The organism is Variovorax brevis (genome assembly GCF_030317105.1).
GTDB lineage: Bacteria > Pseudomonadota > Gammaproteobacteria > Burkholderiales > Burkholderiaceae_C > Variovorax > Variovorax brevis.
The window spans coordinates 112,519-225,987 of the sequence record NZ_JASZYG010000009.1; the positions used below are offsets into that span (position 1 = coordinate 112,519).

Genomic DNA, 113,469 nt, shown 5'->3' on the forward strand with positions numbered 1-113,469 from the left:
GCCGCCGAGGCCCTGGGCGACGGCGACCCCAACACGCCGCCCACCGTCGAGGAGCAGGCCGCCCTCGATGCCGCCGCTGCCGCGGCCGACGCGCACACCGCCGCACTCGCAACGCTGGACGCCGCCCGCGCCGTGCGCGACGCCGCCGTGGAGCCCTTCGGCATCGTGATGGAAGGCGACAACGTCAGCCTGCCCAACATCTCGCCGGACGTTGGCCTGTCGGCCTCCTTCAACTCCTGGTTCACCCTCTTCGGCCAGTTCTTCGACCACGGCCTGGACCTGGTCAACAAGGGCGGCAGCGGCACGGTGTTCGTTCCCCTGCAACCGGACGATCCGCTCTACGTGGAAGGCAGCCACACCAACTTCATGGTGCTGACGCGCGCGACCGTGTCCGCAGGGCCTGATGGCGTGATGAACACGGCTGACGACGTGCGGCCGGTGAACACCACCACCGCTTTCGTCGACCAGAACCAGACCTACACCTCGCATTCCTCGCACCAGGTGTTCCTGCGCCAGTACGTTCTGAACTCTGACGGCCAGCCCGTGGCGACCGGCAAGCTCATCGAAGGCGGCAACGGCGGCATGGCGACATGGGGCGAGGTCAAGGCGCAAGCCAAGGCCATGCTCGGCGTCGAGCTGACCGACTTCGACGTGGGCAGCGTGCCGTTGCTCCGCACCGACCAGTACGGCAACTTCATTCCCGACCCGACGACAGGCTTTGCGCAAGTCATCACCGGCATCGGCCTCGATGGCATTCCGAACACCGCCGACGACGTCACCGTCTCCGGGACGCCGGACGCGCCCGTCAACCCGACGACCGCGCTCGCGCTGCGCACCGGCCACGCCTTCCTGGCCGACATCGCGCACGAAGCCGTGCCCATCGGCAAGATCGCCGACGGCGACATCACCATCGGCCTGGGCAACCCCGGCAATGGTGACACCGAGTACGACAACGAACTGCTCGACGCCCACTTCATTGCGGGCGACGGACGCGTGAACGAAAACATCGGCCTCACGGCGGTGCACCACGTCTTCCATGCCGAGCACAACCGCATGGTCGACCTCAACAAGGAAGTGATCCTGTCGACCGCAGCGGGTGGCGACCTCGACTTCCTCAACGAATGGCTGGTAGAAGACGTGGACGCAGTGCCGGCGGACCTCAGCACGCTGGTGTGGGACGGCGAGCGCCTGTTCCAGTCCGCCAAGTTCACCACCGAGATGCAGTACCAGCATCTGGTGTTCGAGGAGTTTGCGCGCAAGGTGCAGCCGCAGATCAACCCCTTCGTGGTGCCTGACGGCTTCGACGTCACCATCGATCCGTCGATCGTGGCCGAGTTCGCGCACGTGGTGTACCGCTTCGGCCACTCGATGCTCACCGAGTCCATCGACCGCTTCGACCCCAACTTCAACCCGAACGACATCGGCCTGATCCAGGGCTTCCTGAATCCTGTCGCGTTCGACAACCAGCATGCGATCACCGACGACGTGGCCGCCGGCGCGATCATCCGCGGCATGACGCGGCAGGTCGGCAACGAGATCGACGAGTTCGTGACCAGCGCGCTGCGCAACAACCTGCTGGGCCTGCCGCTCGACCTGGCGACCATCAACCTGGCGCGTGGCCGTGACACGGGCGTGCCTTCGCTCAACGCGGCGCGCCGCCAGTTCTATGACGCGACCAACAACGCGGCCGAACTGCGTCCGTACGACAGCTGGGTCGACTTTGCGGGCAACCTCAAGCACGAAGCGTCGATCATCAACTTCATCGCGGCCTACGGCAATCACGACCTGATCAAGGGCCAGGCGACCATCCAGGGCAAGCGCGATGCCGCACTGACGATCATCACCGGCGCATCGGTCGGCGGCCTCGAAGTTCCGGCAGACGCGGAAGACTTCCTCAACGGCATCGGCGCCTACGGCGCGGGCAATGCCCTGGGCGGCCTGGACAACGTCGACCTGTGGATCGGCGGCCTCGCGGAGAAGATCCTGCCCTTCGGCGGCATGCTGGGCTCGACCTTCAACTTCGTGTTCGAGCAGCAGATGGAAAGCCTGCAGAACGGCGACCGCTTCTACTACCTGCAGCGCCTGGACGGCCTGCATCTCTTTGGCGAAATGGAGAACAACTCCTTTGCCGAGATGATCATGACCAACACGAACGCGACGCACCTGCCGTCGGACGTGTTCTCGACGCCGGGCCTCGCGCTCGAAGTGGATCCGACAAGGCAATACAACGACCTGGACGGCGATGGCGACCTGGAGCAGAACGATCCGTCCGGCGGCGGCATCCTCACACCGCTGGTGGTGCGCAACAACCCCGCCACGGCCGGCCCGGACACCAACTACCTGAAGTACACCGGCGACCAGCACGTGGTGCTTGGCGGCACAGAGGGCAATGACATCATCATCGCCAGCGAAGGCGACGACACCATCCACGGCGACGGCGGCAACGACAACCTCGAAGGCGGCGCCGGCAACGACATCATCAACGCCGGCGACGGCGACGACATCGTTCGCGACCTGGGCGGCGACGACAACATCAAGGCGGGTTCCGGCAACGACGTGGTGCACGGCGGCCCGGGCCTGGACCTGATCATGGGCGGCGACGGCCAGGACTTCATCGTGCTGGGCACCGACGCGGGCTCGGAAGTGTTCGCCGGTCAGGGCAACGACTTCATCCTCGGCAGCAAGAACGCCGAGCGCATCCTGGGCAATGAAGGCGACGACTGGATCGAGACCGGCACCTTCGACGGTGCGCCCGGCGACAGCTTCGACGAAATCTTCGCGGCCGACAGCATCGTGGGCCACGATGTGTTCCTGGGCGATGGCGGCTTCGACGAGTTCATCGCAGAAGGCGGCGACGACATCATGGTCGGCAGCCCCGGCCGCGGCAAGCTGGCCGGCATGTCGGGCTGGGACTGGGTGACCTACAAGGACAACACCTTCGGCGTGGATGCCGACCTGACCCGCGCCATCGTGTTCGACGAGAACCCGAACCCGCCGCAAAACGGCACGCTCGACGGCTATGAATCGGTCGAAGGCCTTTCGGGCACGCGCTTCAACGACGTGCTGACCGGCGCCGACACCATCGCGGAAGAGCGCCTGCCCTTCGCCCAGGGCGGCACCGAAGGCTTCGCCGGCAACGTGCTCGATGCAGCCGCCGTGGCCCGCATCAACGGCTTGCAGGCCGTGATGGGCTCGCTCGTGAGCGCCACCGCCAGCTACTCCGCGGGCGACATCATCCTTGGCGGCGACGGCAGCGACCTGATGATGGGCCGCGGCGGCGACGACGTCATCGACGGCGACAAATGGCTGGACGTGCAGATTGGCGTCTTCGCGGCCAACGACCCGAACCACACCGGCACGCCGCTCGCGCTGCACAACAGCATGAAGACGCTGGTCAACGCCATGTTCGCGGGGCAGATCAACCCCGGCCAACTGGCGATCGTGCGCACCATCCGCACGGACACGACGGCGGGTGACATCGACACGGTCGCTTACCTCGGCCCGCTGGCCAACTACTCCTTCGGCACGGATGCGGACGGCAGGCTCACGGTGACCGACGTGTCGGCCGACCCGATCGAAGGCACCGACACGCTGAGCAACGTCGAGCGCCTGCAGTTCACGGACGCCGTGCTCGGCATCGTGACCGGCACCAACGGCCCCGACACGCTCACCGGCACCGCCGGCGACGATCTCCTGCTGGGCCTGGGCGGCAACGACACCCTGAACGGCCTGGCCGGCAACGACGTGCTGGTCGGCGGTGCGGGCAACGACACGCTCAACGGCGGCCTGGGCAACGACACCTACGTCTTCGGCCTCGCGGACGGCAGCGACACCATCAACGAGCCGGTCAACGCGACGAGCGGCGGCGACGCCGACCGCATCGTGATCCAGGCGGCCGGCACGGCGCTCACCACGCTCAACGCGCAGGACAACAACACCGGGACGAACAACGGCAGCCTGGTGCTCACCGCCAACGCAACGACGGTCACCGTGGCCGGCCACTTCACCGGCACGAACGCGCAGACCGGCGTGGAGCGCATCAACTTCAACGACGGCACCTACGCGGGCTACTTGCTGGGCGTGGACGACTACATCATCAGCCGGCAGGACCCGACGGGCGGCTCGCGCACGCTGGACTTCTCCGCCTCGACGGTGAACAACTTCATCGTCGGCGAGCAGGGCACCAGCGACGTCATCACCGGCGGCAGCGGCAATGACCTGATCTTCGGCGGCACCGGCGACAACCAGCTCAACGGCGGCATCGGCGACGACCTGCTGGTGGGCGGCTCGGGCGCCGGCGACAACGACGTGCTCGACGGTGGCCTCGATGCCGACACGATGGTGGGCCTGAACGGCAACGACACCTACATCGTGGACGACGTGCTCGACGTGGTGGTGGAAGCCGCGGCGCAGGGCACGGACGAGGTCCAGACCGAGCTGGCCGCGTACTCGCTCGAACTCATCGCCAACGTGGAGAACCTGACGTACACGGGCATCGATGCCGACCAGTTCATCGGCACCGGCAACACGCTCAACAACGTCATCAGCGGCGGCGACCTGGCCGACACGTTGAGCGGCCTCGCGGGCAACGACACGCTCAATGGCGGCATCGGTGCCGACACGCTGCTCGGCGGCGAGGGCAACGACACGTTGAACGGTGGCGATGACGACGACATCCTGACCGGCGAGAACGGCAACGACATCCTGGATGGCGGTGCCGGCAACGACACGCTGACCGCAGGCGCCGGCAACGACAACCTGTTCGGCGACGACGGCGACGACCTGCTGGACGGCGGCCTCGGCAACGACGCAATGAACGGCGGCGCCGGCAACGACACCTTCCTCGTGGACAGCACCACCGACACCGTGACGGAAGGCGCAGGCGGCGGCACGGACACCGTGCAATCGACCGTCACCTACACCATCACCGACGCGGACGTCGAGAACCTGACGCTGCTGGGCACCGGCAACATCAACGCCACGGGCAATGCGTCGGCCAACGTGCTCACCGGCAACTCCGGCAACAACGTGCTCACGGGGGGTGCAGGCATCGACACGGCGAGCTACGCCACGGCAGCAGCGGCCGTGACGGTTTCGCTGTCCATTGCCGGCGCGCAGGCCACCGGTGCGGCGGGCAGCGACACGCTGGCCAGCATCGAGAACCTGTTGGGCGGCGCGTTCAACGACACGCTGACGGGCAACGGCGTTGCCAACGTGCTGACCGGCGGCGGCGGCAACGACACGCTGGTGGCAACGGTCGACAACGTGCGCGACACGCTCGACGGCGGCGCCGGCTCCGACACGGCCAACTACACGGCCTACGCGGCCGCACTCACGGTGAACCTGGGCGGCGCGGCGCCGATCGTCGTCACCGGCTCGGGCAACAACGCGGCCAACTCCGACGTGCTGGTGGGCATCGAGAACTTCACCGGCGGCACGGGCAACGACACCATCACCGGCAGCACGGCCAACAACGTGCTGATCGGCGGCGGCGGAAACGACACCATCAACTACGCGATCGGCGGCGGCGCGGACACCATCGACGGCGGCGCCGGAACGGACACGCTGAACATCACCGGCGTGGCCAACAACGACGTGCTGGATGTGGTGCTCACCGGCACGACCATCACCTCCATGGAAGGGGGCACGGTCACCGGCATCGAGTCCGTCACTGCCAACCTTGGCGGCGCGGCCGACACGCTGTCCTACGGCGCGACCACGACGGCGGTCACCGTCAACCTCTCGGGTGCGGTGGATACGGCAACGGGCTTCACGTCCATTGCCAGCATCCTGAACATCACGGGCGGTGCCGGCAACGACAACCTGACCGGTGATGCCGGCGCCAACACGCTCAACGGCGGTGCGGGCAACGACACCATCAACGGCGGGGCTGGCGGCGACATCCTGATCGGCGGCATCGGCGCGGACACCATCAACTCGGGCGCGGCCAACGACAACGTGCAGGACATCTTCCGCTTCAGCGCAGCCAACGAGTTCGGCGACACCGTCACCAACTTCGACGCCGACGGCGCCGCGGGTGTGGACGACCGCATCGAGTTCACTGGCGCGCTCAACACGGCTTGGGACGACGGCAACAACAACGACGCCTTCCTGTTCGGCACGGGCAACGGGGCGGCAGGAACGGTCAACGTGACGGTCGGCCAGGGCAACGGCGACGTGGAAGCGCTGCTGTTGACCGGTGCCAACGGCGAAGGCGTGACGACCGCGAACCTGGGCAACGCGGCGCTGGTGGCCACGGCCTTCAACAACGAGTTTGCCATCACGGCTGCCAACGGCGAGGACGCATTGCTGGTCGTCAACGACACCAACGGCAACAGCTTCAGCCTCTGGCAGTGGGTGCAGGCCGGTGGCGGCGAGCTGGCGGCGGGTGAACTGACGCTTATTGGCACCTTCACGGCCAATGCCACCGTCACGGCGGACAACTTCGACTTTGTTTGAGGGGTGGAAGTGGCCTGCGACGGCCAATTCGCGAGTGCCTGCCACGCCAACGACACACATGGCGGCGTTGCAAATGCTCGCAATAGCGGTGGCTATTGCTGTGCTTTGCGCCTTGCCCTGTGTGCCGTTGACGCGGCCTTCCCTCGCGAATCGACCATCACAGGCCACCCGGGGTGAGAGGGGGCGGGGCAAGGCGCGCGAGCGACCTTGCCCCGCATAACAAGGACCGGAGGAGATTGCCGAATGAAGTCGTTGTGGACCGAGCTGAAGCCCTTGTTGCTGAACATGGCGCTGTTCTCGTTTGTGATCAACCTGCTGTACCTGGTGCCCGCGCTGTTCATGCTGCAGGTGTTCGACCGGGTGATTCCGACCAACAGCCGCGAAACGCTGTGGGTCTTGCTGGGCGGCGTGGGGGCGGCGCTGGCCATCCTCTTCGTGCTCGACTATGTGCGGCTGCGCTTGCAACACCTCACCGGCAACATCGTCGATGAGCGTCTGTCGCCGCCGGTGGTGCACGCGGTCGTGACTGCCACCGCGCGCGCGCCGCAGCATGCGCGGGCCGATGCGATGCGCGACGTGGCCACGCTGCGTGGCCTGTTCTCCGCCAACGGATTGACGGCGCTCATGGATGCGCCGTGGATCATCGTCTACGTGGGCGTCATCGCGGTGTTTCACCCGGCGCTGGGCTGGGGCGCGGCCGGCGCCGCCATGGTGATGATCGCCCTGGCATGGCTCAACGACCGCGTGAACCGCAAGGCGCTCGACGCGGTGCAGAAGGAAACGCGGCAGGCCTCGCGCTACGTGGAAGGATCGCTTCGCAACGCCGAAGTGCTGCAGGCCATGGGCATGACCGAACGCCTGCTGGGCCGTTGGCGCAAGCAGCAGGACGAGGCCCTGGCGCTGCAGGGCAGCACCAGCCACGCGAGCGTGAGCTTCAGCGCGGCGTCGCGCTTCCTGCGGCAGGGCGTGCAGGTCATGATGATGTCGATCGGCGCCTACCTCGTGCTCACGCAGGCGGCATCGGCCGGCGTGATGATCGCTACCACCGTGCTGCTCGGCCGTGCCCTGCAGCCGGTGGAGCAGATCGTCGGCAGCTGGCGCGTGCTGAACGAAGCGCGCTCGGCCTACCGCCGCTTGCGCGATCTCACCGACCGCTTCGGCAAGGAAGAGCCGCGCATGTCGCTGCCGCGGCCGGTCGGCCACGTGCGCGTGGAAGGCATCTCGTTTCGCGCGCCGGGCTCGGAGAAGCTGGCGCTGTCGGGCGTGTCGCTGTCGCTGGCCGCTGGCGAGGCGTTGGCCATCATCGGTCCGAGTGCCGCGGGCAAGTCCACCCTGGCGCGCCTGCTGACGGGCATCTGGCAGCCGACCATCGGAACCATCCGGCTCGACGGCACCGACCTGTCGACGTGGCCGCGGCGCGAACTCGGCCCCTGGATCGGCTACGTGCCGCAGGACGTGGAACTGTTCGACGGCACGGTGGCCGACAACATCGGCCGCCTTGGCGAGCCGGATGCCGATGCCGTCATTGCCGCCGCCAAGCGCGCCAACGCGCACGAGATGATCACGCAACTGCCGCTGGGCTACGACACCCCCATCGGCGACGGCGGCGCGCGACTGTCGCCCGGCCAGCGCCAGCGCATCGCACTGGCCCGCGCCATGTACGGCGACGTGCGCCTGCTGATCCTGGACGAGCCTAACGCGAGCTTGGACTCCGAGGGCGAGATCGCGCTGGCGCGTGCGCTCAGCGGGCTGCGCTCCGAAGGCGTGACCTCCATCGTGGTGACCCACCGCCCTTCGCTGGTCGCGCACGTCGACAAGATCCTCATCCTCGAAGCCGGCCACGTGAAGCAGTTCGGCACGGCCGCCGATGTGATGAAGTCCATGCAGAAGCAGGCCCAGGCCGCACTCGCCGAGCGTGCGGCGTGACGGCAGGTAGCAAGCGACAAGGAATCAAGACCGTATGACACACGCACAAGCAATCTCCCCCGGCGGCATTCCGAGGCCACGAAAGAGCAGCGAAGCGCAGATCAAGCGCATCACGCGCCTGGGCCTGTGGACGGTGATGGGCATTGTCATTCCACTGGGCGCATGGATCGGGCTCGCGCCGCTGGCGATGGCCGTGGTGGCCCCGGCGCATGTGAAGGTCGATCTGAACCGGCGGCCCGTGCAACACCTGGAAGGCGGCATCGTGCGCCAGGTGCTCGTGCGCGACGGCCAACTGGTGAAGGAAGGCGATCCGCTCATCGCCTTCGGCGACGTGGGCGTCGACGCCGACCGCAACCGGCTCAGCTATCGACTGGCGGTGGAGCGCACGACGATGGAGCGGCTCGACGCCGAGCAGCGTCGCCTGCCCTGGCTGGAGTTTTCGGAGGCGCTGCAGAACGAAGCCAAGCGAGATCCGCGCGTTCGCGATGCCATGTCCAAGGAAGCTTCGCTGTTCTCCGCGCGGCTGCATTCGCTCAACAGCGAACTGGCGTTGATGAAACAGTTGCGAAGCCGCGTGCAGCAGGAAATCGGCGCGCTGGAAGCGCAGGGATCCAAGGCGCAGGAATCGCTGGGCCTGCAGCGGCGCGAACTGGAAACCAACCGCGACCTGGTGCAGGAGGGCTTCGTCTCCACCGCGCGCATCAACCAGATCGAAGCCTCCGTGGCCGACTACACCGCGCGGCTGGAAGAGCGCCGCTCCGAGCTGGCACGCGGCCACGGACGGCTGATCGATGCGGACATCAAGACCAACGCGATCGTCAATGAATACGTTCGCACCGCCAGCGACCAGCTCAAGGCGACGGTCGCGCGGGTGAACGAGATCGAGCAGGAACTGCGCAAGTCCGACGACTCCGCCACGAGGCAGGTGGTGCTGGCGCCGGCGAGCGGCGAGGTCATCGACCTGAAGTTCACCTCGGCCGGCGCGGTCGTGCGGCCCGGCGAGACCATCGCGGAGATCGTGCCGAGCAACACCGCGCTGATGATCGAAGCGCAGATCCGCCCCGAGGAAGTCAACAACGTGCTGGTGGGGCAGGGCGCCCGCATCAAGTTCACGGCCTGGAAGTACCGCAACGCCACCATGGTGACGGGCAAGGTGACCTATGTATCGGGCGACCGCTTCACCGACAAGCAGACGCAGATGCCTTACTACAGCGTCTCCATCCTGGCCGACCCCGCCTCGGTGAGTGCGGTGGGCGACCTGAAGATGCAAGCGGGCATGCCGGCCGAGGTCTACATCGATGGCGGATTCCAGACCGCGCTTCAGTACCTGCTGGACCCGGTCACTTCGACATTGCGCAGGGCAGCGCGCCAGATGTGATCCGGCCCGCCGCCTGCGGGCCTGCCCGCGGAAAGCGTACTTCGGCGCGCAGGCCGCCCAGGGGTGATTCGAGCAAGTGCACCACCGCGTGATGGGCCTGCGCCACCGCCTGCACGATCGCGAGCCCGAGCCCGACGCCATGGCCATCGACACGGCCCAGGCGATTGAAGCGCTGGAAAGCCTCGGCATGCCGGCTCGCAGGAATGCCGGGACCGGAGTCGTCAACGGTGAGCACGACGGTGGGGCCATTCAGTGCACTGCCAACCTCGATACGGCCCCCGGCCGGCGTGTAGCGGATCGCGTTGACCAGCAGGTTGTGCATCAGCATGTGCAAGCCGAGTTCGCCGGCCATCATCTCGTCCACCTCGAATCGTGCCTTGAGCGAGAGTTCGCGTTCGGAGGCAGCGGCGCCGAGTTCGGACATCACGCTGTGGAAGACCTTCTCCAGGCTCACGGCAGCCAGCATATGGCCCCCCGCCGCGGCAAGGCTGTCGATGCGGGCGAGATCGAGCAGGCGGTCCAGAAGATGGCTGGCATGGTCGATGCCCGACATCAGGCCGCGCAGGGAAGCCTGCAACTCGTGGGGCGATCCGGTCATGCCGGCGGCCAGTTGCGCCTGGGCGCGCAGGCCGGCCAGCGGGGTACGCATCTCGTGCGCGGCAATCGCCGTGAAACTGCGCTCCACGGACAGCGCCTGCCTGAAGCGGCCGAACATCGTGTTGATCGACTCGACCATGGGCTTGAGCTCGGCCGGCGGGTTGGTGGCGTTCAGCTCCGTGAGGTCGAGCGCATGGCGTTCCCGAAGCTGTGCGGCGTAGCCGTCGACCGAACGAAGGGCGCGGTTGAGAAACCACCAGGTGCTCACGAAGATCAGCAGCAGCGGAATCGCCAGGAAGGCAAGGAAGTAGCCGGTGGTGATGCCGACCGCGGCCTCGCGGTCCACCATGCGCTCCGCGATCTGGATGATGATGCCGTTGGCATTGGAGGCTTCGACATAGGTTCGAACGAGTTCGCCATTCACCATCGCCTCGCCGAAGCCACGCTCGGACAGCGGGCGCAGCGGTGCATCCGTGGGCGCCTGGTGCGTTTGATCCAGCAGCCGTCCGTCGAGCGACCACAGCTGATAGTGATAGCGCGTGCCGAGCGCGCCCTCGGTCTCGTGCACCGCGTCGTCCAGGCCCTTGGCGAAGCCTTCTTCCTCGATCTCGTGCTCTGCGAAGGCGAGCACCGTGTGCGCCAGCGTGACGAGGCGGGCGTCCAGCACGTTCTTGTCGGCAATGCGGTCCGCCCGGTACATGGCGACGCCGCCCGCCAGAAGGGTCGCCGTGCAGACGAAGAGCGCGATGGCCACCACGCGGTGGCGCAGGGACCAGGAGGCGATGAGCCGCTTCATTCCCGGTTCTCGGGGCCGAGCTGGTAGCCGACACCGCGCACCGTCTGGATCAGGTCCGGCGAGAACTTGCGCCGCAAATAGTGAATGTGGACTTCCACCGCATTGCTCTCGACTTCGACGTCGAAGTTGTAGAGCGCCTCTTCCAGTTGCGAGCGCGACAGCACCTGGTTCTTGCGGCGCACCAGGATTTCCAGCAGCCAGAACTCCTTGTTGGTGAGCGGCACCACGTCGCCATGCCAGGTCGCGGTGCGGTGGGAGGGATAGAGCTTCAACGGGCCATGCTCGGGTTCGCCGGAACCGGGCGCCTTGCCCGCGACCCGGCGCAGCACGGCACGCACGCGAGAGGCGACTTCGTCCAGGTCCAGCGGCTTGACCATGTAGTCGTCGGCGCCCATGTCGAGCAGGCGCACCCGGTCCGCGATGCTGCCGCGCGCGGTGATCACGATCACGGAGACGGGGATGTTGCGTGTGCGGATGCTCTTGAGCAGCGATTCCCCGGTGACGTCGGGCAGTCCCAGGTCCAGGAGCACGCAGTCATAGTTGCACGACGCAAGCGAAGCGAGCACGTCCTTGCCCGATCGGCTCCAGTCCACGGCATAGCCAGCCCTCACCAGGCCCTTGTGAATGGCGGTTCCCAGCAGGTCGTTGTCTTCGACCAAGAGCAAGCGCATGTGGCACGCAGGTGAATCAATCGTTACTAATTGTGGTCATACGAATTAGTTACATGCAATAGGAAAAACCAGGTTTCATAAGGCATAGCCACCACTTGGAGGGAGCTTGTGTGGCGCTTGCCCGGTAGCAAATGGATGCGCTTGAGTGCTCACTTCGCTTTCCCTTGTGCTTGCGCTGACGCTGGTAAGCGTGCTCCCACAGTCGTTCGCGGTGCTCGCCGCGCGACGAAGCTTTCCGTGCAGTCCAGACTGGCTCGACCACTGAACGGAGAAGAACATGTCTTTCGCGCTCTACATGATCGGTTTCATCCTCTTCCTGGCCGGCTTGGCTTGGGGGGCTTCCGTCGCCGGCGTGCCTTCGCTTTACATCGGCATCGGCGCGCTCATCGTGCTGGGCATCGGGATCTTCAGTGCGGTGAGCCGCACGCGGAGCAAGGATCCGTCTTAGTCGGTTTCTTTTTTCAGGCGCAGTGCGGCTTCGTAGAGCGCATTACGCGGCGCGCCGGTGATGTCGGCGGCAAGGCGCACGGCGGTCTTCACGGGTAGTTCGGCCAGCAACAGGCGCAGCACGCGCTCGCCATCATCAGCAGAAGACGCATCGCTCCCGGCGGGATGCAGCACCAGCGCGAACTCGCCGCGCGTGCGTTGCGAATTGGCCGCGAGCCAACCCGCGAGTTCATCCGCTTGCACCGTGTCGATCTCCTCGAACTGCTTCGTCAGCTCGCGGCCGATCGTGATGCGCCGCGTGCCCAGCACGGCAACGGCGCGGGCCAGTGCTTCGATGCGGTGCGGCGCTTCCAGCAGCACGACGGCGCGTGATTCGGCCGCGAGGCGTTGAACGGCCGCGTCACGCTCCGCAGCCTTGGTCGGCAGGAAGCCGGCGAACACGAAGCGGCCGGCGCCCTCATCTCCGCCAATCAGACCCGCCGCGCTCATGAGCGTGGTGACGCTGCTGGCGCCAGGCAACGGCAGCACGCGATGCCCCGCCGCGCGAACGGCAGCCGCTAGGCGCGCGCCCGGGTCGCTCACGCCCGGCGTTCCGGCGTCGCTCACGTAGGCAATGCGCTGCCCTTGGGCAAGCCGCGCGGCGACCGTTTGCGCTGCTTCCGCTTCGTTGTGCTGGTGCACGGCCAGCAACTGCGCGCCCGGCCGTTCGATGCCGTACATGCGCAACATGCCTTGCGTGTGGCGCGTGTCTTCGCAGGCCACGCAATCGACGATTTCCAGCACGTGCAGCGCGCGCAGCGTGATGTCGGCCAGGTTGCCGATGGGGGTTGCCACGATGTAAAGCGCGCCCTGCGGATAATGCTGCGAGCCAGCGGCATCGCGTGCGGCCTGCAGCGCGGTGCGAAAAGAAGCGGAGGCTGGCGAATTCAATGAGCAATCTCCAGAACAAGAGAACATCAGGGAGCGGGCAGGCGCGACCGACTTCGGCCACGCTCACCACCAAGCAACGCGGCGATGCCGGGGAAGAGGCTGCGCTTGAACGCCTTCAGGCGAACGGCCTGGCGCTGGTTGCCCGCAATTATCGAACCCCGGGGCGCGGCGGCGGCGAAATCGACCTGATCATGCGCGAGCGCGACGGCACACTCGTTTTTGTGGAAGTGCGGCAGCGTGCCAGCGGGTCGCACGGCGGGCCGGGTGGCAGCATCACCGGCCTCAAGCAGCATCGCGTCATATTTGCGGCACGCCACTATTTGAGCCGCCTGCGTACCTGGCCGCCGTGCCGCTTCGATGTGGTGCTGGTGGAAGACGGCGCCATCGAGTGGCTGAAGGCCGCGTTCGACGCCGGCTGACAACCTGTCCAGTCTTTGATCGCTATCATCCCGCCCCATGCTCGAGCAACGCATACAGCAGCACTTCATCGACAGTGCGGACCTCAAATACCAGACCGGCCCGCTGCTCAGCAAGCCGGTGTCGCAAGCCGTTCAGGCGCTCCTGGCCTGCGTGACGAGCGGCGGCAAGATCCTCGCATGTGGCGCGGGTGTCTCTGGCCTGGTGGCTGCGCAGTTCGCGGCGCACTTCATCGGCCGCTTCGAGCGCGACCGGCCTGAGCTGGCCGCCATCGCCCTTGAGCCTGATGCCGCCGACCCCCTGGCCGACACGCCCGATGCCGCCGACCCCGACCGTTTCGCGCGGCAGGTGCGCGCCCTGGGCCAGGCAGGCGACGTGCTGCTGGCCGTCAGCGCCACGGGGCAGTCGGCCAGCGTGCTCGCCGCCACCGAAGCGGCGCACGCACGCGAGATGACCGTCGTGGCCCTGCTGGGCGGCAACGGCGGCGCCGTGGGCCGCGCCCTTCGCGAGACCGATGTGCAGGTCTGCGTGCCGCACGAGCGCGCCGCGCGTGTGCATGAAGTGCACCTGCTCACGCTGCACTGCCTGTGCGACGGCGTGGACGCGCAACTGCTCGGCGAGCAGGAAGGCTAGAGGCGGCTTTGTCTGACGCGTGCAGGGCCTTCACGTAAATCATTCGGACCACCGCTTCGCATCAAGCACGGGCGAACAATTCCAGGAACACCGCGGAACCGGCTTTGCCGGGCCGCTGGTGTTGCCCCCGGCAGGGGGTTGGAGGAGCGACACGAAGTGCGCGGAGCCTGGGGGCGAGCCAAATTCCGCTCAGCTAAACTTCTTGCGCCTCACCCTATCGAACGTATCCCTCAAGGAAGGACTTTCATGAAGACCACTCCCGCCATCCCTCGTTTCGCGATCATGCTCACGGCCGGCGCCGCGCTCGTGATGAGCCTCGGTGGATGCGTGCCGTTGGTGGTCGGTGGCGCGGCGGCGGGTGCGGGCATGGTGGCCACGGACAGGCGCACCTCCGGCGCACAGCTGGACGACCAGACCATCGAGCTGCGTGCGGCCGCGCGCATTCGCGACATCGCGAATGACAACATGAACATCACCGCCATCAGCTTCAACCGTCAGGTGCTGCTGGTGGGCACCGTGGGCACGGAAGCCGATCGCCTGCGCGCGGAAGAAGTGGTTCGCCGCGTGGAGAACGTGCGCAACGTGTTCAACGAGGTGACCGTCGGCCCCGGCAGCACCATTGCCGACCGCTCCAACGACACCTACATCACCACCAAGGTCAAGGCCTCGCTGGTCGATCAGAACGACCTCTTCGGCAACCTGTTCAAGGTGGTGACCGAGCGCAGCGTGGTGTACCTCATGGGCCTGGCCACGCGCGCCGAAACCGATCGCGCCACGGACATCGTGCGCGGCGTGTCGGGCGTGCAAAAGGTGGTGCGGCTCGTCGAGATCATTTCGGACGCGGAGGCGAACGCCGTTCGCACCGGGGGCGCCGGCAGCCCGGCCCCGTCGTCGTCTGGCTCCAGCGTTCCGCTGCCGCCGATGGCGCCGCTGCCACCAGCTGGAACAACGGCCGTGCCGGCCACGCCGCCTGCGAGCGGCGGCGCGGTCACTACGCCTGTTCGCTGAAAATAGCTGATCAGTTCTTCAGGCGGGTGATGAGGCTGGACGTGTCCCAGCGATTGCCGCCCGCCTGCTGCACGTCGGCGTAGAACTGGTCCACCAGCGCAGTCACCGGCAGCCGCGCGCCGTTGCGGCGGGCTTCGTCCAGCACCAGGCCCAGGTCCTTGCGCATCCAGTCCACGGCAAAGCCGTAGTCGAACTTGCCTTCGATCATGGTCTTGCCGCGGTTGTCCATCTGCCAGCTCTGCGCGGCGCCCTTGCCGATGACGCCGAGGACGGTGTTCATGTCCAGGCCCGCACGCTGGCCAAAGGCAATCGCTTCGGACAAGCCCTGGATCAGGCCCGCGATGGCGATCTGGTTGACCATCTTCGCGAGCTGGCCGGCGCCGCTCGGCCCGAGCAGCGTGACGGCGCGGGCGAAGACATCGACGACCGGCTTCACCGCATCGAAGGCTTGCGCGTCGCCGCCGCACATTACCGTGAGCGCGCCGTTCTGTGCGCCGGCCTGGCCGCCAGAGACGGGGCCGTCGATGAACTGCAGTCCACGTTCCGACGCGGCCCTGGAAAGCTCGCGCGCCACGTCGGCCGACGCGGTCGTGTGATCGACGAACACAGCGCCGGCCGACATGCCGGCAAAGGCGCCGTCGTCGCCCAGGGTGACGGAGCGCAGGTCGTCGTCATTGCCGACGCAGCAAAAGACGATGTCAGCGCCCGCTGCGGCTTCGCGTGGCGTGGTGGCATGCCGGAGCGTGCCGGGTGCCTTGCCAGAGGTGAGCTGGGACACCCATTCCAGCGCCTTGGCGGTCGTGCGGTTGTAGACCGTGACGTGGTGGCCAGCGAGCGCCAGATGCCCGGCCATCGGATAGCCCATCACGCCGAGCCCGAGAAAGGCAAGCTTGCGTGAGGGCGTGGCGTCGTAGGTCTTGGGGGAGATGAGAGAGGTCATCTCCCGAGCTTATCAACGCAAGCACTTCGAAACGCTGACAGGCGCGCAGCCTGCCGCCCGAACGCCTGGCTAGACGATCGCGAAGTGCTCCGTGCCTGCGGACAGGTCGGAAGTGCGCGCACGCTGGCTGTTCAGCTTGATCTGCAGCCGCAGGTCGTTGGTCGAATCCGCATTGCGCAGTGCGTCTTCGAAGGAAATCGCGTAGTTCTCGAACAAGTCGTAGAGCGCCTGGTCGAAGGTCTGCATGCCCAGGTTGCGGCTCTTCTTCATGATCTCCTTGATCTCGCCGACTTCGCCCTTGAAGATCATGTCGGAGATCAGCGGCGTGTTCAGCAGGATCTCGACCGCCGCGATGCGGCCTCGGCCGTCTTCGGTCGGAATGAGCCGTTGCGACACCAGCGAGCGCAGGTTGAGCGACAGGTCCATCAACAGTTGCGCGCGGCGCTCTTCGGGGAAGAAGTTGATGATCCGGTCCAGCGCCTGGTTGGCACTGTTGGCGTGCAGCGTGGCCATGCACAGGTGGCCTGTTTCGGCAAAGGCGACGGCGTGCTCCATGGTCTCGCGGTCGCGGATTTCGCCCATCAGGATCACGTCCGGCGCCTGCCGCAGGGTGTTCTTCAACGCGGCTTCCCAGCTGTCGGTGTCAATGCCCACTTCGCGCTGCGTGATCACGCAGTTCTTGTGCGGGTGCACGAACTCGACCGGGTCTTCCACCGTCACGATGTGGCCGTAGGAATTCTCGTTGCGCCAGTCGATCATCGCGGCGAGCGTGGTCGACTTGCCCGAACCCGTGGCGCCCACAAGGATGACCAGGCCGCGCTTGGTCATCGACACGTCCTTGAGCACTTGCGGCATGCCCAGCCCGTCGATGCTCGGCAGCTTGGCCGGAATCGTGCGCAGCACCATGCCGACCTTGCCCTGCTGCACGAACGCGTTCACCCGGAAGCGCCCGATGCCCGTGGGAGAGATGGCGAAGTTGCATTCCTTGGTGCGCTCGAATTCCGCGGTCTGCCGGTCGTTCATGACCGAGCGCGTGAGGGCGAGCGTGTGCTGCGAGCCCAGCGGCTGCTGCGACACCTTGGTGATCTTGCCGTCGACCTTGATGGCCGGCGGAAAGTCAGCCGTGATGAAAAGGTCGCTGCCGTTGCGGCTGACCATCAACTTGAGCAGATCGTTGATGAACTGACTGGCCTGATCGCGTTCCATGAATGCGTCCTTATCCTGGGAAATTCTCGGGGATCTTGGCTTTGGAGCGGGCTTCGGCAGCAGAAATGACACTGCGTCGAACAAGGTCCGTCAGGTTCTGGTCCAGCGTCTGCATGCCCTGGCCGCTGCCCGTCTGGATCGACGAATACATCTGCGCCACCTTGGCCTCGCGGATCAGGTTGCGGATGGCGGGTGTGCCCAGCATGATCTCGTGCGCCGCCACGCGGCCCTGACCGTCCTTGGTCTTGCACAGCGTCTGCGAAATCACCGCCTGCAACGACTCCGACAGCATCGCGCGGATCATTTCTTTTTCTTCGCCGGGGAAGACGTCGATGATCCGGTCGATGGTCTTGGCCGCGCTCGAGGTGTGCAGCGTGCCGAACACCAAGTGGCCCGTTTCAGCAGCCGTCATCGCCAGGCGGATGGTTTCCAGGTCGCGCATTTCGCCGACGAGGATCGCGTCCGGGTCTTCACGCAGGGCGGAGCGCAGCGCGTTGGCAAAGCTCAGCGTCATCGGGCCGACTTCGCGCTGGTTGATCAGGCACTTCTTGGATTCGTGCACGAACTCGATCGGGTCTTCCACCGTGAGGATGTGGCCGTACTCGGTTTCGTTCAGGTAGTTGATCATCGCGGCGAGCGTGGTCGACTTGCCTGAACCAGTCGGGCCGGTCACCAGCACGAGGCCACGAGGCTTCAACGCCAGTTCGCCGAAAATCTTCGGCGCGTTCAGCGCTTCGAGCGACAGGATCTTGGAGGGAATCGTCCGGAACACCGCAGCCGCGCCGCGCGACTGGTTGAAGGCGTTCACCCGGAAGCGCGCCAGGCCGTCGATCTCGAAAGAGAAGTCGACTTCCAGGAACTCTTCGTAGTGCTTGCGGTGCGTGTCGCTCATGATGTCGTACACCATGGCATGCACCGCCTTGTGGTCCAGCGCGTCGACGTTGATGCGCCGCACGTCGCCGTGCACACGGATCATCGGCGGCAAGCCGGCCGACAAGTGCAAGTCAGACGCCTTGTTCTTGACGCTGAATGCGAGCAGTTGGGTAATGTCCACGAGGCTCCTCGACCGGTAACGGTTGCCGTCACCGCGCGTGCCGGTGACGTTTTGATACGATTTTTGAAGATTATGACGACGATCGCCGACAACCTCCAGCAAGTTCGCGCCCGTATCGTGAAGGCATGCACAGCTTGCGGGCGCGATCCTGCAAGTGTGCGCCTGCTGGCGGTAAGCAAAACGTTTGCCGCGCAAGCGTTGCGCGAAGCCCACGACGCCGGCCAGGACGCCTTTGGCGAGAACTACGTGCAGGAAGGCGTCAGCAAGATTGAAGCGCTGACTGACTTGCGTGGCAAGCTGGAATGGCACTGCATCGGGCCGCTTCAGAGCAACAAGACACGGGTGGTGGCGGAGAACTTCGATTGGGTGCACAGCGTTGACCGGTTCAAGATCGCCGAGCGGCTGAGCGCGCAGCGGCCGCAGGGGCTGAAGCCTTTGCAGTTGTGCCTGCAGGTCAACGTGGATGGCGGGGCGAACAAGTCGGGCGTGACGCCGCAAGAGGCGCTGGCGCTGGCGCGGGAAGTGTCTTCTTTGCCCAACGTGCAACTGCGCGGGCTGATGGCGATTCCGGAGCCGGCGGAGGGTTTCGATGCGCAGCGCGAACTGTTCCTGCGGGGGGCTGCGGTGTTCGGGGAGATTCGTGCGGCCGGCATCGTGCTTGACGTGCTTTCGCTGGGGATGAGTGCGGACCTTGAGGCGGCCATTGCGGCGGGCAGCACGATGGTGCGCGTGGGCACGGCGATCTTTGGCGCACGTTGAAAGGGCAAGCGCTCACTCGATCTTCACGATCTCGGTTTGTGGCTGCTCCTGCGGCGAGGTGCTCACGGCCCGCACCAGTTTCTCGCCATCGCGGACGATGTACCAGCAACCATCGTCGGGCTTTCGTGCATTGGCGGCAATGATGAGCGAGGGATTGATCTTCGTGCAGAGCCGCCCGTCGTCCATCAGGTTCCACCGGCCCGCGCCATTGATGCCTTGGGCGCTTGGACGATGGCTGCTGTAGTAGAGCAGTCCGCTGCTGCGCAGGTCCAGGCGGATGACGTCCGTCGCGTCCTTGTCCTTGAGTGTGTGCACCTTGCCTATCAGGAGCTTTTGCACTTCGTCGTGGTCGAGCAACCTGCGCGATGGTGGCTGCTGCGGCGACGCGAGGTTCGGGGAGGGCGTTTGCAGGGCCAGCTGCGTTGCGGGTGCTGGTGCGGATGGCGACGGTGGCGGTGACGCGACGGTCGGGGGCGGTGCGGGAGCCGGTGTCGTAGCGGCAGGCACGGCGGGTGGCGTCGGCGCCGGCGCCGCCACAGGAGCGCTCTGTTCCCGACGTGCGAGGGCCAACGCCGTTTCGATGTCCTTCGGCTCCTTCGCGCGGCTGGTTGCCCCGCCTGCGTTGGGAGCTGGCAAAGGCGCTGCAGACGGCGCGGCCGTTGGCTTTGTCGATGTCAGAGGCTCTGGCTCCGATCGCGGCGGCGCGGGCCCCGCCGGAGGTCGCGCACCCTGTTCCGGCCGCCCCGCAGCCAGTTGCGTCGAGGGCCGCGCGCCGGAGGGATTGAAGCTGAAGTCCGACGTCAGCGAGGTGTTCACCCACGGCAACTGCCGTCCCGCCGTGTCGCGCAGCACCTTCACTCGCACGTTCTTGAACATCTGCTCGACCTCGATGCCGGGCGTCATCATCTCCTCGGCCAGGCTCTTGGTGTAGATGCTGTTGCCGCCATCCGGCCCGTCTTCCGCCGCCGCGCCCGGCGCCGAGGCAAACGCGATCAGCGTCCCGCGCGCGCCCATCTCCGCCAGTCCGCCGGCCGAGCGGATGTTGCGTGTCTTGCTCGCAAACGGGTTGTTGCGGCAGGCGTCCAGGATCACGATGCGGGGATAGGAGCCGACCTTGTCGATGCGGCTCAGGAAGAGCTCGTCGATGTCCACCGACTCGTCCTTGACCTCTTCCTGATCGCGCAGGTTGATGTCGACCGGCAGCAAATAGTTGCGCCCGTCGATCTGCAAGCCGTGGCCCGCGTAGTACAGCACCGCGATCGCATCGTCCTGCTGCACCCGCCTGGCGAATTCGCGCAGCGCACGGCGGAACTGGAGCACCGGCATGTTCAGTTGCTCGTTGACCTCGAAGCCCAGCCTGCGCAGGTTGGCGGCGATCACCCGCGCATCGTTCTCCGGGTTGCTGAGTGGCGCCTTCGGGTATTGGGAGTTGCCGATGACGAGGGCGATGCGCTTTTCGGCCGGACGGGCTTGAGCATTTGCAATGTCGGCGGGCATGAAGGGCGCAAGCAGGAGCAGCCACAGTGCCAATCCCCACGACAAGCATCGGCCGACAGCTCCGCTGTCAACCCAATCGCAACGAGCGTGTGACGCAAACATGCGGACCAATATCCCCCAGTGCCGCTTCGATTGCAAATCTCAATTTGCAAGCGCGCACGCCCGCCCAGTGCTACAGCCCCAACGGTAACCTCGCGCTGCTCTTCACCTCCTCCATCACCGCATAAGTCCGCGTCTCGCGCACGCCCGGCAATTGCCACAGCACGGTCCCCGCGAACTCCCGGTAGGCCGCCATGTCGGCCATCCGCGTCTTGAGCAGGTAGTCGAAGCCGCCGGCGACCATGTGGCATTCCATGATCTCGTCGCGCACCTGCACCGCGGCCTTGAACTGGTCGAACACGTTGGGCGTCGTTCGGTCGAGCAGCACTTCCACAAAAACGGTGAATCCGCGCCCCAGCTTGTGCGGATCGAGGCGCGCCTCGTAGCCCTGGATGAAGCCGTCGCGAGTCAGGCGTTGCACTCGCGCCAGCACGGCTGTGGGCGAGAGCGCGACGGTCTCGGCGAGCTTGAGATTTGACATGCGGCCATCTTCCTGAAGAATCTTCAGGATTCGCAGATCTATTCGGTCAAGTTGAGGGATGTTCGATTCCATCGCCGATCAATTATCTATTCGCAGCCGAATTTTTGGTGATTAATTCAGGCACGAACGGCGGACGATCGATGGCATTCCGATCCATCCCATTCCCACACTGCCATGCGCCTGCCCACTCCCTATCGCGACGAAACCGGGGTCGTCTCCCAAAGGCTTGAATTCCTCTCGGACGCACTGGATTGGCGGGCGGCAACCTATCAGGCGGCGCCGTGGGTGGAGAACGTGCGCCGCCATCCGCCGCCTTTCTGGGCCATGGAAAGCCTGCTGCGCGAGTACCCGATTTCGAGCGCCGAAGGCCTGGCCTTGATGCGCCTGGCTGAAGCGCTGCTGCGCGTGCCCGACGCGCCCACTGCCATCGCGCTCACCGCCGATCAACTCGGCCGCGCCGACTTCAGCGCCGCGCACGACTCCGCGCTCTCGCGCCTGTCGTCCTCGGCCATCTCGCTGTCGAAAAAATTCCTGCCCGACGCGGATCATCCGCCGGGCCTCATGGCGCGGCTCGGCGCCAAGAGCGTGGTCGCGGCCACCTTGCGCGCGGTGCAACTGTTGGGCCGCCAGTTCGTGCTCGGCCAGACCATCGGCGAGGCCATGGGCGAGGCGCGCTCTGCACGCAGCAAGCATCCGCAACTGCACTTCAGCTACGACATGCTGGGCGAGGGCGCGCGCACCGATGCGGATGCGCGGCATTACCTCGAGAGCTACATCCACGCCATCCAGTCGATCGCCAAGGAGTCGCGTGGCGGCGCGGGCACGCCCGAGCAGATCGATGGCATCTCGATCAAGCTGAGCGCATTGCATCCCCGCTACGAAGCCGCACAGAAAGAGCGCGTGATGCGTGAACTGGTGCCGCGCGTGTGGCAGCTGTGCACGCTGGCGGCGCCGGCGCACCTCAACCTCACCATCGACGCCGAAGAAGTCGACCGCCTTGAACTCTCGCTCGACGTGTTCGAGGAACTGGCCTCGCGCGTCGCCGCCGAGTACCCGCAATGGCAGGGCTTCGGTCTCGCGTTGCAGGCCTACCAGACGCGGGCGCTGGAACTCATCGACCACGTGGCCGCCATTGCGCGCAAGTACCGCCTGCGGCTCATGTGCCGGCTGGTGAAGGGCGCGTACTGGGACGCGGAGATCAAGCGCGCGCAGGAGCTGGGCCTGCCCCACTACCCCGTGTTCACGCACAAGCACCACAGCGACGTGAGTTACCTGGCCTGCGCACGCGCTTTGCTCGCGGCGCCGGATGCGATCTATCCGCAGTTCGCCACGCACAACGCCGGCACCATCGCGGCCATCCTGCAGATGGCTTCGCGCACGGCAGTGTCGTCGTCGAAACCTACTTTTGAATTGCAGCGTTTGCACGGCATGGGCGAGGGCGTGTTCCGTGAAGTGATGAAGTCCGCGCCGCAGGTGCCGGTGCGCGTGTATGCGCCCGTCGGCCAGCACAAGGACCTGCTGGCGTACCTGGTGCGAAGGCTGCTGGAGAACGGCGCCAACTCCTCTTTCGTGAATCAGCTGGGCGACGACCATGTACCGCTCGACGAGTTGCTCGCGTCGCCGCTGCACCTGACACGCACTTCGGAGATTGCGCTGCCGGCCCGGCTGTACGGACCGCTGCCCGCGCGTGCGAACAGTGCAGGCCTCGACCTCGCTGTCGACGCCATGACCGCGCCGCTGTTCGCCGCACTGGAACGCACCACCGTACCGACCGTCGACGAAGCCAGCGAACAGGCGGTGCAGCGTGCACTCCTCCTGTCGCGCGTCAGCTTCAGGGACTGGCGCCGCACGCCCGTCAAGGCCCGCGCCACCATGCTGCGCGAAGCGGCCGACGCGCTGCAATCCGAACTGCCGCGCTTTTGCGCACTGCTCGTCAAGGAGGCCTTCAAAACCTGGGGCGACGCGGTGTCGGAAGTGCGCGAGGCCATCGACTTCCTGCGCTACTACGCCGACGAAGCCGAACGCATCATGCAGCCCATGCCGATGCCCGGCCCCACCGGCGAAAGCAACACGCTGTGCCTGGTGCCGCGCGGGCCGTGGGTGTGCATCAGCCCGTGGAACTTCCCATTGGCGATCTTCGCAGGCCAGGTCGCCGCGGCGCTGGCCACGGGCAACTCGGTGCTGGCCAAGCCCGCCGAGCAAACGCCGGGCGTGGCGCTGGAGATGGTCAAGCTGCTGCATCGCGCCGGCGTGCCGGCCGATGTCTTGCAACTATTGCATGGTGCGGGCGAAACGGTCGGCGCCGCGCTGGTGGCGGGCACGGGCGTCGAAGGCGTGGTCTTCACCGGCTCCACGCAGGTCGCCAGGATCATCCACCGCGCGCTTGCGGCCAAGGATGGCCCCATCGTTCCGCTGATCGCCGAGACGGGTGGCATCAATGCGATGGTGGTGGACTCCAGTGCGCTGCCGGAGCAGGTGGTCGATGCGGTGGTGCAAAGTGCCTTCCGCTCCGCCGGCCAGCGTTGCTCGGCCCTGCGTCTTCTTTGCGTGCACGAAGGCATCGCCGACGACGTGATCGAGATGATCCGCGGTGCCGCCGCCGAACTCAGCGGCGGCGATACCGCCAGGCTGGCGACCGACGTGGGCCCGCTCATCGACCGCGAAGCCTTCGACAACGTGGCGCGTGCCGCCGAAGGCCTGGATGCGACGCAAAAGGTCTTGCTGAATGCGCAGGAGCCGGCAGATGCCACGCGCAACTTCATGCCGCCGCGGGCCTACGAGGTCGACAGCATCGACAGCGTGCGCAACGAGATCTTCGGCCCGGTGCTGCAGATCGTGCGCTGGTCCGGTGAAGCGGGCGATGTCATCGAACGCATCAACGCGCTGGGCTACGGCCTGACGCTCGGCATCCAGACGCGCATCGATTCGCGTGCTGCGGCGCTGGCGGTGCAGGCGCATGTGGGCAATGTCTACGTCAACCGCAACATCATCGGTGCGGTGGTCGGCGTGCAGCCTTTTGGCGGAGAGGGACTCAGCGGCACCGGGCCCAAGGCGGGCGGGCCGCACTACCTCTATCGCTTCTGCGCGGAGCAGACGGTCACCATCAATACCACGGCAGCCGGTGGAAATGCCGCGTTGTTGGGAGGCGTTGCCGCAACGGCATAAGGCGCTTCACTTCATGCATAAGGCATGGCGCGCGATGGCCGCGAGGACTATCGTCGCGCCCATCCCTTCAACAGAACCAAAGAGATTTCTCGTCATGAGCGAACCACTCTCCTTCGTCAATCCCTCACCCAACAGCCCGTGGGGCACTTACCTTCAACAAGTCGACCGCGTGATTCCCTATCTGGGTGAACTGGCGCGCTGGTCCGAGACGCTCAAGCGCCCCAAGCGCGCACTCGTTGTCGATGTGCCCATCGAGATGGACGATGGCAGTGTCGCGCACTTCGAGGGCTACCGCGTGCAGCACAACATGAGCCGCGGCCCGGGCAAGGGCGGCGTGCGATTCCACCCCGACGTCACGCTGGAAGAAGTGATGGCGCTGTCGGCCTGGATGACGGTCAAGACCGCAGCAGTGAACCTGCCCTATGGCGGCGCCAAGGGCGGCATTCGCGTCGACCCGAAGAAGCTGTCGCTGAAGGAACTTGAGAAGGTCACTCGCCGCTACACCAGCGAGATCGGCATCATCATCGGGCCGCACACCGACATTCCTGCGCCGGACGTCAACACGAATGGCCAGATCATGGCGTGGATGATGGACACGTATTCGATGAACGTCGGCGGTACGGCGACGGGTGTCGTCACCGGCAAGCCTCTGCACTTGGGCGGCTCGCTCGGCCGCGTCAAGGCAACGGGCCGTGGTGTGTTCGTCACCGGCCGCGAAGCGGCGCGCCGGCTGGGCCTCGACCTGCGCGGTGCGCGCATTGCGGTGCAGGGCTTCGGCAACGTGGGCTCGGTTGCGGCAGAGCTTTTCGCCGAAGCCGGCGCGAAGATCGTCGCAGTGCAGGACCACACCGGCACCGTCGTGAACGAGGACGGCCTGGACCTGAGCAAGCTCATTCCCATTTCGCGCACCGTGGCCGGCTGCGTGAACTTCAAGGGCGGCGAAGTGGTGCCCAACGAGCAGTTCTGGAGCGTGCCCTGCGACATCCTGATTCCCGCCGCGCTCGAAGGCCAGATCACCGCTGAACGCGCGAAGAAGACCACCGCCAAGCTGGTGCTCGAAGGCGCCAACGGCCCCACGGTGCCCGAAGCCGACGACATCCTTGCCGAGCGCGGCGTGCTGGTCGTGCCCGACGTGATCTGCAACGCCGGCGGCGTGACGGTGAGCTACTTCGAGTGGGTGCAGGACTTCTCGTCCTTCTTCTGGGACGAAGACGAGATCAACGAGCGCCTGGACCGCATCATGATGAATGCGCTCAACCACATCTGGGACACGGCCGACAAGCACAAGATCAGCCTGCGTACGGCGACCTATGCGGTGGCGTGCGAGCGCATTCTGATGGCGCGCCAGGAACGCGGGTTGTATCCCTGAGGCGAGCAATTGCCTGTCAGTATCAGCAATGCCAATTCCTGACGGGCGGGTCTTGAGAATGCGAGCTCCTGCCCATATACTTGCTGTACGCCGTGACTGCGTCGATACCAGCAGGTTTGAGGGGTAACCCTTAACACGGCGCCTTCTTTGAATAGTGCTCCTTCGCGGAGCACTATTTTTTTGCCCCTACCAACCGTCTCGCGGCAGTTTCACGACCCCATACCCCAAGACGCTTCCCGTTGGGGAGGTGCGAAGCGATCCGGCAACCTGCCGGTAAAAGCGGTCGTCACCCGCCTTGAATTTCCTGAAGATTGCCCCCGCGACAATGTCGGCAAACTGGATTCCCACGCTGAGGTGTGAGGGTGCAATGAATAGCCCTTCGATCACGTTGTGATATTCGGAGATGTTGGCGGTAGGTGACGACATCAGCGTCGCATGCAAATTGCGAAGGCTGTCGTCATCCTTGGGGCCACGGTGGTCGCAGACAACAATCCCGTGCACCGACTGGTCGCTGCGGCGAGAAAGATCCTGAAGGAAATACTGGAAGCGCTCGGTCAGTTGCTTGTACGCGAATTGATAGATGTCCTCAGGCCGATTGATGTGGTCCTTCTGGTAGCAAGTGGGCGCGTGCGCGACGACGCTGATGATCGTGATCGTCTTGTACGCTGTTAATGCTTTGTAGAGCGCGCAGCGAAGCGCCTCCTTCTCATCGGCGCTCAGATGTGCGAGCGGGTTCGCCTTGCCTCCCTTGGCTGGCGCGAAGTATCTCCATTTGATTTCGCCATGCACCTGATAAGCCGCCTTGATGCGATTCAAATCTGCTGCGAGCTTTACCCAAACCTCCTCCGGAACAACGACACCTCCGAGGACAAAGTAGCCGAGTTGATCGGCGTCTTTTGGTTGTGGTGGCGTGCCCGACTCATCGATAAACAGAAGCTGCATGCTTCCATTGTGCAAAACCAAAAATTGCTTTATCAGAGCCTTGAGCAATTCGCGCGAGGGAGTTTTCATATGACTGTCGACATCGGCCTGTGCCCACGGAACGCGGAGCGGATTTGCCCCTCCAATGGGGTGCCGGCACGTCGCCGGGTAGCATTTCCGGAAATGATGTCGCACCCCTTCCCCCGTTTTTCACGTTTTGCACCTTCGCGGCCGGCTGCCGCGCTGCTGGCTTTCGCGGCCATCCTGGCGCTGGCCGGCTGTGGCACGAACAAGCCCGTCGCCTACAACCCCGAGACCTTCGCCTCCACCGACACGCACGCGCGCACCTTCGAGGCGAGCGAGGCGCAAACCTGCGAGGCGGCGCGGCGCGCGCTGTTGAGCCAGGGCTATCTGGTCACGGCGGCCAATTCCGAGCTGGTGACCGGCAAGAAGGCCTTTCAGCCTGCATATGAAGTGCACGTGGAAGTCGAATTCCGCGTGGTGTGCGCCAAGGACGTGGGCGGCAAGCGCAAGGGCCCGAAGAGCACCATCGCCTTTGTGAGCGCAGTGCAGGACCGCTACAGCCTCAAGAAGGTCAATAACTCCGCGAGCGTGGGCGTGGGCATGATCGGCTCGGTGTCGCTGCCGTATTCGTCGAGCGATGACGCCATGGTCAAGGTCGGCAGCCAGACGGTGACGGACGAGCGCTTCTACGAGCGCTTCTATGCGCTGATCGAGCGCTATGTGGTGGCCGACGGGCCGGAGGAGCCGGTGCCGGTGGCGGCCACGCCGCCCGCAGCCTCGCCTGCTGCCCCGGCTGCGGGTGCCGCGCCGACTGCAAAGCCACCGGCGGCAACGGCAGCAAGCGCGACGACCACGGCAGCGGCACCGGCCGCGCCGAAGGCGGAAACGACGCCGGCTTCCACGGCGCCATCGAGCCCTGCACCCGCGGCCCCTGACGCAGCCGCCAAGCCCGCAGAGTCTTCAGCGGCCAGCAAGCCGGTGGAGCCACTGGGCGAACCCGCCAGCATGCCCAAGGCATCGGATCCGCCGCCGGCCGGCGAATCAGCCACCAAGTAGCCGCGAACGCAGGCCCTGCGCTGTCCTGCGCACCAATCAGGCCAAAGCCACGATCAGCGGCCCGAGCAGGGTCAGCAACACGTTCGCCAACGCATAGGTGATGGCAAAGGGCACGGTGGGAATCGAGTTCTCCGCCTTGTCCAGCACCTCGCCGAAAGCCGGATTGGCACTGCGCGAACCCGACAGCGCACCCGCAAAGATGGCTGTGTTGTCATAGCGCAGCACATAGCGGCCAATCAGCATAGTGAGGATCATCGGCACGATGGTCACCACCACGCCCACCAGGAAGATCGTGAGCCCATGCTCCTTGACGGTCGTGACCGCCTGCAGCCCCGACTGCAAGCCCACGACCGCCACGAAGCCGGCCAGGCCCAGGTCCTTGAGGATCTGCACGGCGCCAATCGGAAACTCTCCGAAGGTCTGCTTCTTCGCGCGGTACCAGCCGAACAGCAGCCCCGCCAGCAGCGCACCGCCGCCGCTGCCCAGCGTGAGCGGAATGCCGCCCAGCTTGATGCTCAGCAGGCCCACCAGCAAGCCCACCACGAGGCCACCGCCGAGGTAGACGAAGTCGGTCTTCGCGCTCGGCACGATCACTTCGCCGACCGCGCTGGCCACGCGTCGCACGTCGTGCTCGGCGCCATACAGCGTCACGGTGTCGCCGGCCTGCACGACCAGGCCCGGCCCCATGGGCTGCACCTGACCCATGCGGCTGATCTGCACCACATACACGCCATGGCGCACGCTGGCGGAGGTGGCCCGGCGGATGTCGCCGATCGTCTTGCCGTGCAGGTCCTTGTTGGTGATGACCACGTCGCGCCGCTGCATGGTGAGTTCCATGCCGTCGATGCCGTAGACCTCCTTGCCCAGCAGTCCGGCGCTGCCCACGACCGCGTTGCGGCGGCCCACGACGAGCACGATGTCATCGGCCAGCAACTGCAGCTGCGGCTCGACCTCGACAAAGTGCGCGCCCCGCTTCACGCGCTCGATGGTGATGCCTGCCTCCGGGTCCGCCGCCTCGACCTGCGCGACCGTGTGCTGCTTGCCCGCCGTGATCTTGTACAGGCGTCCCACGAGGTTCGGCGCCGCCTGGTGCTGGTCGGTGCCGAGCACCTGCACGCCGGCCTGCAGTTGCGCTTCGGCCTTGATGGCGTCGTCGCGGATGGTGGTGCCCATGAACTTGGGCAGGATGTTGACGCACACGATGATCGCGCCGAACGAGCCGAACACGTAGGTCACCGCATAGCCGACGGCCACGTTGCCCTGCAGTCGCTTCACCTCCTCGGCGGCCAGGCCCAGCTTGGCGATGGCGTCGCCCGCGGTGCCGATGATGGCCGACTGCGTGAGCCCGCCCGCCGCCACGCCGGCCGCCAGCCCCTTGTCCAGCCCGCACAGCTTGGCCATGACCACCACGGTGACCAGCCCGGTTGCGGCCATGACGACCGCCATCAATATTTCCTTGACCGACTGCTTGCCCAGCGAACTGAAGAACTGCGGCCCGCTCTCGAAGCCCACCGCGTAGATGAAGAGGGCAAACAGCACCGACTTGACGCCCGAGTCGATGGTCACGCCCACTTGGCTGACCACCACCGCGACCAGCAGCGAACCGGCCACGCCCCCCAACTGGAACTTGCCGAACTTGATCTTGCCGATCAGGTAGCCCAGGCACAGCGACAGAAAGAGCGCAATCTCCGGCGAACGCTTGAAGATGTCATGCAGCCATTCCATGGCGTGGTTCTCCTTGCTTTGCTTCTGCGCGATGGCGCAGCTACGCTTGCACAATGCCCGCCAGGGCAACGATGAGCGGGCCCATCAAGGGCAACACAACGTTGGAGATGGCGTAGGTGATGGTGTAGCCCAGCAGCGGGGTGGTGTTGCCTGCGGCGTTCTGGATGGCGCTCAGTGCCGGCGTGCTGCACTGCTGACCCGCAATGGCCCCCAGCAGCACAGGCGCCTCGAACTTCAGGAAATAGTTGCCCACCAGCAGCGAGACGGTCGCCGGGATCACCGCGATGGCGACGCCCATGAGCGGCAGCGACACGCCGTACTTGTGGATGAGGTCCATCGCCTGCGGCCCCGAAGACAGGCCCACGCACGCGATGAAGGTGGCCAGGCCGATGTCCTTGAGCAGCGAGAGCGCATCGTCCGGCAGGCTGAGCCGGCTGGGATGCTTGGCCTGGTACCAGCCGAACACCAGCCCGCTGAGCAGGGCGCCGCCACCGGTCCCCAAAGAAAAGGGAATGCCGCCCAGCTTGACGCTGTAGAGCCCGATCCACACGCCCAGCACGATGCCCGCGGAGGCGAGGGCGATGTTGCTCTTGGATGACTTCAGCATCCGCTCGCCCAGACGCGGCACGGCCACCGCGAGGTCTTCGGCGCGGCCAAAGAGCTTGAGATGATCGCCGCGCTGCAAGTGCAGGTCCGGCAGCAAGGGCATCTGCTGGCCGCCGCGCACCACGCTGGCCACCAGCACGCTGGCGGGCACGAGGGCTGCGCCGCCGGATGGCGTCGGCATCGAGAGCTCGCGCAGCGTGAGGCCTTGCGCCGCTTCCTCGCGAAGCACGATGTCGGTGCTCTCCAGCACGAGCCCGAAAACGCTGGCGTCGGCGGATTCGCGGGCAAGGCCCGAGGTGGCCTCCTGCATCTCGACGACCGCGCGGCGATGGCCGATGACCAGCACCTGGTCGCCCACCTCGAAATGCATGCCGGGCGTGATGTCGACCTTCTTGCCGCCGCGGATGAGGCCCTGCACGCTGCCGCTGCTGCGAAGCAAGGCGCTGAGATTGGCGACTGGCCGGCCCACGCCGAGGGTGACTTCATACACCCGCCCCACCAGCTCGGGGACTGCGAGCGTGGCGCTTTCGTCTTCCTGCTGGCCGCCCATCGATTTCCAGAGCTTGTCGGCCTCTTCGCGCAGGTTCACGCGCAGGATGATGGGGAAGATCTGGCTGGTGACCACGACGATGGTGATGAGGCCGAAGATGTAGGTGATCGAATACGCCGTGACGACGTTGGCCTGCAATTGCTTGATCTGGTCGGGCGGCAGCGCGAGCTTGGAGATGGCGTCGGTGGCGGTGCCGACCACGGCGGACTCGGTGGCAGCGCCCGCCATGAGGCCGGCCGCCGTGCCTTGGTCCAGATGCATGAAGCGCGTGGCCATGAGCACCAGCGCGAGCACGACGACCACCTCGATGACGCACAGCAGGCCGATGCGCAGGCCCTTGGCGTTGAGGTTGGCAAAGAACTGCGGGCCGCCCGCGTAACCGAGTGCAAAGATGAAGAGCATGAAGAACACGTTCTTCACGCTGGGTTCGAGCGTGACGCCCAACTGGCCGATGAGGAGCGCGGCGATCAGCGTGCCGCAGATGCCGCCGAGCTGGATGGGACCGAACTTGATCTGGCCTACGGCGTAGCCGATGCAAAGCGCCAGAAACAAGGCGATCTCTGGATGCGCGCGAAGAATATCCCCGACCCAGTTCAGCATCGTCATGTTCTTGTGGCATCGCGAGGCGCGATACCTTTAAGTGACAAAGGCGATGGAGTGTAGCCACAAACAGCGAGGAAACCGAGACAATCGCGCGGCCCCTTTTCCAGTGCGCCGATGGTGCGTCCGTGGCGCGCCGGCGGTGCGTCAACGCACGAGCGTGGACTTGCCGAACAGGCTTTCGATGAGTTCCACGGCGACGCCTGCGGTGGCGTTGCGCACGTCCAGTGCGGGGTTGAGTTCGACCACGTCGAGCGAGCCCAGGCGGCCGGTGTCGGCGATCATTTCCATGCACAGCTGCATCTCGCGGTAGGTGGGCCCGCCGCGCACGCCGGTGCCCACGCCGGGCGCATCGGCGGGGTCGAGGCAGTCGAGGTCGAAGCTCACGTGCAGGTGCGTGTCTTCGTCGATGTCCTGGAGCACTTCGGTCATGGTGGTGCGCATGCCGTGCTCGTCGATGTGGCGCATGTCGAAGACCTGCAGGCCGAGCGTGGCAATCGATTGCTTTTCTTCCGCGTCGACGCTGCGGATGCCGATGAAGCGCAGCGCGTCGGCGCCGAGGGCCGCGGGCTCGCCGCTCCAGCCGGTCAATGCGGAAGGGCCGTTGCCGAGCAGGCAGGACACCGGCATGCCATGCAGGTTGCCGCTGGGGCTTGTCGCCTCGGTATTGACGTCGGAATGCGCATCGAGCCAGATCACGCGCAGCTTGCGACCGCGTGCCCGTGCGTGACGCGCGACGGCGCTGATGGAGCCGATGGCCAGGCAATGGTCGCCGCCCATCAGCAGCGGCACATGCTGGGCCGTGAGGGCCGCGTCGACGGCGTCGTAGACCGCGCGGTTCCAGGCGATGACTTCATCGAGATGGCGAAGACCGTTGGCGGGCGGCGTCCATGGCGTGGCGGGACCGGAGAGGTTGCCGCTATCCACCACGTTGAAGCCGTGGCGCGCGAGCGTGGCCGGCAGGTCCGCAACGCGCAAGGCATCCGGGCCCATGCCGGCGCCGCGAACGCTGGCGCCGACGTCGGTGGGAGCGCCAATCAGATGGATCGTTGGGGCCACGGTGCGACAACACTTTCTTGAAAATGAGGAGCAAGACGTGGGCGCGCACGAAGGCGGGCCGGGACGTGGTCATTGTCACCGTAGCGCGATGGATTGCAATTGCTGCTGAGGGGCGCTCTGGATTTCAAGATGCGTCTGGCTGTTCGGATGGCGTTACAGGCTTGCCGGGGTTTCCAGGCTGGGGTTTTCCTCGGAGAATTTGTCGCTGTCGATAGCCGGCCCTGCATCAGCAAGGGTTGGCGTACAAGCGGCGTTCAAACTGCTCGATGAGTCGCATGGCGGCTCAGGAAAGGTCCCGATCATGAAGACGGCAACCCCAGAAGTGACCACGGATTTCCTGCAGGCATTTGCCGATGCCTGGAACCGTCACGATGTCGACTCGCTCATGTCGTTCATGACAGAGGATTGCGTCTTCGAATCCTCGGCCGGCGACGATGTCTGCGGCAATCGATATGTTGGCAGCGAGGCCGTGCGTGCTGCATTCGCGGATGTCTGGGCTGTGTTTCCGGATGCCCACTGGGGGAACGCGCGCCATTTTGTCCACGGAGACCGGGGCGTGTCGGAGTGGACGTTCACAGGAACACGGGCGGACGGGACGCGCGTTGAAGTTCACGGGTGCGACCTGTTTACGCTTCGGGATGGACGAATCCTGTTGAAGAACTCGTATCGCAAGAACCGCCCGCCGCTTGCGAAGTTGACGTCTTGAGGCCGTCTTGGCCCGCAGCATCATCGGAAGTTGGCGAGAAAGCTGCTGGCGCGCCCAGTCGCATGTGTGAGAGTCAGCAAATTGCGTGCCCTTGATGCGGCAACGTAAAAGAGATTTCTTTCGTCTGCGCTATGGCCATCAAAACTTCCTGCGTTCGCGCCCGGAACAATGACGTGATCGAATTCAAGCCCTTTGGAAGCCTCGATGGTGGAAAGAACGATCCGCTTCTCCTGCTGGCTTCTTGCCTTCGCAGCGTGGTCATACTGAAGCAAGGCATTCAGCAGCGAATCAATGGATGCATACCTCTTCGCCACGTTGCGAAGGCCTGCAATGGAGGATTCGACCTCTTCCACGTCTGAACGCCGGACGAAAACCTTCTTGGCCAGTTCATTGATTCGAAGGGCAGCAATGGCCTTTGATAGATCGCCAATGGCGTTGGTCCCAGCCAACGCGATTGCTTCATGAATTGGTTGCGCGACCGCAGGCACTGTTTCGCGAAGCAGGTGGGTCAGTACGAACGATCGAAAGTTCTCCTCACTGGCGTTGTCGACGACTCGTTCGGTCGCATCTGCGCTCCCCGCGCCCTGGAGCGTGATGCCCCCGACGAACTGCCACGTCGCTCGCTTCGCAGCCTTGAGTGTGTTGGTGTCGAATTTGGCTTGCAGGTCGACCGCGACAGCCAGCAGCATCCGGACGAACAGGATTTCCGGACGTTCAAGGAAACTCTTGAAGCCCACCGTTTCGTAGGGCAAGTTCCTGACAATCAAAAGGTGCTCCAGTTCAACAGCATCCCCCGGGTGTCGGAGCAAGACTGCAAGATCCTGGAGGCCAGAGTCCTCATCGAGCCCTCGCCTGCTTCTGGCGGCGTCTTCGACAGTGTGAAGGACCTCTTCCGCCGTGTTGGCGACCCTGACCTCCACTCCCGATTTCCGATCCTTGCTCGCGGCATATGCCTTGCCTGCGAATCTTCCAAGCGGCTGCGCCAACGAATCACCAAAGCGGTGAGTCATCGTGAGCGGCAAGCGCGTGGGCTCGCCGAGCTCGATATCAAATCCGTCTTTCATGAAGTACGAGTCGGCGCCGTCCTTTGCATGGATGACCTGATCACGGTCACCGACGCCCAGGAAGGTGCAACCATCGTTGACTTCCAGCAGCTTCTTGAGCACCGTGAAGATGGCCCAGTTGCAGTCGTGCATTTCGTCAAGGATGACGGCCTCCGCGCCAAGCCACAGTGGATGGTCTTCCCAAGAAAATGATGGGTCGTCTGCGATGAGCAACCGGGCCAGGTCGTACGTGGCATCGCCCATGTAGCGGAACCTTGCCTGCTCGCCTTGGCCATCCAGTACAGCTGTTCGCGCGCGTTCGTACTCCCTGAAGACGGCAAGGGTGGTGAAACTGAAACCCAGATCGAGCGCACTCTGTGGCGTCAAGGAAAAGTATTCGCCAGCGCGCTGAATGGCCATCGATCCCTTGATCTGACCGAACTCCTCGAGAAGCCCTTCCACCGCCAGCGCCCCCGTACCGTGCAAAGAGAACTCTCCCGGGAATCGCTCGTCGACCCGAACTCGGGCACTCGCGATGGCGTCAATGACTGCGCTTCGAACGTCTTCGGGTTGCTTGTCACGTCGGACCCTGATTCCTTCGAATCGCTCCAGCCTTGCAGCACAGAAATCTTCAACTGTGCTTACGCGTAGTTGCCGAACGACGTCTCTGGACAGGTCAGCCCGGGCAAATGCCGCTCCAAACGCTTTCACGCCTGGCTCTGTGTAGCTCAAGGCAAGAATCGTCTTGGGATGGGCGCCGCGCTCAATGCGCCCGGCAATTGCAAACGCCGCAGTGGTTGTCTTCGCCGCGCCTGCATTGGCCTCAACGATGATCCGGCTGCTTTCACAAGCGCGGATGGCTTTCTGCTCGTCGGTCCATTTCAGGCGCACACGGTTTGAAGTCATGAATCCACTACGCTTTCTTGTCTGGATAAATCGACGAGCGCCGGGTAACTTCGAAAGCCCGGTGCGTTTTCTGGCGGTAGTAGACAGCCACCGAGGCCGGCACAGTCCCGCCTCAAATGGTCAACGCGTATCTACCCACCTATTGCACTTGCGGCCTCACCATCTTGCATTCCGTCCCTTGCGCCAACTCATTCCCGCTGTACACCGCATCGGTGCGGAACCCATAGTTGGTTCCTTCCCATCCCGTTTTCACCACCTTGCCGTCCACCGGCACGATGGTGTTGACCACTTGCGGCAGCAAGAGCTGATGGTCCTCGGCGCGCATGCGCACCGGGCCGACGACTGAGTCGTAGCTGAGGTCTTCCAGCGCAAGGGCGACCTTGACGGTGTCCGTGCTCCTGGCCTTGCCGATGGCGGCGGCCAGCAGGTGCGGTGTCATCTCGATGCGCGGCACGAAGAAGTCGCTGCCCGTCCTGGCCTTGTAGGCCTTGGCCAGCGCCTCTGCCTTGGGCACGTCGGCCTCGCCCGGATGCCACTCGGCCACCCACGTGAGTTGGCCGACCTTCGATTGCGACACGGCGAGCACGGTGCCCGGCACCGCACCCGCGCTGTGGTTGAAGTAGCGCAGGTTGTAGCCCGCATCGCCCGCCGATTTCAGCAGCAGCGTCATGTCCTGGCCCCAGTTGCCGGTGATGACAGAGTCGGCGCCCGACTGCTTGATGTTCGCGACGTACGGTGCGAAGTCCTTCACGCGGCCGATGGGGTGGAGGGTCTCGCCGACGAACTGGATGTCGGGGCGCGCAAGCCCCACCATCTGCTTGCCGTATGAAGCCCACTGCTTGCCGTGCGCGTAGTCCTGGTTGAGCAGGTAGACCTTCTGCACCTGCGGCGTCTTCTTGATGTAGTTGGCAATCGCCTTCATCTTCATGGCCGTGTTCGCCTCGGTCTGAAAATGCCAGAAGCTGCAGCCCTTGCCGGTCATGTCCGGGTCGATCGACGAATGATTGAGCACCAGCAGTTCCTTGCCCGGATTGCGCTGGTTCCAGCGCGACACCGACTGCACCAGCGCCGTGACCACCGACGAGCCCGAGCCGCCGGTGACGATGGCGCGCGCGCCCTGGTCGATGGCCGCCTGCAGCGCGCTCTGGCTTTCCTGTGCGGAGAGCTTGCTGTCGAACTGCAGCAGCTGCATCTTCACGCCGCCGGGCAACCCGCCCTTGGCATTGATGTCGTCCACCGCGTACTTCGTGTTCAACAGCATGATCTCGCCCACGTTGGCAAACGGGCCCGATAGCGGGTCGATGTATGCGATCTTGTAGGTCTCCTGTGCGTTCGCCGCGCCGATGCACAACAAGGCTGAAGCAGTGATGGCGCGCAGCGGCAGTCGATGGACTTTCTTCATGTGTCGATGTCTCCGGGAAGGGGTGTGGGTGACAGCAAGCGGCATGCAGCCGCTCGATCGGGAAAGCGGTGAGATCAGCTGCCGGCGTCGCGCAGGCCCAATACGCGCCATGCAAGCTCGCACAGCTGCGCCACGAGTTCGTCTTGCGACAGCCGGCCATCGGGCCGGTACCAGGTGTAGAGAAAACCAGGCAGGCTGCAGGCGGCGAGCGCGGCGATCTTCGCGTCCTTGAAGTCGAAGTCGCCGTTCGCGCGTGCCTCTTCGAGCAAGGGGCACAGCGTGTCGTAGAAGTGGTGGGCCAGCTTGCGCTGCGCCGCAAGAAACTCCGGCCGGTACACCTGCGGCTCGCGGTACGCGAAGAAGGCGCAGGGCTGGTTGGCAATGGTCGCGCGAATCAGGCGCTCGATGCCGACCAACACCTTCTCGCGCGCACTGCGTGTGTCGTCTGGCGCAAAGTCCATCGACGTCAGGCATTCGACCGCGGGCCGCCATGAAAGCGTTTCGAAGATCTCCTGCTTGTCGCGGAAGTAGTAGTAGACGAAGGGCTTGGTCACGCCGAGCTTGCGCACGATCTGCGCCATGGTCGTGTTGGCATAGCCTTGCGCTGCAAACAAGTCGGCCGCGACCTGCAGGATGCGCTCGCGCTGCACGTCGGTGCCCTGCGTGGCGGTGCGCTGGCGTCCCGTGCCTTCGGGCAGGTCGATGCGCCTGGCGCGCTCCTCGCGCTCCTTGCTCCTGGCCTTGGTGCCGCCAGAGGGTTTGTGCCGTGTCGCCGAAGTTATACCCATGGGTAGGATTGTTGGTGCAACATGCAGCCAATGGCAAGCGCACGGCGCCTGCGATCCGCTATCGATAACCCTGAGAGAGTGACGCCATGGAGACAAAGCCCCCCGTCCGCCCGCAGCAGCCGCTGCACGAGTTCCTGCGCCAGCATGCGCGTGAACGTGGCGATCATGCGGTGTGCATCTGGTACGGCCACCGCATGAGCTTTGCCGAACTCGATCGCGCCAGCGATGCCTTCGCCGCGCGGCTGCAGGCCATCGGCGTGAAGAAGGGCGAGCCGGTGGTGCTCTTCCTCAACAACTGCCCGCAGTACCTCGTTGCGCATTACGGCATCCAGAAGATCGGTGCCATCGTGTGCCCGAGCGGGCCGCTCAACAAGGAACATGAATTGGCCTACCAGGTCGGCGACCTCAAGGCGCGCGTGATCGTCGCCGCGTCCTCGTTGCTGCCGGTGGTCGACAAGGTGCGCACGCAAGGCACGCTCGAGCATGTGTTCGTCGTGCACTACGCGGACTTGCTGCCGCCCGCCGATGAACCCGGCATCGACGTGCCGGCGGAGCTGCAAGCCGCGCAGCAGCAAGAGCGCATCGTGCCCGCGGGCTGCGAAGACTTCCTCGCCGTCATCAACGAAAAGGCCAGGCCCGAGCACGTTGCCATCGACATGGACGACGTGGCGCTCATGACCTACACGTCCGGCACCACCGGCTTGCCCAAGGGCGCGATGCTCAGCTTCCGCAACGCGCTCTTCAAGACCAGCGCTGCAGCCGATTGCAACGGCGTGAACGCCGACGACGTGTCGCTCTCCATCGCGCCGCTGTATCACATCGCCGGCATGCTGATGGGCGTGAACGTGCCGGTGCTCGCCGGCATTACCTCGGTGCTTCTGCATCGCTTCGATCCGCGCGCCGTGCTGCAGGCCGTAGACCGTTACCGCGTCACCTGGTGGTACAGCATCGCGCCGATGAACGTCGCGGTCATGCAGCTCTCCGACATCAAGCGCTTCAACCTGTCGAGCCTGCGCCGCAACCCGGTCACGAGTTTCGGCATCACCTTTACCGAACCGCTGGCCCGGCAGTGGCAGGGCTTCGCAAAGAACTGCCTTTCCTTTGAGGCCGCGTATGGCTTGTCCGAAACGCACACCTGCGACACCTACACGCCGCACGATGCGCCGCGCTGGGGCACGCAGGGCATCGCGGCGCCGGGCGTGACCATCCGCATCATCGACCCCGACACGCAAGCCCCGATGCCCACGGGCGAGATCGGCGAGATCATCCTCACGAGCCCGGGCACCTTCAAGGGCTACTGGAACAAGCCCGAGGCCACGGCCGCCACCTTGCGCAACGGCTGGGTGCACACCGGCGACATGGGCAAGATCGATGCGGATGGCTATCTCACCTTCATCGGCCGCTTCAAGGAAATGATCAAGGTCTCGGGCTACAGCGTGTTCCCCGAAGAGGTCGAGACCATTCTCATCAAGCATCCGGCCGTCGCTCAAGCGGCGGTCATCGCGCAATCGGACCCGGACAAGGGCGAGGTGGTGAAGGCCTTCATCGTGAAAAAAGCGGGCGCACAGGTCGACGCGCAGGCGATCATGGATTGGTCGCGCGACAACATGGCGAGCTACAAGGCGCCGCGCCAACTGAGCTTCATCGATGCGCTGCCCACCACGGGCGCGGGCAAGGTGCTGCGACGCCTGCTCAAAGACTTGCCCTGAAAGGCTGAAGTGTCATTCAAAAGAGTATTGATTGCGAACCGCGGAGAGATCGCCGTTCGACTCGTGAGGGCGCTGCGCGACTTGGGCATCGGCAGTGTTGCGGTACACGCGCGTGACGACGAAGCGGCCCTGCATGTGCAGCTGGCCGACGTGGCGGTGGCGCTCGGTGCGACAGGGCCGTCTGCGTATCTCGACATCGCGAGCTTGATCGACATCGCGCGTGCCGGGCAGTGCGATGCGGTGCATCCGGGCTATGGATTCCTGAGCGAGCGCGCGGACTTTGCGCAAGCGTGTGCGGACGCGGGCCTGACCTTCATCGGCCCGGCTGCCGAACAACTCGCGCTCTTCGGCGACAAGGCCCGTGCGCGCGCCCTGGCGCAGCAGTGCGATGCGCCCGTCATGCCGGGCAGCGCCGGCGCCGTTTCCTTGCAGGAGGCGCAGGCCTTCTTCGCGGCGCAGACAGCGGCCGGCGAACATGCGGGGGTCATGGTCAAGGCCATCGGCGGCGGTGGTGGACGCGGCATGCGCGCGGTGCTCAAGCCGGAGGACTTGCCCGAGGCGCACGCGCGTTGCACCTCGGAAGCCAGGGCGGCATTCGGCGTCGATGGCGTGTACGTCGAGCGCCTGATGCTCAACGCGCGCCACATCGAGATCCAGGTCATCGGCGACGGGAGCGCGGTGGCCAGCCTGGGCGAGCGCGAATGCACCTTGCAGCGTCGCTTCCAGAAGCTCGTGGAAATCGCACCCAGCCCCGCGTTGAGCAACACGCTGCGTGAGCGCATCACGCAGGCCGCGCTGCGCATGGCGCAGGCCGTGGGCTATCGCGGCCTCGGCACCTTCGAGTTCCTTGTCGACGAGCAGTCGCGCGCCTTGCCATTCGTCTTCATCGAAGCCAATCCGCGCCTGCAGGTCGAGCACACGGTGACGGAAGCGGTCACGGGGCTGGACCTCGTCCAACTGCAGATCGGCGTGGCTGCGGGCCAATCGCTGGCGCAACTGGGCATCGAGGTTGGACGCACGGCCACGCAGCGCGGCTTTGCGATCCAGTGGCGCATCAATGCCGAGACGCTGGACGCGCAGGGCAACGCACGGCCGTCCGGCGGTGCGATGGCACGCTTCGACATGCCCGCAGGCCCGGGCGTGCGCGTGGACACGCACGGCTATGCCGGCCTTGCGCCTTCACCGCACTACGACACGCTGCTCGCCAAGCTGGTCGTGCATGCAGCGTCGTCGCAGTTCGCCGACGTGCTGCGCCGTTCGCAACGCGCGCTGGAGGAGTGCCGCATCGAAGGCATCGCGACCAACCTGCCGCTGTTGCGCGCGATCGCCGCGCGGCCCGAGTTCGAACGACAGGCCGTGCACACGCGCTTTGTCGAGGCCCACCTGGCCGATCTGCTGGCGGCGTCGGCGCAGTTCGAGCGCGCGCCGAGTGCGGTTGCCGCGCACGCCGCACCGCGCCCCGTCGTCGAGGACGATGACGGCGACGATCTCATCGTCAAGGCGCCGATGCCCGCCAGGCTGGTGCAGTTCGAAGTCGATGTGGGCGACGTGCTGCCCGCCGGCGCGCAACTGGGCGTGCTCGAAGCGATGAAGATGGAGCATCTGTTGCACGCGCCGGTCGCCGGCTGCGTCGTGGCCCTGCTGGCGGCGCCGGGCGACTATCTGGTCGAAGGCCAGTCGCTGGTGAAGCTGGAAGCGGTCGATGCCGAAGCGGTGCATGCCGAAGCAGTGCAGGCCCACGACCCCGACGCCATTCGCGCAGACCTGCAGAAGGTGATCGATCGCCATGCGCCCACGCTCGACGCCAACCGGCCCGCCGCCGTTGCAAAGCGCCATGCACAAGGCGGTCGAACCGCACGCGCCAACATTGCCGACCTGTGCGACCTCGCCGACGACCCGGGCAACTTCAGCGAATACGGCGCCCTGGCCATCGCCGCGCAAACGCGCCGCCGCACACTCGACGACCTCATCGCCAACACGCCCGCTGACGGCATGATCACCGGTGTCGGCAGCGTCAACGCGAAGCAGTTCGGCGCAGAGAAATCGCGTTGCGTGGTCATGTCCTACGACTACACGGTGCTGGCGGGAACGCAGGGCATGCGCAACCACCAGAAAACCGACCGCATGCTGCGCGTGGCGCATCAACTTGGCTTGCCCGTGGTGCTCTTTGCCGAGGGCGGCGGCGGGCGGCCGGGCGACACTGACATGCCCATCGTCGCGGGTCTGAACAACCACACCTTCAGCCAGTTCGCTGCGCTATCGGGCAAGGTGCCGGTGGTGGGCATCGTGCATGGGCGCTGCTTTGCGGGCAACGCGGCCTTGCTGGGCTGTGCCGACGTGATCATCGCCACCGAGGCCAGCAACATCGGCATGAGCGGTCCTGCGATGATCGAAGGCGGGGGGCTTGGCACCTTCTTGCCCGAGCAGATCGGGCCGAGCAGCGTGCAGTCGAAGAACGGTGTCATCGACGTGCTCGTCAAGGACGAGGCGCATGCCGTGGCGGCAGCGAAGCAATACCTCTCCTACTTCCAGGGCGCGACCACCGATTGGCAATGCGCCGACCAGCGCCTGCTGCGCCACGCGGTGCCCGAGAACCGCCTTCGCGTGTACGACGTGCGCGCCGCCATGCACGGCGTGGCGGACACCGGCTCGGTGCTGGAATTACGCGCGGGCTTTGGCGCGGGCATCGTCACTGCGCTCGCGCGCATCGAAGGCAAGCCGGTCGGCCTGATGGCCAACAACCCGCACCACCTCGGCGGTGCCATCGATGTCGATGCCGCAGACAAGGCCGCGCGCTTCATGCAGTTGTGCAACGCGCATGGCCTGCCCATCGTCGCGCTGTGCGATACGCCGGGCTTCATGGTCGGCCCCGAGGTCGAGGCGCAGGCGCAGGTTCGCCATGTGTGCCGCATGTTCATGGTGGCCTCGCACTTGCGCGTGCCGTACTTCGCCGTGGTGCTGCGCAAGGGCTACGGATTGGGCGCGCAAGCCATGACGGCGGGCGGCTTCGATGCGCCGGTGTTCACCGTCGCATGGCCGACCGGCGAGTTTGGTGCGATGGGCCTCGAAGGCGCCGTGCGGCTGGGTTTTCGCAAGGAACTCGAAGCCACGGCCGAAGGCGCGGAGCGTGATGCGCTGTTCAAGAAACTGGTGGCGCAACAGTACGCGAACGGCGAAGCGATCCACATGGCGCAGACGCTGGAGATCGATGCGGTGATCGATCCCGCCGAGACTCGTGCGTGGCTGGTGCGCGGCCTGGCGTCGTCGGCCGACATGCATGCCGCCGCCGCGCCCTTCGTCGACACCTGGTGATGGAGACAGGTGCTGCGAATGGGTTGCGCCTGTAACAGTTGATTTGCCACTGCCTGCAGCGCCAGCCACGCGCTGAAACGAATAGACGGAACTTCGCGCTGCCTGATACGCCTGAAGGCGCGAGCGCCGTGCACCATAGCGGACATGTGGGCGGCAGCGCCGCAGCCGACGGGTTCAAGTCGGTGCGCGTGGTGTCCATTCCTCAAGTCATCAAGGGGCGGCGTGCCCTGAAGGCTTGCATTGGTTGTCTCCTCCACCCACCTCTGGTGGATTTATCCCCGGGGCCTGCGCCCCGGGGATTTTCTTTTTTGCGCGTGACTGGCCCGTTCGAAAGCCCTGAACGGCCGCGTGTAAACCAGCGCACCGAGCGAAGGCGCGGCCCTTACACTTTGAAGCCATGTCACTGCCGGGTGCGTACTTCTCCGCTCGCAGCGTTGCCGCACTCGCCTTGGGCATGGCGCTGGCCGTCGCCGGCGCGGCGCGGGCGCAGACCCAATGGATCGGCACATGGGCCGCTGCGCCGCAGGACGTGACCAGCGTTGCTGCGCCGCTCGGCCAAGGCAACTTCTTTCCCTCGTTCAATGGTCAGACGCTGCGCGAAGACATTCAGGCGAGCGTGGGCGGTGCGCAAGTACGCGTTCGCTTTTCCAATCTTTTTGGCAGTGCGCCCCTGCACCTCGCAGCGGCCAGCATAGGGCGGCGCACCGGGCCCGATGCGATGTCGCCCGCCACGCTGAAGTCGCTGCGCTTTGGCGGCAAGCGCGACGTCACCATCCCGCCCGGCGCCCAGGCGTGGAGCGATCCGGCGCCGCTCGCCGTGCAGGCCGGTGATGCGCTGGCCGTGAGCCTTTACCTCGACCGCGAGACGCTGGTGGGCACCGCGCACCACCAACCGCCCAATGGAACGCGCGTCGCCGACGGCAACCAGGTCATGGCGCCGACCTGGAATGGTGCGGCGCGTTCAATGTGGAATCCCTTCGTCACAGGGCTGGACGTGGCCAGCCGCGAACCGGCCAGCGTCGTGGTGGCCTTTGGCGATGGCATCACGCAAGGCGCGCTTCAGCTCAGCGGCTTGCCGGGCGACTACCCCAGCCGCCTTGCCCAGCGCCTGCAGCAACAACGCCCCGCCACCACCGGCCGTGCGGTGGCCGTGCTCAACGCCGGCATCGCGGGCAACAGCTTGTTGTCAGCGGGCGCGGGCGCCAGCGGTCTGGGCCGGTTCGAGCGCGACGTGCTGGAGCAAAGCGGCGTGACGCACGTCATCGTGCTCATCGGTGTCGAGGACATTGCCGCCATCGAGTCGGCCGGGCGAGCCTCGGGCGGCTTGCCCAACGACATGGCCATCACGGCGCAGATCGAAGCCGGGCTCAAGGACTTGATGGATCGCTCGCGCCAGCACGGCAAGAAAATCATGCTGGGGACGCTGCTGCCCTTCAAGGGTTCGGCCAAATGGTCGCAACGCCGAGAGATCGCGCGCCAGGCCGTCAACCGCTGGATCCGCGGCCGGCAGGCCATCGATGGCGTGATCGATTTCGACGCCGCCCTGCGCAGCAAGGCCGACCCGCAGATGCTCGATCCGCGCTTTGACAGCGGCGACCACTTTCACCCGGGCGAGGCAGGCTATGCGGCGATGGCTTCCGCAGTCGACCTTGGCAAGCTGCGCAAATGATTCACCGGGTCATCGCAAACTCATTCGTCGCCCGAATGAGCAGGTCCAGGATGCCTGGCTCCTTGAACGCATGGCCCGCGTCGTTCACAAGATGGAAACTGGCTTCCGGCCACGCCTTGTGCAGTTCCCAGGCCGTCTTCACCGGCGTCGCCATGTCGTAGCGGCCTTGCACGATCACGCAGGGGATGCCACGCAGTTTTTCGGCACCGCGCAACAGTTGCTGGTCTTCGAAGAAGCCGTTGTTCACGAAGTAGTGGTTCTCGATGCGTGAGAACGCCAGCGCGTAGTGCGGGTCGGTGTGTGTGGCATCGACGTCTGCATCGGGCAGCAGCGTGATCGTTCGACCTTCCCAACGGCTCCATGCCACAGCGGCCTCGATTTGGGCCTCTGGGTCGGTGCCCGTCAGGCGCCGGTGATACGCGGCCATGAGGTCATGGCGCTCTTCTTGCGGGATGGGCGCGACGAAGCTTTCCCATTCATCCGGGAAGATCCACGAGGCACCTTCCTGGTAGTACCAGAGAAGCTCTTCCCGCCGCACGGTGAACACGCCGCGCAGCACCATCTCGCTGACGCGCTCCGGGTGCGTCTGCGCATACGCGAGTGCAAGCGTGCTGCCCCATGAACCGCCAAAGACCAGCCACGCCTTCGCCCCCAACTGCTCGCGCAGCTTCTCGATGTCGGCGACCAGATGCCAGGTCGTGTTGGCGTCCAGGCTCGCGTGCGGGGTCGAGCGTCCGCATCCGCGCTGGTCGAACAGGAGCACGCAATACTTGTCCGGGTCAAAAAGACGGCGATGGTCCGGGCTGCAACCGCTGCCGGGGCCGCCGTGCAGGAACACCGCCGGCTTGCCCTCCGGATTGCCGCACAGCTCCCAATACACCTGATGCCCGTCACCGACATCCAGCATGCCCGAATCGAAAGGTTCGATTGGGGGATAGAGCGGGGATGCCGCCGTCCCGGGTGAACTGGGTGCGGTGTTCATGCTGGCCTCCCGCCTTATTCGATGGTGGCGCCCGATGCCTTCACGATGTCACGCCACTGCAGGTACTCCTTCTTCAGCAGCGTGCCGAACTGCTCGGGCGTCATGCCCTGCGGCTCCGCCCCCTGGGCGATGATGGCGGCCTTCATCTCGGGCGTGGCCAGCAGCTTGTTCACCTCGGCGTTGACCGTCGTGATGACCTCCTTGGGAGTGCCGGCCGGCACGAACAGGCCGTACCACGTGCTCACGTCGAAGTCCTTGTAGCCCAGTTCCGCGACGGTGGGCACGTCGGGCATCGAGCTGCTCCGCTTGGCGGAGGTCACGGCCAGCGCGCGCAGCTTGCCGGACTTGATCTGGCTCATGGCCGAGGGCAGCGAGGACACCATCAGGTCCACGTTGCCGGCCAGCACATCCATCATGGCCGGGTTCGAGCCCTTGTAGGGCACGTGGCGCAGCTTGATGCCGGCGGCACTGCCGAAGATCTCGCCCGCGAGGTGGATGGTGGTGCCGTTGCCGGGCGATCCGTAGGTGACGGTGTCGGGCGTGGCGCGCGCAGCGGCGACGACGTCCTGCAAAGTCTTGAACTTCGATTCGGTGCGCGTGACGATCACCACCGGCGTGTAGGCCACGTGGGCCACGGCGACGAGGTCCTTGGTGGGGTCGTAGCTCAGGTTCTTGTAGAGCCACGGCGCGACGACCATGTTGTCCTTCTGGCCCATGACCATCTCGTAGCCGGTGTGCGGCGCGCGTGCGGCTTCGGCGATGCCGATGGTGCCGCCCGCGCCGGCGCGGTTGTCGGGCACCACCGTCCACTTGCTCACCTCGGTGAGCTTGGTCGCGACGAGGCGCGACAGGATGTCGGTGCCGCCGCCCGGCGGGAAAGGCACGATCAGGTGAATGGGCTTGGCCGGATAGGGCTGGGCATGTGCGACGGCAAAGGCCAGCGCCAGCGCGGCGGCGGTGAAAAGCTTGCGGATCATGGTTTTGTCTCGTGGGAAGTGCAGGCGGACCGGGGCGGGCATTGTGCATCCTGCGGCGCGCGCGAGGGCCCATCGTTTTGCGATTGGCGCCATCGGCATCCGGCAGCACCATGATCCGCGGCCTGTCCGGCAATGGCGTGTCGCCAGTGCACCTACCTGTTCGACAAGGCGATCGAATCGACCTTGCAGGCTTCGACCAAGCTGTGCTGGACTTGTCACCCAAGTCCTCGCACATCTGGTACCCATGCCGTTACGCGGGAAAGGGCATGCGGCGGTAATGGCCTGCGCCCATTGCGAAGGCCCGGCGCCCCTCACCCGACCTCTCCCCGGAGGGGAGAGGAGGAAGTCAAGCGCGGCGCCAGCCGAACCAGATGCCCACGCCGACGGGAATGCCCAGCGCCACCCACGCCAGGGCATCGCCCACACCGCCGTCGCTGAACAGGGCGGAGATCAGGCCGATGACGGTGAGCACGCCCATGGCCAGCGGCCAAGCCCAGAGGTGCCAGAAGTGGGTGCTCGTCTTCATGTCAACGCCTCGGGTTCCGTCGCCGGCCGCATGGGCGAGCCGGCGATGTCTTTGTCCACCTTTCTTGGCGCCGGTGCAGCGGCGGCCGCGTTGCTGCGCTTCAACCAGAGATAGAGCCCGCTGCCCAGGACAATGATGGTGGCGATGTCCAGCAGCGCCCAGAGAATCTGCATCGGCATGCCGCCGTAGTCGCCGAAGTGCAATGGTTGCGAGACCAGTAACGCCGTCAGGTACCAGGGGAGCGCGGGACTGGCCGTGATGGCGTTGGACTTGGCATCCACCAGCACCGGCTGGAGCAATCGCGAGGTGAAGGGCTCGTTGCCGCGCAGGAACACCGTGTTGTGATGCGGGCTCGAAAACGCAGTGCCCGGAAAGGCGATGAACGAGAGCTTGGTGCCCGGCGCGCGCTCCATCGCCACGTCCAGCGAGCGCTGCACCGAAGCGCGCTCGGCCGCCAGCACCGTGGGCTGGCCCTGGTAGGGCTGCAGGATGGCGCTCAGCTGGTCGTACTGCCAATACTTGATGATCAGGTCCGCCCACGTGTTGATCATGCCGGTCGCGCCCACGGTGAAGGCCCACACCAGCGTCACGATGCCCAGCAGGTTGTGCAGGTCCAGCCACTTCAGGCGCGGACGCCGTTCGCGGCGCACGGTGCCGAAATCCAGCTTGCGCATGAAGGGCGAATAGAGCACCACGCCGCTCACGATGGCCACGAGCAGCAGCAAGCCCATGAAGCCCAGGAAGAGCTTGCCCGGCAGCCCCGCGAACAGGTCGACGTGCAGCTTGAACATCACGTACATGAAGCCTTCGTCGAACTTCGGCTGGGCCAGTACCTGCCCCGTGCGCGCATCGACGGCCACGCTCTTGAAGTCATCGGTCGGCGCAGGCGTCGGCGTCAGCGTGACGAACCAGATGGCGTCGTCATCTTCCGGCTGCGAGACGAACTGCACGACGCGCTCCGGATGCAGCGCATGCGCCACCTCGATCACCCGGTCGAGGCTCGCGCGCGGCGTGTTGGCCGGCATCTTCGGCGCCTCGACCTCCGTGCCCAGCAGGTGCCCGATCTCGTGGTGGAAGATCAACGGCAGCCCCGTGATGCATAGCAGCAGCATGAAGACCGTGCAGACCAGGCTGCTCCACTTGTGAACCCAGGCCCAGGTCTTGATTCGTCGGCTGTTCATGACGGGTACTCCTCAAACAGTCGGAAGGTCAGAATCGATAGCTCGCGCTGGCAATCGCATTGCGCCGCGCACCATACCAGCAGTCACCACGCGCCAGGCACACGGAGTTGTAGGTCTTGTCGGTCACGTTGTTCACGTTGAGCGCGAAGCGCCACTTGGCGGTTTCGTACGCGACCATGGCATCGAGCAGCGTCACGGCCGGCGTGGCGGGCGCCGGGGTGTCCGTGAACTGGCCCATGTAGCGCACGCCGGCGCCCACGGAGAATCCGGGCAGTCCGGCCAGCGCAAAGCGGTACTTGGCCCACACGCTGGCCTGGTTCTTCGGCACCTGCGTGAGTTGCTGGTCGACGTTGGTATAGGTGTAGGACGCGATGAGATCCCAGGCACTGCCCAGCGTCGCAATGAACCCCAGTTCAGCGCCGGTGGTCTTGGTCTCGCCGACCTGCACCTGGTTGATCGGATTGTTCGGGTCGGGCACGAGGCGATGGTCTTCGCGCAGGTCGTACGCAGCGGCCGTGAACTGGATGGGTCGATCGCTCGGCATGTACTTGATGCCCGCTTCCCACTGCTTGCCCTTTTGCGGCGTGAAGCGCTGGTCGTTCTGGTCGAGTCCGGCGACGGGCGTGAAGGATTCGCCATAGCTGATGTACGGCGAGATGCCGTTGTCCGCGGCGTACATGAAGGCGAAGCGCTTGCTCGTGGCGTTGCTCTTTTCGTCCTCGCTGCCGGCCAGGCTGTTGGTGACGTTGTCATAGCGCACGCCCAGGGTCAGGAGCCAGTTCTTGTCGAAGGCCATCTGGTCCTGCACGTAGATGCCGTACTGGCGCTGCGTCGACTTGGGCGAGTCGACCAGCTCCTGCGTCGGGAAGGGCTGGCCGTAGACCGGCGCGAAGGCATCGATGAGCGGCTGGTTGCCGAACGGGGCGTAGTAGATGGGCAAGTCCGAAGCCGAGCGGCGCTTCAACGCATAGGTGGCGAAATCGACGCCGGTGAGCAGGCGGTGTTCGACAAGGCCGGTCCTGAACTTGCCTTCGACGTTCTGGTCGGCCGTCCACATGTTGACCTTGTTGATGCTCGAATCCCAGAAGCGGCCGAACAGCCGCTGGTTGATCGGGTCGCCCGCCCAGCCGCCGGGCACGGTGAACGAATCGCCGTAAAAGCCGGTGTAGTCGACGTCGTTGTGGGTGTAGCGCAGGTTCTGGCGCACGGCCCAGTTCTCGTTGAAGCGGTGTTCGAAGAGCCAGCCGGCAGTCGTTCGCTCGGTGTTGTAGCGGTCATAGCCAGGCTCGCCGATGAAGCGGCTGGTGGGCAGCAGGCCGCTGGGCGTCGGGATGATCATGCCTTGCCAGGGGAAGAACTGGTTGGTCGAGGCTGTCTTGTCTTTCTGGTAGAGCGCCTGCAAGGTGAGCGTCGTCATGCCGCTCGGGCGCCACGTCAGCGATGGCGCGATGAGCTGGCGGTCGTCGCGCACGTAGTCGACTTGCGTGTCGGCATCGCGGGCGACGGCGATCAGGCGATAGAGCCATTGGCCATCGTCGGTGAGGGGCCCGGTCAGGTCGGCCTGGATCTGCTTGCGGTTCCAACTGCCGTACTCCACGCCGACTTCTCTCTGCGCCTCGGGTTGCGGCCGCTTGCTGACCATGTTGACCACGCCCGCGGTGCTGCCCTGGCCGAACAGCATGGCCGAGGGGCCGCGCAGCACTTCGATGCGTTCGAGCGTGTAGGGGTCGGTGCGGCCGTTGCTCTGGTAGTAGTCGAAGTTCTTGCGCAAGCCGTCCAGGTATTCATCGGGAAAGCCGCCGCGCACGAGGAAGCCGTCGGAGCGCGAATCCAGGCCGTAGGCGTCCGAGCGCACGCCGGTGGCGTAGTTCAGGGCGTCCTGCAGGTTCGTGGCGCCCTGGTCGATCATCTGGTCGCGCGTGATCACGGTGATGGATTGCGGTGTTTCCGACAAGGGCGTGTCGGTCTTCGTGGCCGATGCGGCGTTCCTGGCGCGGTAGCCGACCACCGGCGTGGTCGCGGTCTCGGCCACGGCGTTGGCGTCCACGCGCACCTCGGGAAGGGAGGCCGGGGCGGATGTCTGCGCCAATGCGCCTTGCTGGAGATAGATCGCAAGGCAGCCCGCCAACAGGGCAGGGCCCTGCCGGCGCACGAAAGTTGTCGTCATCGGTGTCCTTCAGAGGGGATTTAAAAAATAATTGCAAATGATAACGACTCTCATTGCAATTGTTACTGAAGAATTAGTGATGGCATGGGTTTTCGGTCGGAGGTCAGGCGTCTTGTTGTTGATGAGAAGCATTCTCATTAGAATGCATGGAAAGTTCGAACCACTACATCGACGCGTCCGGCAAGACGGAGCGCCATTCACTGCATGACGGGAGCCCCAGTGCAACCAATCCACTCCGACTCCGACGCGGCCATGTACCTGCGGCGCTGGAACCAGCTGCAGATGCACGTGCGCTGCGGCCTCTGCGCCCACCACCCAGACTGCGTGCGCATGTACGTGGACATGGGATCGAAGGTGGCGATCAGCGGCATCCAGCCCGCCGCCCGCGTGCATGCACGCACGCTGCACACCCTGGTGCGCACTGCGCAGGACGAAGCCCTGCCGTGGGCCTGGCGCACCTTATGCCTGGAATCCGTAGGTCTGCCGCTCGCGCAGCTCACGTCGATCCTGGCCGCGAGCGACCCGATTGCCCTCAGGGCGATCGAGGCGAGCGTGCTGATGGCCCGCGCACAACTGCCAACACTGCCATGCGCGCAGGTGCTGGCAACGCCGGACCGTTCCCCGTGACGCGCGACGACGCCCTCAGGCGATCAGTCCGTCCCACACCAGCTTGAGCCCCGTCAGCAGCATGCCGACGTAAAGCAGGCGATAGAACCAGACCGCGCTGATGCGCCGCGCAATGCGCACGCCGATCCACACGCCAATCGGCGCCAGCGGCAGCAGCACCAGCGAGGTCGCCAGGTTGCGCCAGTCGAGCAGGCCGAGCCACGCGTAGGGCACCCACTTGCTCAGGTTCACGATAAAGAAAAAGTACGCCATCGTCGCCGTGAAAACGACCGGCGTCAGCCGCAGCGGAATGACGTAGGCGTTGACCGGCGGACCGCCCGCGTGTGCGATGAAACTGGTGAAGCCCGAGATGACGGTGAGCACGCCACCCGTCACGCGCGAGGGTGGCGCCGAATCGCGTCGAGGCGGAAACGCCACCCGCTGCGCCAGGAACAGCAGGGTGAACACACCGACGATGCCCGCCACAGCGTGCGGCGACAGCACCCGGAAGAGCACCGTGCCAATGACCGTGCCCACCAGTCCACATGGGATGAGGAACATCAGCAGTTGCCTGTCGAAGTCACGCCGGAAGGCGGCGATGCCCAGCAGGTCCATGAGCAGCAAGACCGGCATGAGAATGGCCGCCGCCTCGGGCACCGTCACGGCCAGGGCCATCATGGGAACCGCAAGGGAGCCAAAGCCGGCGCCGAAGCCGCTCTTGCTGATGCCCAGCAGGAGCACGGCGGGCACCGCGGCGGCGTAGAAGTGGGGGTCGGAAATTGGTGTGAATTGCAAGCTGGCGATTCTTGCATGGACGTTTCGCCGGCATGACCGCGTGGGCTGATTGACCTCAGGCTGTCGCGAGCGACGCCACCTTCACCACAAAGTGCGCGCCCTCCGGCGCCAGTGAAAATCGAACCGGCAGGAAGCGCTCGATGACGGCGCAATTCGTGCGTGTGTGCTCGGTCAACTCGCTGCAGGTGAAGGCCGCGGTGCCGCCTGATTGCCACACCGCGAGGCCCATCAACAGCGCGAGCTGATCGGCCAGGTGCGCGCCCACCGCGGCTTCGCTCGCCTGATACGCACGCACTTCGGCCACCAGCCGGCGTGCCACTTCTTCGGCACTCACGCCGCGCTCGCCCAGCGAGCAGAACACTTCCGTGACGCGCTCGTAGCCGAGCGTCGCGATCAGCGCATTGCCGGGGCCTTCGTTCTGGCGTTGCTCGCCCACGCGCAGCTGATCGCCTGACCAGCCCATGGCCTGGCCGAGCACATCGAGCTCGCGTCGGGCGACATTGCGCGCGAGGCCGGGCGCCAGGCATTCGGCAAACGCGGACTGGCTGGCGCCGCGCGACAGCAGGCCAAAGGGCAGCAGCGCCCCCGTTGGCGGATGGATGGACGCCTCGACCTCGCCGCCGCCCGCCGGGTAGAAGCCGCAACGACGAAGCGTGAGTTGGAGTTGGGCGCCCATGCGCTTCACCAGCGGCGCATAGGCACGCTGCAGGAAATGAAAGGGCGGCGCCATCGGGTTATGCGTGCCGCCGCTCAGTTGAACATGGCTGGGACCATCCGCCAGAAGCAGCGCGGGCAGCACGGTCTGCAGCACCAGCAGGCAGCTGCCGGCACTGGCGATGGCGAATCGGTAGTCGCCGGCGCGCACGCGTCCGGGTACGAAGCGCAGGGCCTGCGAGCCCAGTTCGGCCCCTTCGACTTGCGCGCCGCTGACTTGCGATGCCGCGAGCACGCAGGCGAGGTGTTGTCGCATCAGGCCGGGCTTGGGTCGCTTCGCGCGGATGTGTTCGATGCAAAGCGGCTGGCCCGTGACCATGGAAAGCGCCAGGCCCGTGCGCAGGATCTGCCCGCCGCCTTCGCCCTGGGATCCGTCGAGTTCGATCATGTCTACTTCTTCTTCTGTCATGTCCTGGAATGTGGGCTGTCGAAACGCAGCACCGTCTCGTGCAGGAAGGCATCCAGCGCCGAGGTGTCGCGCGGCTCCTGCGATTGCACCGGCTCAGCCGCATTCACGGCCAGCTCGCCTTCAATGAACGCATGGATCAGCGGCCAGCGCGGGCTGGTGGCGGCCTCGCCTGCGCGCATCTTCACGTCGAGCAAGGCGTTGATCTCGGCGATGAGCGCGGCATCGGCCTGCGTGTCGAGCGTGCCCAGCGCAAGCTCGGCAAAGCGCATCGGCGGCACGCCCGGGCGATGCCGCACCCAGCGTGCGGCCAGCAGCGGACGCAGCACATAGAGGTACTTCTTGTAGCGCACCACGTCATGTTGCAGATGCTCGCGAAAATTCTTCTTTGCCATCGACGCGTAGTGGTGCCAACCCCGCACCCTGGAAAAGGCCGCTTCCGACAAGGCGCGAAAGGCGGGCATGACCGTGGCCTCCTCGCGGTAAACGACGGGCGAGCGCAACCATTCAAGCAGCGTCGGATTCGATTCGCGCATCAGGCCCAGCGCCTTGCGCAGGTCCCATCCGTTGATGTCCAGATCGCCGCTGATGGGCACCTCGATCACGTCGCGCCGGGGAGAAACGCTGAGGTACCACGGCAGGCGGTTCACGTAGATGAAGCGCACGTCGTAGTCGCTATCCGGCGACGCAAAGCCCCAGCCGCGGCTGCCCGATTCGCACGCGAACAGCACGGTGATGTCATGTTCCTGCTCGATCCGGGCGAGCGCGGTCATGACCTGTGCGCGCATGCTGTCGTCGATGGGATGCGCGGATTGAATGAATTCTCTTGTCTCGTTCATGAAAGGGTCTCCCGGCGATTCAGCACGCCGGCCGCATCGAGGTCATACACATCGAAGTCCTTGGCCAGCCACAGCGCGCCTGGGTATTGCGAACGTGCCTCGGCCTCCAGCTCCGCCAGCCCCTCGGGGTTGTGATACCGGGGGCTGAAGTGCGTGAGCACGAGGTTGGGCAGTCCGATCGCCTGCGCGAACGCGGCCACTTGTCGCGCCGAACTGTGCATCGGGCCGGGGCCGACCTTGTCCAGCACGGGCTGCGTGTAGGTCGCTTCATGCACCAGCAACTGCGCGTCCTTGCACGCTTCGCCCAGCAGGGAAACATCCGCGTTGTCGCCGCCGATCACGGCGCGCACGCGTTGCGTCTGGTGCGTGGCGAAGTCCTCGCTGCGCAGCACGCGCCCGGCGTGCGTCACGTCCTCGCCGCTTTGCAAGGCCTTCCTTTGCGGGCCGGGCGGCAAGCCGACGGCGTGCAGTGCGTCCACGTCCAGCTTGATGCGACGGCTCTCGACCTGCACGCTGTAGGCATGGCTCGGCACGCGATGGCGCAGCGGGTGGGCTTCGATGCGAACGCCCGGCGCTGCCCACAGCGTCGAAGCTGAGTCGACATCGACGTGCGTCACTTCATATGCCAGCTGCAGGTCGGTGCAGGCGCGCGTGGCGTTCAGCCAGTCCCACACCGGCGGCGGTGCGATCAGCGTCAGCGGGCGCTTGCGTCCCGCCATGCCGGCGCTCGCAAGCAGGCCCGGCAGGCCGTAGCAATGGTCGCCGTGCACGTGGGTGATGCAGATGGCGGCCAGGTCGTTCAGCGACAGTCGCGTGTGCTGCAACTGTTGCTGCGTGCCCTCGCCGGCGTCGACCAGGAACCAGTCGGCGCCAGCGGACGTTTGAACGGCCAGGCCCGTCACGTTGCGCTGACGCGTGGGAACGCCCGAAGAGGTTCCAAGAAACGTCAGCGTCAGCATGCCTGGCTCATCCTTTCACGCACACCACCTGCTTGAGCGTGTACACCACCTCCACCAGGTCCTTCTGAGCTTCCATCACCGCGTCGATGTCCTTGTAGGCCATCGGGATCTCGTCGATCACATCGGCGTCCTTGCGGCATTCGACACCTTCGGTGGCGGCGATCTGGTCCGCGATGGTGAACATCTTCTTCGCCTTGGTGCGGCTCATCTTGCGACCTGCGCCGTGGCTGCAGCTCATGAAGCTTTCCGGGTTGCCCTTGCCGCGGACGATGAAGCTCTTGGCGCCCATGCTGCCGGGGATGATCCCCAGTTCGCCAAGCTTGGCGCTCACCGCGCCCTTGCGCGTCACGAGCACGTCTTCGCCAAAGTGCGTCTCGCGGCTCACGTAGTTGTGGTGGCAATTCACCGCTTCCACGTGCGCCTCGAAAGGCTTGGCGATGACCTTGCGTGCGGCACCGATCACGCGCTGCATCATCACTTCGCGATTGGCACGCGCGAACTTCTGCGCCCAGCCCACGGCACGCACGTAGTCGCCGAAGTATTGCGAGCCTTCCTCGAAGTACGACAGGTCCCGGTCGGGCAGGTTGCGCTGGTGCAGTTCGGCATCCTTCTTCGCGAGTTCGATGAAGTGGGTGCCGATGGCGTTGCCCACCCCGCGCGAACCGGAGTGCAGCATGAACCACACGGCGCCCGCTTCGTCCAGGCAGACCTCGATGAAGTGGTTGCCGGTGCCGAGCGTTCCCAGGTGCTTGTAGTTGTTGGTGTTCGCAAGGCGCGGGTAGTCCTCGCAGATCACGTCGAACTCGTGCTTGAGCGCGGCCCATGCAACGTCGGTTTCGTCGGGCGGCGTCTCCCATGAACCCTTGTCGCGACCCATGCGCTTGGGGTTCGAGCCATGCGGCACGGCCTTTTCGATGGCCGAACGCAGCGGGCCCAGGTTGTCGGGCAGGTCGCGCGCGTTGAGCGTGGTCTTGCACGCCATCATTCCGCAGCCAATGTCCACGCCGACGGCGGCTGGGATGATGGCCTTGAAGGTCGGGATGACCGAGCCGACGGTGGCGCCGATGCCGTAGTGCACGTCGGGCATGGCCGCAATGTGCTTGAACACGATGGGCAGGCGCGCTGCGTTCTCCAGTTGCGCCTGTGCCTCGGCCTCGACGGGCACGCCGCGCGTCCACATCTTGACGGGGACGCCGTGCTCGACTTCATGCAGCTTGTAGTTGTTCGTTTCCATGTCTTGTTCCCTCTGCGGGTCGTTCGGGGAAGACGCCAGTCTGCGCCTTCCCCCGACTCACGCCACACGGCGCTTGCCTTGATATCGCGAGGAGCGTGCCAGCGAGGGAGTGTGAATCCGGATTGCTCGCAAGTCGTTGATTTGCATGGGAGTTTGCCTTGAACGAAGGATTCTGGATGCATTGCTCATTTAGTGATGACTAGAATAATCGCTAGCCTTTTATTCAGTACCAGATGAAACCCATCGTCGTCATCGGCTTCCTCGGCACCCAACTCGACGCCGGCCGTGGCGCCGGCCGCTGGGAAAAATGGCGGCCGACGGTATCGCTGGCGCAGCACGAAGACAAGGTCATCCACCGCCTCGAACTCATCTGCACGCGCAACCACCTCGCGCTGGGCGAACTGGTCAAGGCCGACCTGGCGAGCATCTCGCCCGAGACAACGGTGAATCTGGTCGTGATGGACATCACCGACCCGTGGGATTTCGGCGAGGTCTATTCGCGCCTCTTCGACTGGGCGCGCGGTTACGCCTTTGACACGGAGCGCGAGCAGTACTGGGCGCACATCACCACCGGCACGCACGTCGCGCAGATCTGCATGTTCCTTCTGTCGGAGTCGCGCGTCATTCCCGGCGTGCTGGCGCAAAGCTCGCCGCCGCGGCGGCAGGTCGCGGGCGACCCCGGCAGCGTGGCGCTGATCGACCTCGACCTGTCGCGCTACGACGCCATCGCGCGGCGCTTCGACGCCGAGCAGCAGGACGCGGTCGCGTTCCTGAAAAGCGGCATCGCCACGCGCAACGCGCGCTTCAACGCGCTCATCGAGGAAATCGAGCACGTCGCGGTGCGCTCGCGCGCGCCCATCCTGCTGGTCGGGCCGACCGGCGCGGGCAAGTCATTTCTGGCGAGGCGCATGTTCGAGCTGAAGAAGGCGCGACGACAAGTGGGGGCTGGCGCATTCGTCGAGGTCAACTGCGCCACCTTGCGTGGCGACGGCGCGGCGTCCACGCTGTTCGGCCACAAGAAGGGCGCCTTCACCGGCGCGGCCACCGAGCGCGCCGGGCTGCTGCGCACCGCGCACGAAGGCGTGCTGTTCCTGGACGAGATCGGCGAACTCGGACTTGACGAACAAGCCATGCTGCTCAAGGCCATCGAGGAGAAGCGCTTCTTTCCGATGGGCGCCGACCGCGAGGTGGCGAGCGACTTCCAACTCATCGCGGGCAGCAATCGCGACCTGCGCGAGGAAGTGGCCGCCGGGCGCTTTCGCGATGACCTGTTTGCGCGCATCAACCTGTGGACCTACGCGCTGCCGGGGCTGGCGCAGCGGCCCGAGGACATCGAGCCGAATGTGGAGCATCTGCTCTCGCTGTACGCGAGCGAGACCAGCCGCGTCGTGCGCTTCAACGTCGAGGCGCGCGCTGCGTACCTGCGATTCGCGCAGAGCGGTGACGCGCCATGGAGCGGCAACTTCCGCGACCTCTCCGCCAGCGTGACGCGGCTGGCGACGCTGGCCGATGGCGGACGCATCACGGTCGCGCTGGTCGAGGCCGAAATAGCGCGCTTGCGCTGGTTGTGGCAGCGCGCGGCGCCGCGGGCGGCCATGGCTGCTGCGCAAGGCGTCGACGTCGCCGCCTTGCTCGGCCCCGGGCGCGATGCGGCGCTCGACCTGTTCGACCGCCTGCAACTTGAAGCGGTGCTGCGCGTGTGCCGGCAGGCGCGCACGCTGTCAGATGCGGGGCGCCAGTTGTTCAACGCGTCACGCACGCAGCGCAGCGTGGTCAATGACGCGGACAGGCTGCGCAAGTACCTTGGCAAGCATGGGTTGAGTTGGGAGGCGGTCAGCGTGGGTTGATGGTTTAGCGTTCCGGTGAGAACGCCTAAGCGGCTTGAACGCTCTCGTGGGAGCGCTTGATCGCTCAGGAATAGATCACCCCGCCCTTCATCACCATCCCCAGGTTGCCCTGGTGCTGCAACAGACTCACATCTGCCAGCGGGTCCCCTTTCACCAGCAGCAGATCCGCCAGATAGCCCTCGCGCACCAGCCCCAGTTCGTCGCCCAAGCCCATCAGGTCCGCGCCGACGGTGGTGGCGCTGCGCAGCGCCTCGGCCGGCGTGAAGCCGAGGTAGTTCACGAAATGCGCAATGTCCCGCGCGTTGGTCCCCATCGGCGTGATGGTGAAGCCGTAGTCGCCGCCCACCACGATCCGCACGCCCCGGCGACGCAGTTGCTGATAGGTCGACACGCAGCTCTCGAACTTGTGCGCCAGCTTCATGCGCTCGACCGTCTCACGCGGCAGGCCGAACTTCTCGTGTTCAATGAAGGCGTTGTGCAGCAGACCGAAGGCCGGGCCGACGAACAGCTTGTCCTTGTGTGCCTCGAGCAGGTCGAGCGCCTCGCCGTCGGCGTAGTCGCAGTGGTAGATGCAGTCGATGCCCGCCCGCACCGCCAGCTTCACGCTCTCGCTGGAGCGCGCATGCGCCACCGTGGTCTTGCCGTACTTGCGCGCAATCTCCATGAAGGCGTCGAGTTCGTCCACGCACAAGGGCGTTTGTTCGGCCAGCGCGTGCGGCACGAACTGGTCGCCCGAGATATTGATCTTCAGGTTGTCGACGCCTTCGCGCACGCAGGTGCGCACGGCTTGCCGCATCGCCATGGGCCCGTCGACCACCAGGCCGAAGCCCGTGCGGTCTTGATGCATCTGGCCTTCATCGCCCAGCCCGCCCGTCACTGTGAGTTCCGGGCTGGCGGCACGCAGGCGCGGCCCCGCCAGCTGGCCCGAATCGATCGCGTTGCGCAAGGCCACGTCGATGCGCATGCGTGCTGACGCGGCCGAAAAGGCGCTGGTGAATCCGTGTCGCAGCAGCAGCGTCGCGTTGGCGGCGGAGGCCAGGGTGTGGTCTTCCGGCGGGATGTTGCCGACGTCGGCGTTGCTGGCCAGCGCGGTAAAGGACAGGTGGCAGTGGCCCTCGACCATGCCCGGCATGAGCGTGCAGCCTGTGCCATCGACGATGCGGTCGATGGCCTTGGCCTGGTCGCGCAGGGCGCCGCGGCGGCCGTTGACCTGCGCGATGCGCTGGCCGTCCACCAGCACGTCCGCCGCCTGGCGCTCCGTGCGTTCCGAATCCCAGACGAGCGCGTTTTCGATCAGCGTCAACATGGGGCCGCCTCTTCTTGTCTCTGGAAGATGCGCAGTGTCGATCCGGCGTTCGTTCGCCGCAACCGTCAATTGACGCGCACGGCGCCGCCCGCGAACAAATTCGGGGTAAACGCTCAGTCCCGGCGCGCCTCGGCCGGGGTCACCTGCAGGTAAAGCGCCTGCGCGCCCCGCAGGATGCGCAGCACGCACAGCTTGCCGATGCGCGACTCGTCGAGCAACCGTTGCAAGTCATCGACCGTGCGGGCCGGCGCACCGTCGATGCCGACGATGAGGTCGTCGGCGCGCAAGCCGCTGCGGCCCGCGGGCGAATCGGGCTGAACCTCGGTCACGCGAACGCAGCTTTCCTGCTCCACCGCCAGCACGCGCGCCACGCGTCGCGACATCGGCACCGTGGACCCCGACAGCCCGATGTACGCCCGGCGCACCCGGCCGTGCGTGAAAAACTGGGTCACCACCCACTTGGCCGAATTCACCGCCACCGCAAAGCAAATGGCCTGCGCGCCCGGAATGATCGCTGTGTTGACGCCGATCACCCGACCCCGCGTGTCCAGCAGCGGGCCGCCCGAATTGCCGGGGTTGAGCGCCGCGTCCGTCTGGATCACGTTGTCGATCATCCGGCCGGCGTTCGAGCGCAGCGATCTTCCCAGCGCCGACACGATGCCGCTGGTCACCGTGTGGTTGAAACCCAGCGGATTGCCGATGGCGATGGCCACCTGCCCGACGCGCAGCCGGGACGAGTCGCCCAGCACCACGTGCGGCAGCGAGCGGCTGGCGCCGATGCGCAGCACCGCCAGATCGGTGGCGGGGTCTTCGCCGACCAGCTGGGCGTCGCTGCGCGTGCCGTCGGGCCGCATCACCTCCAGGGAGGTGGCGCCGTGCACCACGTGGCTGTTGGTCAGCAGGTACCCGTCGGGGGTGAAGAGAAAGCCGGAGCCCGCACCGCTTTGCCGGCCGCGCCCACCGGTCTTGTGGGCTGCGATATACACCACCGCGTCCTGCACCTGCTCCACGGTCGATGCGACCGCCTCGGAATAGGCATCGAGGAGAAGGCTGTCGTCGTCAGGCTGTGCCGCTGCCGGCTGCCCGGGGAAGTTTGGTCGGTCACCCATGTCTTTGCTTTCGACGTAAGTGCCACAGTTGGTGGCGCGGGGCGCGAAACGCAAGATGGTCGCCGGAATCCGAATTTCAGTGGTAGTCGTCTTCGCGCTGATGGCGGATCGCAGCGATGACCACGGTCTCCCGGGAGACGATTTCGAATAGCGCGACGTAGCCGCTCTTGCCGAACGGAATCACCAGTTCGCGGACGAACGAATCATCTCCGGCCTTGCGGCAGCTGAAGGGTGAAAAGCGTGGTGCTCAGCGGACGGGCGGTTGGCGTTTTGCCGCTGCGGCCAACTTCTTCCTGAGCTTGTCCATCACATCGGCAGCCTCGACGTACGCGCCGGACTGCTTCGCGTCCGCAAGCGAACGAAGAGCTCGCGATACAAATTCGGCTTGATCGACTCGAACGGAGGGAGTGGAGGTCGCTTTCATGTGGCCCAATTGACGTCAAAACAGCCGAAACACCAGCGGCATCAAAAGCGCCGCCAGCACCACCTGCATGCCCAACGCCAGTCCGGCGTAGGCGCCGGCATTCGGATCCACCTGCAGCGATCGCGCCGCGCCGATGCCGTGCGACGCCGTCCCCAGGGCAAATCCGCGCGCCGCAAAGCCGGCCGGATCGGTCGAGATGCGCATGAGGTCGAAGAGGTACTTGCCCGTCAGCGCGCCGATCATCCCGGTCAGCACCGCGAAGACGGCCGACAGTGCCGGAATGCCGCCGATCTTTTCGGCAATGCCCATGGCGACCGGCGCCGTGACCGACTTCGGCGCCAGCGACAGCACGACGTCGTGCGGCAGTCCGACGGCCCATCCCAGCGCCAGCGCCGACCCGCTGGCCGCCGCGCCACCCAGCAGGGCCGCGAGCACGATGCGACCGAAGCGCTCGCGCAACTCGACCCGGCGCTGCCACAGCGGCCACGCCAGCGCGACGACGGCGGGCCCGAGCAGGAAGTGGATGAACTGCGCGCCGGCAAAGTAGGTCGGGTAGTCGACTCCCGTCGCCAGCAAGCCACCGGCCAGCACGACGACAGACCACAGCACCGGATTCGCCCAGGGTGCGCCGCCCAACCGGACGTAGGTCGCCTGCGCCAGCAGGTACATCACCAGCGTTGCCGTGAGTCCGAAGAGCGGCGAGGCCGAGAGGTAGATCCAGAGTTCGACGAAGCGGGGCATGCGTTCAGCCTTCCCTCGATGCGGGCCGGGGCCACCACAGCACGGCCGCCGTCACGCCAAGGCCGATCCATGTGGACACCGCGATCACGAAAAGCATGCGTCCCCCGTACTGCGCCAGCAACGCCAAGTGCGTCATCACGCCGACCCCGACGGGGATGAAGAGCAGCGAAAGATGCGAGAGCAGGAAGTTCGCGCATTCGCCCACCGGCTCGCGCACCCGCGGGAACCGCAAGGCCACGAGCATCAGCATCAGGCCCACCACGGGGCCGGGCAAGGGCAGCGAAAAGGCCCGGGTCAGCACCTCGCCAACGGACTGGCACACCAGCAACCAGGCAAGACCGCGCAATCCGTTCATGCGTGAGCACTACGCCTTTCCATGGTGCAGGTGAGGGGCTCGCGGTCCATGGGAGCCCGGCGACTATTTGAAGATCACCGTCTTGTGCCCATTGAGCAGCACGCGGTGCTCGCTGTGCCACTTCACCGCACGCGCCAGCACCTGGCTTTCGGTGTCGCGGCCGCGGGCCGTGAGGCTTTCGACCGTGTCGGTGTGGTCGGCGCGCGCCACGTCCTGCTCGATGATCGGGCCTTCGTCCAGGTCGGCCGTCACGTAGTGCGCGGTGGCGCCGATCAGCTTCACGCCACGGTCATGGGCCTGGTAGTAGGGCTTGGCGCCCTTGAAGCTGGGCAGGAAGGAGTGGTGGATGTTGATGGCGCGGCCTTCCAGCTTGGCGCACAGGTCGTTGCTCAGCACCTGCATGTAGCGCGCGAGCACCACGAGTTCGGCGCCTTCTTCCTGGATGATCTCGAACTGCTTCGCCTCCGCCTGCGCCTTGGTCGCGGCCGTCACCGGGATGTGGTGGAAAGGCACGTTGTAGCTGGCCGCCAGTTGATAGAACTCGCGATGGTTCGAGATGATGGCGCCGATGTCGATGGACAGCAGTCCGCTCTTCCAGCGGAACAGCAGGTCGTTCAGGCAGTGGCCTTCCTTGCTGACCAGGATGACCGTCTTCATCGGCTGCGTGGCGGCGTGAAGCTTCCAGTTCATGTGGAAGGGCGTGGCAAAGGCCTCGAGCTGCGACTTCAGGGCAACCTCGTCGTGGTCGCCGCAGGCAAAGCGCACGCGCATGAAGAACAGGCCCGTGTCGTGGTCGTTGTACTGCGCTGCCTCTTCGATGTTGCCGCCACGTTCGAGCAGAAAGCCGGAAACGGCGTGCACGATGCCGGTTCGGTCGGGACAGGAAAGGGTGAGGATGTACGCGGAGGTCATAAGGGCGGTGATTGTCGCAGGGGCGCGCCGACGGGTGCGCCGGCCGGTCAATACCCCCGCCGAACCCCGCATCCCGCTGCCCGGCACCTTTTCCGCCTGAAAGCGTTTGCAGTGCCAGAATGTGTGGCTCGAACAGCTTGCCGCACAGGAGCGAATTCATGGCTTACAACGATTTCAGCATGGACAACCAGTGGTTGCCCTTCACCCCCAACCGCGCCTTCAAGAAAGACCCGCGCGTCTTCGTGGCTGCCGACGGCATGGAATTCACCACGCACGACGGCAACAAGGTCATCGACGGCATCTCGTCGCTGTGGTGCGTCGGCGCGGGCCACAACCGCAAGCAGATCAACGAGGCGATCAAGAAGCAACTCGACACGCTGGACTACGCCACCGCTTTCCAGGTGAGCAACGACCAGGCCTTCAAGGCGGCCGAGATGATCGCGGCCATGGCGCCCGGCGACCTGAACAAGGTGCTGTTCTGCAATTCCGGCAGTGAAGCGGCCGACACCTCGATGAAGGTGGCGCTGGCCTACCACCGCGCGCGCGGCGAGGGCCACCGCAACCTGTTCATCGGCCGCGAGAAGGGCTACCACGGCGTGGGCTTCGGCGGCATGTCGGTGGGCGGCATTCCGGGCAATCGCAAGGTGTTCGGCTCGGCCTTCCTGCCGCGCGTGGACCACATGCGCTTCATTCACGACCCGGTGAACAACGCCTACATCCACAACCAGGAGCCGGTGTGGAACGAAGACCCGCTGGCCGACCTGGAGCAACGCATCCTGCCGCTGCACGACCCGAGCAACGTGGCGGCGATCATCGTGGAGCCGGTGGCGGGCTCGGCGGGCTGGTACCTGCCGCCCAAGGGCTACCTGCAGAAGCTGCGCGAGATCTGCGACAAGCACGGCATCCTGCTGATTTTTGATGAGGTCATCACCGGCTTCGGACGCATGGGCACCAATTTCGCGTCGGATTATTTCGGCGTGGTGCCCGACATGCTGAACTTCGCCAAGTGCGTGACCAACGGCGTGATTCCGCTGGGCGGCGTGATCTGCCGCGACAAGCTGTACGACGCGATGATGAACACCAACGCGCCGGAGCACGTGGTGGAGTTCTTCCACGGCTACACCTACTCGGGCCACCCGGTGGCGTGCGCGGCGGCGATTGCGACACTCGACCTCTTCAAGCAAGAGGGACTGTTCTCGCGCGCCGGCGAAATGGGCAAGGTGCTGGGCGATGCCTTCCACAGCACGTTCAAGGGGCTGCCGAACGTCATCGGCATTCGCAGCCTGGGCCTGGCGGCGGCGGTCGAGTTGGCGCCCATCGCCGGCTTGCCGGGCAAGCGCGCCTACGACATCTTCCTGGACTGCTTCCACAAGGGCGCGCTGGTGCGCCCGGCCGGTGACGTGCTGGTGATCGCGCCGCCGTACATAGTTGAGAAGTCGCACATCGACACGCTGGTCAACACGCTGGCGGATTCGATCAAGAAGAACGCCTGATGGGCCGCGGGCTGCACGCCGCGGTCGTTTTTGATCAGCGGCGCGTGGCCTTGAATTCTGCGCAGTAGTCGCGCTCCGGTACGGGCGGGGTGAGCCAGACGGCGTCGTAGCTTGCGGCGCTGGCTTGGGCGTGTGCGTCGCCTGCGGCCAGTTGAACGGCCTGCACGCGCACATCGGTAGGCAGGTGGCGCGGCACGCCCAGCGTCTTCACGCTGTGGCCGGCCCCGCTGACGAGCACGACGGTCTTGCCCGGAACGCGCGCTTTCATGATCGTCTGCGCCATCGCGCGGTCGCGCGCGATCTGGATGCGGGTCATGGGCAGGATCTGCTTTTCAGGGAGCATGTCGCAATGGCCCTCGCGCACCGCCTGTTGCTGGGCCTGCAATGCGTCGGCGTTGAGTTGCGCGTCGAGCGACACGTCCTCCATGGCGTCCTTCATGCGCTCGCGCGGCAAGTTGGCGCCGTATACCGGCACGCCCGCCTGCACCGCCGCCATCACGACCGGGCCGTAGGCCTTCCATGGCCAGCCGGCATCGTTCCAGTTCAGGGCTGTTTGCACCTTAGCTTCGCTGGCCGAGGCGTCGAGGTATCTCGTGTCGTTGCCTTGTTCCGCCATTTCGATGGCGAGGGCGGCGAGTTTGCCCTGCGTGGCGAGCGCCTCCACCGTTTCGCGCTCCAGGCGCTGGTGGTCGGCGGCGTCGTGCTGCTCGCCGATCAGCAGGACATCAGTGGGGAGCAGGACGTCGACCTTGCGGGTGACGGTGTCGCTTGGGGCGGGCGATCGGGCGGTCCATGAGGCGCAGCCAGCCAGCAGGAGCAACATCGTCAGAAAGACCAGCCACTTTGGGCCGGGGACGGGGCGGTGAGTGAAGTCGGGCTGCGAGCGCATCGGCCCACACTATGCGCCGAATGCAGGGCGAGGCGGAAGGTGGATGACGATCGATCCTGTGCGTCGGGAAGCGTGCTTCGCGTCAGCCACAGGTTGCGCCTTCCACGACCACTGAGACCCGCCACGAAAGCGAATCCACAAAAAATAATGGCTGCCAGAAAGCAGCCACTTACTTGCGGAGAGAGTATGCCGTCAGTGCATCAGCACCGGGTTCTGCGCCAGTTCGGCGTAGCCCTCGAGCGTGTTCTCGACTTCCTCCTCGGTGGGCGTGTTCAATTGCCAGGCGGCAATCTGCTTCTGGAAGAGTTCGGCCCAAGAGCCGTCGAGGTAAACCTCCTTGCCGGAGCGCTTGTCGACGATTTCGAAGCCGTGACGGGCCAACACCGGCAGATGCGGCGCGACCGCGACGTCATCTTCGGTCGGCTGCAGGTGCACGACGACGAAGGAGTCCGAGTCATAGAGCATTTGCATGGTTTTGAAGGTCCGGTAGTCGATGGCATTCATGATGGTTAGATAGCAATCAACGCGCCAGTTTCAAGGATGACCGACTTCGCGTAGGAATAACCGACGTAAAGACGCCATCCACGGCGCTCCCGTGCGGTTTTTCACCGGATCAGGGGTCAGAAATGCTGCGCAGTTGCAGATCGATGACATCGCCGTCGAGTTGCGTCTGCCGCATGCGCGCCGGCAGGTAGCCCAATTCGGGGGCCAACCAGAGCTCGAGCTTGTAGTCGTACTCGCTTCGTGGTGCACGGCTCAGGCGCCGCACGGAATATTCCCCGGACGGAACGGTGATCTGCTCCGTTCCTTCGACATTGAAGATCCAGACATCCGCGTCCTTGGGCCCGACGGTCTGGATGGCGATCTTGCTGCCCTCTGGATAGCGCGCCGGGTCGCCCGCGAGCATGGCGCCCAGTTGCATCACCACGCTGAGCCGGTCTTGTGCGCCCGGCAGCAGCGGCACGGTGGGGGCGTTGGTGCTGAACACGACCTTGCCCTCGTCGCGCACCAGATGCGAGGCGACCTCGGTCTTGCGCGTTTCCGAAAAGCGCGTGGGCGCGACGCCGTTGGCATCGATGCGCCCCACGCTGGTCTGGTTGCGAATCGTCTTGAACAGGATTTTGAGCGCCAACTGGGCGTTGTACTGGTTGCCGTCCTGCAGCCAGACGAGTTCGCCGAACACTCCCTTCCAGGGCTGCTGGCCACGCTGGCCAAGCAGTTCGAAAGACAGACGGGTGGATCCGTGCACCTGCAGGGCGTGCACTGCCGTGGGCGTGGTCCCCACGACGGCGCCTGCGCCGGCGCCCGAGCCGTTCGGGCCGCCGCCTGCCGCGCTGGCAGCTTCTCCCGCCGAATTGACCGGCCCGGTTTCGCCGGCGGGCGCGCTGTCACGTGGCGCCGGCGCGTCGCTTCGCGCTTGGGTGGCGGTGGCGTCCGGTGCGGCCATGACCGGCGTCGGTTCCGGCGCTGGAACCTCTTTCGGGGCGGGTTGGGGCGAAGCGCGCTGCGGCGGCGCGGCCTGCGCAGGTGGCTTGGGCTTCGGTGGGCGCTTGACTTCGACTTTCGGCGGCGGCGGGGCCGGCGGCGCAGGTTTTTCGGCCGCCGGCGCGGGCGGCGGCGCGATCACGATCGTTCGGGTGATGAACTTGTTTTCAAGGGGCAACGAATCCGTGCTGGTGGAACTCGGCATGAGGCCCAGCAGGGCGAGGTGCACCGCCACCACGAGGGCCGTCAGCCACGCCAGGGGACGCCACGCCGGGGCAGGGGTTGGGGCGGTGTGGGTTGGCATGGGGTTGAGTTGGCGGAAGCCTTGAGCTTGGAAGCGATACAGGTCGCAAGGTTCATCTCGGTACACTGCCGCCCGACCCGCTCAATCCGAGTTTAGTAGCGTCGCTCCGAGCGACTTTGGCCACAAACATGAAACTTGCCACCTACAAGGACGGCTCGCGCGACGGCCAGCTGGTCGTCGTCTCGCGCGACCTTTCGCTTGCCCACTACGCCACCGGCATCGCTTCGCGCCTGCAGCAGGTGCTGGACGACTGGGGCTTCATGAGCCCGCAGCTGCAAGACCTGTACAACGCGCTCAACCAGGGCCGCGCGCGCCACGCCTTCCCCTTCGACCCCGCCCAATGCATGGCGCCGCTGCCGCGCGCCTACCAGTGGGCCGACGGCTCGGCCTACCTCAACCATGTCGAACTGGTGCGCAAGGCGCACAACGCCGAAGTGCCGCAGACTTTCTACACCGACCCCTTGATGTACCAGGGCGGCAGCGACGATTTCATCGGCCCGTGCGACCCGATCGTCGTGGCCAACGAGGCCTTCGGCATCGACTTCGAAGCCGAGATCGCCGTCATCACCGGCGACGTGCGCATGGGCAGCACGCCCGAGCAGGCGCTGGAGGGCATTCGCCTGGTGATGCTGGCCAACGACGTGAGTCTGCGCAACCTGATCCCGGCCGAGCTGGCCAAGGGTTTCGGCTTTTTCCAGAGCAAACCGGCGACGGCGTTCAGCCCGGTCGCCGTCACGCTGGATGAAATCGGCGAGGCGTGGCAGAAGGGGCGCGTGCACCTCACGCTGCAAAGCACGTGGAACGGCCGCAAGGTCGGCATGTGCGAAGCGGGGCCGGAGATGACCTTTCACTTCGGCCAGCTCGTCGCGCACATCGCGAAGACGCGCAACGTGCGCGCCGGCAGCATCGTGGGCAGCGGTACCGTGAGCAACAAGGGCGTCGAGAAGAAGGACGGCAGCACGGAGTGGCCCAAGGGCTACAGCTGCATCGCCGAGAAGCGCTGCATCGAGACGATCCAGGAGGGGCAGCCGGCCACGGAATTCATGAAGTTCGGGGACACGATCCGGATCGAGATGAAGGGGGTAGATGGGAAGTCGCTGTTTGGGGCGATTGAGCAGGAGGTGGTGGAGGCTGGGGCGAAGAAGGCGGTGGGGCGGGCGACAGTGGCAGTGCCGGGCGCGGAGCACGCGGACGAAGACTGATTATTTGCCCCTGTGAGGTCAAAAATGTGACCTATAAGGTGGCACAACGAATATTTGATCTTATGAGGGCAAAATCTAGCCATGACTGAGGCAAAGCCATTTTTTTGACCTCATAGGGGCAATGGTGCGCCATTTTTCAAGTCGCCGTGACTAGAATGACCTGACAAGGTCAAAAATGCTAGTCACCCCACAAACCCTGCCAGATCTGGCGCAACGCCTTGCGGCGGAGCGCAAGCGCCAAGGACTGACGCGCGCGTTGGCAGCGTCCATCTGCGATGTCAGTACATCCTTCATCCGGGATGCAGAAAGCGACCCGGGCCGATGCTCCTTGGGCAAGCTCGTGCAATTGACGCGCGGCCTCGGCTTGGCAATGGACATTTCGGGCTGGCACGAAAGCCCTTCTGATGACAGAGCGGCGCCCGACCTTCCGCCCGCTGCTTCACGATGATTCGCTTGCGTGTTTGGGCGAACGCCCGTCCCATGGGCTGGTTCGGACACGCCGAAACCGGGTTCTTCTTCGAGTACGACGCTCAATGGCTGGACCAACCCGGCGGCTACGTTCTTGCGCCACAGTTCCCCTTGCAGGCTGATCGCTTTTCAGGGCATCTGGTGCGCAGCTTCTTCGAGAACCTGTTGCCGGAAGGCGAGGCGCTCGAGGATGTTGTTGCGGCAATTCATCTGCACGGGGCGTCGTCTTTCGAAATCCTGGGCCGACTGGGCGCCGAACTTCCGGGTGTGTTGTCCCTGCTTGGCGAGGCGCAGCGCCCCATGCAGTCCCAAGAGTACCGCCCATTGGCGCCTGAGGCCCTGAGCGAGCGTCTGGCACAACGCGACCATACGCCCCTGCTGGTATCCAACGCCAGCGCGACCATGTCCCTCGCCGGCGCGCAAGACAAGATCGGGCTTCGCTTCGACGCGAGGACCCAGCGCCTGAGTGACAGCGTGGGTTCATCTCCAACGACGCATATTCTCAAACCCGACACGCGCCAGGCACGCTATCGGCCCAGCGCCATCAATGAATACGCGTGCATGAAGCTCGCTCGGGCGCTGAAGCTGCCGGTGCCCGACGTGTGGTTGTTGCGCGTTCCCGAAGCGGCCTACGTCGTGGAGCGCTATGACCGAAGGGTGGTGGCGGGCAATATCGTGAGCCTGCACCAAATCGATGGCTGCCAATTGCTCGGCCACGGCAGTGCATGGAAGTACCAGCGAAGCGCCGGGCTGGTCAGCATTCCGCGCTTGGTCGAAGCGCTCAGAAACCTTCAGGTGCGCGGGAGCGACCTGGTGCAATTCCAGCGCTGGGTCATGCTCAACTACCTCATCGGCAACGCTGACGCGCATGCCAAGAATCTGTCGGTCCTCATTGACGGGCAAGGTTTCCGTGTGGCGCCCTTCTACGACCTGCTGTGCGTTCGCGCATACGGTGACTCTGGCCTTGCGCTGTACATCGGCGATGAAGACACCTTCGACGCCGTCGGCCGCCATTCGTGGGAGGCGCTTTGCGCCGACTGCGGATTCAGACTGCGCGAAACGCTCGAGCAGTTCCGCACCATGGCTTCCGCGCTGCCGCCCGCGTGGACCAAGGTTCGCGCGCAAATCGAGAAAGACAATGCGCCGACCGAAGCCGAGCGCGCCGTGCTGGACGAGATGAGCCGGATTTTCGAGTTGCACTGCAGTCACGCGCTGTCGATGACGCAGCGATGAGCCGAGCGCAGTGTGCTGCGGTCAGGGCAAAGCCGCCCCGCGCAACAACTCCTTCTGCGTCCGTATCCCCAACCGCCGGAACGCCCGGTATTGATGTGTACGCACCGTCGTCAATTCGATGCCCAACTCGCGCGCCGCTTCCTTCGCCGTGCGCCCCTTGAGCAACTGCGCAATCACCTCACGCTCGCGCAGGCTCAGCGCCAGCAGTCGCGAGGCCAATACGGGCAGCGCGGATTCCTGTGCCACCGCAGCGCTTCGCCCGTGCGCTGCGGTGGCACCGGCCAGCAACTCCGCATGCGCCTCGATGGACCCGAAATCCCCCGCACCGAATTCCGGTTGCGCCAGGCTGCGATAAAAACTCACCGCAGCGCGCTGCCCCGTGGGCAACAGCAACAGCACTGACGCCCGCTCGCGAATGCCAACGTCACCATAGCAAGCCGCGCGATATGCAGGATCCACCACGTCTTCCCCACGCTGATGCGCCATCCACAGTTGCGGTCGCTTGGGCGGTGTGCGACCCGCGAGCCACACCATGTTGGCGTCGGCCAGGTCGAATCGCTGCGCCACATAGCGTTCGGCGGTGCGTTCGGCCGTGGTGCCGTAGCTGCTCGCGGCGGACACGGTTTCGATGCGGCCGTCGCCCGCCACAGCAAACACCGTGCAGAAGGTGACGGGCAGTACCCGGTGCATGGCGGCTAGGTAGCTCGCCGCCAGGTGTGGCGTGCCCACCCCCTCCAGCACGCCGCTCACGACGGATGAGGCGACGTGGCCGGGAGGAGGGTGAAGACGCCAGCGACGCATAGGGTTTGTGCTTCGTACGAAGTTACGACAACCGCGATGGTGTGCCATCCGGACAATCCCTTCGCATGACATCCGCCGCAACCCTTTCAACGCCCACCGCCCGCGCAGGCGACGCCGCCAGCGGACCCCTTCCGCCGTTGGCGGACCAGGCACTCCCGCCATCGGTGGGGGCCTTCCACTACACGCGCTTCGCGACGTGGCTGCCGCCGCTGGAGGGCGGGATGGAACCCGGTCGCCATCCGGTGGTGATCGTCGGCGGCGGACCCGTGGGCATGGCCACCGCCCTGGGTCTGGCCAACCACGGCGTGCGCAGCGTCATCCTCGAAGCCGACGACACGGTGTGCGTCGGTAGTCGTGCCGCCTGCGTGTCGCGCCGCAGCCTGGAAATCGTCGAACGCCTGGGCGCGTTGCCGGACTTTCTGAACAAGGGCCTGCCGTGGACGGGCGGGCGCAGCTTCTACAAGACGCAGGAAGTGTTCCGCTTCGAGATGCCGCACGACGAGCGCCAGAAGCTGCCGCCCATGATCAACCTCGAGCAGTACTACATCGAGCAATATTTGCTGGACGAGATCTTCAGGCGCAACGTCGCGACGCCCGGACTCATCGATGTGCGCTGGGGCACCGAGCTCACCGAATTCACGCAGGAGGACGCCGGCCTCACCCTGCATGCCCGCAACGCGCTGGGCGCCTACGCACTGCATGCCGCATGGATGGTCGCGTGCGACGGCGGTCAAAGCCTCGTGCGCAAGCAATTGGGACTCAACCTCGAAGGCACGGGCTACGAGGGGCGCTACGTCATCATCGACATCGAGCTGCACAGCTCGCATCCGACCGAGCGGCGCGCGTGGTTCGATCCGCCGTGGAATCCGGGCTCGACAGTGCTGATGCATCGGCAGCCCGACGACATCTGGCGCATCGACTATCAATTGCGCGCGGGCCAGGACACCGGGACCGCCCTGCAGCCGGAGAATGTGCGCGCCTTCGTCACCCGGCACCTCGAAGCCATCGGCGAGGGACACCTGCCGTGGAAGACGGTGTGGACCTCGGTCTACCGCGCCGGCGCGATGACGCTGGACAGCTATCGCCACGGCAAGGGCGGACGCATTCTCTTTGCCGGCAACGCGGCGCATGCAATGCCCATCTTCGGCGTGCGCGGCCTCAATTCCGGCTTCGACGACGCGGACAACCTGGCGTGGAAGCTGGCGCTGGTGGCGCGCGGCGTGTCAGATGCGTCGCTGCTCGACAGCTATTCGCAGGAGCGCATTGCCGCCTTTCACATCAACGCAGAAAGCGCGATGCGCAGCACCGAATTCATGTCGCCGCCCTCGCGCGGATTCGACCTGTTGCGCGAGGCAGCGCTCTCGCTGTCGGGCGCTCATCGGGGCATCGCCAACCTCATCAATCCGCGGCAGACGCAGGCGGTGCAGTACGCCGGTTCAGCGCTGTCCTTCGAAAGCGACGCGTTGCCCACTGGCCCGCTTCCCGGCGAAGCCATGCCCGAGCAGGCACTGGACGGCGATCTTCACCTGACCGACCTGATTGGCCCGACGTTCACCGTGCTGGCCTTTCGCACGGCGGATGCGTCCGATGCGCAAAGCGAATCGATGCAAGCCTGCGCCGCCGACGTGGCGCGCGCACAGGCGCTGGGGCTGCCGGTGGTGCTGCGCGAACTGCACATGCGACCCGAGCAGCACGACGCCTTCGCGGCGCTCGGCGCGCAGCAAGGCGCCGTCTATCTGCTGCGCCCCGACGGCCATGTGGCAGCGCGCTGGCGCGCCCCCGCGCCCGGCGCATTGGCACAGGCCTTGGCCACCGCCGCCGCCCTTCCAGTCCTCGCCCAAGTCAAGGAGACCGCATGACTGCACTGCCCACCGACGCCCGCGACCGCGTGTACGCGGAGTGCGCACGCGCCATCACCGAAGCGGGGCCGCAGCGCGAATCGCTCTTTCTTGCACGCCTTGCACTGCTCCTGTTCGAGCAGGTGGGCGACGAAGCCCGATGCAACGCTGCGCTGGCGCAGGCGCTCGACGGACTCCCGATACCATCGCTGTCCGCAGATGCCTGACCGGCGCCATCTTCCGCATTCCCTCGTTCGATAAATATCAGGAGACTCCCTTGATGGATCGCAGACAACTCATCGCCGGCCTCGCGGCCACTGGCGCCACGCTCGCCGCGCCATGGGCACGCGCGCAGAACTACCCCGACCAGGTGATCAAGTGGGTCGTTCCCTATCCGGCCGGCGGCGGCACCGACGTGATTGCGCGCACGCTGGCCGAAGCCATGCGCCAGCCGCTGGGCCAGCAGATCGTCGTGGACAACCGGCCCGGTGCGTCCACCAACATCGGCTCGGAAATCGTGGCCAGGTCCAAGCCGGACGGCTACACGCTGATGTCGGCCGACAACGCCTTGCTGGCGTTCAACGAATTCCTGTTCACCAAGCTGCCCTTCAACCCGCAGAAGGACTTCAGCTACATCGGCGCGATCGGCAAGTTTCCGCTGGCGCTGGTGGTGCACCCCGACTTTCCGGCGCAAGACTTCAAGGCCTTCCTGGCCTACGTCAAGGCCAATCCCGGCAAGGTCAACTACGCATCGCCGGGCAACGGCTCGCCGCACCACCTGGCGATGGAGATGTTCAAGAACCGCACGGGCACCTTCATCACGCACATCCCCTATCGCGGCGCGGCGCCCGCCATGGCCGACGTGATGGGCGGCCAGGTGCCGTGCATGTTCCTGGACCTGGCCTCGGGCCTCTCGATCATGCAATCGGGCAAGGTGCGGGTGCTCGCCATCGGCACGGGTCAGCGCTCGAAGCTCTTGCCCAACGTGCCGACGCTGGCCGAAATGGGCGTACCCAACAGCGAGGTGTTCGCCTTCCAGGGCGTGGTTGGCCCTGCCGGGCTGCCTGCGCCCATCGTCAACCGGCTCAACGTCGAGCTGAACAAGTCCTTCGGCGTGCCCGCCGTCCAGAAGCGGTTTGCGGACTTCGGCATGGAAGCGACGCCCGGTTCGCCCGAGCAGTTCCGCGCCATGGCGATTGCCGAAGCCCAGCGCTGGGGCCCGATCATCAAGGCCGCCGGCATCAAGCTGGACTGATCGCGAATGGGCCGCTGCGCGTCACTGCGCGCCGGCCTTGCGCGTGCCATCGGGCGCCACCGCTTGGTCGTGAACCTGCGCGCCACTGTCGTCAAACGTGCGCTCGCGCGTGGCCTGGCCTTTGGCGTCGTAGGTGGACTCGGTCACCAGCGTGCCCTTGTCGTTGAAGCGGCGGTGAATGCCGATGGGCAGCAGCGGTGCGCGGGCTGGCGCCAGAAAGCGTCCTTGCGCGGCACGCTGCCCGTTGTCGTGGAATTCCGTTACGTCGGCCACGCGTGAGTCGCCCCGGCCGCTGTAGCTGACCTTGCTGCGCGGCTTGCCGTCGACGGAGTAGCTGTCGTCGCGCAGCGGTTCGCCGGCGTCGTCCCATTGCTGGTCGCGCACGAGGATGCCTTTTTCAGAGAACTCCTCTTCGCGCTGCTTCACCACCCCGCCGCGGTCGAGCACGGCGAAAACCACTTCGAGTCGCTTGATGCCTTCGGACGAAAAGCGCCGCTCCACGCGCCGCTTGCCGTTGAACTCCTCCTGCGTCGCGACCTTGCCGTTGTCGTACAGGCTCTCCGAGCGCAGGCGCTTGCCGTTCAGCCAGGTGATGCGCGAGCGCAGCAATCCGTTGATGTCGAACAGTTCGACCGTGGAAGTCGTCTTGCCGAAGCCGCACAGCCTGGCGTCGTCCACCACGGGCGCGAGCAGCGGCTTGTCGGCACAGCGGAGCAGCGAGAGTTGTCCGCGCGGGGTGAATTCGGCGACTGCGCGGTCCGCACCCGATTCGTCGCGGAAGGACACGCGGCGCAAGCTGCCGTCGGGATGAAAGTTTCGGATCAGGCCGACTTCATGCCCGTCGTCAAGGGTCGATTCGCTCGCCAGCTTGCCGGTGTCGCGGTCCTTGCAGCGCATGACGCCGCTCTTGTCCGCCAGGCTTTTGGCGTCGACGGGATTCACCGCCTTGCCATCGATGTCGCAATCCAGTTGTGCCGCCGCGTGCGCGCTGCCGGCGTTGAAGGCCAACGCCAGCAATACCGTTGCGCAAGCGGTGGCGTGCTTCATGTCGCGTAGACGGTGTCGAGCGACTTGAATCCCTTGATTTCGAGCGGGTTGCCGAAAGGATCGCAAAAGAACATCGTCCATTGCTCGCCCGGCTGGCCCACGAAGCGGGACTGCGGCGGCAACACGAATTGCGTTCCCGCGGCTTGCAGGCGCTCGGCGAGCGCTTGCCATTCATCCAGTTGCAAGGCGAGGCCGAAGTGCGGCATGGGCACCATGACATTGCCGACCTTGCCGGTCAGGGTGGTGGTGAAGGGCTCGCCCAGGTGCAGCGAGATCTGGTGGCCGAAAAAATCGAAGTCCACCCACGTGTCGGTGCTGCGACCTTCGGCGCATCCGAGCACGTTGCCGTAGAAGCCGCGCGCCACGTCCAGGTCGCGCACATGAAAGGCAAGGTGAAATATGGACATGTGTGAATTCGTGAAGTTTGTCGCGTTATTGTCTATCCATGTGAGCGCTGGCGCATAATTTCGACTTCCCATGAATGCCTTTCGACAACTCCACCAACTCGGCCGCCTCGTGCTGCTGTGGTTCGTGCTGTCGCTGGGTGTGGCGGTTGCGGCGCCTGTCGTGCATCCGCAAGCCATGGAACTCGTTTGCTCCAGCGCCGGTGCCGTCAAGGTCATCGTCAAGGGCGACGACGGCGCGCGCGAACTGGGCGCGAGCCATGTGGACTGCCCGCTGTGCGTGCTGACGGGGGCCCCGCCACCGCGCGCCGATGCGGGAACGTTCGATCTTCCTCTCCCGCTGGGGCGCGTGCTCCAGTCGATTCCCGCGGCGCGTCTTGCCGCCGCGACCGCTGCGCCCTTGCCGGCGCGCGGGCCGCCCTCTCTTTCCTGATCTGAATCCGGCCCCGTAGCGCGCCGCGCCCCTGATCGGGCAGCGGTGCCGCGGCCCTTTCTTGAATCAGAACAGCGTCCCAAGAGGCGCCGGGGAGAGGTAACAAAGTGAACAAGAGCATTCTTTCGCTTGCGCTCGGCGCAGCATTTCCATGGGCGGCATTGCCGGCATCGGCGCAAGACAACCCGCAGCAGGACACTGTCGTCGCGGCTGCCGAAACCCCGGAGCGCACCAAGGCGCTCGGCGTCGTGACCGTCAGCGGCGGGCGGCCAACGTCGTTGCCCACGCAGATTCCGACGACCATCGAAGGCGTCACGCGCGAGGACATCGAGACGCGCATCAACGCCACGGACAGCGAGGACGCGCTCAAGTACCTGCCGAGCCTGTTGGTTCGCAAGCGCTACATCGGCGACTACAACCACGCCATCCTGTCGACGCGGGCGTCGGGCACTGGCAACAGCGCGCGCTCGGCGGTGTACGCCGACGGCATCCTGCTGTCGAACTACCTGGGCAACGGCATCGCCAACGGCACCAACTACGCGCCGCGCTGGGGCATGGTGACGCCGGAGGAAATCGATCGTGTCGACGTCATGTACGGGCCTTTCTCCGCCGCGTACCCCGGCAATTCGGCCGGCGCCGTGGTGGACTACGTGACGCGCATGCCGACGCAACTCGAAGCGCACGTCGGGGCAGGCTATTCGTCGCAGCCCTTTGACTTGTACAACACGAAGCAGACCTTCAACAGCTGGCAGACCAGTGCGTCGCTGGGCAGCAAGAGCGGTGACTGGTCGTGGTGGATCGACCTCAACCACACCAACAGCCAGGGGCAGCCACTGACCTTCACGACGGCCACCGTTGCATCGGGCACGCCGGGCAGCGCGGGCGTGCCCGTGACAGGCTATGTGCCGGGGCTCAACACCACCAACACGCCGTGGTACATCCTGGGCACGGGCACGCAGTACCACACGGTGCAGGACCACGCGAAGCTCAAGCTGGCTTATGACTTTTCGCCCACCGTGCGGGCGGCGTACACCCTTGGCGTCTGGCAGAACACTTCGGAAGGGCGCCCTGCAAGCTACTTGAGCAACGCTGCCGGGCAACCGGTCTACAGCGGCCCCATCAACATTGCGGGGCGCACCTACAACCTGTCGCCCACGGCGTTTCCGCTCAGCAACGACAGCCAGACGCACTACATGCACGGCCTCTCGGTCAAGAGCAATACGCAGGGCGAGTGGGACTGGGAAGTCGCCGCCAGCCTGTATGACTACGCGAAGGACCAGCAACGGGTGCCGACGGTATCTCTGCCGGAGGCGGCCACCGGTGGCGCCGGCACGCTGCAAGACCAGGACGGCACCGGCTGGAACACCCTGGCCGCCAGAGGTACCTGGCGGCCGCAGGGCGTGGGCGGCACGCACATCGTCGACTTCGGCATCGGGCGCGATGCGTACAAGCTGACCATCCTGAAAACCAGTGTGGCCGGCAGTTGGCTCGATGGCGCCTCGTCGGGCTCACTCGTCAGCGACGTCGGCGGACGCACGCAAACCCTCAACGCATGGGCGCAGGACGCGTGGTCCTTCGCGCCGAAATGGAAAGCGGTGCTGGGCCTTCGCTACGAAGACTGGAGCGCATCGGATGGCTTCAGCGCCGTGCCCAACAACAGTCTGGCCTACCCCAAGCGCACCGAGTCGGACCTCTCGCCCAAGGCGGCACTGGCTTACCAGTTGACCGCGGACACCGTGCTGAAGGGATCGCTGGGTCGGGCGGTCCGCTACCCCACCGTGGGCGAGCTGTATGGCGCGACGTCGGGTCCTGCGCTTTCCTTCATCAACGATCCGAACCTCCAGCCGGAGAAGTCGTGGACGGGCGAGCTCACGGCCGAAAAGGACCTGGGAAATGGCCTGGCGCGCGCCACGGTGTTTGGCGAAACCACGCAGGACGCGCTCTACAGCCAGTTGATTCCCAACACGACCATCTCGCGCGTGCAGAACATCGACAAGGTGCGCACCACAGGCTTCGAGCTGGCCTACACCGGCCAGGACGTGTGGATGAAGGGCCTGGACCTGGGCGCCAGCCTGACCTATGCCCACTCGAGGATCGTTGCGAACGCCGCCTTTCCGGCGAGCGTGGGCAAGTGGCAACCCCGCGTGCCCGACTGGCGTTCGACCGTGTACGCCACTTACCGGCCGGATGCACACTGGGCGCTGACCGTGGCTGCGCGCTACAGCGGCCAGCAGTACTCGCAACTGGACAATAGCGACGTCAACGGCGACGCCTATTTCGGCGCCAGCAAATATTTCGTGGTCGACTTGCGCGCGCGCTATCAGATCAACAAGCAGTGGTCGGCCGCCTTCGGCATCGACAACGCCAACAACGAGCAGTACTGGAACTTCCACCCGTACCCGCAACGCACCTACATGGCCGAACTTCGCTTCGACCTTTGAAAACTGGAGAGAACTTCATGAGCCGATTCCCAGCCATCGCATCCCTTGCCGCCGTTTGCGCGGCCCTTGTTGGCGCGCCAGCGTCGGCCCACGTCACCCTGCCGGCCGGCGGCGCGGCGGCGGGCAGCGAATACGACGCGGCCTTTCGCGTCGGCCACGCCTGCAAGGACGCGACTGCCACCACCGGCATCACGGTGAAGGTGCCGGAAGGCTTCACCGTCATCAAGCACACGCCGCGCAGCGGGTGGACCTTGAGCGCCACGCCCGGCGAGCTGAGCTGGAAAGCCGATTCACCGCAGTCCGCCTTGCCCAGCAAGGAGGCCACGGAATTCATCGTGCGCGGCAAGCTCACGGACAAGCCCGGCACGCTGTGGTTCAAGGTGCTCCAGACCTGCGATGCAGGCAGCGCCGACTGGGCGCAATTGCCGGTGGCCAACTCGACCCAGAAGCTGGAGTTCCCCGCCGCGCGGCTGGACGTGCTGGCCCGCGGCGTGGCTGCCGTCGATGTGCGCGACGCGTGGGTGCGGCCCGCGGTGCCCGGCCAGAGCGGAACGGGGGCCTTCATGAAGCTCAACGCGCCTTCGGGCGCCCGACTGGTGGGCGTGGCCACGCCGGCCGCCGGTGTCGCCGAGGTTCACGAAATGAAGATGGAAGGCGACACCATGCGCATGCGCGAGGTCAAGGGCGGGCTCGAACTGCCGGCCCGCCAGGCGGTGGAACTCAAGCCCGGGGGCTACCACCTCATGCTCATGGACCTGAAGCAGCCCTTGGCCAAGGGCGCGACCGTTCCCATGACGCTCAGCTTCGAGGATGCGAGCGGCGCCAGGAGTTCGCTCCAGCTCAACGTCCCCGTGGGCATGCCCGAGGGCGCGACGCCTGATGCCGCACCGGCGGCCGCCGAGCATCAGCACAAGCACTGACCAAACTGGCTTCAGGCGGGGTATAAGCTGCGTGGGCCAAAACAACACCCGCATGGGAGACTATCAATGAGCGAGAAGCAGCCTTTTTCCTTCAGCCAGTTCGTACCCGGATTCGACTTCCTGAAGAATCTCGCGGCGGGAAGTGGCAACGATCCCGCCACCGGCAAGCCGTCGATTCCCGGTCTGTCGGGCATCCCGAACATTCCAGGCGTCTCGAACTGGATCGCGCCCACCCTGAGTGTTGAAGAGGTCGACAAGCGCATCAAGGAACTCAAGACGGTGCAGTTCTGGCTCGAGCAGAACCTGTACGCGCTCAAGGCCACCATCCAGGCACTCGAAGTGCAAAAGATGACGCTCTCCACCCTGCGCGGCATGAACTTGCGCATGGAGGACCTGGCCAACGTCTTCACCAGCGCAGCGACCGGGGCTTCGGCCAAGACCGCCGAGGCCAAGCCGGAACCCGAAAAGGAAAAGGAAAAGCCGAGATCGAGGTTCGCGCAGCCCGAGCCCGAGCCCGAAGTCGAGGAGACTGAGGAAGAAGACGAGGCTGAAGACGAGGCCCAGGCCGGCAATGACAGCGCGTCTACTGCCAAGGGCGGCGACAAGGGCGGCGGCGTGGTCGACCCGATGCAATGGTGGGGCGCACTGACCCAGCAGTTCCAGGAAATTGCCGGCTCCGCGCTGTCCGAGGCCGCCAATCTCAAGATGCCCACGGCGCTCACGCCGAAAGCCGCGAAGAAGGCTGCACCCGCCAGGAAGAAGGCGCCCGCCGCGAAAAAGGCGAGCGCTACGCGAAAGCGCGCCGCCAGGCCCGCCCGCAAGCGCTAGCCAGGCGCCTGGGTGGCATGAGCAGCGTCTGCCGCCCAGACTCCCAAGGGCACTGCTTAGTGCTGTAATCGGGGTGGTGAGGGCGGCGTTTCCGGACCGCCCCGTTTGTCGGCACTGAAGCCACATGAAGCTTTTCCCCTCAGGTCACGCCACCCATCCGCAATGGCGAATGGCGGCTGGCCTTGTGCTGGCGCAACTGCGTGCACAAATCAACCTGCACGACTACGCCCCGTCGCCGACGCTGGGCCTGCTCTACATCACCGACCTGTACGCGGCGGATGCCCAGGAGATCCTGGATTTCCTGAGTGCCGAGTTGCCTGAAGTCACCGACTGGGCCGGCACCGTGGGCGTGGGCATCGCGGCCAACAACGCCGAATATTTTGATGAGCCCGCCATGTCCGTCATGCTGTGCGACGTGCCGAGCGACCAGTACCGCGTGTTCTCCGGCGTGGCACCCGTGGGCAATCTGGATGCGCCCTATGCCAACGGCCCGAACCAGAACTTTCTTGCGCACACCGCGCTCGTGCATGCCGATCCGGCCACCCATGACTTGCCCGACCTCATCGCCGACCTGGCGGGGCGCACCGAAACGCAATACCTCTTCGGCGGCCTGTCGTCCGGACGCGGGACGCTGGTGCAGTTCGCCGTCGGGGGCAACGGCAACATTCCCGGCCACGGGGCGGCGGGTGGCGTGTTTTCGGGCGGGTTGTCGGGCGTGCTCTTCGGCGAGGGCGTACGGCTGGTCTCACGCGTCACGCAAGGCTGCCAGCCGGTGTCGCGCGAGCGCGAGATCACCGAAGCCGATGGCAACCTGCTGCTGCGGCTGGATGGCGAGCCTGCGCTCGATGTGTTGCTGGCGGACCTGAAGGTGTCGCTGGATCATCCGCAGGAGGTCATCGACACGGTGCGCGGCACGCTGGTCGGCCTTGCCGTGCCCGGCACCGACGGTGTGCGGCGAACGGGGGACCTGGGTCCGGATGTCCTGGTTCGCCCCATCATCGGCCTCGATCCCGGCAGCCGTGGCGTGGCCATCACCGACCAAGCCGAAGTCGGCATGCGGATGACTTTTTGCCGGCGCAATCCGCAGGCGGCTCGTGCCGACCTGATGCGCATCTGCGCCGAGATCCGGGAGGAACTGGAGCCGGAAGAGCAGACGCTGGAAGTCGCCAGCGCCATGGCGGCGGGCGAGGCCGATGCGAGCCCCCATCCGGCGCGGCGCATCGCAGGGGCCGTTTACATCAGCTGCAACGGCCGCGGCGGCTCGCATTTCGGTGCGCCGGGTGCGGAAATGCAGATCGTGCGCCACGCCTTGGGCGACGTGCCCCTGGTCGGCTTCTACGCCGGCGGCGAAGTCGCGCGGCATCACCTGTACGGCTACACCGGCGTGCTCACGGTTTTTGTGGGCGACTGACCTTCGTGGGCAGTTAGCCGGGGCCCGTTCGGGCCGTCTTGGGATGCCCCCCCGGCGTCGTGTCCACGCGGCGGATTTGCGCGAAAGCCTCGAACTCCCAGCTGCGCATGCCCAGCAGCAAGGTGAAGCTTTCGCGGTCGCGGGCGGCCATTTTCTGGTCGGCCTGATGCTGCTGGGCGAAATCCTGCGCTACGCGCTGCAGGCGCTCCAGGAAGGCCGGCGCGAGTGAGCGGCTGATGTTGCCGTGCACCAGCAGCAAGCCTTCAGCCGGCCCGTCAAAACCGCCCCGGAAGTAGTCCAGCACCACGTTCTCCCGGAAGAACTCCATCACCGGGCCGTTGGGTCGCCAGCGGAAGGTCTTCGCCAGCTTGAGCCGGTAGCGGTTGAGAGGCCGCAATTCGATGATCCCGATGCGGTCGAGCTGCGCGAAGCAGCCAATGCATTCCGCTTCCGAGATGCGGTAGGCGGCGGTGATCTGCTCCAGCGTCCACTGGCTGAGCACGCAAATCGCGGCCAGCAGCAGCTTCTTGTCCTTGACGACGGCACGCTCCTGCTCCTGCGTGAGTTCCTTCAGGAGCGGCTGCGCATCGGCGATGCGCCGGGCCAGCTCGGCAAAGTCGATCTTCAACGCACGGCAGATGGCGTCGACGCGGGTCAGCGGCATGTCGCCCTTGGCCAGCATGCGCTTGACGCTGGACTCGGCCATGTCCAGTGATTTCGCGAGGTCCGCGTACGTCATGCGGGCGTTCTTGAGCTCGGTTTTCAGGGCATGGACGAGGTCGACGGTGGTGCTCATATCGAAGTCCGGTATAGCCAAATAATACCGGTGGTCTTGGAAAACTGCCTCGTATTGATTGTTGATGCCTGCGGCGGCTCGGCGTCCTACATTGCGACGCCTGCACACAAGGAGTCGCCCTGTGAACCCTTCGCCCCTCTCCCGCCCGCCCCGCCAACTCGACCGCCGCGAGCTTTGCCTTGCCGGCGCGCTGGCGCTGCTGACGCTTTTCGCCGCGTTTGCGCCCGCCATTCCGGGCAGCGTGGCGGGTGGCACTTTCTTTGCCGACGTGCGGCCGTGGGCGGGCCTGCCGCACGCGCTGAATGTCTTGAGCAATCTGCCCTTCCTGGTCATCGGCGTCATCGGGCTTCGGTGGCTGCGCGCGCTGGAACGCCTGCACGACCGGGTGGCCGCCGGCGCCGCGCTGCACGCGGCAGACGAGCTGCCCATCAATGCGCTCGACTGCGCATGGCTGTTCTTTGCCGGGCTCATCCTGATCGCGGCGGGGTCGGTCTTCTATCACCTGCAGCCCGACGCCCTTCGGCTGGCAGCTGACCGCGCCGGCATGGCGGTGGCCTTCGCCGGGATCATCGGCATGGCGGTTTGCGAACGGGTGAGCCCGCGGGCCGGATGGCCGGCCGCGTGGTTCGCGCTGGCCGCGGGGCTGCTGGCGGTGGCCATCTATTACGAGACCGGCAACACCACCCCCTGGGTGGTCGTGGAGGTGGGCGGCATGGCGCTGGTGACCGGCATGGCGCTGACGCGGCCTGTCGGCCACGCCGGGCGCGCCTTGGGCCTGCGCCTGGGCTGGACCATCTTCTTCTACGCCATTGCCAAGCTGTTCGAGCTGTCTGACGGCCTGCTGTTCGAGGCGACCCGCAATCTGATCTCCGGGCACACGCTCAAGCACCTGGCGGCAGCGCTGGCGGCGCTTCCGGTGCTGCAGGCCGTTCAAGGCATCGGCCGCAGCGCGCTGCTGCACAATCCTCGAAGCGCTCACGTAACGGTCTGATACAAATTGCGCTGGCTGCCACGGGCCCCTGGCCCGGACGGTCCCCCTGAGCACTTCCCGGATGTCAATGCAAAACTCCAACGCAACAAGTCTCGAAGTCGGGCCGGCGGCCCATGCCAATCAGTTCGCCTTGCTCGGCCAGCGGCGTTTCGCGCCCTTTTTCTGGACCCAGTTTGCCGGCGCGGCGAACGACAACCTCTTCAAGTTCGCCTTCACCGTCATGGTGACCTACCAGCTGCGGGTGTCGTGGATGGCGCCGGCGATGGCGGGCTTGGCAATCGGTGCGCTCTTCATCCTGCCCTTTCTGCTCTTCTCGGCCACCGCCGGGCAACTGACGGACAAGTTCGACAAGACGAAGATGATCCGCTTCGTCAAGAACCTGGAGATCGTGATCATGCTGATCGCGGCCTGGGGCTTCGTGCGGGCGGACGCGGCGGTGCTGCTGGGCTGCGTATTCTTGATGGGCCTGCACTCCACGCTCTTTGGCCCGGTCAAGTTCGCCCTGCTGCCGCAGGTGCTCGACCAGCATGAACTCACTGGCGGCAACGGCATGGTGGAAATGGGCACTTTCGTGGCGATCCTGCTCGGTCAGGTCGCAGGTGGCTTGCTTGTCGCGCTGCCGAACATCGGGCACGCAACCGTCGCCATCGGCTGCGTGCTGCTGGCGCTGGTCGGACGCGGCGTGGCGCAGGCCATTCCGGCGGCGCCGGCCACCGACCCCGGCCTGACGATCAACTGGAACCCGATCAGCGAGACGTGGCGCAACCTGAAGCTGGCGCACCAGAACGTCGTCGTCTTCCGTTCGCTGCTCGGCATTTCGTGGATGTGGTTCTTCGGCGCCGTGTTCCTGAGCCAGTTTCCCAGCTTTGCCAAGGAAGTGCTCCATGGCGACGAGCAGGTGGCGTCGCTCCTGCTCGTGGTGTTCTCGGTGGGCATCGGCATCGGTTCGCTGCTGTGCGAGTCGCTCAGCCGGCGCATGGTGGACATCGGCCTCGTGCCGCTGGGCGCCATCGGCATGAGCGTGTTTGCCATCGACCTCTACTTTGCCTCGCGCGGCCTGCCGGTCGTCGCGCAGATGGGGCTGGGCACCTTTCTTGCGCAGCCCGCGCATTGGCGCGTGATGGCCGACCTGGGACTGCTCTCGCTCTTTGCGGGCGTGTACAGCGTGCCGATGTACGCGCTGATCCAGTTGCGCAGCCAGCCGACGCACCGGGCACGCATCATCGCGGCCAACAACATCCTGAACGCCCTGTTCATGATCGGCAGTTCGGTGATCGCGGGGCTGCTGCTGAAGGCGGGGTTCTCGATCCCGCAGATCTTCCTGATCACCGGCATTGCGAATGCCGTGGTGGCCTTCTACATCTTCATGCTGGTGCCGGAATACCTGCTGCGCTTCGTCTCGTGGGTGCTGTCACGACTGGTGTACCGCTTCGAGGTGCGCGGCGGAGACCACATTCCGACTGAAGGCGCGGCCTTGCTGGTGTGCAACCACGTGAGCTTTGTCGATGCGGTGTTGATGATGGCGGCAAGCCCCAGGCCGATTCGTTTCCTGATGGACCACCGCATCTTCCGGGTGCCGGTGCTGGGCTGGCTGTTCAAGATGGTCAAGGCGATTCCGATTGCGCCGCAAAAGGAAGACGCGGCGGCGTACGAGCGCGCCTTCGAACAGGCGGCCCAGGTCCTGCGCGAGGGTGACTTGCTGGCCATTTTTCCGGAGGGTGGCATCACCAAGGACGGAACGCTTCAGCCTTTCAAGGGCGGAGTCAAGAAGATCCTGGACCGGGCCCATGCCGAGGGCTTGGTCGTGCCGGTGGTGCCGATGGCGCTCACGAACCTGTGGGGCTCCTTCTTCAGCCGCGTCGAAGTGCGCAAGGGCGAAAACGTGGCCATGGTGCGGCCCTTCCGGCGCGGGATGTTCTCGCGCGTCGGCCTGCACGTCGGCGGCGCCTTGCCGCAGGCCGATGCGCAGCCTGAACTGCTGCGCCGGCGAGTCGGAGAGCTGCTGAGCGCATGAGCCGCAGGGCCGTTCCCAAGGCGAATACCTCAGCACGCAGTGCGGAGGTTGCCGAATGAGCTTTCGCGACCTCATCTGGGCGCTTATCCTCGCTGTGCCGGACGACTTCTGGCGCACGCTCACCTGGCTGGGTGACAGCGGCCTGTTGCTCCCGGCCGCGCTTCTGATCGCGCTTTGGCTGGCGTCGTCGCGCAAGACCTGGCCGACCGCGGCGCTTTGGGTCGCGCTGTTTGGCTCGGCCAGCGTGTTGATCCTGGCGACCAAGCTCGCGTTCCTGGGGTGGGGCATCGGCAGCGCGCGCTGGAACTTCACCGGCATCAGCGGCCACACCGCCATCTCGACCAGCGTGTGGCCGGTGGCGCTGTGGCTCGTCGCATCGCGCATGGGCCACCGCATTCGCATGACGCTGGCGCTGGCCGGATGGCTGCTTGCCGCGGTGATCGGTGTGTCGCGCCTGGCCCTGTATGCGCACTCCGCCTCGGAGGTCGTGACGGGCTTTGTGCTGGGCACGGTCGTGGCCGGCACCTTTCTCGTGGTGCAGCACCGCATGCCGCATCCTGTCCTGCGCGGCACGCTCGTCGCGCTGAGCCTGCTGTTGCCGCTTTCCTATCAAACGCCCGGTCACCCGGCGCCGACACAGGACGCGCTGGAAAGCATGGCCGTGCGACTGGCCGGCATCGAGCATCCCTACACGCGCGAAGACCTGTTTCGCGATTGAAAAAAGGCTTGTCATGAGCAAATCACTGCGCCTCTCCGAAAAATGGTTTCGTCGTGGCCTCTGGGTCGTGGCGTTGGTGTTCGCGAGCTTTCTCATCGGGCTGGGCAGTACGGTGGTGGGCGACCTGCCGCGCGTCGAGCACACGCTGGAGCTGGACGACTTCATCGACCGCGCCGCTGCCGATCCGCTGCGCGACACGGTTCGCAAGGCCGAAGCCGCGGAGGAGGGCGCGCGGCGCGAACTGGAGCAGGCGCAACTCAAGCTCGAAGCCGCAAGGCAAGCCAACCGCAACGCCCGCGAGACGTTCTCCAACTGGCTCGCCACGCGGCACGCCACGCAGCAACCCGACCAGGACGCCGAACTCATCGCGCGCACCAAGGCGCTGGATGCGTTGAAATCCAGGGAGGACGAAGCCCAGCAAAAGGTGCAGGCGCAACGCCAGGTGGCGCTCGACGCGCGGCAGGGCGAGGCGCGTGCGCGCGAGCAACTGGAGGTGCTGGAGCGCGCTGCGCACGAAAAGATGGAAGCCGAGGCGCGCCGGGTTGAACTGCGCGTGTTCGGCTATCGGCTGGCGTTGACCCTGCCGCTGCTCGCCATTGCCGGCTGGCTCTTTGTGAAGAAGCGCAAGGGCACGTATTGGCCCTTTGTGTGGGGCTTCATCTTCTTTGCGCTCTTCGCGTTTTTCGTCGAGCTGGTGCCCTACCTGCCGAGCTACGGCGGCTATGTGCGCTACGTGGTGGGCATCGTCGTCACAGTGCTGGTGGGGCGCTACGCGATCCTGGCGCTCAACCGCTACCTCGCGCGCCAGAAGCTGGCGGAGCAGCAACCCGACCAGGTGCGCCGCGAGGAGCTGAGCTACGACACCGCGCTGGCTCGTCTGGGCAAGGGCGTGTGTCCGGGCTGCGAGCGTCCGGTGGACCTGAAGGACACCGGCATCGACTTCTGCCCGCACTGCGGCATCGGCCTGTTCGACCACTGCGGGAACTGCAACACACGCAAGAGCGCGTTTTCCCGCTTCTGCCACGGCTGTGGCACCGCCGCGACGGGCGGCGCCAAAGCTCCCGTTGTCGGAACCGACCCAACTTACACTTCGCAACAATTGCGCCCGGCCACTTGAGGAGAAGAGGAAATGCAAAGTCCGTCCCCCGACCCCGTCGCCACCGAAGGCTTCACGCTCTCGCCACCCGAGGTGCTGAAGCCGCTGTCGGAGTCTGCCGCCCACAAGGCCGTCCCCTTGCAGCCTGAGTTGCAGGCGGCCGTCGATTCGCAGGTTGAGCGCTTTGTGGAGGCACTGCTGAACGAAGATGTGCAGAGCGACGCCTTCAAGGCCAAGCTCGACAGCGCCTTTGCGCTCGGGCGGGAAGAAATCTCCATCGCATCGAGCCTGATGCAGGGACGCTTCATGCAGCGCAACTTCGTCGGCGTGGAAGACACGGCGGCGTTCAAGGCCATCCAGGAAATGCGCGGCCACCTGGACACGCTCAACCCCGGCAAGGAAGGCGACCTGCTGCAGCCGCAGAAGCTGCTGGGCCTCATACCTTTCGGCAACCGGCTGCAGGCTTATTTCCGCAAGTTCGAGAGCGCCGGCGGCCAGTTGCAAAAGAGCATGCAGCAACTCTACGGCGCGCGCGACGACATGCAGCGCGACGTCGTCGAGATCGAGGCCGTGCGGGCCAAGCTATGGGAGGCGATGCAGAAGCTCGCCGGCGCCATCCGCTTTGCCGAGGCGCTGGACGGCAAGATCGCCGCCAAGGTCGACAGCCTGCAGGCCACCGATCCGCAGCGGGCGCAGGCGCTGCGCCAGGAAGTGCTTTTCTACGCGCGCCAGAACCTCACCGACATGCTCACCCAGCAGGCTGTTTGCACCAACGGCTACCTGGCGCTCGACGTGCTCAAGAAGACCGGCCGCGAAATGATGAACGGCTGCAGCCGCGTCGCCACCACCGGCATGAGCGCGCTGGCCGTGGCGCAGACCGTGGCGCGCGCCACCGGCAACCAGGTCAAGGTCATGGAAATGCTGCAAGGCGTGAACAGCAGCATCGAGAGCCTCATCGCCGAGACCGGGCGGCAACTGAACCACCACGTCGACAAGACCGCGCAGTTTGCGCAGGACCCGATGCTGGGCATCGACAAGATCCGCGAGATGTTCGACCAGACCTACAAGGCCATGGACGCGATGGACAGCTTCCGCGCCAAGGCCATCGACGTGATGGGCCAGAACAACAAGATCATGGCCGAGCAGTTGGCGCGGTCCGGGCAATACGTCGACCGTGTGCGCGCACAGAAGGCACGCGAAGCCACGCGCAACGCCTTGGCCGGCCCGGTCGCGCTGTGAGCGGCCAGGCTTCCTTTCTTCATCCAGAGATTCAACGAGGAGAACCTTTCATGTCCACGTCCCCCCGATTCGTGATGCAGCGCGACACCAATGGATGGCGCATGCAGGTCTGGACGTCCTTTGCGCTCGCACTGGTGGCCAGCGCCATAGGCGTGCTTCTGCTGCCCGGCCAGGAACTCGATCGTGCCTTCCTGGCGATCGGCTTCTTCTTCTGCCTGTTCACCAGCTTCTCGGTGGCCAAGACCATCCGCGACAACCGCGACGGCCAGGTCGACACCAGCTCCTGGCTCATGACCGTGTGGTTCGCCTTTGGCGCCGCGGTGTGTCTCACGGCCTGGGGCCTGTGGCGCATGAACATCGGCGAATGGCAGAAGGCCTTCATGGCAGTGAGCTGGCTGTTCCTGGTGAGCAGCACTTTCACGGTCGCCAAGACCGTGCGCGACAAGCATGAGGCCGACCTCATGGACCGCTCGGGCGGCCTGCCGTCGATGGGCAGGGCCGCGCTCGCCGACGAAGACTGATTCGGGCCGCGTCTGCCCGGTCGGCCGGCGCGGCGCCTCTCAGCGTTGCGGGTGCTTGGCTTCCAGGAAGCGCTGCTGGCGCTGCAGCGATTCCGCCGCTGCGCGACCGAGCTTGTGCTCGCGTTCCCGCAAGGCCGCTTGCAGCAAGTCGAGCTGAGCGTCGAGCAGGGCTTGCGGCGAATCGCCGCCGCCTTCCGGGGGCACATCCCGTAGATGCGCGGGGACCTGCAGCCAGCCCTGCAGCGAATCGGGCAGGTATCGGCTGACGCATTCCACGACGTAGAGGCGGTCGTCGAGCGTGAAGTGTTCGTTCACCGGCGTCCTGGCCATCAGCGGCGTCATGCGGACCAGCGTGCCTTTCAGGCTGGCGAGGCGTTCGAGCGTGGCAGGGGGCAGCAGGGGTGCCAGTGTGTTGAGCAGCTTGTCGATGCGGGCCAGGACATCGGCGTCGAACACGGCGCCCGCCGATGCGCCCGGTGCATCGGGCCGGTCGCGGCGCCGCGCGCGAAGCGCCCATGCCGTCGCCGCGACGCTGCCCACCAGCAACGCACCGCCGGCCGCAAGCGCGACCATGCTGGCCTGTTGCCAGCCCATCCACGCACCCGCCAAACCGACGATCGGCGCCAGCGCCAGCACCGCATGGTGCACGCCGACGGGTCGCTTGCCCCTGTTGCCGACATGCGCCGCGCCGAGCTGCTGCGACAACGGTGCGCCAAGCCATTGGCGCGCCTGTGCGACTTGCACTTGTTGCTGCACGCGTGCGTTGATCCCCTGCTCGGGCCGCGCTTCGCGCAAGGCCGTGCGGCGGTTCACCGGGCCTTGGGCGCTGGCGTACTTCGAATCGGTACCGGGGCGCTGATTCATCGGGGCGGGGCGAAGACCGGCCTTGCTGTGTTCATGGGGCGAAGTATCCGTCACGCCGCGGCAAGCCTGCATGTCGAAAACACTGGCCGCATGCGCTTGGGTGTGCGGCCCCGCATGGCAGCGCTCGGGTCAGACGCCGCGTGCGCGCTCCGCCCTGAACTTTGCGCGAAACGCCGTGAACTGGCCCGCATCCAGCGATTCGCGAATCTCGCGCATCAGGTTCAGGTAGTAGTGCAGGTTGTGCACGGTCGTGAGCATCGGCCCCAGCATCTCGCCGCATCGATCGAGGTGATGCAGGTAAGCGCGCGAGAAACCATCGCGCCCCCCGTCTTCCCACGACACACCTGATGAGCCGGCGCAGGCGTGGCAGGTGCAGCTTGCGTCGATCGGTTGCGGGTCGCTCTTGTGGCGCGCATTGCGCATCTTCAGGTCGCCGTAGCGCGTGAAGAGCGTGCCGTTGCGCGCATTGCGCGTAGGCATCACGCAGTCGAACATGTCCACGCCATCGGCAACGCCCTGCACCAGGTCTTCCGGCGTGCCCACGCCCATCAGGTAGCGCGGCTTGTTGGCCGGCAGGCGGTGCGGCGTGTGCGCCATGATCCGGTTCATCTCGTCCTTGGGCTCGCCCACGCTCACGCCGCCGATGGCGTAGCCGGGGAAGTCCAGTTCCACGAGTTGCGCCAGTGATTCTTCGCGCAGGTTCTCGAACATGCCGCCCTGAACGATGCCGAACAACGCGTTGGGGTTTTCAAGGCGCGCGAACTCGGCCTGGCAACGCTTGGCCCAGCGCAGGCTCAGTTCCATCGATGTGCGCGCCTCGCGCTCGGTCGTGATGTGGCCCTTGGTGTCGTACGGCGTGCATTCGTCGAACTGCATGACGATGTCGCTGTTGAGGATCGTCTGGATCTGCATCGATATCTCGGGCGTGAGGAAGAGCTTGTCGCCGTTGACGGGCGACGCGAACTTCACGCCTTCTTCGCTGATCTTGCGCATCGCACCCAGCGACCACACCTGGAATCCGCCGGAGTCGGTGAGGATCGGCTTGTCCCACTTCTCGAACTGGTGCAGCCCGCCGAAGCTCGCCATCACGTCCAGGCCCGGCCGCATCCACAGGTGGAAGGTGTTGCCCAAAATGATCTGCGCGCCCATCTCTTCCAGGCTGCGCGGCATCACGCCCTTGACGGTGCCATAGGTGCCCACGGGCATGAAGATGGGTGTCTGCACCACGCCGTGGTTGAGCGTGAGCGTGCCGCGGCGCGCGTGGCTGTCGGGGTCGGTGGCGAGGAGGTTGAAGTTCAGCATGATGCGTTTTTCTTGCGTGCCAGAAGCATGGCATCGCCGTAACTGAAGAAGCGGTATTCGTGGGCGATGGCGTGCGCGTACAGCGCCATGATGTGTTCGTAGCCCGCGAAGGCGCTGACCAGCATCATCAGCGTGCTCTTGGGCAAATGGAAGTTGGTGACCAGCAGGTCGACGTGCTGGAAGGCAAAGCCCGGCGTGATGAAGATGCGCGTGTCGCCCGTGCTCTCGCCGCTTTGCGCCCACGATTCGAGCGTGCGCACTGTGGTCGTGCCCACGGCGACCACGCGGCCGCCTCGCGCCTTGCAATCCGCAATGGCTTGTTGCGTGGCGGGCGGCACGTCGTAGCGCTCGGCGTGCATGGTGTGCTCGGCGATGTTGTCGGTTTTCACCGGCTGGAACGTGCCCGCGCCCACGTGCAATGTGACGTTCGCGCGCTGTACGCCACGCGCGTCCAGTTCGGCGAGCAGGGCTTCGTCGAAGTGCAGTGCCGCCGTGGGCGCGGCGACGGCGCCGGGCACCCGCGCGAACACGGTCTGGTAGCGACGCTCGTCATCCTGCGAATCAGCGTGCGTGATGTAGGGCGGCAGCGGCACGTGGCCGCAGCGCGCCATCAGCGCGTAGGGGTCTTCGCCTGCATCGCTTTCAAAGCTGAAGCGGAACAGCGCGCCGTCTTCATCAGGCCAGCGGCCCAGCAGGGTCGCGCGAAATCCGCCCACCATGGCCAGCGTCGTGCCAACGGGCGGCTTCTTGCTGACCTTCATGTGCGCGACGACCTCCTGGCCCTGGAGCACGCGTTCGACCAGCAACTCGAGCTTGCCGCCCGTCGGCTTTTCGCCGAACAGGCGCGCCTTCACGACCTGCGTGTCGTTGAACACCAGCAGGTCGCCGGCGCGCAAGAGAGAGGGGAGGGTGTTGAAGATCCGGTCGACGGGCGTTTCGCCGGTGCCATCGAGCAGGCGCGAGGCGCTGCGTTCGGAGGCGGGATGTTGTGCCACCAGGTCGGGCGGCAAATGAAAATCGAAATCGGAAAGGGTAAAGCTGCGCATGTGCTTGAGGGCCGGACAGGCCCGTGCCAAGTGGCGTGAAAGGAAATGGGAGAGAGGCGGGCAGAATTGTCCCATGCCCGCTGCTGCCAAGCCCGTCACCTCCCCAAAGCCCGTTGCTCCCGCTGCGCCTTCCGCAACGCCGGCGCCGGCCGCGCCGGGCGCAGGATTGAGCCAGGTGCAGCGCGCCTTGCGCAAGCTCGGGCTGGTGCGCGACATCGACTTCGCGCTCTACCTGCCCATGCGCTACGAGGACGAGACGCGCATCGTGCGCCTGGTCGACACGCACGATGGCGACACGGCGCAGATCGAGGCCGTGGTCACCGAATGCGAAGTCGTCTACCGCCCGCGCCGCCAGCTGATCGCCACCGTCGACGATGGCAGCGACACCTGCCAGTTGCGCTTCTTCAACTTCTATCCCTCGATGCAAAAGCAGCTCGCTGTCGGCGCCCGCGTGCGGGTGCGAGGCGAATTGCGCGGTGGCTTCATGGGGCGGCAGATGATGCACCCGGCCGTCAAGGCCGCTGGCACGCAGTTGCCCGAGGCGCTGACGCCCATCTATTCGACGATTGCCGGACTGGCGCAGCCGGTGTTGCGGCGCGAAGTGCGCTCGGGACTGGCGCGCGCCGTGCTCGACGAGACCATTCCGCAAAAAGCGGCGTGGCTCCCCGCGTGGGACTTGCGGCGATCCCTTTCCTTTCTGCACTACCCCACGCCGGACGTGGCGATGGCCACGCTGGAAGACCACAGCCATCCCGCGTGGCAGCGCATCAAGGCCGAGGAACTGCTGGCCCAGCAGCTCTCGCAGATGCAGGCACGCAACGAGCGCGCGGCGCAGCGCGCGCCACGGCTGGAACATCGCCACGCGGAGGATTCGCTGTTCGCCCAATTGCTCGCCGTGCTGCCTTTCGGACTCACCGGCGCGCAGCAGCGGGTGGTGGAGGAAATTGGGCGCGACCTCACGCGTGACCTGCCGATGCACCGACTGCTGCAAGGCGATGTCGGTTCCGGCAAGACGGTGGTGGCCGCGCTCGCAGCGGCGCGCTGCATCGACGCCGGGCACCAGTGCGCCCTGATGGCACCCACGGAAATCCTGGCGTCCCAGCACTTCGGCAAGCTGGTCGACTGGCTTGATCCGCTGCTGCTCAGCCGCGGCCTGCACGTGGCGTGGCTCACCGGCAGCCAGAAGAAGAAGGAACGCGACACGATGTCGGCAGCCGTCGAAAGCGGCGAGGCAGCGCTGGTCATCGGCACGCACGCCGTCATTTCGGAGAAGGTGCGCTTTCGCAACCTGGCGCTGGCCATCATCGACGAGCAGCACCGCTTCGGTGTCGCGCAACGGCTCGCGTTGCGCGGCAAGGCCGGCGGCGACACCGGCGGCGCGCTGGAGCCGCACCTGTTGATGATGAGCGCCACGCCCATCCCCCGCACGTTGGCCATGAGCTACTACGCCGACCTCGACGTCTCGACGCTGGACGAGCTTCCGCCCGGACGCACGCCCGTCGTCACCAAACTGGTCGCCGACCATCGCCGCGATGAAGTCATCGAGCGCATCCAGTCGCAACTCGAACAGGGGCGGCAGGTGTACTGGGTCTGTCCGCTGATCGAGGAAAGCGAAGCCATCGACCTGCGCAACGCCACCGCCACGCGCGACGAGCTTGCCGACATGCTGGGCGAGCAGGTCAGCGTCGGCCTGCTGCATTCGCGCATGCCAACGGCGGAGAAGCAGGCGGTGATGGCGGAGTTCACCGCGGGCCGCCTGCAGGTCTTGGTCAGCACGACGGTGATCGAAGTGGGCGTGGACGTGCCGAACGCCTCCCTCATGGTCATCGAGCACGCCGAGCGCTTCGGCCTGTCGCAACTGCATCAACTGCGGGGCCGCGTTGGCCGCGGCGCCGCGGCGTCGGCTTGCGTGCTGCTTTACGCGCCCAACGAAGGTGGCCGCGTCGGCGAGGCTGCCCGCGCCCGCTTGCGCGCGATGGTGGAAACGGGCGACGGCTTCGAAATTGCCCGACGCGACCTGGAGATCCGGGGCCCCGGCGAATTCCTCGGCGCGCGGCAGTCCGGCGCGCCGCTCCTGCGCTTTGCCGACCTCACGACCGACACGCTGCTGCTCGACTGGGCACGCGACCTGGCACCACGCATGCTCGCGCAGCATCCGGCGCTGGCGCAACGTCATATCGACCGCTGGCTGGGCACGAAAGCGGAATACCTGAAAGCCTGATTGGCTACGATTTGCAACGCAGCCCGCGCCCGCATGGCGCGCGCCAGAGGAAAGCGCCCCTTCATCGGTATTGACCGTAGTGATCAGCGCCCAAGAGCCTGCGCATAATTGACGCAAGCTATGACCCTCACCGAACTCAAATACATCGTTGCGGTCGCGCGGGAGCGCCACTTCGGCAAAGCCGCCGAAGCCTGCTTCGTGTCTCAGCCCACCCTGTCGGTTGCGATCAAGAAGCTGGAAGACGAACTGGAGGTCAAGCTCTTCGAGCGCAGCGCCGGCGAGGTCACCGTCACGCCGCTTGGCGAGCAGATCGTGCAACAGGCGCAGAGCGTGCTCGACCAGGCCGCCAGCATCAAGGAGATCGCCAAGCGCGGCAAGGACCCGCTGGCCGGTCCGCTGACGCTGGGTGTCATCTACACCATCGGGCCCTACCTGCTGCCCGACCTGGTGCGTCAGAACATCCAGCGCACGCCGCAGATGCCACTGATGCTGCAGGAGAACTTCACCGCCAAGCTGCTGGACATGCTGCGCGCCGGCGAAATCGATTGCGCCATCATGGCCGAGCCCTTTCCGGACACGGGCCTTGCCATTGCACCGTTGTACGACGAGCCTTTCATGGCGGCGCTGCCCGCGCACCACGCGCTGGCGCAGCAGGAGTCGATCACCTCCGACGAACTCAAGAGCGAGACCATGCTGCTGCTGGGCACCGGTCACTGCTTTCGCGACCACGTGCTCGAGGTGTGCCCGGAGTTCGCGCGCTTCTCGAGCAATGCGGAAGGCATTCGCAAGAGCTTCGAGGGTTCGTCGCTGGAAACCATCAAGCACATGGTGGCTTCGGGAATGGGCGTCACGCTGGTGCCGCGCCTTTCGGTGCCGGCCGATGCACTCAAGCCGCGGCCCAGGGGCCGCAAGGACCTGGAGCCGATGGTGCGCTACCTGCCGGTTCGCGACGCCGAGAATCGGGCCCCGCCGACGCGTCGCGTGGTGCTCGCATGGCGCCGCAGCTTCACCCGCTATGAGGCCATTGCTTCCTTGCGCAATGCCATCTACGCCTGTGAATTGCCGGGCGTTCAGCGCCTGTCCTGAGTGAGGGATCGATCGGGGCCATAGCCTGAGCCTGTTGCAGGCCGGCTGCGTCGCTCCTACATTTGCGCCTCCTCCTGCAACTCTCTGAACAAGGAACCAGCCGCCATGGCCAAAGCTGCGAAGAAAACCAAGTCGTCGATTCCTGCTTCTCCGGCATCTTCCGCCGGAAAGGTTCCGGGCAAGGGAGGCACGCGGGTCGCGGAGGAATCCGGCAGCCGCAGCGCGCCGATCATCAACATCGGGATCGAGCGTCAGGATCGGGCGGCCATCGCCGAGGGCTTGAGCCGCGTCCTGGCCGACACCTACACGCTCTACCTCACCACGCACAACTTCCACTGGAACGTGACGGGGCCGCACTTCAACTCGCTGCACGCGATGTTCATGGCGCAATACACCGAGTTGTGGACTTCCACCGACGTGCTGGCCGAGCGCATCCGCGCACTGGGCCACTATGCGCCGGGCTCGTACGCCGAGTTCAGCAAGATTGCCACGGTGCCGGACGTGCCGCAGCACCCGCCCAAGGCGATGGAAATGGTGCGCATCCTTGTCAAGGGACACGAAACCGTTTCGCGCATCGCGCGCGAATTCATTCCCGTGGCGCAGCAGGCCGGCGACGACCCGACGGCCGACATGCTGACCGCGCGTTGCACCGTGCACGACCAGACGGCCTGGATGCTGCGCTCCTTGCTGGAAGAATAGGGGCTTTGCATTTGGCGCATGTCCCGATCCCGCACCGCCCTCTACCTTGACCTGATCCGCTGGAACCGCCCTGCCGGCTGGCTGCTCCTTTTGTGGCCGACGCTCGGCGCGCTCTGGTTTGCAGCCGACGGCTGGCCGGGCTGGCACCTGCTGTTCGTGTTCGTGGCCGGGACCATCCTCATGCGCAGCGCCGGCTGCTGCGTCAACGATGTGGCCGACCGGGATTTCGACCGGCACGTCAAGCGAACCGCGGCGCGCCCGGTGACCAGCGGCGCGATCTCCGTCAAGCAGGCGCTGGTGTTCGGTGCCGTGCTGGCGCTTGTGGCCTTCGGCCTCGTGCTCACGACCAACCGCGTGACGGTGCTGTGGTCTTTCGCGGCGCTGGCCGTGACACTGTTCTATCCATTTGCCAAGCGCTTCTTTGCCATTCCACAGGCTGTTCTTGGCATCGCCTTCAGCTTCGGCATTCCGATGGCCTTTGCCGCCGTGCAGGGTGAAGTGCCGGCTCTTGCGTGGTGGCTGCTGCTCGGCAACCTGTTCTGGGTGCTGGCCTACGACACCGAGTACGCGATGGTCGACCGCGATGACGACCTGAAGATCGGCATGAAGACCTCCGCCATCACCTTCGGACGCTTCGACGTCGCGGCGGTGATGCTGAGCTACGCGATCTTTCTGGCGGTGTGGGCCGTCCTGGGTTCAAGCCGCGCGCTCGGCCCGGTGTTCTATCTCGCCATCGCACTGGCGGCGGCGCAGGCCTTTTGGCACTGGCGCCTGATCCGCGACCGCACGCGCGACGGTTGCTTCAAGGCCTTCCGGCTGAACCACTGGCTGGGCTTTACCGTATTTGCGGGCATCGTCGCCGGTTATGCCCTGCGCTGAAGCGTCTTATCAGGCGCGACCGAATTCGTCGCCCAGTTCGCCGGCGCGCTGCTGCGCGGCCTTGAGCGCCTTGATGAACGACGCCTGCACGCGATCGCTCTCCATGGAGGTGATCGCCGCGTAGGTCGTGCCGCCCTTGGAGGTCACGCGCTCGCGCATCACCTCCAGCGAATCCTCGGAGGCGTGCGCCAGCGCCGATGCGCCGGCAAAGGTGGTCACGGCCAAGTGCCGCGCCTGCTCATAGGTTAGGCCCATGTCCACGCCGGCCTTGGCCATCGTCTCCAGGAAATAGAAGACGTAGGCCGGCCCCGAACCCGAGAGCGCGGTGACGGCGTCGAGTTGCGCCTCATGTTCGAGCCACAGCAACTCGCCCGTGGGCACCAGCAGGGTCTCGACCTGGCGACGGTCCGCCACGCTGACGGCCGCGCCTGCGTACAAACCAGTCATGCCCTTGCCGATCAGCGCTGGCGTGTTGGGCATGGCGCGGGCCACGCGTTCGGTTCCAAGCCATTGGGCGATGCTGTCCGAGCGGATGCCAGCGGCCACGCTCAGGTGCAGCGCATCGCCGGCGAACGGGGCGACGGGGGCTGCCGCTTCCCGGAAGCTCTGGGGCTTCACGGCCCACACGACCACCTGTGCATTGGCGAGTTGGGCGTCGGCAGCGGCAGCGGTTTGCACGCCGAACTGGATTTCGAGCCGAACGCGGGCATCGAGAAAGGGCTCCACCACCTGGATGCGATCGGCCGCCATGCCCTGTTCGATCAGGCCGCCGATGATCGCCGAGGCCATGTTCCCGCCCCCGATGAATGCGATTCGGGCGGTGTCTTGTGAGCTGATGGGAGGGATCGAAACGGTCATGGCACAAGTGTAGGCCCATGCCCTGAACCTACCGAATGTCCCCGCGCGCCAACCGTTGTGGCTGTTTTGCGACAATCCGGTCTTGCGCCGTCTTCCCTCTGAAATGCGCCAAAAGCTGCTTCTCAGATTGCCAAGTAGTTGACAGCAGTATTAACCCGTGCCAAAATCGCTGGCTTCGCTTCAAAAAGGCGGAGCTTCTGCCCAACGGATGCCTCTCGAGTGGTTCGAGATGCGGACGACGGGCCCAAGACTGACTGAGGCCGACTCGCTTTTGAGTCGACATCGGTACAAGTTGGGAACTACGAACAATGATCCAAACTGAATCCCGGCTCGAAGTAGCCGACAACACGGGCGCGAAATCCGTCCTGTGTATCAAGGTGCTTGGCGGCTCCAAGCGTCGCTACGCCAGCGTGGGCGACGTCATCAAGGTCAGCATCAAAGAAGCTGCACCCCGTGGCCGCGTCAAGAAGGGCGAAATCTACAGCGCTGTTGTGGTTCGCACCGCCAAGGGCATCCGTCGCGCCGACGGTTCGCTCGTCAAGTTCGATGGCAACGCCGCCGTGTTGCTGAACGCCAAGCTCGAGCCCATCGGCACGCGCATCTTTGGACCGGTTACGCGCGAACTGCGCACCGAAAAGTTCATGAAGATCGTGTCGCTGGCACCCGAAGTTCTCTAAGGATTCAACGCCATGAACAAGATTCGCAAAGGCGACCAGGTCATCGTGTTGGCCGGTCGTGACAAGGGCAAGCGCGGCACCGTGTCGCTGCGTTCGGATGACTCGCATCTGATCGTCGACGGCATCAACCTCGTCAAGAAGCACACCAAGCCGAACCCCATGAAGGGTACGACCGGTGGCATCGTCGAGAAGACCATGCCGATTCATCAATCCAACGTGGCAATCTTCAATGCCGCGACCGGCAAGGCCGATCGCGTGGGCATCAAGGTTACCGACGGCAAGCGCGTGCGGGTCTACAAGTCCAGCGGCGAAGAAATCAAGGTCGCGTAAGAGGTCCACATGGCACGTCTCCAACAACACTATCGCGAAAAGGTCGCCAAAGAGCTGACCGAGAAGTTCGGCTACAAGTCGGCTATGCAGGTCCCGCGCCTGACCAAGATCACCCTGAACATGGGTGTTGGCGAAGCTGTCGCCGACAAGAAGGTCCTGGACAACGCCGTCGCCGACCTGACCAAGATCGCTGGCCAGAAGCCCGTCGTCACCAAGTCGAAGAAGGCCATCGCCGGCTTCAAGATCCGTGAGCAACAGCCCATCGGCTGCATGGTCACGCTGCGTGGCGTCCAGATGTATGAATTCCTGGACCGTTTCGTGACCGTGGCCCTGCCGCGCGTGCGTGACTTCCGTGGTATCTCCGGTCGCGCATTCGACGGCCGTGGCAACTACAACATCGGCGTCAAGGAACAGATCATTTTCCCCGAGATCGAGTACGACAAGGTTGATGCCCTGCGCGGTCTGAATATCAGCATCACGACGACGGCCAAGACCGACGAAGAAGCCAAGGCGCTTCTCGCTGGCTTCCGTTTCCCGTTCAAGAACTGAGGCGACCATGGCTAAAGCATCCCTGATCCAGCGCGAACTCAAGCGCGACAACCTGGTCGCCAAGTACGCCGCAAAGCACGCCGAACTGAAGGCGATTGCCAACGACTTCAAGAAGAGCGACGAAGAACGCGCCGCTGCACGCCTCGGCCTGCAAAAGCTGCCGCGCAACGCGAACCCCACGCGTCAGCGCAACCGTTGCGAAATCACCGGTCGTCCCCGCGGCACCTTCCGCCAATTCGGTCTGGCCCGCGCCAAGATCCGCGAACTGGCATTCAACGGCGACATCCCCGGTGTCACCAAGGCCAGCTGGTAAGCCAGGCAGGAGCAAACAACATGAGCATGAGTGATCCCATTGCCGACTTGCTGACGCGTATCCGTAACGCGCAGATGGTGGCGAAGCCCACCGTGTCGGTCCCGTCTTCCAAGGTGAAGATCGCGATCGCACAAGTCCTGAAGGACGAAGGCTATATCGACGGTTTCGAAGTCAAGACCGAAGCCGGCAAGAGCGAACTTGAAATCGCCTTGAAGTACTACGCTGGCCGCCCGGTCATCGAACGCATCGAACGCGTGAGCCGCCCCGGCCTGCGCGTCTACAAGGCCAGCGCTGCGATTCCGCAAGTGCAGAACGGCCTTGGCGTTGCCATCGTGACCACGCCCCAGGGCGTGATGACGGACCGCAAGGCCCGCGCCAACGGTGTTGGTGGCGAAGTCCTGTGCTACGTCGCCTAATCGAGGAGATCAAGAAATGTCCCGAGTAGGAAAAATGCCGGTCGCCATCCCCGCTGGCGTGGATGTGTCGATCAAGGACGACCAGATCAATGTCAAGGGCACGGGCGGCACGCTCGCACTGCACCGCAATGCATTGGTCAACGTCACCAACGCCGATGGCAAGCTGAGCTTCGTTCCCGCCAACGATTCGCGTGAAGCGAATGCGATGAGCGGCACGCTGCGTCAGCTGGTCAACAACATGGTCGTCGGTGTCACCAAGGGCTTTGAAAAGAAGCTGAACCTGGTCGGCGTGGGCTACAAGGCCGCTGCCCAGGGCGCCAAGCTGAACCTCCAGGTCGGCTATTCGCATCCGGTCAACATCGACATGCCGCAAGGCATCACCGTTGCCACCCCGACCCCGACCGAAGTCGTGATCAAGGGTGCCGACCGTCAACGTGTCGGCCAAATCGCCGCTGAGATCCGCGCTGTTCGTCCGCCCGAGCCCTACAAGGGCAAGGGGATCCGATATTCGGACGAGAAGATCGTGATCAAAGAGACCAAGAAGAAGTAAGGGGCAGCAAAATGGTGTTGACCAAAAAAGCACAACGTCTGCGTCGCTCGCGCCAGACCCGCATCCGGATCGCTACGCAAGGCGTGGCGCGCCTCACGGTGAACCGGACCAACCTGCACATCTACGCCACCGTCATCTCCGGCGACGGCGCGAAGGTGCTCGCCTCTGCGTCGACGGCCGAAGCCGAAGTTCGCAGCTCGCTCGGCGCGTCGGGCAAGGGTGGCAATGCCGCCGCGGCCACGCTGATCGGCAAGCGCATCGCTGAAAAGGCGAAGGCTGCTGGCGTCGAGAAGGTTGCATTCGACCGCGCAGGTTTCGCATACCACGGCCGCGTCAAGGCGCTGGCTGATGCAGCCCGCGAAGCCGGCCTGCAGTTCTAAGGAATTTGAAAATGGCAAAGATTCAAGCAAGAACGCAGAACGAAGGACCCGAAGACGGTTTGCGCGAGAAGATGATCGCGATCAACCGCGTCACCAAGGTGGTGAAGGGTGGTCGTATCCTCGGTTTCGCAGCACTCACCGTGGTCGGCGACGGCGACGGCAAGGTCGGCATGGGCAAGGGCAAGTCCAAGGAAGTGCCTGCTGCCGTGCAAAAGGCGATGGAAGAAGCCCGTCGCAACCTGTTCAAGATCTCGATCAAGAACGGCACGCTGCATCACCGCGTGACGGGTCACCATGGCGCCGCTTCGGTCGTCATGATCCCCGCTCCCAAGGGTACCGGCATCATCGCCGGCGGCCCGATGCGCGCCGTGTTCGAAGTCCTGGGCATCACCGACATCGTGGCCAAGAGCCATGGTTCGTCGAACCCCTACAACATGGTCCGTGCCACGCTGGACGGCCTGAAGAACTCGACGACTGCGTCCGAAGTCGCCGCCAAGCGCGGTCTGACGGTCGAACAGCTGTTCGCCTGAGACGGAGCACCGATATGACGCAACAACAAACCGTCAAGGTCCAACTGGTCAAAAGCCCGATTGGCACCAAGGTATCGCATCGCGCCACGGTTCGTGGCCTGGGCCTGCGCAAGCTCAACTCCGTGTCGGAGTTGCAGGACACGCCCGCGGTGCGCGGCATGATCAACAAGATCAGTTATCTGGTCAAAGTGCTGTAAGCGAGACTGATATGGAACTCAATGGCATCAAGCCGGCAGACGGCGCGAAGCACTACAAGCGTCGCGTTGGCCGCGGCATCGGCTCCGGCCTCGGCAAGACCGCAGGTCGTGGTCACAAGGGTCAGAAGTCGCGTGCAGGCGGCTTCCACAAGGTGGGCTTCGAAGGCGGTCAAATGCCTTTGCAGCGTCGCCTGCCCAAGCGCGGCTTCAAGTCGCAAACGCTCAAGTACAACGCCGAAGTCACGCTGGCCGCTCTCGAGCAGCTCGGCCTGGCCGAAGTCGACGTGCTGGCACTGAAGCAAGCTGGCCTGGTTGGCCAGATGGCCAAGGTCGTCAAGATCGTCAAGACGGGCGAACTCACGAAGTCGGTCAAGTTGACCGGCGTCGGTGCAACCGCCGGTGCCAAGGCTGCGATCGAAGCAGCCGGTGGCAGCGTCGCTTGACAGCAGGCTGAAAGCACTTCGTGGCAACTAACGCGGCAACGCTCGCAAAAACAGGCAAGTTCGGCGACCTGCGTCGTCGGCTCGTGTTTTTGCTGCTCGCCCTCGTGGTCTATCGCATCGGTGCGCACATCCCTGTGCCTGGCATCAACCCGGACCAGCTGGCTCAGCTGTTCCAGGGCCAGCAGGGTGGCATCCTGAGCTTGTTCAACATGTTCTCGGGCGGTGCGCTCTCGCGCTTCACCGTGTTCGCGCTGGGCATCATGCCGTACATCTCCGCGTCGATCATCATGCAATTGATGACCTACGTGCTTCCCAGCTTCGAGCAATTGAAGAAGGAAGGCGAGGCGGGCCGGCGCAAGATCACGCAGTACACGCGCTATGGCGCACTGGGCCTGGCCCTGTTCCAGTCGTTCAGCATTGCTGTGGCGCTGGAATCGTCGGCTGGCCTGGTGATCTCGCCTGGTTTCGGCTTCCGCATCACGGCCATGGTCAGCCTCACCGCTGGCTCGATGTTCCTGATGTGGCTGGGTGAACAGATCACCGAGCGCGGTTTGGGCAATGGCATCTCGATCCTGATCTTTGCAGGCATCGCGGCTGGCCTTCCCGGTGCGATCGGCGGCTTGCTCGAGCTGGTGCGTACCGGCGCGATGAACGTCCTCGTGGCGATCTTCATCGTGGCAGTGGTGGTGCTGGTGACCTGGTTCGTCGTGTTCGTCGAACGTGGTCAGCGCAAGATCCTGGTGAACTATGCGCGGCGTCAGGTGGGCAACAAGGTGTACGGCGGCCAGTCGTCGCACCTGCCGCTGAAGCTGAACATGGCTGGCGTGATCCCGCCGATCTTCGCCTCGTCGATCATCCTCTTGCCGGCAACGGTGGTGGGCTGGTTCAGCACGGGTGAAGGCGGGTTCCGCTGGATCAAGGACATTGCCAGCGCGCTGCGCCCCGGCGAGCCCATCTATGTGCTGCTGTATGCCGCGGCGATCGTGTTCTTCTGCTTCTTCTACACGGCGTTGGTCTTCAACAGCCGCGAGACGGCAGACAACCTGAAGAAGAGTGGCGCGTTCATTCCGGGTATCCGCCCGGGTGACCAGACTGCTCGGTATATCGACAAGATCCTGGTTCGCCTGACGTTGGCCGGCGCGGTGTATATCACCTTCGTCTGCCTGCTTCCGGAGTTCCTGATCCTGAAATACAACGTGCCGTTCTACTTCGGTGGGACTTCACTGCTGATCATCGTGGTTGTCACGATGGACTTCATGGCTCAGGTTCAGAACTACATGATGTCCCAGCAATACGAATCGCTGCTCAAGAAAGCAAATTTCAAGACTTCTTGAACGAGCGCTGTCCCACACAAGTTGTAGAGATTTAGGAGTTATCAAATGAGAGTTTCGGCTTCGGTCAAGACCATCTGTCGCAATTGCAAGATCATCCGCCGCAAGGGTGTGGTGCGTGTGATCTGTACCGACCCGCGCCATAAGCAGCGCCAGGGTTGATTAGAGAAACACAAGAGGACGCACATGGCACGTATTGCTGGCATCAACATTCCGCCGCACAAGCACGCTGAAATCGGCCTGACGGCCATCTTCGGCATCGGTCGCACCCGCGCTCGCAAGATCTGCGAAGCCACCGGCATCGACTACTCGAAGAAGATCAAGGATCTGACGGACGCCGATCTCGAGAAGATCCGCGACCAGATCGCTCTCTTCACGATCGAAGGTGACCTGCGTCGCGAGACGACGATGAACATCAAGCGTTTGATGGACATCGGCTGCTACCGCGGCTTCCGTCATCGCCGTGGCCTGCCGATGCGCGGCCAGCGCACGCGCACCAATGCCCGCACCCGCAAGGGTCCGCGCAAGGCCGCGCAGTCCCTGAAGAAATAAGGATAGAACAGCATGGCTAAAGCACCTGCCAATAACGCAGCACAGCGCGTTCGCAAGAAGGTCCGCAAGAACGTTGCGGACGGCGTCGCTCACGTGCACGCTTCGTTCAACAACACCATCATCACGATCACCGATCGCCAGGGCAACGCCCTGTCGTGGGCTTCGTCGGGTGGCCAAGGCTTCAAGGGCTCGCGCAAGTCGACGCCTTTCGCAGCCCAGGTCGCATCGGAAGTCGCTGGTCGCGCCGCTGTTGAACAAGGCATCAAGAACCTCGACGTCGAGATCAAGGGCCCCGGTCCTGGTCGTGAATCGTCGGTGCGCGCCCTGGCCGCACTGGGCATTCGCATCAACTCGATCGCCGACGTGACGCCAGTTCCGCACAACGGCTGCCGTCCGCAAAAGCGCCGTCGCATCTGAGCGTTCGACGCCCGGCGCAGTCTGCTTGTCGGCAGCCTGCGCATTTTGTTTTTTCAACAAGCCCACCGCTGTCGGCACGCCGCTGACAGCTCCCGCAGGAAGAACCTGCGGCAGATGACACAAAGGAAGATCTCGTGGCACGTTACCTCGGCCCCAAGGCCAAACTCTCCCGCCGTGAAGGCACCGACCTGTTCCTCAAGAGCGCCCGCCGCTCCATCCAGGACAAGGCCAAGTTCGACTCCAAGCCCGGCCAGCACGGCCGTACTTCGGGTCAGCGCACGTCGGACTTCGGTCTGCAACTGCGTGAAAAGCAGAAGGTCAAGCGCATGTACGGCGTGCTCGAGAAGCAATTCCGCCGCTACTTCGAAGAAGCCGATCGTCGCCGTGGCAACACCGGCGCCAACCTGCTGTTCATCCTCGAATCGCGCCTGGACAACGTCGTCTATCGCATGGGCTTCGGCTCGACCCGCGCTGAAGCACGTCAGCTCGTGTCGCACAAGGCCATCACGGTGAACGGCCAGTCGGTCAACATCCCGTCGTACCTGGTCAAGACCGGCGACGTGATCGCTGTTCGCGACAAGTCGAAGAAGCAGACCCGCATCGCTGAAGCGCTGCAACTGGCTGCACAAGTCGGCATGCCCGCATGGGTCGACGTCAACGCCGACAAGGCCGAAGGCGTCTTCAAGAAGGTGCCTGATCGCGACGAATTCGCGGCTGACATCAACGAATCGCTGATCGTCGAACTGTATTCGCGTTAAACAGAAGACCATGTGCCGCCAAAAGGTGGCACGTACTTCGAGAATTTTTTTGTTCCCTGCGCACCAAAACGCAGGGTGCTTCACCAGCCTTACCGGTGTAACGAGCCGGGGGTATTGAGAGGAAGTCTGAATGCAAACAACCCTGCTGAAACCCAAGACCATCCAGGTCGAGCAACTTGCGCCGAACAAGGCGAAGGTCACGCTCGAGCCCTTCGAGCGCGGCTACGGCCACACGCTCGGCAATGCGCTTCGTCGCGTGCTGCTCTCGTCGATGGTCGGTTATTCGGCTACCGAAGTCACGATCGCTGGCGTGCTCCATGAGTACTCGTCGATCGACGGCGTGCAAGAAGATGTGGTCAACATCCTCTTGAACCTCAAAGGCGTGGTGTTCAAGCTCCACAACCGCGATGAAGTCACGCTGAGCCTGCGCAAGGACGGCGAAGGCCCGGTGCTGGCCTCCGACATCCAGACGCCGCACGACGTCGAGATCATCAACCCCGATCACGTGATCGCGCACTTGTCGCAAGGCGGCAAGCTCGACATGCAGATCAAGGTTGAAAAGGGTCGCGGCTACGTGCCCGGCACGATGCGCCGCTACGCGGACGAGCCGACCAAGTCGATCGGCCGCATCGTTCTCGACGCGTCGTTCTCGCCGGTCAAGCGCGTGAGCTACACGGTCGAAAGCGCCCGCGTGGAACAGCGTACCGACCTGGACAAGCTGCTCGTCGAAATCGAAACCAACGGTGCGATCACTGCCGAAGACGCCGTGCGCGCCTCGGCCAAGATCCTGGTTGAACAACTCGCCGTGTTCGCGCAGCTCGAAGGCGGCGAACTGGCTGCGTTCGATGCGCCGGCACCGCGCAGCGCACAGCAATTCGATCCGATCCTGCTGCGCCCTGTGGACGAGCTGGAACTGACGGTGCGTTCGGCCAACTGCCTGAAGGCCGAAAACATCTACTACATCGGTGACCTGATCCAGCGCACCGAGAACGAGCTGCTCAAGACCCCGAACCTGGGTCGCAAGTCGCTCAACGAAATCAAGGAAGTGCTCGCCTCGCGTGGCCTCACCTTGGGCATGAAGCTCGAAAGCTGGCCGCCGGCCGGTCTCGACAAGCGTTAATAGTCACTCAAGCAAGCGGGAAACCGCGAAGGGCAGTACCTGACACGGCTGCCTTTATTAAAAACCTCGAAAGGAAATCAAAATGCGCCACGGTCACGGCCTCCGCAAACTCAATCGCACCAGCTCGCACCGCCTCGCGATGCTGCAAAACATGATGAATTCGCTGATCACTCACGAAGCCATCAAGACCACGCTGCCCAAGGCCAAGGAACTGCGCCGCGTCATCGAACCGATGATCACGCTGGCCAAGAAGCCCACGGTTGCCAACAAGCGCCTGGCATTCGACCGCCTGCGCGATCGCGACACCGTCGTGAAGCTGTTCGCTGAACTCGGCCCGCGTTATCAAACGCGCCCGGGCGGCTACACCCGCATCCTGAAGATGGGTTTCCGTGTTGGCGACAACGCGCCCATGGCTTTGGTCGAACTGGTGGATCGCCCTGAAATTTCTGAAGAAGTTTCTGAGCAAGCAGCCGCAGAATAAGTTATAATTCCATCTTGCCGCGCGATGGAGCAGCCTGGTAGCTCGTTGGGCTCATAACCCAAAGGTCGCAAGTTCAAATCTTGCTCGCGCAACCAATTTAAAAGGCCCTGATTTCGATCAGGGCCTTTTTTCATTTGCGGTCCGGAATTGAAGAAAAGGCCGAAGTCTCGAAAGCCCAGCAATGGCAAGGCCCCTGCCGCAGCCTGAATTGCAGCCCTACATCTGCCGCAACTTGAAGCGCTGCAATTTGCCGGTTTCCGTACGCGGCAATGCCGGCACAAAGGCGATCGCGCGCGGGTACTTGAAGGGCGCAATCGTCGACTTCACGTGGTCCTGCAGCGTCTTGACCATGGCCGCGTCGCCTTCGTGACCGGCGCGCAGCACGCAGAAGGCCTTGACGATCATTCCACGCTCCTCATCAGGCTCGCCGATCACGCCGCATTCGGCGACGGCCGGATGGCGCAGCAGGGCGTCTTCCACCTCGGGACCGCCCACGTTGTAGCCCGCCGTGATGATCATGTCATCGTCACGTGCCTGGAAGAAGAAGTAGCCGTCTTCGTCCTGCACAAACGCATCGCCGGGGTAGTTCCAGCCTTCCTTCACGTAGTTCTGCTGGCGCGGATCGCCCAGGTAGCGGCAGCCTGTGGGGCCCATGACCGCGAGCTTGCCCACGGTGCCGCGCGGGACTTCCTGGCCGTTGGCATCGACCACGCGTGCCGTGTACCCCGGCACCGCCTTGCCGATCGCGCCGCGCCGCACCTGATCGCCTGCCGAAGAAATGAAGATGTGGAACATCTCGGTAGCGCCGATGCCGTCGGTCATTTCGATGCCCGTAGCCTCTTTCCACATTTGGCGCGTGGCGTCCGGCAGGCCTTCGCCGGCGCTGACGCACTTGCGCAGCGTCGGAACGCCCAGCGTCCTGGCGATGGGTGCCATCTGCCGATAGAAGGTGGGCGCCGTGAAGCACACGGTGGCCCCCGCGTCGTTGATGGTCCGCACCATGGACTCAGGCGTGTAGCCGGCATTGGGAAGCCAGACAGAGGCACCAGCGGACATCGGAAAGGTCAGCATGCCGCCCAAACCGAAGGTAAAAGCCAACGGCGGTGAACCCACGATGACGTCGTCCGCCGTCAGTTCCAGAACGCTCCTCGGCCAAGCCGCACAGGCAGCCAGCACATCGCGATGGCTGTGCACGGGCGCTTTCGGTTTGCCGGTGGTGCCGGACGTAAAGGCCATCAACGCGATGTCGTCGGATGACGTGGGTTCGCTCGCAAAACGACCGTCCTTGCGTGCGGCACGTGCTTCCAGCGAATCGGCGTCGGTGCCGTTGTTGAACAGGACGACGTTGCGCAGCGCCCCCAGTGCTTCTTCCTTGCGTGCCAGTTCCAGCTCTTCGGCAAGCCGGCCGTCGCACAGCGCCAGCGCCGGCTGGGCCTTTTCGAGGATGTCCCCCAGTTCACGCGCACGCAGCAGTGGCATGGTGGCCAGCGCGATCATTCCTGCCTTCACCACGCCAAGCCACGCCAGTGCCATGGAGACGGAGTTGCCGCCACGCAGCAGCACGCGATTGCCGCGAACCAGGCCGAAGTCTTCCGTCAGGACCTGCGCAATGCGATGGATCTCGACCCGTGCCTCGTTGTAGGTGAGGGTGCGTTCGGGCGAGCGGAGCATGGGCCGGTCGCCGTGACCCTGGGCCTGCGCCTTGTCCAGCAGGGCATCGACCAGGTTCAGATAGTCCGGTATTTGCAGCTCCGGCAAGTCGTATCGAAACTGGGGCCACTGCTCGCGCGGCGGCAAACGGTCGTAGACGAATCGATCGAACGTGGCGCTCATCAACTGAACCTCCGTACTTTGCAATGTCGGTGCGGCCCCGAAACCGCGCTTCCGCGCAGCATCAGAGTTTCATAAATGAATAGTTTACACATCAACTATCTAATGGCAATGGGTGTACGGGTTTCAGAGGGGGTCGGTTGACGCGTTTGTCGACACATGGCACAAATTGACATATGCAAAGCTTGATACCGAAGATTGAATCCCGGTTGGCGACGCTACCGGTGCCCATTGCGCTCGAACTGCCCGACGGGCGCCGGGTGTCCAAGCCCGGCTCCCGGGTCACGCTGTCTTTCAGCGAATGGTCGGCATTGGCCAAGCTGGCGGCCCGACAGATCGGCGCCATCGGCGAGGCCTACGTCGAGGGCAAGGTGCAGATCCAGGGGGCGATGCGCGACATCACCGATGCCGTGGTGGGCCTGGTCCCCGGCAACCCCGCAGAGACGAACACCGGTTGGTGGGGCAGCTTGCTCAGGCGCGCCAAGTCGCGCGGCTCGCATTCGCTCACCAAGGATGCCCAGCAGGTCCAGTTTCACTACGACGTGTCGGACGACTTCTACGCCTTGTGGCTGGACCCGCGGCGCGTCTATTCATGCGCGTACTTCCGTACGCAGGATCTCGACATCGCGAAGGCGCAGGAAGCCAAGCTCGACCACATCTGCCGCAAGCTCAATTTGCGGGAGGGCGAGCGTTATCTTGACATCGGCTCGGGCTGGGGCGCCCTGTTGCTGTGGGCGGCGGAAAACTACGGGGTCGATGCCACCGGCATCACCTTGTCCAAAAACCAGCACGCCCACGTGCAACGGCTCATCGAAGAGCGCGGCTTGACGGGGCGGGTGCGCGTCGAACTGCTGGACTACCGCGAACTCAAGCCCGCGCACCTTTTCGAAAAGATCTCGTCCGTGGGCATGTTCGAGCATGTGGGCAGCGCCAACATGCAGGCGTATTTCCGCACCATCTTCAACCTGCTGGCACCGGGCGGGCTGGTGATGAACCACGGCATCACGTCCGGCAGCCTGGACTACAAGCAACTGGGCGCAGGCATGGGGGACTTCATCGAGAAGTACATCTTTCCCGGCGGCGAGTTGCTGCACGTCACGCGCGTGCTCACCGAGATGGCCGGCGCGGGCCTGGAAATGGTCGACACGGAAAACCTGCGCCCGCACTATGCGCGCACGCTCTGGGCATGGTCCGACGCGCTGGAGTCGCAACTGCCGCAGGCGCTGAAGGTGCTGCGCGAGACCAGCGACAGCGACCGCGCCGAACGCATCCTGCGCGCCTATCGCCTTTACCTGGCAGGCTCGGCCATGAGTTTCGAGCAGGGCTGGATCTCGCTGCACCAGATGCTTGCAACCAAGCCTGACGGAAACATGTCGAGGGGCGCGATGCGCGGCGCCCAATCGGTGTACCCTTTTACCCGTGACTACATCTACGGGTAACGACATGCTCTATCGATTCAAATCGCAGGCCACGGAAGACATCGTGATGATGGAGGGCAATGCCCGCCAGCTCCTCGAGATCGTCGGCAAAGCTTCGAGCAAGGGGATCCTCACCGTGGATCAGCTTCCGGCCGCCATCCAGGCGCTGGAGACAGCCGTGAAGGCCGATGCGGCCAGCAATCGCCACAACCACGATGCCTTTGCCGCCGAAGACCACGCGGATGAGGCCGAGCGACTGCACGTCGGCCTGCACCAGCGCGCCGCGCCCCTGATTCACATGATGAAGCGCTCGGCGGCCGAGGGCAAGGACGTGGTCTGGGGCGTGTAGTCCCGCCCTGAAGCCGTTCAGTCGACCTTGGCGCCGGAGGTCTTCACGACCGCCGCCCATTTCTTGTGCTCGTTGTCGATGAGCCTGGCGAATTCCGCCGGCGTGTTGCCGCTCGGGATGGCGCCTTGCGCGAGCATCTTTTCCTTGATGTCCGGCGTGGCGAGCGACTTGGCGACTTCCTGCTGGATGCGGTTGACGATGTCGGGCGACGTGCCGGCCGGCGCGAGCAGGCCGAACCATGAACTCGCCTCGTAGCCCTTGAGTGCCGGGCCACCGGCCTCTTCCACGGTCGGCACATCGGGCAGGGCGGGGGAGCGCTGCGCGCTCGTCACGGCCAGCGCCTTCAGCTTGCCGGCCTTGATCTGCTGCATGGAGGAGGGCAGGTTGTCGAACATCACGTCGGCGCTGCCGCCCACCATGTCGAGCAGAGCCGGGCCGGAGCCGCGGTAGGGGATGTGGGTCATGAAGCTGCCCGTCATGCTCTTGAACAACTCCCCGGCCAGATGGATCGAGGTGCCGCTGCCACTGGAGGCCATGTTCAGCTTGCCAGGATGGCTCTTGGCGTACGCGACGAAGTCCTTCACGTTGTTGATGCCCAGCTCCTTGGCCTTGGCGGTATTCATCTCCATGACGTTGGGCACGGCCGCCACCAGCGTGATCGGCACGAAGTCCTTGATGGGGTCGTAGGGCAGCTTGGGGTACAGCGCCCGGTTGATGCCGTGCGTGCCCACGGTGCCCATCAGCAGCGTGTAGCCGTCGTTCGGCGCCCTGGCGACGATTTCTGCACCGACGTTGCCGCCCGCGCCCGCCCGGTTGTCCACGATGAACTGCTGCCCGAAGGCTTTGGAAAGCTCCGGCGCCACTGCGCGCGCAAGAATGTCGGTGGTGCCACCCGGCGCAAAGGGGACCACGATGCGCACGGGTTTGGTCGGCCATGTCGATTGCGCGGCCACCGGGCCGGCCATCACGAGCAGGGCTGCCGCAGCCGTGGCAGCGAGCCACGCGCGACGATGGTTCTTGAGGCTGGATTTCTTCATGGATTGCTTTCCTGACGGAGGAAGAGAGTGGGGCGATCCCTTGCGAGGAGCGCCTTCAAGGCCCTCGTTGTACGTGGGGACGGTGCCATCCGTTGCGGGTAATAACCCCGGGCTGACGTCGCCGAAAGCCCGTTCATGCATCGCTGCGCGACACCGCGGCGATCAGCTTGTCCAGCGTCGCGCTCAGCTGCGCCAGTTCAGCCTGCGCCACGTCGCCGAAGAGTTCTTCCTCGCGTTGCCGCGCATGGCCGCGCACGAGGCCAAAGAGCTCCTTGCCCGCCGTCGTGAGGTAGAGCCGGCTGCAGCGCTGATCGGTCGGATCGCCGTGGCGCTGGAGGCGCTTGGCGCGCTGCAGGCCGACGAGCGCGCGGCTGACCGACATCTTGTCCAGCCCTGTGCGCTCCGCGACTTGGCTGGCCGTGCAGCCGGGGTGCGCACCCAGCACGTTCATCGTGCGCCACTCGTTGAGCGTCAATTGATGCGCGCGGCCAACCCGCTGCGCAAAGGGACGCGCCGTCAGGTTGACGACGCGCACCAGCTTCAGGAAGACGGAGTCGGCGTCGTCCACGATGCCGCTACCCGACCAGCTTGCGCGCAACGTCCACGATCTGTTCGGCGCTGATGCGCGACTGGGCTTCCAGCACCGGCGAATAGCCGACAGGGATGCGAGGCGCGCCCAGCCGCGCAATGCGGCAGCCAGTCGCCTGTGCCGCCGTCGCCGCAATCTCGGCGCCGAAGCCGGCCGCCTGAACCGCTTCGTGCACGACCAACAGCCGGCCAGTCCGGGCGCAGGATTCGAGCACCGCATCACGGTCCCATGGCCACAGCGTGCGCAAGTCGATCAGGTCCACCGTCACGCCTTGCGCGGCGAGCGCGTCGCATGCAGCCATGCAGGCATGCACCTGCTTGCTCCAGCTGACCATCGTGAGCGCGCTGCCTTCGCGCACGCGCGCAGCCTTGCCGAGCGCGACCGACATCGATTCGTCGACCGCGCCACGCATGCCCCACAAGGTCTTGTGCTCGATGTACACGACCGGATCGCCGCACTGCATCGCCGCGCGCAGCAGGCTGTAGTTGTCCTGTGGTGTGGAGGGGCTCACCACCACCAAGCCCGGCAGGTGCGCGAACCACGCCTCCAGCGACTGCGAATGCTGCGCAGCCGATGAATCCCAGATGCCGCCGGGCATGCGCGCCACCAGCGGCACGCGTCCCTGCCCGCCGAACATGAAGCGGTTCTTGGCCGCCTGGTTGACCAGCTCGTCCATGCCGCACAGCGCAAAGTCGACCACGCGCATCTCGACCACCGGCCGCAGTCCGGCCAGCGCCATGCCGACGCCGGCACCCATGATCGCGGCCTCGCTGATCGGCGCGTCGATCACGCGCTCAGGACCGAAGCGTTGCTGCAAGCCCTTGTACTGGCCGAAGATGCCACCGCGCCCGACGTCTTCGCCAAGCACCACGACGTTGCTGTCGCTTTCCATTTCGCGTTGCACCGCCAGCACGGCGGCCTCGGCGTAGCTGATCTCCTGCACCGCATGCTGCGCGGCCGGTGGCGTACTGATCTGCGTTGTCATGTCCATTGCCCGGCTCCCGTGTCCTGGATGTCCGTGAAGGCCGCCTCGGGGGAGGGCCAGGGCGCCGCGTCGGCGGCTGCCAGCGCGGCATCGACTTCGGCGTGCGCCTGTGCATCGATCGCGTCGAGCGCGCTGGCGCCGATGCCCGCCGCGAGGCACTGCGCGCGGGCGTTGGCAATCGGGTCGGTTTCGAGCGCGGCCGCCAGTTCCGCCGGATCGCGATAGGCGGCTGCGTCCACCGACACGTGGCCCTTGACGCGATAGGTGATCGCATGAAGAAGCCGCGGTCCCCGTCCCGCCCGCACTTCATCGACCAGGGCGGCAGCTGCTTCGTGCACGGCGAACACGTCGTTGCCGTCGACCTTGTGCGAGACGATGTCCATGGACGCGGCGCGTGCCGAAGCGCCTTCACCCGCCGTCATCGGACCGCTGGCCGTGGTGGCGCTCCATTGGTTGTCCTCGCACACGAAGAGCACGGGCAGGTCGAAGACGCGCGCCCAGTTGAGCGATTCCAGAAAGGGCCCGCGGTTGATGGCGCCGTCGCCGAAAAAGCAGACGGTGATGGCATCGTGGGGCATGTTGCTCCCAGGCGTCGACGCGCCGGGGCTGTTCCCCGCGGCAGCTGCCTGGGAGCGGCCCTGCGCCGCCTTGCGGATCTTCTGCGCGTGCGCCGCGCCCACTGCAATCGGCAAGCCCGCCGCCACCACGCCGTTGGCGCCCAGCATGCCGACCGAGAAATCGGCGATGTGCATCGAGCCGCCCTTGCCGCCGTTGAAGCCGGTGGCCTTGCCGAACAGCTCGCACATCATCCGCGTAAGGTCGGCGCCCTTGGCCAGGGTGTGGCCGTGGCCGCGGTGCGTCGAGGTGAGGTAGTCCGACGGCCGCAAGTGCGCGCACACGCCGGCAGGCACTGCTTCCTGCCCGGTCGACAAATGCAGTGGGCCACGCACCTTGGCCGCGCCGCCGGCTTGCTGGCCATAGGCGCTCACGCCGCCCTGGCTCGCGATTTCGGCGGCGTTCTCAAAAGCGCGGATGCGCACCATGGTCCGATACAGCGCGAGGCGATCGGCTTCGGGGATCTTCGAGTCCATCCTGGCTCCAGCGCCGATGAATAAAGCGCGCAGCCAAAAATCGTATCGATCGTGACTAATTTCGCGCACCGTGCTTACCCCGGTTTCGGCGATCAATTGCAAAAGCTTGTGCAAAAAAGCGCAGGGAATCCCCCAATGCCAAAAAATTCCGGAATCCCGAATACTTAGTTCGCCGCTCGAACTAAATCAACCATCAACGGAGATCACTCAATGAAGCTCAAGCAAACCGTCCTGGCCTTGGCCCTGGGCCTAACCGCAGCGGGCGCTTTCGCGCAAACCGTGGTCGGCGTCAGCTGGTCCAATTTCCAGGAAGAGCGCTGGAAGACGGACGAGGCCGCCATCAAGGCAGAGCTTGA

The 113,469-nt window shown here is 65.2% G+C and carries 104 protein-coding genes, 1 tRNA gene and 1 pseudogene (2 of these 106 cut by a window edge); 59 read left to right on the plus strand and 47 right to left on the minus strand.

The window, feature by feature from the left end; genetic code table 11:
• From QTI66_RS26335 to QTI66_RS26345, 3 genes are all read left to right on the plus strand, one after another.
• A protein-coding gene (locus QTI66_RS26335; RefSeq protein ID WP_286563082.1) for a peroxidase family protein crosses the window boundary here: on the plus strand, positions 1-6,459 show its 3' portion. It extends 534 nt beyond the left edge of the window; only the last 6,459 of its 6,993 coding nucleotides appear in the window; its start codon lies beyond the left edge, outside the window; its stop codon occupies positions 6,457-6,459.
• 243 nt (positions 6,460-6,702) lie between these two features.
• Positions 6,703-8,385: a type I secretion system permease/ATPase gene (locus QTI66_RS26340; RefSeq protein ID WP_286563083.1), complete on the plus strand. Its 1,683-nt coding sequence runs from the start codon at positions 6,703-6,705 to the stop codon at positions 8,383-8,385.
• Positions 8,386-8,419: 34 nt separating this feature from the next.
• Positions 8,420-9,763, plus strand: coding sequence for an HlyD family type I secretion periplasmic adaptor subunit (locus QTI66_RS26345; protein WP_286563084.1), 1,344 nt, complete (start codon positions 8,420-8,422; stop codon positions 9,761-9,763).
• Here QTI66_RS26345 and QTI66_RS26350 read toward each other — a convergent pair.
• Together QTI66_RS26350 and QTI66_RS26355 are read right to left on the minus strand one after the other, a co-directional pair.
• Positions 9,726-11,156, minus strand: a complete 1,431-nt coding sequence (locus tag QTI66_RS26350) for an ATP-binding protein (RefSeq protein WP_286563086.1) — start codon at positions 11,154-11,156, stop codon at positions 9,726-9,728. The genes QTI66_RS26345 and QTI66_RS26350 overlap by 38 nt on opposite strands.
• Positions 11,153-11,827: a response regulator transcription factor gene (locus QTI66_RS26355; RefSeq protein ID WP_286563087.1), complete on the minus strand. Its 675-nt coding sequence runs from the start codon at positions 11,825-11,827 to the stop codon at positions 11,153-11,155. Before QTI66_RS26355 ends, QTI66_RS26350 begins: the two co-directional genes overlap by 4 nt.
• A 277-nt stretch (positions 11,828-12,104) precedes the next feature.
• On the opposite strand from QTI66_RS26355, the gene QTI66_RS26360 reads away from it, so the two are divergent.
• Positions 12,105-12,275, plus strand: a complete 171-nt coding sequence (locus QTI66_RS26360; protein ID WP_286563089.1) for a hypothetical protein — start codon at positions 12,105-12,107, stop codon at positions 12,273-12,275.
• Here the strand turns inward: QTI66_RS26360 and rsmI are convergent.
• Positions 12,272-13,204: a 16S rRNA (cytidine(1402)-2'-O)-methyltransferase gene (rsmI, locus tag QTI66_RS26365; protein WP_286563090.1), complete on the minus strand. Its 933-nt coding sequence runs from the start codon at positions 13,202-13,204 to the stop codon at positions 12,272-12,274. The two genes, QTI66_RS26360 and rsmI, sit on opposite strands and share 4 nt — an antisense overlap.
• Here rsmI and QTI66_RS26370 point away from each other — a divergent pair.
• The 3 genes from QTI66_RS26370 to QTI66_RS26380 all read left to right on the plus strand — a co-directional run bounded on the left by QTI66_RS26370 (position 13,204) and on the right by QTI66_RS26380 (position 15,262).
• A complete protein-coding gene (locus QTI66_RS26370) occupies positions 13,204-13,623 on the plus strand; it encodes a YraN family protein (protein ID WP_286563092.1) in 420 nt (139 codons plus the stop codon). The two genes, rsmI and QTI66_RS26370, sit on opposite strands and share 1 nt — an antisense overlap.
• 37 nt (positions 13,624-13,660) lie before the next feature.
• Complete coding sequence (locus QTI66_RS26375) at positions 13,661-14,254, plus strand: SIS domain-containing protein (protein WP_286563093.1); 594 nt, start codon at positions 13,661-13,663, stop codon at positions 14,252-14,254.
• A gap of 246 nt (positions 14,255-14,500) precedes the next feature.
• Positions 14,501-15,262, plus strand: coding sequence for a BON domain-containing protein (locus tag QTI66_RS26380; RefSeq protein WP_286563094.1), 762 nt, complete (start codon positions 14,501-14,503; stop codon positions 15,260-15,262).
• Between the two features lie 10 nt (positions 15,263-15,272).
• Here the strand turns inward: QTI66_RS26380 and QTI66_RS26385 are convergent, their stop codons facing one another.
• From QTI66_RS26385 to QTI66_RS26395, 3 genes are all read right to left on the minus strand, one after another.
• The gene (locus QTI66_RS26385) at positions 15,273-16,202 is read right to left on the minus strand and encodes an NAD(P)-dependent oxidoreductase (RefSeq protein WP_286563095.1); all 930 of its coding nucleotides are present in this window, start codon (positions 16,200-16,202) and stop codon (positions 15,273-15,275) included.
• Between the two features lie 69 nt (positions 16,203-16,271).
• A complete protein-coding gene (locus tag QTI66_RS26390; RefSeq protein WP_286563096.1) occupies positions 16,272-17,408 on the minus strand; it encodes a PilT/PilU family type 4a pilus ATPase in 1,137 nt (378 codons plus the stop codon).
• Positions 17,409-17,418: 10 nt separating this feature from the next.
• Entirely contained in the window at positions 17,419-18,462 is a 1,044-nt protein-coding gene (locus tag QTI66_RS26395) for a type IV pilus twitching motility protein PilT (RefSeq protein ID WP_286563097.1), read from the minus strand.
• A 72-nt stretch (positions 18,463-18,534) separates the two neighbouring features.
• On the opposite strand from QTI66_RS26395, the gene QTI66_RS26400 reads away from it, so the two are divergent.
• Positions 18,535-19,221: a YggS family pyridoxal phosphate-dependent enzyme gene (locus tag QTI66_RS26400; RefSeq protein ID WP_286563213.1), complete on the plus strand. Its 687-nt coding sequence runs from the start codon at positions 18,535-18,537 to the stop codon at positions 19,219-19,221.
• Positions 19,222-19,233: 12 nt separating this feature from the next.
• Here QTI66_RS26400 and QTI66_RS26405 read toward each other — a convergent pair whose 3' ends face one another.
• On the minus strand, positions 19,234-20,718 hold the full coding sequence (locus QTI66_RS26405) for a caspase family protein (RefSeq protein ID WP_286563098.1): 1,485 nt from the start codon (positions 20,716-20,718) through the stop codon (positions 19,234-19,236).
• Positions 20,719-20,890: 172 nt separating this feature from the next.
• The gene (locus QTI66_RS26410) at positions 20,891-21,370 is read right to left on the minus strand and encodes an Lrp/AsnC ligand binding domain-containing protein (protein WP_286563099.1); all 480 of its coding nucleotides are present in this window, start codon (positions 21,368-21,370) and stop codon (positions 20,891-20,893) included.
• Between the two features lie 102 nt (positions 21,371-21,472).
• On the opposite strand from QTI66_RS26410, the gene QTI66_RS26415 reads away from it, so the two are divergent.
• Positions 21,473-24,463: an L-glutamate gamma-semialdehyde dehydrogenase gene (locus QTI66_RS26415; RefSeq protein WP_286563100.1), complete on the plus strand. Its 2,991-nt coding sequence runs from the start codon at positions 21,473-21,475 to the stop codon at positions 24,461-24,463.
• A 94-nt stretch (positions 24,464-24,557) separates the two neighbouring features.
• Positions 24,558-25,832, plus strand: coding sequence for a Glu/Leu/Phe/Val family dehydrogenase (locus QTI66_RS26420; RefSeq protein WP_286563101.1), 1,275 nt, complete (start codon positions 24,558-24,560; stop codon positions 25,830-25,832).
• A 186-nt stretch (positions 25,833-26,018) separates the two neighbouring features.
• On the opposite strand, the gene QTI66_RS26425 is transcribed toward QTI66_RS26420, so the two are convergent.
• Positions 26,019-26,843, minus strand: coding sequence for a DUF3800 domain-containing protein (locus QTI66_RS26425; RefSeq protein ID WP_286563103.1), 825 nt, complete (start codon positions 26,841-26,843; stop codon positions 26,019-26,021).
• A gap of 93 nt (positions 26,844-26,936) precedes the next feature.
• Here QTI66_RS26425 and QTI66_RS26430 point away from each other — a divergent pair, with 93 nt between their 5' ends.
• Positions 26,937-27,833 (plus strand): DUF2242 domain-containing protein, encoded by an 897-nt coding sequence (locus QTI66_RS26430; RefSeq protein WP_286563105.1) that lies wholly within the window; start codon positions 26,937-26,939, stop codon positions 27,831-27,833.
• A gap of 36 nt (positions 27,834-27,869) precedes the next feature.
• Here QTI66_RS26430 and aspT (QTI66_RS26435) read toward each other — a convergent pair whose 3' ends face one another.
• The 3 genes from aspT (QTI66_RS26435) to rocF form a co-directional block, all read right to left on the minus strand.
• The gene (gene aspT / locus QTI66_RS26435) at positions 27,870-29,558 is read right to left on the minus strand and encodes an aspartate-alanine antiporter (RefSeq protein WP_286563107.1); all 1,689 of its coding nucleotides are present in this window, start codon (positions 29,556-29,558) and stop codon (positions 27,870-27,872) included.
• A 40-nt stretch (positions 29,559-29,598) separates the two neighbouring features.
• Complete coding sequence (gene aspT / locus QTI66_RS26440; RefSeq protein WP_286563109.1) at positions 29,599-31,320, minus strand: aspartate-alanine antiporter; 1,722 nt, start codon at positions 31,318-31,320, stop codon at positions 29,599-29,601.
• Between the two features lie 141 nt (positions 31,321-31,461).
• On the minus strand, positions 31,462-32,373 hold the full coding sequence (rocF, locus tag QTI66_RS26445) for an arginase (protein WP_286563111.1): 912 nt from the start codon (positions 32,371-32,373) through the stop codon (positions 31,462-31,464).
• 301 nt (positions 32,374-32,674) lie between these two features.
• Here rocF and QTI66_RS26450 point away from each other — a divergent pair, with 301 nt between their 5' ends.
• Positions 32,675-33,079, plus strand: coding sequence for a nuclear transport factor 2 family protein (locus QTI66_RS26450; protein ID WP_286563112.1), 405 nt, complete (start codon positions 32,675-32,677; stop codon positions 33,077-33,079).
• 20 nt (positions 33,080-33,099) lie between these two features.
• Here the strand turns inward: QTI66_RS26450 and QTI66_RS26455 are convergent, their stop codons facing one another.
• The 3 genes from QTI66_RS26455 to QTI66_RS26465 all read right to left on the minus strand — a co-directional run bounded on the left by QTI66_RS26455 (position 33,100) and on the right by QTI66_RS26465 (position 37,218).
• Positions 33,100-35,028 (minus strand): 3'-5' exonuclease, encoded by a 1,929-nt coding sequence (locus tag QTI66_RS26455; RefSeq protein ID WP_286563114.1) that lies wholly within the window; start codon positions 35,026-35,028, stop codon positions 33,100-33,102.
• Positions 35,029-35,167: 139 nt separating this feature from the next.
• Entirely contained in the window at positions 35,168-36,430 is a 1,263-nt protein-coding gene (locus QTI66_RS26460) for a branched-chain amino acid ABC transporter substrate-binding protein (protein WP_286563116.1), read from the minus strand.
• A gap of 74 nt (positions 36,431-36,504) precedes the next feature.
• Positions 36,505-37,218 carry a TetR/AcrR family transcriptional regulator gene (locus QTI66_RS26465; protein WP_286563118.1) on the minus strand — a complete coding sequence of 238 codons (714 nt, stop codon included), beginning with the start codon at positions 37,216-37,218 and terminating at the stop codon, positions 36,505-36,507.
• A gap of 86 nt (positions 37,219-37,304) precedes the next feature.
• Between QTI66_RS26465 and QTI66_RS26470 the strand changes: the two genes are divergently transcribed.
• The 3 genes from QTI66_RS26470 to QTI66_RS26480 all read left to right on the plus strand — a co-directional run bounded on the left by QTI66_RS26470 (position 37,305) and on the right by QTI66_RS26480 (position 43,908).
• Complete coding sequence (locus QTI66_RS26470) at positions 37,305-38,927, plus strand: AMP-binding protein (RefSeq protein WP_286563121.1); 1,623 nt, start codon at positions 37,305-37,307, stop codon at positions 38,925-38,927.
• 9 nt (positions 38,928-38,936) lie between these two features.
• Entirely contained in the window at positions 38,937-42,239 is a 3,303-nt protein-coding gene (locus QTI66_RS26475) for a carboxyl transferase domain-containing protein (RefSeq protein WP_286563123.1), read from the plus strand.
• 397 nt (positions 42,240-42,636) lie between these two features.
• Positions 42,637-43,908, plus strand: a complete 1,272-nt coding sequence (locus tag QTI66_RS26480; protein WP_286563124.1) for a GDSL-type esterase/lipase family protein — start codon at positions 42,637-42,639, stop codon at positions 43,906-43,908.
• A gap of 1 nt (position 43,909) precedes the next feature.
• Here QTI66_RS26480 and pip read toward each other — a convergent pair whose 3' ends face one another.
• The 5 genes from pip to QTI66_RS26505 form a co-directional block, all read right to left on the minus strand.
• On the minus strand, positions 43,910-44,890 hold the full coding sequence (gene pip / locus QTI66_RS26485) for a prolyl aminopeptidase (protein ID WP_286563125.1): 981 nt from the start codon (positions 44,888-44,890) through the stop codon (positions 43,910-43,912).
• Between the two features lie 14 nt (positions 44,891-44,904).
• Positions 44,905-45,867, minus strand: a complete 963-nt coding sequence (locus QTI66_RS26490) for a Bug family tripartite tricarboxylate transporter substrate binding protein (protein ID WP_286563127.1) — start codon at positions 45,865-45,867, stop codon at positions 44,905-44,907.
• A 346-nt stretch (positions 45,868-46,213) separates the two neighbouring features.
• A complete protein-coding gene (locus QTI66_RS26495; RefSeq protein ID WP_286563129.1) occupies positions 46,214-46,393 on the minus strand; it encodes a hypothetical protein in 180 nt (59 codons plus the stop codon).
• The gene (locus QTI66_RS26500) at positions 46,390-47,574 is read right to left on the minus strand and encodes a PepSY-associated TM helix domain-containing protein (RefSeq protein WP_286563130.1); all 1,185 of its coding nucleotides are present in this window, start codon (positions 47,572-47,574) and stop codon (positions 46,390-46,392) included. Before QTI66_RS26500 ends, QTI66_RS26495 begins: the two co-directional genes overlap by 4 nt.
• A gap of 28 nt (positions 47,575-47,602) precedes the next feature.
• Positions 47,603-49,741, minus strand: a complete 2,139-nt coding sequence (locus QTI66_RS26505; RefSeq protein WP_286563131.1) for a TonB-dependent siderophore receptor — start codon at positions 49,739-49,741, stop codon at positions 47,603-47,605.
• Positions 49,742-49,960: 219 nt separating this feature from the next.
• Between QTI66_RS26505 and QTI66_RS26510 the strand changes: the two genes are divergently transcribed.
• The gene (locus QTI66_RS26510) at positions 49,961-50,368 is read left to right on the plus strand and encodes a hypothetical protein (RefSeq protein WP_286563132.1); all 408 of its coding nucleotides are present in this window, start codon (positions 49,961-49,963) and stop codon (positions 50,366-50,368) included.
• Positions 50,369-50,383: 15 nt separating this feature from the next.
• Here the strand turns inward: QTI66_RS26510 and QTI66_RS26515 are convergent, their stop codons facing one another.
• Genes QTI66_RS26515 through QTI66_RS26535 form a run of 5 tightly spaced genes read right to left on the minus strand, consistent with a single transcriptional unit; the run spans position 50,384 to position 55,294 of the window.
• Complete coding sequence (locus tag QTI66_RS26515; RefSeq protein ID WP_286563133.1) at positions 50,384-51,142, minus strand: sulfite exporter TauE/SafE family protein; 759 nt, start codon at positions 51,140-51,142, stop codon at positions 50,384-50,386.
• Between the two features lie 55 nt (positions 51,143-51,197).
• Positions 51,198-52,244: an RNA 3'-terminal phosphate cyclase gene (gene rtcA, locus QTI66_RS26520; protein WP_286563134.1), complete on the minus strand. Its 1,047-nt coding sequence runs from the start codon at positions 52,242-52,244 to the stop codon at positions 51,198-51,200.
• 17 nt (positions 52,245-52,261) lie between these two features.
• Positions 52,262-53,101, minus strand: coding sequence for a nucleotidyltransferase domain-containing protein (locus QTI66_RS26525; protein WP_286563135.1), 840 nt, complete (start codon positions 53,099-53,101; stop codon positions 52,262-52,264).
• Positions 53,098-54,060: a ribonuclease Z gene (locus tag QTI66_RS26530; RefSeq protein WP_286563136.1), complete on the minus strand. Its 963-nt coding sequence runs from the start codon at positions 54,058-54,060 to the stop codon at positions 53,098-53,100. Before QTI66_RS26530 ends, QTI66_RS26525 begins: the two co-directional genes overlap by 4 nt.
• A gap of 7 nt (positions 54,061-54,067) precedes the next feature.
• Complete coding sequence (locus QTI66_RS26535) at positions 54,068-55,294, minus strand: RtcB family protein (RefSeq protein ID WP_286563137.1); 1,227 nt, start codon at positions 55,292-55,294, stop codon at positions 54,068-54,070.
• 233 nt (positions 55,295-55,527) lie between these two features.
• On the opposite strand from QTI66_RS26535, the gene rtcR reads away from it, so the two are divergent.
• Complete coding sequence (rtcR, locus tag QTI66_RS26540; RefSeq protein WP_286563138.1) at positions 55,528-57,141, plus strand: RNA repair transcriptional activator RtcR; 1,614 nt, start codon at positions 55,528-55,530, stop codon at positions 57,139-57,141.
• A gap of 64 nt (positions 57,142-57,205) precedes the next feature.
• On the opposite strand, the gene QTI66_RS26545 is transcribed toward rtcR, so the two are convergent.
• From QTI66_RS26545 to purU, 6 genes and pseudogenes are all read right to left on the minus strand, one after another.
• Entirely contained in the window at positions 57,206-58,447 is a 1,242-nt protein-coding gene (locus QTI66_RS26545) for a metal-dependent hydrolase family protein (protein WP_286563139.1), read from the minus strand.
• A 113-nt stretch (positions 58,448-58,560) separates the two neighbouring features.
• Entirely contained in the window at positions 58,561-59,556 is a 996-nt protein-coding gene (locus QTI66_RS26550; RefSeq protein WP_286563140.1) for a S1C family serine protease, read from the minus strand.
• A 76-nt stretch (positions 59,557-59,632) separates the two neighbouring features.
• Positions 59,633-59,791: pseudogene (locus QTI66_RS26555) on the minus strand (type II toxin-antitoxin system RelE/ParE family toxin); the annotation flags it as partial.
• A gap of 204 nt (positions 59,792-59,995) precedes the next feature.
• The gene (locus QTI66_RS26560; RefSeq protein ID WP_286563142.1) at positions 59,996-60,721 is read right to left on the minus strand and encodes an LrgB family protein; all 726 of its coding nucleotides are present in this window, start codon (positions 60,719-60,721) and stop codon (positions 59,996-59,998) included.
• A 4-nt stretch (positions 60,722-60,725) separates the two neighbouring features.
• Positions 60,726-61,076 (minus strand): CidA/LrgA family protein, encoded by a 351-nt coding sequence (locus QTI66_RS26565; RefSeq protein WP_286563143.1) that lies wholly within the window; start codon positions 61,074-61,076, stop codon positions 60,726-60,728.
• A 63-nt stretch (positions 61,077-61,139) separates the two neighbouring features.
• Positions 61,140-61,988 (minus strand): formyltetrahydrofolate deformylase, encoded by an 849-nt coding sequence (purU, locus tag QTI66_RS26570; protein ID WP_286563145.1) that lies wholly within the window; start codon positions 61,986-61,988, stop codon positions 61,140-61,142.
• A gap of 158 nt (positions 61,989-62,146) precedes the next feature.
• On the opposite strand from purU, the gene aptA reads away from it, so the two are divergent.
• Complete coding sequence (aptA, locus tag QTI66_RS26575) at positions 62,147-63,481, plus strand: omega-aminotransferase AptA (RefSeq protein ID WP_286563146.1); 1,335 nt, start codon at positions 62,147-62,149, stop codon at positions 63,479-63,481.
• 34 nt (positions 63,482-63,515) lie between these two features.
• On the opposite strand, the gene QTI66_RS26580 is transcribed toward aptA, so the two are convergent.
• The 3 genes from QTI66_RS26580 to QTI66_RS26590 all read right to left on the minus strand — a co-directional run bounded on the left by QTI66_RS26580 (position 63,516) and on the right by QTI66_RS26590 (position 66,159).
• Positions 63,516-64,304, minus strand: a complete 789-nt coding sequence (locus tag QTI66_RS26580; protein ID WP_286563147.1) for a ChaN family lipoprotein — start codon at positions 64,302-64,304, stop codon at positions 63,516-63,518.
• Between the two features lie 258 nt (positions 64,305-64,562).
• A complete protein-coding gene (locus QTI66_RS26585; RefSeq protein ID WP_286563214.1) occupies positions 64,563-64,841 on the minus strand; it encodes a BTH_I0359 family protein in 279 nt (92 codons plus the stop codon).
• A 142-nt stretch (positions 64,842-64,983) separates the two neighbouring features.
• Positions 64,984-66,159 (minus strand): DUF3108 domain-containing protein, encoded by a 1,176-nt coding sequence (locus tag QTI66_RS26590; protein WP_286563149.1) that lies wholly within the window; start codon positions 66,157-66,159, stop codon positions 64,984-64,986.
• A gap of 128 nt (positions 66,160-66,287) precedes the next feature.
• Between QTI66_RS26590 and QTI66_RS26595 the strand changes: the two genes are divergently transcribed.
• Positions 66,288-67,361 (plus strand): fumarylacetoacetate hydrolase family protein, encoded by a 1,074-nt coding sequence (locus tag QTI66_RS26595; RefSeq protein WP_286563151.1) that lies wholly within the window; start codon positions 66,288-66,290, stop codon positions 67,359-67,361.
• A gap of 444 nt (positions 67,362-67,805) precedes the next feature.
• A complete protein-coding gene (locus QTI66_RS26605; protein WP_286563153.1) occupies positions 67,806-69,062 on the plus strand; it encodes a HipA domain-containing protein in 1,257 nt (418 codons plus the stop codon).
• 21 nt (positions 69,063-69,083) lie between these two features.
• On the opposite strand, the gene QTI66_RS26610 is transcribed toward QTI66_RS26605, so the two are convergent.
• Entirely contained in the window at positions 69,084-69,863 is a 780-nt protein-coding gene (locus tag QTI66_RS26610) for a helix-turn-helix transcriptional regulator (protein ID WP_286563155.1), read from the minus strand.
• 65 nt (positions 69,864-69,928) lie between these two features.
• Between QTI66_RS26610 and QTI66_RS26615 the strand changes: the two genes are divergently transcribed.
• The 3 genes from QTI66_RS26615 to QTI66_RS26625 are packed head-to-tail and all read left to right on the plus strand — an operon-like array spanning position 69,929 to position 72,956.
• Positions 69,929-71,722: an FAD-dependent monooxygenase gene (locus QTI66_RS26615; protein ID WP_286563156.1), complete on the plus strand. Its 1,794-nt coding sequence runs from the start codon at positions 69,929-69,931 to the stop codon at positions 71,720-71,722.
• On the plus strand, positions 71,719-71,928 hold the full coding sequence (locus QTI66_RS26620; RefSeq protein WP_286563157.1) for a hypothetical protein: 210 nt from the start codon (positions 71,719-71,721) through the stop codon (positions 71,926-71,928). Before QTI66_RS26615 ends, QTI66_RS26620 begins: the two co-directional genes overlap by 4 nt.
• Positions 71,929-71,981: 53 nt before the next feature.
• Positions 71,982-72,956 carry a Bug family tripartite tricarboxylate transporter substrate binding protein gene (locus QTI66_RS26625; RefSeq protein ID WP_286563158.1) on the plus strand — a complete coding sequence of 325 codons (975 nt, stop codon included), beginning with the start codon at positions 71,982-71,984 and terminating at the stop codon, positions 72,954-72,956.
• Positions 72,957-72,977: 21 nt separating this feature from the next.
• On the opposite strand, the gene QTI66_RS26630 is transcribed toward QTI66_RS26625, so the two are convergent.
• Positions 72,978-74,003 (minus strand): toxin-antitoxin system YwqK family antitoxin, encoded by a 1,026-nt coding sequence (locus QTI66_RS26630; protein ID WP_286563159.1) that lies wholly within the window; start codon positions 74,001-74,003, stop codon positions 72,978-72,980.
• Positions 74,000-74,410, minus strand: a complete 411-nt coding sequence (locus QTI66_RS26635; protein ID WP_286563160.1) for a VOC family protein — start codon at positions 74,408-74,410, stop codon at positions 74,000-74,002. The genes QTI66_RS26630 and QTI66_RS26635 overlap by 4 nt, the downstream gene beginning before the upstream one ends.
• A 70-nt stretch (positions 74,411-74,480) precedes the next feature.
• Between QTI66_RS26635 and QTI66_RS26640 the strand changes: the two genes are divergently transcribed.
• The 5 genes from QTI66_RS26640 to QTI66_RS26665 all read left to right on the plus strand — a co-directional run bounded on the left by QTI66_RS26640 (position 74,481) and on the right by QTI66_RS26665 (position 80,440).
• Positions 74,481-74,840: a DUF2946 family protein gene (locus tag QTI66_RS26640; RefSeq protein ID WP_286563162.1), complete on the plus strand. Its 360-nt coding sequence runs from the start codon at positions 74,481-74,483 to the stop codon at positions 74,838-74,840.
• Between the two features lie 107 nt (positions 74,841-74,947).
• Positions 74,948-77,281: a TonB-dependent receptor gene (locus QTI66_RS26645; RefSeq protein ID WP_286563163.1), complete on the plus strand. Its 2,334-nt coding sequence runs from the start codon at positions 74,948-74,950 to the stop codon at positions 77,279-77,281.
• Positions 77,282-77,298: 17 nt separating this feature from the next.
• The gene (locus tag QTI66_RS39620; RefSeq protein WP_353506223.1) at positions 77,299-78,201 is read left to right on the plus strand and encodes a copper chaperone PCu(A)C domain-containing protein; all 903 of its coding nucleotides are present in this window, start codon (positions 77,299-77,301) and stop codon (positions 78,199-78,201) included.
• 66 nt (positions 78,202-78,267) lie between these two features.
• Positions 78,268-79,029, plus strand: a complete 762-nt coding sequence (locus QTI66_RS26660; RefSeq protein WP_286563165.1) for a PhaM family polyhydroxyalkanoate granule multifunctional regulatory protein — start codon at positions 78,268-78,270, stop codon at positions 79,027-79,029.
• A 124-nt stretch (positions 79,030-79,153) separates the two neighbouring features.
• Entirely contained in the window at positions 79,154-80,440 is a 1,287-nt protein-coding gene (locus QTI66_RS26665; RefSeq protein ID WP_286563166.1) for an FIST signal transduction protein, read from the plus strand.
• Positions 80,441-80,453: 13 nt separating this feature from the next.
• Here QTI66_RS26665 and QTI66_RS26670 read toward each other — a convergent pair whose 3' ends face one another.
• Complete coding sequence (locus QTI66_RS26670) at positions 80,454-81,236, minus strand: helix-turn-helix domain-containing protein (protein WP_286563167.1); 783 nt, start codon at positions 81,234-81,236, stop codon at positions 80,454-80,456.
• Positions 81,237-81,357: 121 nt separating this feature from the next.
• Here QTI66_RS26670 and QTI66_RS26675 point away from each other — a divergent pair, with 121 nt between their 5' ends.
• The 6 genes from QTI66_RS26675 (at position 81,358) to QTI66_RS26700 (ending at position 87,815) form a co-directional block, all read left to right on the plus strand.
• Entirely contained in the window at positions 81,358-82,227 is an 870-nt protein-coding gene (locus QTI66_RS26675) for a hypothetical protein (RefSeq protein WP_286563168.1), read from the plus strand.
• A gap of 67 nt (positions 82,228-82,294) precedes the next feature.
• Positions 82,295-84,241 (plus strand): MFS transporter, encoded by a 1,947-nt coding sequence (locus QTI66_RS26680; protein WP_286563170.1) that lies wholly within the window; start codon positions 82,295-82,297, stop codon positions 84,239-84,241.
• Positions 84,242-84,296: 55 nt separating this feature from the next.
• Entirely contained in the window at positions 84,297-84,959 is a 663-nt protein-coding gene (locus tag QTI66_RS26685) for a phosphatase PAP2 family protein (RefSeq protein ID WP_286563171.1), read from the plus strand.
• Between the two features lie 13 nt (positions 84,960-84,972).
• A complete protein-coding gene (locus tag QTI66_RS26690) occupies positions 84,973-86,076 on the plus strand; it encodes a serine endopeptidase (protein WP_286563172.1) in 1,104 nt (367 codons plus the stop codon).
• A 12-nt stretch (positions 86,077-86,088) separates the two neighbouring features.
• Positions 86,089-87,294, plus strand: coding sequence for a toxic anion resistance protein (locus tag QTI66_RS26695; RefSeq protein WP_286563173.1), 1,206 nt, complete (start codon positions 86,089-86,091; stop codon positions 87,292-87,294).
• A gap of 50 nt (positions 87,295-87,344) precedes the next feature.
• Positions 87,345-87,815 (plus strand): YiaA/YiaB family inner membrane protein, encoded by a 471-nt coding sequence (locus QTI66_RS26700; RefSeq protein ID WP_286563174.1) that lies wholly within the window; start codon positions 87,345-87,347, stop codon positions 87,813-87,815.
• Between the two features lie 39 nt (positions 87,816-87,854).
• Here the strand turns inward: QTI66_RS26700 and QTI66_RS26705 are convergent, their stop codons facing one another.
• From QTI66_RS26705 to queA, 3 genes are all read right to left on the minus strand, one after another.
• Positions 87,855-88,679, minus strand: coding sequence for a hypothetical protein (locus QTI66_RS26705; protein ID WP_286563175.1), 825 nt, complete (start codon positions 88,677-88,679; stop codon positions 87,855-87,857).
• Positions 88,680-88,808: 129 nt separating this feature from the next.
• On the minus strand, positions 88,809-89,981 hold the full coding sequence (tgt, locus tag QTI66_RS26710) for a tRNA guanosine(34) transglycosylase Tgt (protein WP_286563176.1): 1,173 nt from the start codon (positions 89,979-89,981) through the stop codon (positions 88,809-88,811).
• The gene (gene queA, locus QTI66_RS26715; protein ID WP_286563177.1) at positions 89,975-91,027 is read right to left on the minus strand and encodes a tRNA preQ1(34) S-adenosylmethionine ribosyltransferase-isomerase QueA; all 1,053 of its coding nucleotides are present in this window, start codon (positions 91,025-91,027) and stop codon (positions 89,975-89,977) included. Before queA ends, tgt begins: the two co-directional genes overlap by 7 nt.
• 73 nt (positions 91,028-91,100) lie before the next feature.
• On the opposite strand from queA, the gene recG reads away from it, so the two are divergent.
• From recG to ubiA, 4 genes are all read left to right on the plus strand, one after another.
• On the plus strand, positions 91,101-93,248 hold the full coding sequence (gene recG, locus QTI66_RS26720; protein ID WP_286563179.1) for an ATP-dependent DNA helicase RecG: 2,148 nt from the start codon (positions 91,101-91,103) through the stop codon (positions 93,246-93,248).
• 120 nt (positions 93,249-93,368) lie between these two features.
• Positions 93,369-94,334: a LysR substrate-binding domain-containing protein gene (locus QTI66_RS26725; protein ID WP_286563180.1), complete on the plus strand. Its 966-nt coding sequence runs from the start codon at positions 93,369-93,371 to the stop codon at positions 94,332-94,334.
• 105 nt (positions 94,335-94,439) lie between these two features.
• Positions 94,440-95,033, plus strand: coding sequence for a Dps family protein (locus tag QTI66_RS26730; protein ID WP_286563182.1), 594 nt, complete (start codon positions 94,440-94,442; stop codon positions 95,031-95,033).
• An 18-nt stretch (positions 95,034-95,051) separates the two neighbouring features.
• Entirely contained in the window at positions 95,052-95,912 is an 861-nt protein-coding gene (ubiA, locus tag QTI66_RS26735) for a 4-hydroxybenzoate octaprenyltransferase (RefSeq protein ID WP_286563183.1), read from the plus strand.
• A gap of 9 nt (positions 95,913-95,921) precedes the next feature.
• Here the strand turns inward: ubiA and proC are convergent, their stop codons facing one another.
• A complete protein-coding gene (gene proC, locus QTI66_RS26740) occupies positions 95,922-96,770 on the minus strand; it encodes a pyrroline-5-carboxylate reductase (RefSeq protein WP_286563184.1) in 849 nt (282 codons plus the stop codon).
• Positions 96,771-97,078: 308 nt separating this feature from the next.
• On the opposite strand from proC, the gene rplN reads away from it, so the two are divergent.
• The 18 genes from rplN to QTI66_RS26830 all read left to right on the plus strand — a co-directional run bounded on the left by rplN (position 97,079) and on the right by QTI66_RS26830 (position 105,909).
• Entirely contained in the window at positions 97,079-97,447 is a 369-nt protein-coding gene (rplN, locus tag QTI66_RS26745; protein ID WP_009124801.1) for a 50S ribosomal protein L14, read from the plus strand.
• 12 nt (positions 97,448-97,459) lie between these two features.
• Positions 97,460-97,777 (plus strand): 50S ribosomal protein L24, encoded by a 318-nt coding sequence (gene rplX, locus QTI66_RS26750; protein ID WP_286563186.1) that lies wholly within the window; start codon positions 97,460-97,462, stop codon positions 97,775-97,777.
• Between the two features lie 9 nt (positions 97,778-97,786).
• Positions 97,787-98,326: a 50S ribosomal protein L5 gene (gene rplE / locus QTI66_RS26755; RefSeq protein ID WP_286563187.1), complete on the plus strand. Its 540-nt coding sequence runs from the start codon at positions 97,787-97,789 to the stop codon at positions 98,324-98,326.
• Positions 98,327-98,333: 7 nt separating this feature from the next.
• Complete coding sequence (gene rpsN, locus QTI66_RS26760; protein WP_213958260.1) at positions 98,334-98,639, plus strand: 30S ribosomal protein S14; 306 nt, start codon at positions 98,334-98,336, stop codon at positions 98,637-98,639.
• Positions 98,640-98,659: 20 nt separating this feature from the next.
• On the plus strand, positions 98,660-99,055 hold the full coding sequence (gene rpsH / locus QTI66_RS26765; protein WP_286563188.1) for a 30S ribosomal protein S8: 396 nt from the start codon (positions 98,660-98,662) through the stop codon (positions 99,053-99,055).
• Between the two features lie 16 nt (positions 99,056-99,071).
• Positions 99,072-99,605, plus strand: a complete 534-nt coding sequence (gene rplF, locus QTI66_RS26770; protein WP_286563189.1) for a 50S ribosomal protein L6 — start codon at positions 99,072-99,074, stop codon at positions 99,603-99,605.
• A gap of 14 nt (positions 99,606-99,619) precedes the next feature.
• Positions 99,620-99,985, plus strand: a complete 366-nt coding sequence (gene rplR, locus QTI66_RS26775; RefSeq protein ID WP_213958300.1) for a 50S ribosomal protein L18 — start codon at positions 99,620-99,622, stop codon at positions 99,983-99,985.
• 11 nt (positions 99,986-99,996) lie between these two features.
• A complete protein-coding gene (gene rpsE / locus QTI66_RS26780; RefSeq protein WP_286563190.1) occupies positions 99,997-100,515 on the plus strand; it encodes a 30S ribosomal protein S5 in 519 nt (172 codons plus the stop codon).
• Between the two features lie 14 nt (positions 100,516-100,529).
• On the plus strand, positions 100,530-100,712 hold the full coding sequence (gene rpmD / locus QTI66_RS26785) for a 50S ribosomal protein L30 (protein WP_286563191.1): 183 nt from the start codon (positions 100,530-100,532) through the stop codon (positions 100,710-100,712).
• A gap of 11 nt (positions 100,713-100,723) precedes the next feature.
• The gene (gene rplO / locus QTI66_RS26790) at positions 100,724-101,155 is read left to right on the plus strand and encodes a 50S ribosomal protein L15 (RefSeq protein ID WP_286563192.1); all 432 of its coding nucleotides are present in this window, start codon (positions 100,724-100,726) and stop codon (positions 101,153-101,155) included.
• A gap of 20 nt (positions 101,156-101,175) precedes the next feature.
• Positions 101,176-102,489: a preprotein translocase subunit SecY gene (gene secY / locus QTI66_RS26795; RefSeq protein WP_286563194.1), complete on the plus strand. Its 1,314-nt coding sequence runs from the start codon at positions 101,176-101,178 to the stop codon at positions 102,487-102,489.
• 45 nt (positions 102,490-102,534) lie between these two features.
• The gene (rpmJ, locus tag QTI66_RS26800; RefSeq protein ID WP_038201958.1) at positions 102,535-102,648 is read left to right on the plus strand and encodes a 50S ribosomal protein L36; all 114 of its coding nucleotides are present in this window, start codon (positions 102,535-102,537) and stop codon (positions 102,646-102,648) included.
• Between the two features lie 24 nt (positions 102,649-102,672).
• Positions 102,673-103,038, plus strand: coding sequence for a 30S ribosomal protein S13 (gene rpsM, locus QTI66_RS26805; RefSeq protein WP_286541252.1), 366 nt, complete (start codon positions 102,673-102,675; stop codon positions 103,036-103,038).
• Between the two features lie 12 nt (positions 103,039-103,050).
• Positions 103,051-103,455 carry a 30S ribosomal protein S11 gene (gene rpsK / locus QTI66_RS26810; protein ID WP_068674563.1) on the plus strand — a complete coding sequence of 135 codons (405 nt, stop codon included), beginning with the start codon at positions 103,051-103,053 and terminating at the stop codon, positions 103,453-103,455.
• Between the two features lie 134 nt (positions 103,456-103,589).
• The gene (rpsD, locus tag QTI66_RS26815) at positions 103,590-104,213 is read left to right on the plus strand and encodes a 30S ribosomal protein S4 (protein ID WP_286563195.1); all 624 of its coding nucleotides are present in this window, start codon (positions 103,590-103,592) and stop codon (positions 104,211-104,213) included.
• Between the two features lie 130 nt (positions 104,214-104,343).
• Positions 104,344-105,333, plus strand: a complete 990-nt coding sequence (locus QTI66_RS26820; RefSeq protein ID WP_093059385.1) for a DNA-directed RNA polymerase subunit alpha — start codon at positions 104,344-104,346, stop codon at positions 105,331-105,333.
• 82 nt (positions 105,334-105,415) lie between these two features.
• A complete protein-coding gene (gene rplQ, locus QTI66_RS26825) occupies positions 105,416-105,814 on the plus strand; it encodes a 50S ribosomal protein L17 (RefSeq protein WP_286563196.1) in 399 nt (132 codons plus the stop codon).
• An 18-nt stretch (positions 105,815-105,832) separates the two neighbouring features.
• Positions 105,833-105,909 (plus strand) — tRNA-Met (locus QTI66_RS26830).
• 121 nt (positions 105,910-106,030) lie between these two features.
• Here the strand turns inward: QTI66_RS26830 and QTI66_RS26835 are convergent.
• Complete coding sequence (locus tag QTI66_RS26835) at positions 106,031-107,647, minus strand: AMP-binding protein (protein WP_286563197.1); 1,617 nt, start codon at positions 107,645-107,647, stop codon at positions 106,031-106,033.
• 173 nt (positions 107,648-107,820) lie between these two features.
• On the opposite strand from QTI66_RS26835, the gene QTI66_RS26840 reads away from it, so the two are divergent.
• Complete coding sequence (locus QTI66_RS26840) at positions 107,821-109,083, plus strand: class I SAM-dependent methyltransferase (RefSeq protein ID WP_286563198.1); 1,263 nt, start codon at positions 107,821-107,823, stop codon at positions 109,081-109,083.
• A gap of 4 nt (positions 109,084-109,087) precedes the next feature.
• Positions 109,088-109,411, plus strand: a complete 324-nt coding sequence (locus tag QTI66_RS26845; RefSeq protein ID WP_286563199.1) for a DUF1840 domain-containing protein — start codon at positions 109,088-109,090, stop codon at positions 109,409-109,411.
• A gap of 17 nt (positions 109,412-109,428) precedes the next feature.
• Here the strand turns inward: QTI66_RS26845 and QTI66_RS26850 are convergent, their stop codons facing one another.
• The 4 genes from QTI66_RS26850 to QTI66_RS26865 all read right to left on the minus strand — a co-directional run bounded on the left by QTI66_RS26850 (position 109,429) and on the right by QTI66_RS26865 (position 113,113).
• Positions 109,429-110,448 (minus strand): Bug family tripartite tricarboxylate transporter substrate binding protein, encoded by a 1,020-nt coding sequence (locus tag QTI66_RS26850; RefSeq protein WP_444815051.1) that lies wholly within the window; start codon positions 110,446-110,448, stop codon positions 109,429-109,431.
• 133 nt (positions 110,449-110,581) lie between these two features.
• The gene (locus tag QTI66_RS26855; protein ID WP_286563200.1) at positions 110,582-111,016 is read right to left on the minus strand and encodes a MarR family winged helix-turn-helix transcriptional regulator; all 435 of its coding nucleotides are present in this window, start codon (positions 111,014-111,016) and stop codon (positions 110,582-110,584) included.
• A 7-nt stretch (positions 111,017-111,023) separates the two neighbouring features.
• Complete coding sequence (locus QTI66_RS26860; RefSeq protein WP_286563201.1) at positions 111,024-112,028, minus strand: alpha-ketoacid dehydrogenase subunit beta; 1,005 nt, start codon at positions 112,026-112,028, stop codon at positions 111,024-111,026.
• Positions 112,019-113,113, minus strand: coding sequence for a thiamine pyrophosphate-dependent dehydrogenase E1 component subunit alpha (locus tag QTI66_RS26865; RefSeq protein ID WP_286563202.1), 1,095 nt, complete (start codon positions 113,111-113,113; stop codon positions 112,019-112,021). The genes QTI66_RS26860 and QTI66_RS26865 overlap by 10 nt, the downstream gene beginning before the upstream one ends.
• Before the next feature lie 210 nt (positions 113,114-113,323).
• On the opposite strand from QTI66_RS26865, the gene xylF reads away from it, so the two are divergent.
• Positions 113,324-113,469: the 5' portion of a D-xylose ABC transporter substrate-binding protein gene (gene xylF / locus QTI66_RS26870; RefSeq protein WP_286563203.1), read on the plus strand. It continues 877 nt past the right edge of the window; 146 of the gene's 1,023 nt are visible here — the first part of the coding sequence; it begins with the start codon at positions 113,324-113,326; its stop codon lies off the right edge, out of view.

Excerpts from the sequence above, each read along its gene's own strand:
- QTI66_RS26565 (WP_286563143.1), bottom strand. The coding sequence starts at position 61,076 with ATGAACGGATTGCGCGGTCTTGCCTGGTTGCTGGTGTGCCAGTCCGTT.
- QTI66_RS26405 (WP_286563098.1), bottom strand. The coding sequence starts at position 20,718 with ATGCCCGCCGACATTGCAAATGCTCAAGCCCGTCCGGCCGAAAAGCGC.
- QTI66_RS26470 (WP_286563121.1), top strand. The coding sequence starts at position 37,305 with ATGGAGACAAAGCCCCCCGTCCGCCCGCAGCAGCCGCTGCACGAGTTC.
- rplN (WP_009124801.1), top strand. The coding sequence starts at position 97,079 with ATGATCCAAACTGAATCCCGGCTCGAAGTAGCCGACAACACGGGCGCG.
- QTI66_RS26495 (WP_286563129.1), bottom strand. The coding sequence starts at position 46,393 with ATGAAGACGAGCACCCACTTCTGGCACCTCTGGGCTTGGCCGCTGGCC.
- QTI66_RS26500 (WP_286563130.1), bottom strand. The coding sequence starts at position 47,574 with ATGAACAGCCGACGAATCAAGACCTGGGCCTGGGTTCACAAGTGGAGC.
- QTI66_RS26685 (WP_286563171.1), top strand. The coding sequence starts at position 84,297 with ATGAGCTTTCGCGACCTCATCTGGGCGCTTATCCTCGCTGTGCCGGAC.
- QTI66_RS26430 (WP_286563105.1), top strand. The coding sequence starts at position 26,937 with ATGATGTCGCACCCCTTCCCCCGTTTTTCACGTTTTGCACCTTCGCGG.
- rtcA (WP_286563134.1), bottom strand. The coding sequence starts at position 52,244 with ATGATCGAACTCGACGGATCCCAGGGCGAAGGCGGCGGGCAGATCCTG.
- QTI66_RS26635 (WP_286563160.1), bottom strand. The coding sequence starts at position 74,410 with ATGTCCATATTTCACCTTGCCTTTCATGTGCGCGACCTGGACGTGGCG.
- QTI66_RS26840 (WP_286563198.1), top strand. The coding sequence starts at position 107,821 with ATGCAAAGCTTGATACCGAAGATTGAATCCCGGTTGGCGACGCTACCG.
- QTI66_RS26640 (WP_286563162.1), top strand. The coding sequence starts at position 74,481 with ATGAATGCCTTTCGACAACTCCACCAACTCGGCCGCCTCGTGCTGCTG.
- QTI66_RS26425 (WP_286563103.1), bottom strand. The coding sequence starts at position 26,843 with ATGAAAACTCCCTCGCGCGAATTGCTCAAGGCTCTGATAAAGCAATTT.
- QTI66_RS26450 (WP_286563112.1), top strand. The coding sequence starts at position 32,675 with ATGAAGACGGCAACCCCAGAAGTGACCACGGATTTCCTGCAGGCATTT.
- rpsM (WP_286541252.1), top strand. The coding sequence starts at position 102,673 with ATGGCACGTATTGCTGGCATCAACATTCCGCCGCACAAGCACGCTGAA.
- QTI66_RS26595 (WP_286563151.1), top strand. The coding sequence starts at position 66,288 with ATGAAACTTGCCACCTACAAGGACGGCTCGCGCGACGGCCAGCTGGTC.
- QTI66_RS26730 (WP_286563182.1), top strand. The coding sequence starts at position 94,440 with ATGGCCAAAGCTGCGAAGAAAACCAAGTCGTCGATTCCTGCTTCTCCG.
- QTI66_RS26690 (WP_286563172.1), top strand. The coding sequence starts at position 84,973 with ATGAGCAAATCACTGCGCCTCTCCGAAAAATGGTTTCGTCGTGGCCTC.
- QTI66_RS26820 (WP_093059385.1), top strand. The coding sequence starts at position 104,344 with ATGCAAACAACCCTGCTGAAACCCAAGACCATCCAGGTCGAGCAACTT.
- QTI66_RS26480 (WP_286563124.1), top strand. The coding sequence starts at position 42,637 with ATGTCACTGCCGGGTGCGTACTTCTCCGCTCGCAGCGTTGCCGCACTC.
- rpsN (WP_213958260.1), top strand. The coding sequence starts at position 98,334 with ATGGCTAAAGCATCCCTGATCCAGCGCGAACTCAAGCGCGACAACCTG.
- aptA (WP_286563146.1), top strand. The coding sequence starts at position 62,147 with ATGGCTTACAACGATTTCAGCATGGACAACCAGTGGTTGCCCTTCACC.
- QTI66_RS26535 (WP_286563137.1), bottom strand. The coding sequence starts at position 55,294 with ATGGAAACGAACAACTACAAGCTGCATGAAGTCGAGCACGGCGTCCCC.
- QTI66_RS39620 (WP_353506223.1), top strand. The coding sequence starts at position 77,299 with ATGAGCCGATTCCCAGCCATCGCATCCCTTGCCGCCGTTTGCGCGGCC.
- QTI66_RS26385 (WP_286563095.1), bottom strand. The coding sequence starts at position 16,202 with ATGACCTCTCTCATCTCCCCCAAGACCTACGACGCCACGCCCTCACGC.
- QTI66_RS26835 (WP_286563197.1), bottom strand. The coding sequence starts at position 107,647 with ATGAGCGCCACGTTCGATCGATTCGTCTACGACCGTTTGCCGCCGCGC.
- QTI66_RS26620 (WP_286563157.1), top strand. The coding sequence starts at position 71,719 with ATGACTGCACTGCCCACCGACGCCCGCGACCGCGTGTACGCGGAGTGC.
- QTI66_RS26355 (WP_286563087.1), bottom strand. The coding sequence starts at position 11,827 with ATGCGCTTGCTCTTGGTCGAAGACAACGACCTGCTGGGAACCGCCATT.
- queA (WP_286563177.1), bottom strand. The coding sequence starts at position 91,027 with ATGCGCAGCTTTACCCTTTCCGATTTCGATTTTCATTTGCCGCCCGAC.
- rplQ (WP_286563196.1), top strand. The coding sequence starts at position 105,416 with ATGCGCCACGGTCACGGCCTCCGCAAACTCAATCGCACCAGCTCGCAC.
- QTI66_RS26700 (WP_286563174.1), top strand. The coding sequence starts at position 87,345 with ATGTCCACGTCCCCCCGATTCGTGATGCAGCGCGACACCAATGGATGG.
- QTI66_RS26545 (WP_286563139.1), bottom strand. The coding sequence starts at position 58,447 with ATGTTGACGCTGATCGAAAACGCGCTCGTCTGGGATTCGGAACGCACG.
- QTI66_RS26670 (WP_286563167.1), bottom strand. The coding sequence starts at position 81,236 with ATGAGCACCACCGTCGACCTCGTCCATGCCCTGAAAACCGAGCTCAAG.
- QTI66_RS26625 (WP_286563158.1), top strand. The coding sequence starts at position 71,982 with ATGGATCGCAGACAACTCATCGCCGGCCTCGCGGCCACTGGCGCCACG.
- QTI66_RS26615 (WP_286563156.1), top strand. The coding sequence starts at position 69,929 with ATGACATCCGCCGCAACCCTTTCAACGCCCACCGCCCGCGCAGGCGAC.
- QTI66_RS26415 (WP_286563100.1), top strand. The coding sequence starts at position 21,473 with ATGCGCCTGCCCACTCCCTATCGCGACGAAACCGGGGTCGTCTCCCAA.
- rpsE (WP_286563190.1), top strand. The coding sequence starts at position 99,997 with ATGGCAAAGATTCAAGCAAGAACGCAGAACGAAGGACCCGAAGACGGT.
- QTI66_RS26375 (WP_286563093.1), top strand. The coding sequence starts at position 13,661 with ATGCTCGAGCAACGCATACAGCAGCACTTCATCGACAGTGCGGACCTC.
- QTI66_RS26490 (WP_286563127.1), bottom strand. The coding sequence starts at position 45,867 with ATGATCCGCAAGCTTTTCACCGCCGCCGCGCTGGCGCTGGCCTTTGCC.
- QTI66_RS26605 (WP_286563153.1), top strand. The coding sequence starts at position 67,806 with ATGATTCGCTTGCGTGTTTGGGCGAACGCCCGTCCCATGGGCTGGTTC.
- rplE (WP_286563187.1), top strand. The coding sequence starts at position 97,787 with ATGGCACGTCTCCAACAACACTATCGCGAAAAGGTCGCCAAAGAGCTG.
- QTI66_RS26850 (WP_444815051.1), bottom strand. The coding sequence starts at position 110,448 with ATGAAGAAATCCAGCCTCAAGAACCATCGTCGCGCGTGGCTCGCTGCC.
- ubiA (WP_286563183.1), top strand. The coding sequence starts at position 95,052 with ATGTCCCGATCCCGCACCGCCCTCTACCTTGACCTGATCCGCTGGAAC.
- aspT (WP_286563109.1), bottom strand. The coding sequence starts at position 31,320 with ATGACGATGCTGAACTGGGTCGGGGATATTCTTCGCGCGCATCCAGAG.
- QTI66_RS26590 (WP_286563149.1), bottom strand. The coding sequence starts at position 66,159 with ATGCCAACCCACACCGCCCCAACCCCTGCCCCGGCGTGGCGTCCCCTG.
- QTI66_RS26400 (WP_286563213.1), top strand. The coding sequence starts at position 18,535 with ATGACGACGATCGCCGACAACCTCCAGCAAGTTCGCGCCCGTATCGTG.
- QTI66_RS26695 (WP_286563173.1), top strand. The coding sequence starts at position 86,089 with ATGCAAAGTCCGTCCCCCGACCCCGTCGCCACCGAAGGCTTCACGCTC.
- rplX (WP_286563186.1), top strand. The coding sequence starts at position 97,460 with ATGAACAAGATTCGCAAAGGCGACCAGGTCATCGTGTTGGCCGGTCGT.
- QTI66_RS26585 (WP_286563214.1), bottom strand. The coding sequence starts at position 64,841 with ATGCAAATGCTCTATGACTCGGACTCCTTCGTCGTCGTGCACCTGCAG.
- QTI66_RS26860 (WP_286563201.1), bottom strand. The coding sequence starts at position 112,028 with ATGGACATGACAACGCAGATCAGTACGCCACCGGCCGCGCAGCATGCG.
- QTI66_RS26550 (WP_286563140.1), bottom strand. The coding sequence starts at position 59,556 with ATGGGTGACCGACCAAACTTCCCCGGGCAGCCGGCAGCGGCACAGCCT.
- QTI66_RS26665 (WP_286563166.1), top strand. The coding sequence starts at position 79,154 with ATGAAGCTTTTCCCCTCAGGTCACGCCACCCATCCGCAATGGCGAATG.
- proC (WP_286563184.1), bottom strand. The coding sequence starts at position 96,770 with ATGACCGTTTCGATCCCTCCCATCAGCTCACAAGACACCGCCCGAATC.
- QTI66_RS26465 (WP_286563118.1), bottom strand. The coding sequence starts at position 37,218 with ATGGGTATAACTTCGGCGACACGGCACAAACCCTCTGGCGGCACCAAG.
- QTI66_RS26525 (WP_286563135.1), bottom strand. The coding sequence starts at position 53,101 with ATGAACGAGACAAGAGAATTCATTCAATCCGCGCATCCCATCGACGAC.
- QTI66_RS26660 (WP_286563165.1), top strand. The coding sequence starts at position 78,268 with ATGAGCGAGAAGCAGCCTTTTTCCTTCAGCCAGTTCGTACCCGGATTC.
- QTI66_RS26865 (WP_286563202.1), bottom strand. The coding sequence starts at position 113,113 with ATGGACTCGAAGATCCCCGAAGCCGATCGCCTCGCGCTGTATCGGACC.
- rtcR (WP_286563138.1), top strand. The coding sequence starts at position 55,528 with ATGAAACCCATCGTCGTCATCGGCTTCCTCGGCACCCAACTCGACGCC.
- rpmJ (WP_038201958.1), top strand. The coding sequence starts at position 102,535 with ATGAGAGTTTCGGCTTCGGTCAAGACCATCTGTCGCAATTGCAAGATC.
- rplO (WP_286563192.1), top strand. The coding sequence starts at position 100,724 with ATGGAACTCAATGGCATCAAGCCGGCAGACGGCGCGAAGCACTACAAG.
- QTI66_RS26370 (WP_286563092.1), top strand. The coding sequence starts at position 13,204 with ATGAGCAATCTCCAGAACAAGAGAACATCAGGGAGCGGGCAGGCGCGA.
- QTI66_RS26705 (WP_286563175.1), bottom strand. The coding sequence starts at position 88,679 with ATGAATCAGCGCCCCGGTACCGATTCGAAGTACGCCAGCGCCCAAGGC.
- rpsH (WP_286563188.1), top strand. The coding sequence starts at position 98,660 with ATGAGCATGAGTGATCCCATTGCCGACTTGCTGACGCGTATCCGTAAC.
- QTI66_RS26680 (WP_286563170.1), top strand. The coding sequence starts at position 82,295 with ATGCAAAACTCCAACGCAACAAGTCTCGAAGTCGGGCCGGCGGCCCAT.
- pip (WP_286563125.1), bottom strand. The coding sequence starts at position 44,890 with ATGAACACCGCACCCAGTTCACCCGGGACGGCGGCATCCCCGCTCTAT.
- QTI66_RS26360 (WP_286563089.1), top strand. The coding sequence starts at position 12,105 with ATGTCTTTCGCGCTCTACATGATCGGTTTCATCCTCTTCCTGGCCGGC.
- purU (WP_286563145.1), bottom strand. The coding sequence starts at position 61,988 with ATGACCTCCGCGTACATCCTCACCCTTTCCTGTCCCGACCGAACCGGC.
- recG (WP_286563179.1), top strand. The coding sequence starts at position 91,101 with ATGCCCGCTGCTGCCAAGCCCGTCACCTCCCCAAAGCCCGTTGCTCCC.
- QTI66_RS26560 (WP_286563142.1), bottom strand. The coding sequence starts at position 60,721 with ATGCCCCGCTTCGTCGAACTCTGGATCTACCTCTCGGCCTCGCCGCTC.
- rpsK (WP_068674563.1), top strand. The coding sequence starts at position 103,051 with ATGGCTAAAGCACCTGCCAATAACGCAGCACAGCGCGTTCGCAAGAAG.
- QTI66_RS26530 (WP_286563136.1), bottom strand. The coding sequence starts at position 54,060 with ATGCTGACGCTGACGTTTCTTGGAACCTCTTCGGGCGTTCCCACGCGT.
- QTI66_RS26845 (WP_286563199.1), top strand. The coding sequence starts at position 109,088 with ATGCTCTATCGATTCAAATCGCAGGCCACGGAAGACATCGTGATGATG.
- QTI66_RS26350 (WP_286563086.1), bottom strand. The coding sequence starts at position 11,156 with ATGAAGCGGCTCATCGCCTCCTGGTCCCTGCGCCACCGCGTGGTGGCC.
- aspT (WP_286563107.1), bottom strand. The coding sequence starts at position 29,558 with ATGGAATGGCTGCATGACATCTTCAAGCGTTCGCCGGAGATTGCGCTC.
- QTI66_RS26455 (WP_286563114.1), bottom strand. The coding sequence starts at position 35,028 with ATGACTTCAAACCGTGTGCGCCTGAAATGGACCGACGAGCAGAAAGCC.
- QTI66_RS26390 (WP_286563096.1), bottom strand. The coding sequence starts at position 17,408 with ATGGAACGCGATCAGGCCAGTCAGTTCATCAACGATCTGCTCAAGTTG.
- QTI66_RS26380 (WP_286563094.1), top strand. The coding sequence starts at position 14,501 with ATGAAGACCACTCCCGCCATCCCTCGTTTCGCGATCATGCTCACGGCC.
- QTI66_RS26345 (WP_286563084.1), top strand. The coding sequence starts at position 8,420 with ATGACACACGCACAAGCAATCTCCCCCGGCGGCATTCCGAGGCCACGA.
- QTI66_RS26460 (WP_286563116.1), bottom strand. The coding sequence starts at position 36,430 with ATGAAGAAAGTCCATCGACTGCCGCTGCGCGCCATCACTGCTTCAGCC.
- QTI66_RS26410 (WP_286563099.1), bottom strand. The coding sequence starts at position 21,370 with ATGGAATCGAACATCCCTCAACTTGACCGAATAGATCTGCGAATCCTG.
- QTI66_RS26610 (WP_286563155.1), bottom strand. The coding sequence starts at position 69,863 with ATGCGTCGCTGGCGTCTTCACCCTCCTCCCGGCCACGTCGCCTCATCC.
- tgt (WP_286563176.1), bottom strand. The coding sequence starts at position 89,981 with ATGCTGAACTTCAACCTCCTCGCCACCGACCCCGACAGCCACGCGCGC.
- QTI66_RS26420 (WP_286563101.1), top strand. The coding sequence starts at position 24,558 with ATGAGCGAACCACTCTCCTTCGTCAATCCCTCACCCAACAGCCCGTGG.
- QTI66_RS26580 (WP_286563147.1), bottom strand. The coding sequence starts at position 64,304 with ATGTTGCTCCTGCTGGCTGGCTGCGCCTCATGGACCGCCCGATCGCCC.
- QTI66_RS26630 (WP_286563159.1), bottom strand. The coding sequence starts at position 74,003 with ATGAAGCACGCCACCGCTTGCGCAACGGTATTGCTGGCGTTGGCCTTC.
- rplF (WP_286563189.1), top strand. The coding sequence starts at position 99,072 with ATGTCCCGAGTAGGAAAAATGCCGGTCGCCATCCCCGCTGGCGTGGAT.
- QTI66_RS26340 (WP_286563083.1), top strand. The coding sequence starts at position 6,703 with ATGAAGTCGTTGTGGACCGAGCTGAAGCCCTTGTTGCTGAACATGGCG.
- QTI66_RS26505 (WP_286563131.1), bottom strand. The coding sequence starts at position 49,741 with ATGACGACAACTTTCGTGCGCCGGCAGGGCCCTGCCCTGTTGGCGGGC.
- rpmD (WP_286563191.1), top strand. The coding sequence starts at position 100,530 with ATGACGCAACAACAAACCGTCAAGGTCCAACTGGTCAAAAGCCCGATT.
- QTI66_RS26725 (WP_286563180.1), top strand. The coding sequence starts at position 93,369 with ATGACCCTCACCGAACTCAAATACATCGTTGCGGTCGCGCGGGAGCGC.